105 protein-coding genes and 1 pseudogene are annotated in these 111,892 nt (G+C 65.2%); 63 read left to right on the forward strand and 43 right to left on the reverse strand.

Annotation, left to right across the window (positions count from 1 at the left end; translation table 11 throughout):
* Positions 1-337: 337 nt before the first annotated feature.
* Positions 338-2,419 carry a PhoX family phosphatase gene (locus F3J44_RS24695; protein WP_167276912.1) on the reverse strand — a complete coding sequence of 694 codons (2,082 nt, stop codon included), beginning with the start codon at positions 2,417-2,419 and terminating at the stop codon, positions 338-340.
* Positions 2,420-2,642: 223 nt separating this feature from the next.
* Here F3J44_RS24695 and F3J44_RS24700 point away from each other — a divergent pair, with 223 nt between their 5' ends.
* The 12 genes from F3J44_RS24700 to F3J44_RS24755 all read left to right on the forward strand — a co-directional run bounded on the left by F3J44_RS24700 (position 2,643) and on the right by F3J44_RS24755 (position 13,405).
* The gene (locus F3J44_RS24700) at positions 2,643-4,283 is read left to right on the forward strand and encodes a lipoprotein UxpA (RefSeq protein ID WP_167276914.1); all 1,641 of its coding nucleotides are present in this window, start codon (positions 2,643-2,645) and stop codon (positions 4,281-4,283) included.
* The gene (locus tag F3J44_RS24705) at positions 4,280-4,705 is read left to right on the forward strand and encodes a general secretion pathway protein GspB (RefSeq protein ID WP_167276917.1); all 426 of its coding nucleotides are present in this window, start codon (positions 4,280-4,282) and stop codon (positions 4,703-4,705) included. The genes F3J44_RS24700 and F3J44_RS24705 overlap by 4 nt, the downstream gene beginning before the upstream one ends.
* A gap of 3 nt (positions 4,706-4,708) precedes the next feature.
* Positions 4,709-6,661, forward strand: coding sequence for a type II secretion system secretin GspD (gene gspD, locus F3J44_RS24710; protein ID WP_167276919.1), 1,953 nt, complete (start codon positions 4,709-4,711; stop codon positions 6,659-6,661).
* The gene (locus tag F3J44_RS24715) at positions 6,661-8,109 is read left to right on the forward strand and encodes a GspE/PulE family protein (RefSeq protein WP_167277062.1); all 1,449 of its coding nucleotides are present in this window, start codon (positions 6,661-6,663) and stop codon (positions 8,107-8,109) included. The genes gspD and F3J44_RS24715 overlap by 1 nt, the downstream gene beginning before the upstream one ends.
* Before the next feature lie 3 nt (positions 8,110-8,112).
* Entirely contained in the window at positions 8,113-9,315 is a 1,203-nt protein-coding gene (gene gspF / locus F3J44_RS24720) for a type II secretion system inner membrane protein GspF (RefSeq protein ID WP_167060277.1), read from the forward strand.
* An 18-nt stretch (positions 9,316-9,333) separates the two neighbouring features.
* Positions 9,334-9,768, forward strand: a complete 435-nt coding sequence (gspG, locus tag F3J44_RS24725; RefSeq protein ID WP_167060274.1) for a type II secretion system major pseudopilin GspG — start codon at positions 9,334-9,336, stop codon at positions 9,766-9,768.
* A gap of 3 nt (positions 9,769-9,771) precedes the next feature.
* Complete coding sequence (gene gspH, locus F3J44_RS24730) at positions 9,772-10,209, forward strand: type II secretion system minor pseudopilin GspH (protein WP_167276922.1); 438 nt, start codon at positions 9,772-9,774, stop codon at positions 10,207-10,209.
* Positions 10,206-10,571, forward strand: a complete 366-nt coding sequence (locus tag F3J44_RS24735; protein WP_167276925.1) for a type II secretion system protein GspI — start codon at positions 10,206-10,208, stop codon at positions 10,569-10,571. The genes gspH and F3J44_RS24735 overlap by 4 nt, the downstream gene beginning before the upstream one ends.
* Positions 10,572-10,702: 131 nt before the next feature.
* A complete protein-coding gene (locus F3J44_RS24740; protein ID WP_167276927.1) occupies positions 10,703-11,293 on the forward strand; it encodes a type II secretion system protein J in 591 nt (196 codons plus the stop codon).
* The gene (locus F3J44_RS24745) at positions 11,290-12,366 is read left to right on the forward strand and encodes a type II secretion system protein GspL (protein ID WP_167276930.1); all 1,077 of its coding nucleotides are present in this window, start codon (positions 11,290-11,292) and stop codon (positions 12,364-12,366) included. The genes F3J44_RS24740 and F3J44_RS24745 overlap by 4 nt, the downstream gene beginning before the upstream one ends.
* Complete coding sequence (gene gspM / locus F3J44_RS24750) at positions 12,363-12,749, forward strand: type II secretion system protein GspM (protein WP_167276932.1); 387 nt, start codon at positions 12,363-12,365, stop codon at positions 12,747-12,749. Before F3J44_RS24745 ends, gspM begins: the two co-directional genes overlap by 4 nt.
* The gene (locus tag F3J44_RS24755; RefSeq protein ID WP_167276935.1) at positions 12,746-13,405 is read left to right on the forward strand and encodes a general secretion pathway protein GspN; all 660 of its coding nucleotides are present in this window, start codon (positions 12,746-12,748) and stop codon (positions 13,403-13,405) included. Before gspM ends, F3J44_RS24755 begins: the two co-directional genes overlap by 4 nt.
* 112 nt (positions 13,406-13,517) lie before the next feature.
* On the opposite strand, the gene F3J44_RS24760 is transcribed toward F3J44_RS24755, so the two are convergent.
* From F3J44_RS24760 to F3J44_RS24775, 4 genes are all read right to left on the reverse strand, one after another.
* Entirely contained in the window at positions 13,518-18,044 is a 4,527-nt protein-coding gene (locus F3J44_RS24760; protein WP_167276938.1) for a hemagglutinin repeat-containing protein, read from the reverse strand.
* 30 nt (positions 18,045-18,074) lie between these two features.
* Entirely contained in the window at positions 18,075-19,754 is a 1,680-nt protein-coding gene (locus F3J44_RS24765) for a ShlB/FhaC/HecB family hemolysin secretion/activation protein (RefSeq protein WP_167276941.1), read from the reverse strand.
* A 162-nt stretch (positions 19,755-19,916) separates the two neighbouring features.
* Entirely contained in the window at positions 19,917-20,471 is a 555-nt protein-coding gene (locus F3J44_RS24770; RefSeq protein ID WP_167060246.1) for a murein L,D-transpeptidase family protein, read from the reverse strand.
* Positions 20,472-20,489: 18 nt separating this feature from the next.
* Complete coding sequence (locus F3J44_RS24775; protein WP_167060243.1) at positions 20,490-21,041, reverse strand: NUDIX hydrolase; 552 nt, start codon at positions 21,039-21,041, stop codon at positions 20,490-20,492.
* A 127-nt stretch (positions 21,042-21,168) separates the two neighbouring features.
* Between F3J44_RS24775 and F3J44_RS24780 the strand changes: the two genes are divergently transcribed.
* The 5 genes from F3J44_RS24780 (at position 21,169) to purT (ending at position 24,403) form a co-directional block, all read left to right on the forward strand.
* The gene (locus F3J44_RS24780) at positions 21,169-21,768 is read left to right on the forward strand and encodes a CoA pyrophosphatase (RefSeq protein WP_167060240.1); all 600 of its coding nucleotides are present in this window, start codon (positions 21,169-21,171) and stop codon (positions 21,766-21,768) included.
* A gap of 44 nt (positions 21,769-21,812) precedes the next feature.
* Positions 21,813-22,337, forward strand: coding sequence for a gamma carbonic anhydrase family protein (locus F3J44_RS24785; protein ID WP_167276943.1), 525 nt, complete (start codon positions 21,813-21,815; stop codon positions 22,335-22,337).
* Positions 22,330-22,533, forward strand: coding sequence for a DUF1289 domain-containing protein (locus tag F3J44_RS24790; RefSeq protein ID WP_167060234.1), 204 nt, complete (start codon positions 22,330-22,332; stop codon positions 22,531-22,533). Before F3J44_RS24785 ends, F3J44_RS24790 begins: the two co-directional genes overlap by 8 nt.
* A 143-nt stretch (positions 22,534-22,676) precedes the next feature.
* A complete protein-coding gene (locus tag F3J44_RS24795; RefSeq protein ID WP_167060231.1) occupies positions 22,677-23,144 on the forward strand; it encodes a VUT family protein in 468 nt (155 codons plus the stop codon).
* Positions 23,145-23,221: 77 nt separating this feature from the next.
* Positions 23,222-24,403, forward strand: coding sequence for a formate-dependent phosphoribosylglycinamide formyltransferase (purT, locus tag F3J44_RS24800; RefSeq protein ID WP_167060228.1), 1,182 nt, complete (start codon positions 23,222-23,224; stop codon positions 24,401-24,403).
* Between the two features lie 137 nt (positions 24,404-24,540).
* On the opposite strand, the gene F3J44_RS24805 is transcribed toward purT, so the two are convergent.
* The 3 genes from F3J44_RS24805 to F3J44_RS24815 form a co-directional block, all read right to left on the reverse strand.
* Positions 24,541-25,842, reverse strand: coding sequence for an MFS transporter (locus tag F3J44_RS24805; RefSeq protein WP_167060225.1), 1,302 nt, complete (start codon positions 25,840-25,842; stop codon positions 24,541-24,543).
* Positions 25,843-26,116: 274 nt separating this feature from the next.
* Entirely contained in the window at positions 26,117-27,319 is a 1,203-nt protein-coding gene (locus tag F3J44_RS24810) for a transporter associated domain-containing protein (RefSeq protein WP_167276946.1), read from the reverse strand.
* A gap of 9 nt (positions 27,320-27,328) precedes the next feature.
* The gene (locus F3J44_RS24815; protein WP_167060219.1) at positions 27,329-28,138 is read right to left on the reverse strand and encodes an inner membrane protein YpjD; all 810 of its coding nucleotides are present in this window, start codon (positions 28,136-28,138) and stop codon (positions 27,329-27,331) included.
* A 313-nt stretch (positions 28,139-28,451) separates the two neighbouring features.
* Between F3J44_RS24815 and ffh the strand changes: the two genes are divergently transcribed.
* From ffh to F3J44_RS24875, 12 genes are all read left to right on the forward strand, one after another.
* Positions 28,452-29,828 (forward strand): signal recognition particle protein, encoded by a 1,377-nt coding sequence (gene ffh, locus F3J44_RS24820; protein ID WP_012270758.1) that lies wholly within the window; start codon positions 28,452-28,454, stop codon positions 29,826-29,828.
* A gap of 260 nt (positions 29,829-30,088) precedes the next feature.
* Complete coding sequence (gene rpsP / locus F3J44_RS24825; RefSeq protein ID WP_003252142.1) at positions 30,089-30,340, forward strand: 30S ribosomal protein S16; 252 nt, start codon at positions 30,089-30,091, stop codon at positions 30,338-30,340.
* A gap of 5 nt (positions 30,341-30,345) precedes the next feature.
* Positions 30,346-30,882, forward strand: a complete 537-nt coding sequence (gene rimM, locus F3J44_RS24830) for a ribosome maturation factor RimM (RefSeq protein ID WP_167060216.1) — start codon at positions 30,346-30,348, stop codon at positions 30,880-30,882.
* Between the two features lie 3 nt (positions 30,883-30,885).
* Positions 30,886-31,638 (forward strand): tRNA (guanosine(37)-N1)-methyltransferase TrmD, encoded by a 753-nt coding sequence (trmD, locus tag F3J44_RS24835; protein ID WP_008094486.1) that lies wholly within the window; start codon positions 30,886-30,888, stop codon positions 31,636-31,638.
* 42 nt (positions 31,639-31,680) lie between these two features.
* Entirely contained in the window at positions 31,681-32,031 is a 351-nt protein-coding gene (gene rplS, locus F3J44_RS24840) for a 50S ribosomal protein L19 (RefSeq protein ID WP_023629812.1), read from the forward strand.
* 94 nt (positions 32,032-32,125) lie between these two features.
* Complete coding sequence (locus F3J44_RS24845; protein WP_167060213.1) at positions 32,126-32,527, forward strand: acyl-CoA thioesterase; 402 nt, start codon at positions 32,126-32,128, stop codon at positions 32,525-32,527.
* 161 nt (positions 32,528-32,688) lie between these two features.
* Complete coding sequence (xerD, locus tag F3J44_RS24850) at positions 32,689-33,585, forward strand: site-specific tyrosine recombinase XerD (RefSeq protein WP_167276948.1); 897 nt, start codon at positions 32,689-32,691, stop codon at positions 33,583-33,585.
* Positions 33,586-33,739: 154 nt separating this feature from the next.
* Positions 33,740-34,501 (forward strand): bifunctional protein-disulfide isomerase/oxidoreductase DsbC, encoded by a 762-nt coding sequence (gene dsbC / locus F3J44_RS24855; RefSeq protein WP_167060206.1) that lies wholly within the window; start codon positions 33,740-33,742, stop codon positions 34,499-34,501.
* A gap of 82 nt (positions 34,502-34,583) precedes the next feature.
* Positions 34,584-35,888, forward strand: a complete 1,305-nt coding sequence (locus F3J44_RS24860; RefSeq protein ID WP_167060203.1) for a homoserine dehydrogenase — start codon at positions 34,584-34,586, stop codon at positions 35,886-35,888.
* A gap of 54 nt (positions 35,889-35,942) precedes the next feature.
* Positions 35,943-37,352 carry a threonine synthase gene (gene thrC / locus F3J44_RS24865; protein WP_167276950.1) on the forward strand — a complete coding sequence of 470 codons (1,410 nt, stop codon included), beginning with the start codon at positions 35,943-35,945 and terminating at the stop codon, positions 37,350-37,352.
* Between the two features lie 185 nt (positions 37,353-37,537).
* Entirely contained in the window at positions 37,538-37,921 is a 384-nt protein-coding gene (locus tag F3J44_RS24870) for a histidine kinase (RefSeq protein ID WP_167276954.1), read from the forward strand.
* Between the two features lie 77 nt (positions 37,922-37,998).
* Positions 37,999-38,283, forward strand: coding sequence for a DUF3509 domain-containing protein (locus tag F3J44_RS24875; RefSeq protein ID WP_167060194.1), 285 nt, complete (start codon positions 37,999-38,001; stop codon positions 38,281-38,283).
* Positions 38,284-38,422: 139 nt separating this feature from the next.
* On the opposite strand, the gene F3J44_RS24880 is transcribed toward F3J44_RS24875, so the two are convergent.
* On the reverse strand, positions 38,423-39,241 hold the full coding sequence (locus tag F3J44_RS24880; protein ID WP_255432001.1) for a TIGR02285 family protein: 819 nt from the start codon (positions 39,239-39,241) through the stop codon (positions 38,423-38,425).
* Positions 39,242-39,303: 62 nt separating this feature from the next.
* Complete coding sequence (locus F3J44_RS24885) at positions 39,304-40,503, reverse strand: CaiB/BaiF CoA-transferase family protein (protein WP_167276956.1); 1,200 nt, start codon at positions 40,501-40,503, stop codon at positions 39,304-39,306.
* Positions 40,504-40,636: 133 nt separating this feature from the next.
* On the opposite strand from F3J44_RS24885, the gene F3J44_RS24890 reads away from it, so the two are divergent.
* On the forward strand, positions 40,637-41,179 hold the full coding sequence (locus F3J44_RS24890) for a YaeQ family protein (protein WP_167060185.1): 543 nt from the start codon (positions 40,637-40,639) through the stop codon (positions 41,177-41,179).
* 31 nt (positions 41,180-41,210) lie between these two features.
* Complete coding sequence (gene recJ, locus F3J44_RS24895) at positions 41,211-42,920, forward strand: single-stranded-DNA-specific exonuclease RecJ (protein WP_167060180.1); 1,710 nt, start codon at positions 41,211-41,213, stop codon at positions 42,918-42,920.
* A 670-nt stretch (positions 42,921-43,590) separates the two neighbouring features.
* Here the strand turns inward: recJ and F3J44_RS24900 are convergent.
* Together F3J44_RS24900 and F3J44_RS24905 are read right to left on the reverse strand one after the other, a co-directional pair.
* Entirely contained in the window at positions 43,591-44,133 is a 543-nt protein-coding gene (locus tag F3J44_RS24900; protein ID WP_167276959.1) for a hypothetical protein, read from the reverse strand.
* Between the two features lie 360 nt (positions 44,134-44,493).
* A complete protein-coding gene (locus F3J44_RS24905; RefSeq protein ID WP_167276960.1) occupies positions 44,494-44,763 on the reverse strand; it encodes a DUF3077 domain-containing protein in 270 nt (89 codons plus the stop codon).
* Between the two features lie 686 nt (positions 44,764-45,449).
* On the opposite strand from F3J44_RS24905, the gene F3J44_RS24910 reads away from it, so the two are divergent.
* Positions 45,450-46,556, forward strand: coding sequence for an NADH:flavin oxidoreductase/NADH oxidase (locus F3J44_RS24910; RefSeq protein ID WP_167276963.1), 1,107 nt, complete (start codon positions 45,450-45,452; stop codon positions 46,554-46,556).
* Between the two features lie 9 nt (positions 46,557-46,565).
* Here F3J44_RS24910 and F3J44_RS24915 read toward each other — a convergent pair whose 3' ends face one another.
* The 7 genes from F3J44_RS24915 to ydcS all read right to left on the reverse strand — a co-directional run bounded on the left by F3J44_RS24915 (position 46,566) and on the right by ydcS (position 52,743).
* Positions 46,566-46,898: a type II toxin-antitoxin system HicB family antitoxin gene (locus F3J44_RS24915; RefSeq protein ID WP_167276965.1), complete on the reverse strand. Its 333-nt coding sequence runs from the start codon at positions 46,896-46,898 to the stop codon at positions 46,566-46,568.
* Positions 46,895-47,101, reverse strand: a complete 207-nt coding sequence (locus F3J44_RS24920) for a type II toxin-antitoxin system HicA family toxin (protein ID WP_370526360.1) — start codon at positions 47,099-47,101, stop codon at positions 46,895-46,897. Before F3J44_RS24920 ends, F3J44_RS24915 begins: the two co-directional genes overlap by 4 nt.
* Before the next feature lie 177 nt (positions 47,102-47,278).
* Positions 47,279-48,703, reverse strand: coding sequence for a gamma-aminobutyraldehyde dehydrogenase (locus tag F3J44_RS24925; protein WP_167276968.1), 1,425 nt, complete (start codon positions 48,701-48,703; stop codon positions 47,279-47,281).
* Between the two features lie 17 nt (positions 48,704-48,720).
* Entirely contained in the window at positions 48,721-49,527 is an 807-nt protein-coding gene (locus tag F3J44_RS24930) for an ABC transporter permease (RefSeq protein WP_167276971.1), read from the reverse strand.
* Positions 49,517-50,419, reverse strand: a complete 903-nt coding sequence (locus F3J44_RS24935; RefSeq protein ID WP_167060156.1) for an ABC transporter permease — start codon at positions 50,417-50,419, stop codon at positions 49,517-49,519. The genes F3J44_RS24930 and F3J44_RS24935 overlap by 11 nt, the downstream gene beginning before the upstream one ends.
* A gap of 1 nt (position 50,420) precedes the next feature.
* Positions 50,421-51,461: an ABC transporter ATP-binding protein gene (locus F3J44_RS24940; protein WP_167276973.1), complete on the reverse strand. Its 1,041-nt coding sequence runs from the start codon at positions 51,459-51,461 to the stop codon at positions 50,421-50,423.
* Between the two features lie 130 nt (positions 51,462-51,591).
* Positions 51,592-52,743: a putative ABC transporter substrate-binding protein YdcS gene (ydcS, locus tag F3J44_RS24945; RefSeq protein WP_167060150.1), complete on the reverse strand. Its 1,152-nt coding sequence runs from the start codon at positions 52,741-52,743 to the stop codon at positions 51,592-51,594.
* A gap of 217 nt (positions 52,744-52,960) precedes the next feature.
* Here ydcS and F3J44_RS24950 point away from each other — a divergent pair, with 217 nt between their 5' ends.
* From F3J44_RS24950 to F3J44_RS25020, 15 genes are all read left to right on the forward strand, one after another.
* Positions 52,961-53,647, forward strand: a complete 687-nt coding sequence (locus tag F3J44_RS24950; protein ID WP_167276976.1) for a tellurite resistance TerB family protein — start codon at positions 52,961-52,963, stop codon at positions 53,645-53,647.
* A 128-nt stretch (positions 53,648-53,775) separates the two neighbouring features.
* Complete coding sequence (locus F3J44_RS24955) at positions 53,776-55,398, forward strand: methyl-accepting chemotaxis protein (RefSeq protein ID WP_167276979.1); 1,623 nt, start codon at positions 53,776-53,778, stop codon at positions 55,396-55,398.
* 9 nt (positions 55,399-55,407) lie between these two features.
* The gene (locus F3J44_RS24960; protein ID WP_167276981.1) at positions 55,408-55,917 is read left to right on the forward strand and encodes a chemotaxis protein CheW; all 510 of its coding nucleotides are present in this window, start codon (positions 55,408-55,410) and stop codon (positions 55,915-55,917) included.
* Positions 55,914-57,158, forward strand: a complete 1,245-nt coding sequence (locus F3J44_RS24965; protein WP_167276984.1) for a protein-glutamate O-methyltransferase CheR — start codon at positions 55,914-55,916, stop codon at positions 57,156-57,158. Before F3J44_RS24960 ends, F3J44_RS24965 begins: the two co-directional genes overlap by 4 nt.
* Positions 57,155-57,823, forward strand: a complete 669-nt coding sequence (locus tag F3J44_RS24970; protein ID WP_205300174.1) for a chemotaxis protein CheW — start codon at positions 57,155-57,157, stop codon at positions 57,821-57,823. Before F3J44_RS24965 ends, F3J44_RS24970 begins: the two co-directional genes overlap by 4 nt.
* Positions 57,820-60,132 (forward strand): hybrid sensor histidine kinase/response regulator, encoded by a 2,313-nt coding sequence (locus F3J44_RS24975; protein ID WP_167276987.1) that lies wholly within the window; start codon positions 57,820-57,822, stop codon positions 60,130-60,132. Before F3J44_RS24970 ends, F3J44_RS24975 begins: the two co-directional genes overlap by 4 nt.
* Entirely contained in the window at positions 60,129-61,142 is a 1,014-nt protein-coding gene (locus F3J44_RS24980; RefSeq protein ID WP_167060134.1) for a chemotaxis response regulator protein-glutamate methylesterase, read from the forward strand. The genes F3J44_RS24975 and F3J44_RS24980 overlap by 4 nt, the downstream gene beginning before the upstream one ends.
* A 51-nt stretch (positions 61,143-61,193) precedes the next feature.
* Positions 61,194-62,198 (forward strand): Wsp signal transduction system regulator diguanylate cyclase WspR, encoded by a 1,005-nt coding sequence (wspR, locus tag F3J44_RS24985; protein ID WP_167060131.1) that lies wholly within the window; start codon positions 61,194-61,196, stop codon positions 62,196-62,198.
* Positions 62,199-62,355: 157 nt separating this feature from the next.
* Positions 62,356-63,451, forward strand: a protein-coding gene (gene prfB / locus F3J44_RS24990) for a peptide chain release factor 2 (protein WP_167060128.1) whose coding sequence is annotated in 2 segments (ribosomal slippage) — positions 62,356-62,427 and positions 62,429-63,451 — 1,095 coding nt in all. Because the reading frame shifts where the segments join, the coding sequence is not laid out codon by codon here.
* A 93-nt stretch (positions 63,452-63,544) separates the two neighbouring features.
* Positions 63,545-65,047, forward strand: coding sequence for a lysine--tRNA ligase (lysS, locus tag F3J44_RS24995; RefSeq protein ID WP_167276989.1), 1,503 nt, complete (start codon positions 63,545-63,547; stop codon positions 65,045-65,047).
* 170 nt (positions 65,048-65,217) lie between these two features.
* A complete protein-coding gene (locus F3J44_RS25000; RefSeq protein WP_167060737.1) occupies positions 65,218-65,922 on the forward strand; it encodes a TetR/AcrR family transcriptional regulator in 705 nt (234 codons plus the stop codon).
* 29 nt (positions 65,923-65,951) lie between these two features.
* Entirely contained in the window at positions 65,952-66,500 is a 549-nt protein-coding gene (locus tag F3J44_RS25005) for a hypothetical protein (RefSeq protein ID WP_167276992.1), read from the forward strand.
* A 108-nt stretch (positions 66,501-66,608) separates the two neighbouring features.
* On the forward strand, positions 66,609-67,886 hold the full coding sequence (locus F3J44_RS25010) for a flavohemoglobin expression-modulating QEGLA motif protein (protein ID WP_167060122.1): 1,278 nt from the start codon (positions 66,609-66,611) through the stop codon (positions 67,884-67,886).
* Positions 67,858-68,781: an alpha/beta hydrolase gene (locus F3J44_RS25015; RefSeq protein WP_167276995.1), complete on the forward strand. Its 924-nt coding sequence runs from the start codon at positions 67,858-67,860 to the stop codon at positions 68,779-68,781. Before F3J44_RS25010 ends, F3J44_RS25015 begins: the two co-directional genes overlap by 29 nt.
* Complete coding sequence (locus F3J44_RS25020) at positions 68,778-69,104, forward strand: hypothetical protein (protein ID WP_167060116.1); 327 nt, start codon at positions 68,778-68,780, stop codon at positions 69,102-69,104. Before F3J44_RS25015 ends, F3J44_RS25020 begins: the two co-directional genes overlap by 4 nt.
* 135 nt (positions 69,105-69,239) lie before the next feature.
* On the opposite strand, the pseudogene F3J44_RS25025 reads toward F3J44_RS25020, so the two are convergent.
* The 5 genes and pseudogenes from F3J44_RS25025 to F3J44_RS25045 form a co-directional block, all read right to left on the reverse strand.
* A pseudogene (locus F3J44_RS25025) lies at positions 69,240-69,392 on the reverse strand (type II toxin-antitoxin system RelE/ParE family toxin); the annotation flags it as partial.
* Positions 69,393-69,404: 12 nt separating this feature from the next.
* On the reverse strand, positions 69,405-69,689 hold the full coding sequence (locus F3J44_RS25030) for a type II toxin-antitoxin system Phd/YefM family antitoxin (protein ID WP_167070239.1): 285 nt from the start codon (positions 69,687-69,689) through the stop codon (positions 69,405-69,407).
* 144 nt (positions 69,690-69,833) lie between these two features.
* Complete coding sequence (locus tag F3J44_RS25035) at positions 69,834-70,625, reverse strand: OmpA family protein (protein WP_167070241.1); 792 nt, start codon at positions 70,623-70,625, stop codon at positions 69,834-69,836.
* 49 nt (positions 70,626-70,674) lie between these two features.
* Complete coding sequence (locus F3J44_RS25040; protein WP_167070243.1) at positions 70,675-71,088, reverse strand: DUF4398 domain-containing protein; 414 nt, start codon at positions 71,086-71,088, stop codon at positions 70,675-70,677.
* Positions 71,089-71,366: 278 nt separating this feature from the next.
* Positions 71,367-71,711, reverse strand: a complete 345-nt coding sequence (locus F3J44_RS25045; protein WP_167070245.1) for a pilin assembly protein — start codon at positions 71,709-71,711, stop codon at positions 71,367-71,369.
* 167 nt (positions 71,712-71,878) lie between these two features.
* On the opposite strand from F3J44_RS25045, the gene ppc reads away from it, so the two are divergent.
* The 6 genes from ppc (at position 71,879) to F3J44_RS25075 (ending at position 78,330) form a co-directional block, all read left to right on the forward strand.
* Positions 71,879-74,506: a phosphoenolpyruvate carboxylase gene (gene ppc / locus F3J44_RS25050; protein ID WP_167276997.1), complete on the forward strand. Its 2,628-nt coding sequence runs from the start codon at positions 71,879-71,881 to the stop codon at positions 74,504-74,506.
* Between the two features lie 257 nt (positions 74,507-74,763).
* A complete protein-coding gene (adk, locus tag F3J44_RS25055; protein ID WP_167070249.1) occupies positions 74,764-75,414 on the forward strand; it encodes an adenylate kinase in 651 nt (216 codons plus the stop codon).
* 93 nt (positions 75,415-75,507) lie between these two features.
* Positions 75,508-76,182, forward strand: coding sequence for a tRNA (adenosine(37)-N6)-threonylcarbamoyltransferase complex dimerization subunit type 1 TsaB (gene tsaB / locus F3J44_RS25060; RefSeq protein ID WP_167277001.1), 675 nt, complete (start codon positions 75,508-75,510; stop codon positions 76,180-76,182).
* Positions 76,183-76,310: 128 nt separating this feature from the next.
* Positions 76,311-76,598, forward strand: a complete 288-nt coding sequence (locus F3J44_RS25065; RefSeq protein WP_167070253.1) for a hypothetical protein — start codon at positions 76,311-76,313, stop codon at positions 76,596-76,598.
* 3 nt (positions 76,599-76,601) lie between these two features.
* Complete coding sequence (locus tag F3J44_RS25070) at positions 76,602-77,471, forward strand: DUF72 domain-containing protein (RefSeq protein WP_167277004.1); 870 nt, start codon at positions 76,602-76,604, stop codon at positions 77,469-77,471.
* A gap of 28 nt (positions 77,472-77,499) precedes the next feature.
* The gene (locus F3J44_RS25075) at positions 77,500-78,330 is read left to right on the forward strand and encodes an oxaloacetate decarboxylase (protein ID WP_167070257.1); all 831 of its coding nucleotides are present in this window, start codon (positions 77,500-77,502) and stop codon (positions 78,328-78,330) included.
* A gap of 1 nt (position 78,331) precedes the next feature.
* Here F3J44_RS25075 and F3J44_RS25080 read toward each other — a convergent pair whose 3' ends face one another.
* On the reverse strand, positions 78,332-78,952 hold the full coding sequence (locus F3J44_RS25080; protein ID WP_167277007.1) for an energy transducer TonB: 621 nt from the start codon (positions 78,950-78,952) through the stop codon (positions 78,332-78,334).
* 107 nt (positions 78,953-79,059) lie between these two features.
* On the opposite strand from F3J44_RS25080, the gene F3J44_RS25085 reads away from it, so the two are divergent.
* A complete protein-coding gene (locus tag F3J44_RS25085; protein WP_167277009.1) occupies positions 79,060-79,842 on the forward strand; it encodes a class I SAM-dependent methyltransferase in 783 nt (260 codons plus the stop codon).
* 93 nt (positions 79,843-79,935) lie between these two features.
* On the opposite strand, the gene F3J44_RS25090 is transcribed toward F3J44_RS25085, so the two are convergent.
* Positions 79,936-80,565, reverse strand: a complete 630-nt coding sequence (locus tag F3J44_RS25090; protein ID WP_205300176.1) for a TetR/AcrR family transcriptional regulator — start codon at positions 80,563-80,565, stop codon at positions 79,936-79,938.
* 180 nt (positions 80,566-80,745) lie between these two features.
* Here F3J44_RS25090 and F3J44_RS25095 point away from each other — a divergent pair, with 180 nt between their 5' ends.
* Entirely contained in the window at positions 80,746-81,846 is a 1,101-nt protein-coding gene (locus F3J44_RS25095; RefSeq protein ID WP_167277012.1) for an efflux RND transporter periplasmic adaptor subunit, read from the forward strand.
* Positions 81,847-81,852: 6 nt separating this feature from the next.
* The gene (locus F3J44_RS25100) at positions 81,853-84,918 is read left to right on the forward strand and encodes an efflux RND transporter permease subunit (protein ID WP_167277015.1); all 3,066 of its coding nucleotides are present in this window, start codon (positions 81,853-81,855) and stop codon (positions 84,916-84,918) included.
* Between the two features lie 169 nt (positions 84,919-85,087).
* Here F3J44_RS25100 and F3J44_RS25105 read toward each other — a convergent pair whose 3' ends face one another.
* The 4 genes from F3J44_RS25105 to plsB form a co-directional block, all read right to left on the reverse strand.
* Positions 85,088-85,774, reverse strand: coding sequence for a DUF4197 domain-containing protein (locus F3J44_RS25105; protein ID WP_167070269.1), 687 nt, complete (start codon positions 85,772-85,774; stop codon positions 85,088-85,090).
* Positions 85,775-85,807: 33 nt separating this feature from the next.
* Positions 85,808-86,206 (reverse strand): YbaY family lipoprotein, encoded by a 399-nt coding sequence (locus F3J44_RS25110; protein ID WP_167277017.1) that lies wholly within the window; start codon positions 86,204-86,206, stop codon positions 85,808-85,810.
* Positions 86,207-86,279: 73 nt separating this feature from the next.
* Positions 86,280-86,708 carry a YbaY family lipoprotein gene (locus F3J44_RS25115; RefSeq protein ID WP_167277020.1) on the reverse strand — a complete coding sequence of 143 codons (429 nt, stop codon included), beginning with the start codon at positions 86,706-86,708 and terminating at the stop codon, positions 86,280-86,282.
* Positions 86,709-86,789: 81 nt separating this feature from the next.
* Positions 86,790-89,276: a glycerol-3-phosphate 1-O-acyltransferase PlsB gene (gene plsB / locus F3J44_RS25120; protein WP_167277023.1), complete on the reverse strand. Its 2,487-nt coding sequence runs from the start codon at positions 89,274-89,276 to the stop codon at positions 86,790-86,792.
* A gap of 230 nt (positions 89,277-89,506) precedes the next feature.
* Between plsB and F3J44_RS25125 the strand changes: the two genes are divergently transcribed.
* Positions 89,507-89,716 (forward strand): cold-shock protein, encoded by a 210-nt coding sequence (locus F3J44_RS25125; protein ID WP_003252255.1) that lies wholly within the window; start codon positions 89,507-89,509, stop codon positions 89,714-89,716.
* Positions 89,717-89,828: 112 nt separating this feature from the next.
* On the opposite strand, the gene F3J44_RS25130 is transcribed toward F3J44_RS25125, so the two are convergent.
* From F3J44_RS25130 to dapE, 3 genes are read right to left on the reverse strand one after another with little or no spacing between them, the layout of a single operon-like run.
* Positions 89,829-90,203 (reverse strand): hypothetical protein, encoded by a 375-nt coding sequence (locus F3J44_RS25130; RefSeq protein ID WP_167070275.1) that lies wholly within the window; start codon positions 90,201-90,203, stop codon positions 89,829-89,831.
* A gap of 17 nt (positions 90,204-90,220) precedes the next feature.
* On the reverse strand, positions 90,221-91,033 hold the full coding sequence (locus F3J44_RS25135; RefSeq protein WP_167277026.1) for a putative RNA methyltransferase: 813 nt from the start codon (positions 91,031-91,033) through the stop codon (positions 90,221-90,223).
* On the reverse strand, positions 91,033-92,184 hold the full coding sequence (gene dapE / locus F3J44_RS25140; RefSeq protein WP_167277030.1) for a succinyl-diaminopimelate desuccinylase: 1,152 nt from the start codon (positions 92,182-92,184) through the stop codon (positions 91,033-91,035). Before dapE ends, F3J44_RS25135 begins: the two co-directional genes overlap by 1 nt.
* 204 nt (positions 92,185-92,388) lie before the next feature.
* Here dapE and F3J44_RS25145 point away from each other — a divergent pair, with 204 nt between their 5' ends.
* The 4 genes from F3J44_RS25145 (at position 92,389) to F3J44_RS25160 (ending at position 97,412) form a co-directional block, all read left to right on the forward strand.
* Positions 92,389-93,042 carry a DUF1120 domain-containing protein gene (locus F3J44_RS25145; protein ID WP_167277033.1) on the forward strand — a complete coding sequence of 218 codons (654 nt, stop codon included), beginning with the start codon at positions 92,389-92,391 and terminating at the stop codon, positions 93,040-93,042.
* Positions 93,043-93,149: 107 nt separating this feature from the next.
* Positions 93,150-93,860, forward strand: coding sequence for a fimbria/pilus chaperone family protein (locus tag F3J44_RS25150; protein ID WP_167070283.1), 711 nt, complete (start codon positions 93,150-93,152; stop codon positions 93,858-93,860).
* 44 nt (positions 93,861-93,904) lie between these two features.
* On the forward strand, positions 93,905-96,256 hold the full coding sequence (locus F3J44_RS25155; protein ID WP_167277036.1) for a fimbria/pilus outer membrane usher protein: 2,352 nt from the start codon (positions 93,905-93,907) through the stop codon (positions 96,254-96,256).
* A gap of 76 nt (positions 96,257-96,332) precedes the next feature.
* The gene (locus F3J44_RS25160; RefSeq protein WP_167277039.1) at positions 96,333-97,412 is read left to right on the forward strand and encodes a DUF1120 domain-containing protein; all 1,080 of its coding nucleotides are present in this window, start codon (positions 96,333-96,335) and stop codon (positions 97,410-97,412) included.
* Positions 97,413-97,442: 30 nt separating this feature from the next.
* Here F3J44_RS25160 and F3J44_RS25165 read toward each other — a convergent pair whose 3' ends face one another.
* Positions 97,443-100,031, reverse strand: coding sequence for a glycosyltransferase (locus F3J44_RS25165; RefSeq protein ID WP_167070289.1), 2,589 nt, complete (start codon positions 100,029-100,031; stop codon positions 97,443-97,445).
* Between the two features lie 135 nt (positions 100,032-100,166).
* On the opposite strand from F3J44_RS25165, the gene tcdA reads away from it, so the two are divergent.
* Positions 100,167-100,976, forward strand: coding sequence for a tRNA cyclic N6-threonylcarbamoyladenosine(37) synthase TcdA (gene tcdA, locus F3J44_RS25170; protein WP_167070291.1), 810 nt, complete (start codon positions 100,167-100,169; stop codon positions 100,974-100,976).
* An 84-nt stretch (positions 100,977-101,060) separates the two neighbouring features.
* Here the strand turns inward: tcdA and F3J44_RS25175 are convergent, their stop codons facing one another.
* The 6 genes from F3J44_RS25175 to F3J44_RS25200 form a co-directional block, all read right to left on the reverse strand.
* Positions 101,061-101,471, reverse strand: a complete 411-nt coding sequence (locus F3J44_RS25175) for a SufE family protein (RefSeq protein WP_167277042.1) — start codon at positions 101,469-101,471, stop codon at positions 101,061-101,063.
* Positions 101,468-102,673 (reverse strand): cysteine desulfurase, encoded by a 1,206-nt coding sequence (locus F3J44_RS25180; RefSeq protein ID WP_167277045.1) that lies wholly within the window; start codon positions 102,671-102,673, stop codon positions 101,468-101,470. Before F3J44_RS25180 ends, F3J44_RS25175 begins: the two co-directional genes overlap by 4 nt.
* Positions 102,674-102,754: 81 nt before the next feature.
* The gene (gene dapD / locus F3J44_RS25185) at positions 102,755-103,789 is read right to left on the reverse strand and encodes a 2,3,4,5-tetrahydropyridine-2,6-dicarboxylate N-succinyltransferase (RefSeq protein WP_167070297.1); all 1,035 of its coding nucleotides are present in this window, start codon (positions 103,787-103,789) and stop codon (positions 102,755-102,757) included.
* Positions 103,790-103,820: 31 nt separating this feature from the next.
* Positions 103,821-104,168: an ArsC family reductase gene (locus F3J44_RS25190; protein WP_205300177.1), complete on the reverse strand. Its 348-nt coding sequence runs from the start codon at positions 104,166-104,168 to the stop codon at positions 103,821-103,823.
* A 126-nt stretch (positions 104,169-104,294) separates the two neighbouring features.
* Positions 104,295-104,594: a type II toxin-antitoxin system antitoxin GraA gene (gene graA / locus F3J44_RS25195; RefSeq protein WP_167070301.1), complete on the reverse strand. Its 300-nt coding sequence runs from the start codon at positions 104,592-104,594 to the stop codon at positions 104,295-104,297.
* A gap of 8 nt (positions 104,595-104,602) precedes the next feature.
* Entirely contained in the window at positions 104,603-104,881 is a 279-nt protein-coding gene (locus F3J44_RS25200; protein WP_167070303.1) for a type II toxin-antitoxin system RelE/ParE family toxin, read from the reverse strand.
* Positions 104,882-105,123: 242 nt separating this feature from the next.
* On the opposite strand from F3J44_RS25200, the gene F3J44_RS25205 reads away from it, so the two are divergent.
* The gene (locus F3J44_RS25205; RefSeq protein ID WP_167070305.1) at positions 105,124-106,770 is read left to right on the forward strand and encodes a Na+/H+ antiporter; all 1,647 of its coding nucleotides are present in this window, start codon (positions 105,124-105,126) and stop codon (positions 106,768-106,770) included.
* A gap of 172 nt (positions 106,771-106,942) precedes the next feature.
* Here the strand turns inward: F3J44_RS25205 and dapC are convergent, their stop codons facing one another.
* Genes dapC through map form a run of 3 tightly spaced genes read right to left on the reverse strand, consistent with a single transcriptional unit; the run spans position 106,943 to position 111,693 of the window.
* A complete protein-coding gene (gene dapC / locus F3J44_RS25210) occupies positions 106,943-108,139 on the reverse strand; it encodes a succinyldiaminopimelate transaminase (RefSeq protein ID WP_167070307.1) in 1,197 nt (398 codons plus the stop codon).
* Between the two features lie 30 nt (positions 108,140-108,169).
* Positions 108,170-110,872 carry a [protein-PII] uridylyltransferase gene (locus tag F3J44_RS25215; RefSeq protein ID WP_167277051.1) on the reverse strand — a complete coding sequence of 901 codons (2,703 nt, stop codon included), beginning with the start codon at positions 110,870-110,872 and terminating at the stop codon, positions 108,170-108,172.
* Between the two features lie 38 nt (positions 110,873-110,910).
* Positions 110,911-111,693: a type I methionyl aminopeptidase gene (gene map / locus F3J44_RS25220; protein WP_167070311.1), complete on the reverse strand. Its 783-nt coding sequence runs from the start codon at positions 111,691-111,693 to the stop codon at positions 110,911-110,913.
* Positions 111,694-111,892: the final 199 nt, after the last annotated feature.

Consider the following 111,892-nt stretch of genomic DNA (forward strand, 5'->3'; position numbering starts at 1 on the left):
TCGCGAGCTGCGCTCGCTCCTACCCGGTCGGCGCCAACCCTGTGGCCCCCGGCCCGGGATCAGACGGTGCCGATCTCCCCGCCATCATTACGCTGGATTACCACCGTCGACGAGCGTGGCCGTACCGCGAGCCGATGATCTGGTAAAGCCACAGGAGATCGCGTTTTCACCTGTTGACGGTGGGCCTGGTAGGAGCGAGCGCAGCTCGCGATGGGCTGCAAAGCAGCCCTGGCATTTTGAGCCGCGAAGCTGAAAACCCGGGGCCGCTGCGCGCCCCATCGCGAGCTGCGCTCGCTCCTACCCGGTCGGCGCCAACCCTGTGGCCCCCGGCCCGGGATCAGACGGTGCCGATCTCCCCGCCATCATTACGCTGGATTACCACCGTCGACGAGCGTGGCCGTACCGTGGCGCCCGCTGGGGTCGCATCGGTGGCCTTGTCGGTGTTGGGCCAGTTGTCCGGGTGCTGGATGTTGATGAACAAGGTCTTGTTGTCCGGGGTAAAGGTGATGCCCGTCACCTCGCAACCGTTCGGCCCGACGAAGAAGCGACGCAGGTCCACCTGGTTCTGGGCATTGATCGGCACCTGCTTGCCGCTGGCATCGACCAGGTCGGTGGGAATCACCGCCAGCAACTGGTCGTTGGTGTAGTCGGTCACCGTGGTTTCGCCGTTGTCGGTTTCGAACCACAGCACGCCACGGCTATCGAAGCTCATGCCGTCGGGGCTGGCGAACTGGTTCAGCTCGGTCAGGCCCGAGCGGTTGATGTCGGCGGTGCCGGCGGCGTTGGCACCAAACACGAAGATGTCCCAGGTGAAGCTCAACTGGTCGTCGCTGTCGTGCCAGCGGATGATGTGGCCATGGCGGTTCGGCCCACGTGGGTTGGCGGCATCGACCTTGGCCGCGGTGCGCGCGCTGTTGTTGGTCAGGGTCAGGTAGACATCGCCATTGAGCGGGTTGACCGCGGTCCACTCCGGGCGGTCCATCGGCGTTGCGCCCAGCGCATCGGCGGCGCCGCGGGTGTTGAGGATGATGCCCGGCAAGTCACCGTACAGCGCACCCAGGGTGCTGCCGGCGGTGGTCGCACTGGCGACGTCGAGCAACAGCCACACCCCGCTGCCATCGGCATTGAAGCGCGCCACATAGAGTTTGCCCTGGTCCAGGTACTTGGCACCGGTGGCCAGGCGGTCGGCCGGGTTGGCATCGGCGGCGTCCCACACGGCAGTGGACACCCACTTGTACAGGTACTCGTTGTTGGAGTCGTCACCCATGTACCAGACCAGCGGCTTGCCGGCCACCGGCAGGCCCGGGCAGCAGCCTTCGTGGCGGAAACGGCCCAGGGCCGTGCGCTTGGTGGCCAGGGTGCTGCTGTTGTACGGGTCGATCTCGACGATGTAGCCGTAGGTGCTGGCCTCGTTGCGGTAGTCGTCGGTGGCGCTGGCGCCCTTGATGGTCACGTCGAAGCGGGCGAACTCATCGTTTACCTCGCTGCTGTCACCGGCGGCGGTTTCCCACTTGTACTGGCCGCTGGAGGTGCCCACGCCGATGCGGCGCTGGTCTTCGGGGCGGGTGCCCTTGTTGACGAAGATGCCCGGCCAGTTCTCCTCGCAGGTCAGGTAGGTGCCCCACGGGGTGTAGCCGTTGCCGCAGTTGTTGTTGGTGCCACGGCAATGGGTGCCGGCGCTGGAGTACTTGGTCTTGACGTGGTCGGTGCCACGCAGGGGGCCTGTCAGTTCCATGCGCGAGGCGGTGGTGAAGCGGCGGTTGAGCGGGTCGTTGTCAATCACCTGCCAGCGGCCATTGACCTTCTGCAGGCGCACCACGCCGGCGCCGTGGGCGTTGATCTCCTTGCGCACTTCCTCGGCCGGGCGGTTGCCGCTGGTGTCGCTGGTCGGGCCACTGGGGTGCAGCGCGGCCGTGTCGATGTACTCGAAGTTGATGGCCAGCAGGCCGTCGTCGGAGCTGCCGTTGATGGGGAAGAAGTGCATGCCGTCATGGTGCATGCCCATGGCGTTGGCCTGGTCGGTGGAGGTGTTGCTGCCGTCCGATTTCCAGGGGTTGCCGTTGCTGTTGATCGGCGTGCCCCAAGGCGCCAGCACATAGGCGCTGTAGCCGGCAGCGATGACGCAGGCGTCGGTGCGCGAGCCAGGGATGGACTGGAAGCCCAGGGCCATTTTCGGTGTTTCCGGCTCCGGTTCGGTGACCGGTGGCGTGGTCACCGGCGGCTCGGTGACCGGGTCGTCGTCGGAGCCGCCACCGCTGTCGAAGCAGCCGCTCAGGCCGGTACCGGCGATCATCGCGATGGCGGCGCCCAGGCTGCCGCGCATTACGCTGCGGCGGCTCAGGTAGGCGTCCATGACAGTGGCCATCGGCAGGTTGCCGCTGGTGTTGCGGTCCAGGTTATCGCCGGATTCTCGACTCATCAGGTGTCCTTATAGTGGCTGAGTGGGAGGAAACCGCGACTTTAGGGAGCGACTGTGATGATTCATTGGCAAAAATATTAATGGGTTTTTAAAACTGTAAGTTCTTATTACAAGATCACACAGATCGATTTGGAATGGCTGTCGGATTTCTGCCATTAAACTGTCATGCCTACGCCGCAACATCCGGGGCCCTACACGAACGCGGATAAGGATGGCGGGGGCGATGGCAAGCAGAGTGCACAGGCGCGAAGTGATCAGCTGGATGGGCGTGGGTGCACTCGCGCCGCTGCTCGGCGCCTGCTCCGCATTGCCCGGCCAGGGCGGTGGCAGCGCCCGCGTCGACCTGCTGTACGTCGCCGATACCCTCGATGCGCGCCTGCCTGGCCTGCCGGTGGTGCCCGCCACCCGCCTGGGCCCGGTCAGCCACCTGGGGCGCGCGCCCTGGATGACCGGCCCCAGTGCCAGCCTTGCGCACCCTCAACTGGCGGCCTTGCTCGACGCCAGCCAGGCGGGCGACACCCACCTGGGCGGCTATGCGGTACTGGCCGCCTTGCTTGAACAACTGCGGGCCGAGGCCGGTAGTGCTGCCAGCCTGACCCTGGAAAACGGCCAAGGCTGGAACGGCAGCGGCCTGGCCTACCTGACCCAGGGTGAAAGCGGTGTGCAGGGTAGCCAGCTGCTGGGCAGCGAGGTGCGGGTGAGCAGCGATGAGCGCGTGCTCTGGCCCGCGCGCAGCGCCGCGTTGTACCGCCAGTCCAGTGCCGTGACCTTGGGTGGCGGCCTGGCCGATGACCAGCGCAACGCCCTGGGCCTGGCGCCATTGAAAGTGTTCGAGCGCGGCGGTGCGCGCATCGCCGTGGTTGGCGTTACCGACCCCTATGCGCAGGACCAGAAAGCCTCGCTCAAGCAGTGGTACCAAGCATTGCAGCCGGTCTTCGAACAGGCTCGCCGCGAGGCGGACCTGGTGGTGGCGTTGGCCGATGTCGGCACCGGGCCGGGCCTGTGGCTGGCCGAGCGGGTGGGCGAAATCGACGTGCTGCTGTGTGCCCGCGGCCAGGACCTGTGGCCCGCGCCGGTACAGGTGACCCAAGCCAGCGGCCGGCGTGTGCCGTTGCTGTTCGCCGGTTGCCGCGGCAGTGGCGCCATGCGCCTGCGCTGTCAGCAAGTGGCCGGGCAATGGCAGTTCGACGGGCGCTTCTTCCCAGCCTTTGCCCAGCAACTTGGCCCCGCCGCGCAACTGCGCGCCAGCCAACTGCAGGGTGAGCTGCGCCAGCAACGCGCCGGCCACGCGGCCTGGCTCGATCAGCCGCTGGCCCGCGCACCTGAAAGCCTGTGGCGCCGCGATACCCGTGGCGGCAGCTGGGACCGCCTGCTGCACCAGGTCCTGGCCGATGACAGCAGCATGCCGGTGCTGCTGCCGGGCCTGCGCTACGACTACCCCCTGGCAGCGGGCGAGGCCATTACCCGTGAGCACCTGATCAGCCTGACCGGCGGCTACCCGGCGCCGGTGGTCGAGGCGCCGGCGCGGCAGGTCGAGCAGGTGTTGGAAAACGCCGCCGAGCAGTTGTTCGGCGACCCGCTGCTGCTGGACAACAGCCAGGACCTGCCACGCTGGCAGGGCCATGCCTGGCGAGTGAGCTACAGCCCCCAGGGCAAGCGCGTGGCCGGGTTGGAGCCGGTGCAGGGGCTGTGCCGCACCTTCGGCCTGCAGTTCGATGCCCAGGCCGGCGAGCCGCTGTGGCAGCGGGTCGAGGGCTGGCTGGCGCGCCAGCGCCCGGGTTGGCAACTGGCGGCCTTGCAGCTGCCGCAGGTGCAATACGTACAGGGCCACCCTGGCTGGCATCCCCGCCAGGTGACGGCATGAACCTCGGTGCCCGCGCCGTCACCGGCGGCTTGCTGACCCTGGCCGGCTGGCTGGCGGCCCAATGCGTGCTGCAACTGGGCCGCCAGCCGCAACCCCTGCTGCCCACCCTGCCGCCGAACACGCCGCTGCCGGGCCTGCTGGTCGGCCATTGGCAGCCAGCGGCCGATGACGGCGCCATCCGCCTCACGCGCCTGCCGCTGCAGTACCTGGGCGGGCTCAAGGCGCAGCCGCTGTCGGCCAGCATCGTGGTGCTGCGTTATGGGCAGCAGGTCCGCACCCTCGGCCGTGGCCAGCGCCTGGCGCCGGGGATCGTGCTGCAGGACATCGACGCCGATGGCCTGATTTTCGACAACCAGGGGCGGCGCGAGCGCCTGCCCTGGCCGCCACGCCCCGCCGTGACCGGCTTCAAGCGCCAAGGATGAACGATGCCTGTCCGCTACTGTGTGGCCGCTGTCCTGAGCCTGGCCCTGTCGCTCGCCTGGGCCGAGGAGCCGGAAACCTTCGGTGACGATGGCACGCCGCTGTACGAGGTGAACTTCGTCGACACCGAGCTGGGCGAGTTCATCGACAGCGTGTCGCGCATCACCGGCACCACCTTCATCGTCGACCCGCGGGTCAAGGGCAAGGTTACCGTGCGCACGGTCGACCGCCATGACGCCGATGCCATCTACGACATCTTTCTGGCCCAGCTGCGCGCCCAAGGCTATGCCGCCGTCGACCTGCCCAACGGCAGCGTGAAGATCGTGCCCGACCAGGCCGCGCGCCTGGAGCCGGTGCCGGTCGAACCCGCTGGCAAGAAGGGCGAGGGCAGCGATGGCGTGGCCACCCGGGTGTTCAACGTGCGCAATGCCGCCAGCGAACAGATGCTGGGCATTCTCAAGCCGCTGATCGACCCGCGCGTCGGCGTTATCACGCCGTACCCGGCCGCCAACCTGCTGGTGGTTACCGATTGGCGCAGCAACCTCGAACGCATCGACAGCCTGCTGCGCCAGCTCGACCAGGTCAGCGACGAACCGCTGCAGGTCATGCCGTTGCGCCACGCCAGCGCCGCCGACACCGCGCAACTGCTGACCCGCTTGCTGGCACGCGAGCAGGGCGCCGACGCCACCCAGGTGGTGGCCGACCCGCGCCGCAACGCCTTGCTGGTGCGTGGCAGTACCGACCGGGTCAGGGCGCTGTTGACCCAGCTCGACCGCCCCAGTGACAACCTGCACAGCACCAATACCCAGGTGATGTACCTGCGCCATGCCAATGCTGGCGAGGTGGTGAAGGTGCTGCGCGGCCTCAGCCAGGAAGGCGCCGCGCCCAGCCAAGGCAGCGGCGAAGGCGAGGGCAAGGACAAGCCGGTGATGGCCACCGCCACCGACTCGGGCATTCGCCTGGAGTACGAGGAGGGCACCAACGCCGTGGTCATGGTTGGCCCCGACAGCGAGCTGGCCGCCTACCGCTCGATCGTCGAGCAGTTGGATATCCGCCGCGCCCAGGTGGTGGTGGAAGCGATCATCGCCGAGGTGTCCGACAGCCGCGCCCAGGAGCTGGGCGTGCAGTGGCTGTTCGCCGATGAAAAGTTCGGCGCCGGCATCGTCAACTTCGGCAGCAACGGGGTGAACATCGCCAATATCGCCGGCGCTGCTGCCAGCGGTGACAACCAGGCCCTTGGCAACCTGCTCTCGGCCACCACCGGCGCCACCGCTGGCATTGGCCATTTCGGCGGCGGCTTCAATTTCGCCATGCTGGTCAACGCGCTCAAGGGCAAGAGCGGCTTCAACCTGTTGTCCACGCCTACCCTGCTGACCCTGGACAACGCCGAGGCGTCGATCCTGGTGGGCCAGGAAGTGCCGTTCGTGACCGGCTCCGTCACCCAGAACAACGCCAACCCCTACCAGACCATCGAGCGCAAGGAAGTTGGGGTAAAGCTGCGCATCAAGCCACAGATCAACATCGACAACAGCGTGCGCCTGGACATCGTGCAGGAAGTCTCGTCGATCGCCGACTCCAGCGCCGCCAGCGATGTGATCACCAACAAGCGCGAGATCAAGACCAAGGTCATGGTCGAGGACAACGGCCTGGTGATTCTCGGCGGGCTGATCAGTGACGAACTGAGCACCAGCGACCAGCGCGTGCCCTTGCTCGGCGACATTCCCGGGCTGGGCCGGCTGTTCCGCTCCGACGCCAGCAAGAACACCAAGCAGAACCTGATGGTATTCATTCGCCCGCGCATCCTGCGCGACGGCCCGAGTCTGGCTGGCTTGAGCGAAGACAAGTACCGCACCCTGCAGCAGACCACGCCACTGAAGCTACCGGCGCTGGCAGAGGATTCATCCCTGCTGCAGGCATTTCCGTCCAGCCGCGCCCGCCTCGAAGGCGGCAACTGGTGATGCTGCCCTACCGCCTGGCGCGCCAGGCTGGCCTGGCCATGGCGCCGGCCGGGCAGGGCTGGCAGCTGTGGCTGCGGCGCGATGCCGACAGCGCCCAGCTGCAAGAAGTGCTGCGCGTGCACGGTTGCCCGGCGAGCCTTGAATACCTGGAGCCCAGCGCGTTCGACGAGCGCCTTGGCCAGCTTTACCAGGCCGGCGCCGGCGCCACCGAGGCCCTGATCGAAGGCATTGGCGAGCAGGTCGACCTGGACAGCCTGATGAGCGAAATGCCGCGCATCGAAGACCTGCTGGAAAGCGACGACGAAGCCCCGGTGATCCGCCTGATCAACGGCCTGTTCGGCCAGGCCCTGCGCCTGCGCGCCTCGGATATCCATATTGAAACCTTCGAGCAGAGCCTGGTGGTACGCCTGCGCGTCGACGGCCACCTGCGCGAAGTGCTGCGCCCGCCACGGGCGCTGTCGGCGATGCTGGTGTCGCGCATCAAGGTTATGGCGCGCTTGGACATCGCCGAGAAACGCCAGCCCCAGGACGGGCGCATCACCCTCCGTGCGGCGGGGCGGGAGGTGGATGTGCGCGTCTCGACCCTACCTGGCATTCATGGCGAACGGGTGGTGATGCGCGTGCTCGACAAACAGGCCAGCCTGCTGGCGCTGGCCAACCTGGGCATGCCGGCCGCCGCCCTGAGCGGCCTGTGCAGTTGCCTGGCACGGCCCAACGGTATCGTGCTGTCCACTGGCCCCACCGGCTCGGGCAAGACCACCACGCTGTACGCCAGCCTCAACAGCCTCAATGACGGCAGCCGCAATATCCTCACCGTCGAAGACCCGGTCGAATACGCCATCGCCGGCATCGGCCAGACCGCCATCAACCCACGTGCCGGGCTGACCTTCGCCAGCGGCCTGCGCGCCATCCTGCGCCAGGACCCGGACGTGATCATGCTCGGTGAGATCCGCGACCAGGAAACCGCACAGATCGCCGTGCAGGCCAGCCTCACCGGCCACCTGGTGCTGTCGACTTTGCACACCAACAGTGCGGTGGGGGCGGTCACGCGCCTGCGCGACATGGGCATCGAGCCGTTCCTGATTGCCTCGTGCCTGCGCGGCGTGCTGGCCCAGCGCCTGGTGCGCCGGCTGTGCAGCTGCGCACAGGCCCAGCCGCTGCAGCCGGCCGAGCGGGCGCTGTGGCCGGAGTTGGCAGCGCTTGCCAGCAGCTACCACGCGGTGGGGTGCGAGCACTGCCAGGGCAGTGGCTATGTTGGGCGCCTAGGGCTGTATGAATTCATTGAACTGGACGCAGGCCTGGTTGGCTTGCTTTACGACGGCGCCAGCGAACTGGCGATGCAGGATTACCTGGCCGGGCGCCGCCAAAGCCTGGTGGCGATGGCCAGCGATTGCCTGGCCCGCGGCGAAACCAGCCTGGCCGAAGTGCTGCGCGTGGTGCAGGGCTGACCGATGCCGACCTTTCGTTACCAGGCCGTCGACCTCGCCGGCAAAACCCACAAGGCCAGCCTGCAAGCCGACAGCGAGCGCCATGCCCGGCAGCTGTTGCGCGAGCAGGGCCTGTTCCCGCGCCAGCTGCAGCGCCATGAAGCCGGCGGCCGCACGCCACGGCGCCAGCGCCTGAGCCGTGCCCAGCTGTGCGAACTGACCCGGCAACTGGCGACCTTGACCGGCGCTGGCATCCCGTTGGTCGACGCCCTGGCCACCCTTGAACGGCAGCTGCGCGAGCCGGCCCTGCACGGGGTGCTGGTGGCCCTGCGTGGCTCGCTTGCCGAAGGCCTTGGCCTGGCCCGCAGCCTGGCCCGCCAGGGCGCGCCGTTCACCGGCCTGTACTGCGCGCTGGTGGAAGCCGGCGAGCGCTCCGGGCGCCTGGCCCAGGTGCTGACCCGCCTGGCCGACCACCTGGAACAGGTGCAGCGCCAGCAGCACAAGGCACGTACCGCGCTGATCTACCCCAGCGTGCTGATGGGCGTGTCGCTGGCGGTGGTGGTGGGCCTGATGACCTTCGTCGTGCCCAAGCTCACCGAGCAATTCGCCCATGCCGGGCAGAGCCTGCCCTTCATCACCTCGGTATTGATCGGCCTGAGCCAGGGTTTGGTACAGGCCGGCCCCTGGCTACTGGGGCTGGCGCTGGTCGCCTGCGTGGGCGGCACCTGGCTGTTGCGCAAACCGCATTGGTGCCTGCGCCGCGACCGCCTGCTGCTGCGCCTGCCGCGCATCGGCAGCTTGCTGCAGGTGCTGGAAAGCGCCCGCCTGGCGCGCAGCCTGGCGATTCTCAGCGGCAGCGGGGTGGCCCTGCTCGAAGCCCTGCAGGTGGCCACCGAAACCGTTGGCAACCGGCGCATCCGCCAGGCCATGGAGCAAGTGCGCCTGCAGGTGCAGGGCGGCACCAGCCTGCACCGTGCGCTGGACGCCAGCCAGCAGTTCCCGCCGTTGCTGGTGAACATGGTCGGCAGCGGCGAGGCCAGCGGCACCCTGGCCGACATGCTCGAACGGGTCGCCGACGACCAGGAGCGTGGCTTCGCCCGCCAGGTGGACACCGCGATGGCCCTGTTCGAACCCCTGATGATCCTGGTGATGGGCGCCGTGGTGCTGTTCATCGTGCTGGCGGTGCTGCTGCCGATCATGCAACTCAACCAGGGCCTGCAACTGTAGATGACAAGGAGTATTCCCATGCAGCATCGACGCAACCGCCAGCGCGGCTTCACCCTCATGGAAATCATGGTGGTGATCTTCATCATCGGCCTGTTGATCGCCGTGGTCGCCCCCAGCGTGCTGGGCAACCAGGACAAGGCCATGAAGCAGAAGGTCATGGCCGACCTTGCCACCCTTGAGCAGGCCCTGGACATGTATCGCTTGGACAACCTGCGCTTCCCCAGCAACGAGCAAGGCCTGGCCGCGCTGGTGAGCAAGCCGACCCAGGCGCCGCTGCCTCGCGCCTGGCGCAGCGATGGCTACGTGCGCCGCCTGCCGCAAGATCCGTGGGGCACGCCGTACCAGTACCGCATGCCCGGCGAGCATGGCCGGGTGGATGTGTACTCGCTCGGCGCCGACGGCGTGCCGGGGGGCGAGGGCCAGGATGCCGACCTGGGCAACTGGGCGCTGTGACCGGTGCGCGGCCAGGCGGGCTTCAGCCTGCTCGAACTGCTGGTGGTGCTGGCCATTGCCGGGCTCATGACCGGGTTGGCGGTGGCCTGGGTCGACAGCGGCGCGGCCCGCGTCGACCAGGCGCTGCAGCGCCTGGCGGTGGAAACCCGTGCCCAGGCGGCGTTGGCGCGGCATGCCGGGCAGTTGCGTGGGTTGCGCTGGAACGGTCTGCGGCCGGAATTCGTGCGCCGTGAGGGCGATGGCTGGGTGGTCGAAACGGTCGCCCTGGGTGAGTGGCCCAAAGGCCTGCGCCCGGACTGGCCGGCCAGCACCCGGCCGCGCCTGCTGTTCACCCCGCAGGGGTGGGCGCAGCCTGGCACTGTGCGCTGGCGCTGGGCCGAGGGCAGCCAGCGTTGGGATTGGGAACGCGATGGCCGCTTGCGCGTGGCGAGCACGCCATGAAGCGCCAGCGAGGCTTCACCCTGCTGGAGGTGACGGTGGCCTTGGCGATTGCCGCCGTCTTGGCCGTCATTACCAGCCAGGTGTTGCACCAGCGCCTGGCCGTGCAGCACAACCTGCAGCAGCATCGCCTGGGTGTGCTGTGCGCGCGCGAGCTGCAGGCGCGCTTCAGCGTGGAGCAGTTCTGGCCGCCCGGCAATCAGGCCGATGGCGTGCTCGACCAAGGCGGTCAGGCCTGCCACTGGCAACTGCAGTTGCGCCGTACCGGTGTGCGCGACCTGCGCCGCGGCGAGCTGCTGCTGTTCGCCGACCGCGACCAGCGCCTGCCCCTGGGCCAGTACACCCTGTTCCTGGAGCGCCCATGACCCCAGCCTCCCACGATCCTTGTAGGAGCGGGCTTGCCCCGCGAACACCGGCGAAGCCGGTGCCATGCAGCGCGGCGCCTGCTTCGCGGGGCAAGCCCGCTCCTACAGGGGCCTTTGTTAGCGGATCAACCATGAAACGCCAGCAAACCGGCTTGACCCTGATCGAACTGCTGGTCGCCATGGCCCTGACCGCCCTGCTCGGCGTGATGCTCGCCGCCCTGGTCAACGGCTGGCTCAAGGTACGAGAGCGGCTGCAAAGCCCGGCCCAGGAAACGGATGTGCTGGAGTTCTGCCTGGCCCTGGAGCGGCGCTTCGACAGCCCGCTGCTACGCCGGGTGTACGAACAGCGCCTGCCACTTGCCAGCCACTGGCTTGACTGGCAAGCCGGGCAACAGCAGCTGCAATGGGTGGCCGCCAGCGCCGTGCCCGAGGCCGAAGGCGGTTCACGCCTGCAGCGCCAACGCCTGCGTTTCGAGCCCCGCGAGCAGCGCCTGGTGCTGGAAAGCTCTGCCGACCTTTACGCCGCCCAGGCCCCGCGCTGGGTGCTGCGCGAGCAACTGAGCCAAGTCAGCGCGTTCAGCGTGCTTTACCACCAAGGTGGCCGCTGGCTGCCTTGGCCTGCCGACCAACCCGCGCACCCCGGCCGTGGCGTGCGCGTGCAATTGCAGCGTGATGGAGCGCCTTATGCCTGCACCTTCGTTCTTCCCTGGGGGCGCTTATGAAACGTGATTGGCGCCGGCGTGCAGCGGCCCGGCCCTGGTTGCTGCTGCGCCCTGGCCAGCCCTGGGACTGGCTGTTGCTCGAAGCCGGCTGCCCGCCACGCGCAGGCCAGGGGCGGCCGCCGGAAAACCTGCAGGCACGGGTGGCGCTGATCCTGCCCGGTGAGGCCTGCAGCCTGTTCCAGGTGGCGGCGCCGCCCGGGCTCAAGCGTGAGGAATGGCCCCTGCTGCTGGAAGACCGCTTGCTGCAGCCGGCGGATGAAGTGATCTGCGCCTGCCTGTCGCGCGAGGCCCGGCAGCTTCGCCTGCTGGCGGTGGCCCGTGGGCACGTCGAGCCATGGCTTGCCCAGTTGGCCGAATGGGGGCTGCAGGCCGAGCGCTGTTGGGCCGAGTTCCAGTTGCTGGCGATGCCGGAGCCGGGCATGGCCTGTGCCTGGCAGCGAACCGAGCAGGCAACCCTGCGCCGGGGCCTCGATGCCCAAGGCCAGGAGCACTGGCTGTATTGGCCACACGCCCTGGGTGATGTCCCGCAGCAGCCCTGGGCCGGTTTGCGCGAGGTGGCGCAGCGCGGCGCCTGGCCAAGCCCGCTGGCGCCGCTCGACCCTTTGCCAAGCCTGTTCGACCGCCCCCGTCAGCGCTTGGCATTGCCGGTGCTGTCGCAACAGCAGCAGCGCCTGGCCGTGGCTTGCCTGGTGCTGGCCTGCGCCTGGGGCGGGCTGTGGTTGCACCAGCAGTGGCGGCAGGTTCATGCCTGGCGAGCTCAGGTGCTGGCCGTCACCGGCGAGCAGGCCGGCCCACGCCAGGCGGCCCAGGCGCTCAAGCGCTTGCGTGCCGGGGAGCAGCAACGGCTGTTGCGCGAGCGTCAGCTCGAAGCCCTGCAAGCACGGCTGCAGGCATGGCTGGGCGAGCACCCGGGCTGGCACCTGCAGGCAGTGCGCTTCGATGGCCAACGCTGGCACCTGCGCCTGAGTGGCGACGGTGCCGCGCCGCCCTGGGGCGAGATGGCCAGCACGGTGGGGGCCAGCGTGCAGGAGCAAGCGGGCCAGGTGGTATTCGACCTGGGGGCTGAGGCATGAGCGGGGAATGGATACAGCGGCATCGGCTGCTGCTGGCGTGGTGCCTGGTTGGCCTGTTGCTGGCCTGGCTGGGCGTGCGCGAGGGGGCGGTGCAATGGCGCGAGCTTGGCCAATGGCGTGCGTTGGCCGAGCAGGCCGCGCAATTACAAGGTGGCCCTGTCGTGAGCCTGGAGCGTTTGCGTCAGTCGGCCCAGGCACGGCACATCGAGTTGAGCGAGGTGGACACTGAGGGCCAGGGCTGGCAGTTGCGTGGCCAGGTGGCCAATGAACGGGTGTTGCAGGATTGGCTACAGAGCCTGCGTGCGGAGGGGGTGAAGCCGCTGCAGTGGGGGCTGGAGCAAAGCGCGGCGGCGCTGCGTTTCGAGTTGGTGGTGCAGCCATGAGCCGTGGTGGCTGGCTGTGGTGCGCGCTGGTGTTTGCCGTGACCTTGCTGGTGCAGCTGCCGGCGGCTTGGGTGGCGCGGGCTGTGGGCCTGCCGCTGGTCGATACCAGTGGCAGCGTCTGGCAGGGCCAGGCGAGGCAGTTGGGGCCGGTAGGGCCGCTGCAATGGAGCGTCCAGCCTTGGCGTTTGGCGGCTGAAACCCGGCTCGGTTTCCAGGGCCAGGGCTGGCGGCTGAATGCCCAGGGCTGGCCGTGGCGTTGGCGTTTGCAGGCGCAAGCGTTGGGTGCGCAGGCGGCGTTACCCACGGCGTATCGCCTGGCTGGGCAGTGGCAGGGGGCGTTGCAGTTACAGGGGGCGGGAAGCCGCTGCACGGGCAGTGACGGGCGTATCACGGTCACCGACCTTGCGTTGAGCGAGCCTTGGGCGCTGGGCCTGGGGCAGGGTTGGCTGGCGCTGGAGTGCCATGAAGGCTGGCGGGTGAACGGGCAGCTGGAGCAGCAGGGCCAGCATGTGGTGCAGGTGCAGGCGGACCTGATAAGGCGAAAGGCGCAGGTGGTGTTCGAGGTGCAGCAGGAGGCTGCATTGCTGCCGTTGTTGCGAGGGGCGCAGTGGCTGGGGCCACAGGCGTTGGCGGGGCGCCGGGAGCTGGGGTGGTAGGCGCCGCCTTCGCGGCGCATCGCGAGCTGCGCTCGCTCCTACCGGGCCTGTGTGAACCTCTGTAGGAGCGAGCGCAGCTCGCGATGCGCCGCGAAGGCGGCGCTCGGTCACCTTACTCGCGCTTGCCCTGCACGCTTGAGGTCCACTGTTCGCTGCGGTTGTGCCCACTGGTTCGGAGCAGCCCCAGGTCCAGCGCATTCTCACCCTCCGCCGCGCCCTTGCCTTTGCTCAACTCGGCCACTGCCGTGCCCAAGTCGACCGGCGCGTTGGAAAAGTCGACCGACACATCCCGGCGGTAATCGCTGCCGTTCAAGGTCTCCCGGCTCACCGACCCTGAGCTGAGCGCCACCTGGCCGGCCGCCGATTGCAGCCGCGCACCCACCAGCCTGGCATCGCCCCCGACCTTCAGGTCGATGCCGTCACTGGCCTTGAGCACGGCCTGGTGTGCCACGGTGTCACGCTTGGCCTGCGACACTTCGAAGGCCACCGTCGGCGAGAGGCCGGGGTCGACTTTGCTCAAGGTATCCGCGGCCTTTTCCTTGACCTTGCCGCCCAGCGGCCCGGCCATCGAGGTGGCGGCGTTGACGTAGCCCTGCGGGTTCTTTTCCTGGCTCAGGCGCGCATCGCCTTTCACCGTCAGGCTATCGACGCTGTCCTTGCGGCTGGCCACCAGCAGGTCGCCATCAATGCTGCCGTCAATGCGCCCGGCCTCCAGGCTGGCGCCTCCGATGCGGCTGTCGCCACGGCTGTGCACGTTGATATGGTCGGCACGCAGGGTACTGGCGTTCCAGGTCTGGTTGTCGCGCTTGTCCAGTTCCACCTTGGCACGGCCATGCAGGCTGCGGGTATCGGTAGCGCCTTTGGCGAGGTTGAAGCCGGCGCCGGCGGTGATGTCCAGGTTGTTGCGGCGTTCCTGATTGGCAGAGGCCTCAAGCAGCATGCCACCGTTGGCCGCCTTCAGCTCGATGGCTGCCGCCGACGCTTGCAGGCCTTGCACGTGCAGGGCGAGGTCTTCGCGGGCCTGGCTGGCCAAGGTCAGTTTGCCGGTGCTGGCAAATTGCGCATCGACCGCCTGGCGTGCCTGTTCATCCAGCTTGCCATGGCTGAAGTGCCCGCCAATGCCGCCACCCGTGCTGCTGCCCTGGGTAGCTGCCAGTTCCAAACCGCCGCCGAGGGTGCCACCGCTGGCCTCTTGGGTGTTGCTGGCGGCCTTGACCTGCAAGGTGCCGCCACTGTCGAGCCGGATGTCGCCCACCTTGGCCTCGCGGCTGCCGATGCGCGTGCCTTCAAGCAGCAGGTCGCCGCCACTGCTCAGGCGCACCTCGCCCTTGGTATCGACCTGCGCCACCTGCGCGGTGGCCTGCTGGGTGTGCTTCTGGGTGTGGTCAAGGTAGCCACGGGCATCGCCACCGGTGCTGCCCGGGCGGTTGCCGAGCTTGGCCCAGGCATTGCCATCAAGCTGGCGGGTCAACTGCTCGGTGCGGTCGGTGGCCTGGGTCAGTGCCAGGTTGCCGGCACTGTGGATCATTACATCGCCGTCACCGCCCTGCAGGCGGGCGCCTTCATACAGGCCATCGCTGCCCAACTGCACCTGAATGCCCTGTTGCCCATAGAGGCTGCCCGGCACGGCAGTGCTGATAGTGGCTTGCTTGGCCAGCGAGCCGCCCTTGCCGGCGGCGCGCCCGTTCAGGTCGCTGCCGGTGCTGGTGTCGACACGCAGGTCGCCGCCGACAGCCAGGTGCTGAGTGTTGTCTTCCTGGGTATTTTCCGCGGCACGCAGGGTGTGTTGCTGCGCGTCGATCTGCAGCCGGCCGGCATTGGCGCGCCAGGCAGTGCCCTGGTCGTTGAGGGTGTCGGCTTTCACCTCGACCTGCGTGCCCGCCAGCTCGCTCACCTGGGCAATGCCCCGGCGCTGGTTTTCCAGTTGCTTGAGGTGTTCGACGGTCATGTCGGCGCCGGCGCTGGGCGCGGTCATGGCGTCCTCGGGCGAGGCCTGCTGGAAGCGCGCGGCTTCTTCGCCCAGCACCACGCGCTCGATCGGCCGGGTCAGGTCGCGGTATTCGACACTGGCGCCGAGGCTTGCGGACCAATCCGTGCGTTCTTGCTTGCGCTCGTGGGTATCCTGCACCGCACGGTTGTCGATGTGCCGGGCGTCGACCTTGAGGGTATTGCCGGCGGTGGCGCGGGCGCCTTCGCTCACCAGCGTGTCGGCGGCCAGCTTCAGGTTGCCGCTGGCCTGCAGCTCGCTGCGTTGGGCCTTGCTGTCGCGCTCGATCACCAGCGTGCGCTGGTCATGGCCCTCGAACTGGCTGCCGAGGCGGTCGATGCCGCCGGTGACCGTCAAGCCGCCGCCGCTCTGGCGGGTGCTGGTGGTCGATTCATGGGTGTTACGGGTGGCGCCCAGCGTTACCTGCTGGGCCTTGACGTCGAGGTCGCCGGCACTGGCCTGAACCTTGGCACCATTCACGTGCAGGCGCGCGTCGCTGGCCAGGGCCACCGTGGCCCCTTTCAGCTCACTGGCCAGCTGCGTGGTGTCGCGGGTCTTTTGCCCACGGGTGGTCACTTGGTAGGCCACGCCCGCCGCATACTGGCGCGAACCTGGTTTGTCGCCTTCGGCTTGCTGGGTCTGCCGGGCGCTGGCGGTCAGGCCCCGTTGCTGGTCACGGGTTTCGCTTTCATTCAACGCCTGGGCACTGGCGACCAGCACGTCGCCCTTGGCCTCGACCTGCAGGTGCTGGCCGGCCTGCACCTTGGCCCCCTGGATGCGCAGCTCTTCGGCGCTGGCCAGGCGCAGGTTGCTGTCGGAGCCGATATCACTGACCAGCACCTGGTCCTGGCGGGTGGTTTGCCCGCGATCGCTGGCGAACAGGCCGAACAGCTTGCTGTCGCGGTTGCGCTCGGTCGAGGTGGTGCGGGTATGGTCCTCCTCGATCACCAGGGCACCGCGGGTGCTGTACAGCACGGCATCCTCCTTGCCGCGCACGGTGCTGCCCTTGATCGCGGCCTGTTCGGCGCCGACGTTCAACTTGCCGTCCGCGGTGATGCTGCTACCGGCCATGGCCTGGCCCTGGCTGTCGGTGCCCTGGCGTTTGCCGAAGAAAGCACCGGACACCAGGTCGCCACGGTAGCCGTCCTGGTTGTTGCGCTGCGCCAGGGCCGTGGTGCCCACATGGACTTGGCGGGCCTGCAGGTCGAGGCTGCTGCGGCTGTGCATGGTGCTGCCCTGTAGGTTGAGGGTATCGGTGGCCTTCACCTGCATGCGCGCTGCATTCAGGCTGCTGGCGCGGGCGCTTTCACTGTACTGGTCGGTGTCGCGGTCGCCGCGCCACAAGTGCTTGCGGTGGCGCACCTGTTCTTCGACCCGCTGGCTGTTGGTGCCGGCGACAATGTCGAGGTTGGCGCCGCTGTCCACGGTCATTTCACCTCCGGCGTCCAGTGTGGCGGCAGCCAGGCGCATGTCGCCGCCCGATTGCAACCCCAGGCTGTCGCTGGCTTGCAACTGCGTGCCGCGCAGGTGCTCGGCGGTGGTCGTGCGGGTGCGGTCGTAGGTTTCGTAGGTGACGAACCAGGCTTTGTTCTTCCAGTTTTCACGCTCGCGGTCGACCTGGGCCTGGCTTTTACTGTCGAGGGTGAGTTTCTTGCCCGCCTTGGCGGTGATCTGCTCGGCGCGGCCTTCCACGGCGCGCAGGGTCAGGTCGTGCTCGGCGCCCAGGGCCAGTGCGCCCTGTTCGCTGTGCAACTGGGCGGCGGCGTCAGCCTGGCCTTCGATCAGCAGGTCGCCGGCTGAACGGATGTCGATGCCGTGCTTGGCATGCACCTGCACCGGCCCCATGTGCACCCCGGCGCCCTCGGCGGTGCTGACCATGCGAATGCGCCCGGCGCGCATAGCGCCGAACAGCTTTGCGTCGATGCTCGACGGGGTGCCGGGCAGGTGCTCGATGACCTGGCCGCTGGCGCTGTCGAGGCGGTTGCGGCCCACGGTGATGCCGAGGTTATCCCGGGCCGTGAGCGGGCCTGTGCTGTCCAGCCGTGGCGCGATCAGGTCGAGCGCGCCTTCGGCGTTGCTCTGCCCACCGCCCAGCACCTGCAGGGTGGCGCTGCTGTTCAAGGTGTTGAAGTAGCGCAGCTGTTCGTCCTGCAGCTCCGGCGTGCCGACCACGAAGCCGGCGCGGGTGGTGTTGATGAAGCTGCCGCCATTGAGGGTGATGCCGTTGGGGTTGGCGAGGATGTAGTCGGCCGGGCGGCCGAATATTTCCTGCGGGCCTTCGATCAGCGAGGCATTGCGGCTGATCACCTCGTTGAGGATGCTCGATGCCGCCTGCCCCTGGAACTGCGGGTTGGCCGCCAGGGCCCCGGCCAGCTGCGATTGGCCATCCTGCAGGGCGTTGTTCAGCACCACACCTGGCTTGGCCACGTTGTAGTCAAGGAACTGGTTGTGCGACAGGCCGCTCGCATTGGGTGGCACGATCTCGATCACCGGCACGCCGTGACCGTTGTCGATGATCGGTGTACCGCCCGGCCCGCTGGCGGCCTCCAGGCCGTTCTGGGCGAGGGCGCCGTTGGAGCTGAGCAAGGCCAGGAAGATGGCCCAGCGCAGGGCATCGGGGCGGGGCGGGGTTAAGGGCGCGCGCTTGTGCATGAGGGTTCTCTCTTTATTGTTGTGGGTGAATCAAAGGTTCAGTGACCATTCCACGACCCAGAAGCCGGGTTCCAGGTGGGCGCGGGGGGTATCGCTGGCGTGCAGGGCGCGCTGGTAGTCAAGGCGCAGGCGGCTGTGCGGGGCGGTTAACTCGACACCGGCGGCAACCCCGCTCAGGCGCTGCGACGGTGCGCCTTGGGTCAATTGGCTCCAGCCCTGGTCCAGGGCGATGTAGGGGCGCACCGCGAAGGGGGCGGTCCACTGCCCAGGCAGGGCCTGGCTGAAGGTGTTGCGCCACACGGCAGCGTTGGCCCCGGCATAGGTTCGCTGGCGAAAACCGCGTACCGCCGTATCGCCGCCAAGCTGGAACTGCTCCACGGCGGCCAGCGGCGTGTTGCTGTATTGCAGGGCCAGCTCGCTTTGCCAGCGCCAGGGCCACTGGGCTGGCCCCTGGCGCAGGTGCAGCAGGCTGGCGCGGTACTTGCGAAAGTCTGGGCGCGGGGCGCCGTTGCCAGGTGTTGGCCGGTCGGCACCTAACCATGCGGTGCCCTGGGCGATGCCGAGGGAGGCGTGCCACAGGCCCTGTTCGAGCCACAGCAGGTTGAGGCCGGCCTCGACCGTGGTCAGGGTTGGGCTCTGCAGGGCAATTACCCGGTCGCCGTTGCGGTTGACCAGCTGTTTGCGGTCCAGCCGGGCGGTGGCGCTGAGCATGCCTTGCGGGCCGCGCCAAAGTACCCGCTCGGCACTGGCCCCCTGTTGCTGGCTGCTGCCGCTGCTGCGCCGCTGGCTTCTGGGCGTGGGCGCGTCATAGCGCTGCTGGCTGGCGTTGAGGGCGAAGGTCCACGGGCCATAGGGCAGGCTGTAGTACAGGGACAGACCCTGGCTGCTGCCTGGGGCAGCGAAGGCCAGGGTGTTGAACGACAGCCGCAGGTCATCGTTCAGGCCCAGCGGGCTGTCCACGCCGGTGCCCAGGGTCAGGCGGTGGCGGCCGGTCAGCGCGCTGCCGCGGTTGTCCAGTTGGCTGTCCAGGTGCCAGCGTGGGGCAACTTGCCGGGCCTGCAGGGCAACCCGGGTGGCGCCTTGCTGTTCGCCCGGCAGCAGGTCGGCGCTCAGCTCGAAGGCGCGCAGGCGGTTGAGCTGGTCCAGCCCCTGTTCCAGGGCTGGCAGGTACAGGGGCTGGCCGAGCTGGCCGGGAAAGGCGCTGGCCAGTGAAAGCGGCAGGTCGGTATCGAGCTCGATCGCTTCGACGAAGCCCTCGTCGATCAAGATATCCAGCGGCGCGCCATGCCGAGGCGCTTGGCGCAGGTAGGGGCGGCTGGTGGGGTAACCGGCTTGCACGTAGTGCTGGGTGATGGCCCTGAGCAGCCGGTTGATCGCGTCGATGCCCATGCACGGCTGCATCAGGGGTTGAACCGCCGGCTCCAGGGCCTGGCGGGCCAGGCGCTGGTTGCCAGCCAGGCGCAGCCCGCTCACCCGCCAGCAGGCGTTGTCACCGGTGATGGGGGCCGGTGCCGCCTCGCGCCGTGGCGCCGCAGGCTCACGTTGCCAACGTTGCAGGCGCTGTCGCTGTTCCAGTTGCTGCAGGCTTTGCTGCTGGTCGCGCAGTTGCTGGCTGGCCGGGTCGTCAGCCAGTGCCAGCGGCGCACCCAGCAGCCCTGGCAGCAACCAGGCGAGCAACGGGCGGGCACAGGGGGGCAGGCGAAACGGCATGGGGCATCCTCGCAAGGGGCGTACGCACGGTGTACTCGTTTGCGTGGATGCTAGGAATTAATGCATTCGTATGGATGTCAGCTGCGCCCTGCCTCGGCTGTAAGGCACGCGAACAAATGAGGTAAGAATGTTCCTACACCCCGGTTTTAGACCGGGGTGCCATCACGGCCGGATCTCGATCAGCGTGCCGTCGCGCACCAGCTCCCAGACCTCGCGCATGTCCGAGTTGCGCATGGCGATGCAGCCGTCGGTCCAGTCCAGGGTGTGGAAATACCACTCGGGGTAGTGCTCGTCGATTGGCGTGCCGTGGATCATGATCATGCTGCCGGCACTCACGCCTTCGCGGGTGGCGCGTGCGGCGTCGGTGATGTTCGGGTAGGTGATGTGCATGGCCAGGTTGAAGCGGTCGCTTTGCTTGCGCCAGTCGAGCCAGTACAACCCCTCGGGGGTCTTCTTGTCGCCCTCGCGCTCCTTGGCCCCCTTGGGTTGCTTGCCCAGGGAGATGCGGTAGGTTTTCAACGGCTCGCCACGGCTGATCAGTTGCAGGCGGCGTTCGGACTTGATCACCAGCACCTTGTCGATCAGCGGCTGCATGGCGGCCTGGGAGGGCGACTGAACCGGCGCCGGCGGTTGTGGCTTGCGGATGATGACTTCGGTGAACGCCGCCTGGGACACCGAGGCAATGCAAAGGCAGAAAAGGGCAAACAACCAGCGCATGAAGCAGCACCTGCGAACTTAAGGGGTGGGCGATACGTTCATCGGCGGCAGGTATTCATGGCCTATGGGGTAGTGCTGCCCGATGCGGTCGCGATAATAGCATTCTAGTGTGCGGGTGACGGTGCGGAAAGCTAGCTCCGCCCACGGAATCTCGTGCTCCTCGAACAGGCGCACCTCCAGGCTTTCGACGCCGATGGCGAAGTCCTGGTCGGCAAGCTCGGCGCGGAAGAACACATGCACCTGGTTGATGTGCGGCAGGTCGAACAGTTGGTAGAGGGCCATGTCGCCGACCCGGGCGCAGGCTTCCTCGACGGTTTCGCGGCGGGCCGCCTGGTCGAGGGTTTCACCGTTCTCCATGAAGCCGGCGGGCAGGGTCCAGAAACCGCGGCGCGGCTCGATGGCGCGGCGGCACAGCAGCACCTGGCTGCCCCAGGTGGGCAGTATCCCGGCGACGATGTTGGGGTTCTGGTAGTGGATGGTCTGGCAATGGTCGCAGACGTACCGCGGGCGGCTGTCGCCCTCGGGGATCCGCTGAATGACCGGCTGGCCGCACGCGCTGCAGAATTTCATGCTTTCATTCCCTGTTGACCGGGTTATCTTGACGCGCCCGGCGGGGCCGCCGCCAGCGGATGGGGCTTGGGTGCCTCGGCGCTTTTGGTGCATGATGCAGGGCAGGCTTTGGAAACGAGAGTGCGCAATGCTGGACGAGCTACTTCGCCGTATGAGCAACCACCAACCCGCTTCACTGGAAACCGACCGCCGGTTCCCCGAGGCGGCGGTACTTTTGCCCATCACCCGCAGCGAAGCGCCCGAGCTGGTTTTGACCTTGCGCGCCCAGGGGCTGTCGACCCACGGTGGTGAGGTGGCCTTCCCCGGCGGGCGGCGCGACCCGGAAGACCCGGACCTGGTGTTCACCGCCCTGCGCGAAGCCGAAGAAGAAATCGGCCTGCCACCGGGCCTGGTGGAGGTGGTCGGCCCGCTCAGCCCGCTGATCTCCCTGCATGGCCTGAAAGTAACGCCGTTCGTCGGCCTGATCCCGGATTTCGTCGAATACCGCGCCAACGATGCCGAAATCGCGGCAGTCTTCAGCGTGCCGCTGGAATTCTTCCGCCAGGACCCGCGCGACCACACCCACCGTATCGACTACCAGGGCCGCAGCTGGTACGTGCCCAGCTACCGCTATGGCGAATACAAGATCTGGGGGCTGTCGGCGATCATGATCGTCGAGCTGGTCAACCTGCTGTATGACGCCGGCATCAGCCTGCACCAGCCCCCTGAGCGCTACATCGAAAACTGAGCGGGGCACACCCCGCCGTCTGCGTGAACCTTGAGGAAGCGAACATGAAATACCGCCTGGGCGACCACCGGGTCGACTGCCATCCCACCAGCTGGGCTGCCCCCAACGCCACCCTGATCGGCAAGGTGCGCCTGCAGGCGCGTGCCAACGTGTGGTTCGGCGCGGTGCTGCGTGGTGACAACGAGCTGATCGACATCGGCGAGGACAGCAATGTCCAGGACGGCACCGTGATGCACACCGACATGGGTTCGCCGCTGACCCTGGGCAAGGGTGTGACCGTTGGTCACAACGCCATGCTGCATGGCTGCACGGTGGGCGACTACAGCCTGATCGGCATCAATGCGGTGATCCTCAACGGCGCGCGTATCGGCAAGCATTGCATCATCGGCGCCAATGCGCTGATCCCGGAGGGCAAGGAGATTCCCGACGGTTCGCTGGTGATGGGCTCGCCGGGCAAGGTGGTGCGGGAGCTGAGCGAGCAGCAGATGCGCATGCTCGAAGCCAGCGCCGCGCACTATGTGCATAATGCCCAGCGTTATGCACGGGAGCTGGTGGTCGACGATGAGTGAAGTGGCGGTAGAACGGCCGGTGGCCTCGCCGTGCGTGAGTATTTGCGCGCTGGACGAGCAGGATGTTTGCACCGGTTGCCAACGCACCGTGGCCGAGATCGGCCGCTGGGGGCGGATGGACAACAGCGAACGGCGTGCGGTGCTCAAGCTGTGCCATGAGCGGGCGCTGGCGGCCGGGTTGATTATTGGCGGGTGATGCTGCGCTGGCTGCTTCGCGGGGCAAGCCCGCTCCTACAAGGGCATCATTTTCCCGAGGGCGGCGCGGTACCTTTAGGCGCGGGCTTGTCCCGCGAAGGTGCCACCGCTAATCTGTCCGGCTTGCCCACAGACAAACTGCCCATGTTCTATCTCATTGCCTACATCAGCAGCGTAGTGCTGATCAACTACGCCTTCTCCAGCGCCCCGCACCTGGACATCATCTGGTCCTGCTGGGGCGGTTTGGTGTTCATCCTGCGCGACATGGTTCAGACCCGCTTCGGCCATGGTGCGCTGGTGGCCATGCTGCTGGCCCTGGTGCTGTCCTACGTCACCTCGGAACCGGCCATCGCCCTGGCCAGCGCCACCGCGTTCTTCATTTCCGAGCTGATCGACTGGCTGGTGTTCAGCATCACCCGCCGGCCATTGCGCGACCGCCTGTGGCTGAGTTCGGCGCTGAGCATTCCGGTGGACACCTTCATCTTCTTCGGCATGATCGGCGCGCTTACCCCGGTGGTGATCGGCACCGCCATGGCGTCCAAGTTCGCCGGCGTCACCGCGGTGTGGCTGGCCATGGCATTTCGCGCGCGGCGGGCCGCCGTGGCCGGCTGATGGTGTAGAATACCGGTCCTTTTTCAGCGGGCCATGCCACGCCTGGCGCGGCCCCCGGACGCCTTCGAGGACCTGAAATGACCCGTATCGGAACCCCATTGTCGCCAACTGCGACCCGTGTACTGCTCTGCGGCTGTGGCGAGCTGGGCAAGGAAGTGGTGATCGAGCTGCAGCGCCTGGGCGTCGAAGTGATCGCCGTGGACCGCTACGCCAATGCCCCGGCGATGCAGGTGGCGCACCGCAGCCATGTGGTCAACATGCTCGACGGCGTTGCCCTGCGGGCCATCATCGAGGCGGAAAAACCGCACTACATCGTGCCTGAAATCGAGGCCATCGCCACGGCCACCCTGGTGGAACTGGAAAGCGAAGGCTTCAACGTGGTGCCGACCGCCCGTGCCACACAGCTGACCATGAACCGCGAAGGCATCCGCCGCCTGGCCGCCGAAGAGCTGGACCTGCCGACCTCGCCGTACCACTTCGCCGACACCTACGAAGACTACGCCAAGGCCGTCGCCGACCTGGGCTACCCATGCGTGGTGAAACCGGTGATGAGTTCCTCGGGCAAGGGCCAGAGCCTGCTACGCAGCGATGCCGACCTGCAGAAATCGTGGGACTACGCCCAGGAAGGCGGCCGCGCCGGCAAGGGCCGGGTAATCATCGAGGGCTTTATCGACTTCGACTACGAAATCACCCTGCTGACCGTGCGCCATGTGGGCGGCACCACCTACCTGGAACCGGTCGGCCACCGTCAGGAAAAGGGCGACTACCAGGAGTCCTGGCAGCCCCAGGCCATGAGCCCCAAGGCCCTGGCCGAGTCGCAGCGGGTGGCCAAGGCGGTCACCGATGCCCTGGGCGGGCGTGGCCTGTTCGGTGTGGAGCTGTTCGTCAAGGGCGACCAGGTGTGGTTCAGCGAAGTGTCGCCGCGCCCGCACGACACCGGCCTGGTAACGCTGATCTCCCAGGACCTGTCGCAGTTCGCCCTGCACGCCCGCGCCATTCTCGGCCTGCCGATTCCGGTGGTGCGCCAGTTCGGGCCGTCGGCCTCGGCGGTGATCCTGCCGGAAGGCCAGTCGCAGCAGACCAGCTTCGCCAACCTGGGCGCTGCCCTGAGCGAGCCGGACACGGCCATTCGCCTGTTCGGCAAGCCGGAAATCAATGGCACGCGGCGCATGGGCGTTTGCCTGGCGCGGGATGAGTCGATCGAGGCTGCGCGGGCCAAGGCGACCCGTGCATCGCAGGCGGTCAAGGTCGAGTTCTGATCTGGCACCGTGCGGGGCCGCTTTGCGGCCCTATCGCGACCTTGGGTCGCTCCTACCAGGCGCGAATGGGGCTTTGGCCGCTCCTACCGTAGGAGCGACCAAAGGTCGCGATAGGGCCGCAAGGCGGCCCCAATACCTTACAGCTCGGTGTGGCGGGTTTCTTTAAGGCACAACACAGCAATCAGGCTGAGCACAGCCGCCGCCGACACATAGCCTCCCACCCAGCTCAAGCCCCCCATGCTCACCAGCTTCTGGGCAAAGAACGGCGCCGCCGAGGCCCCAACGATGCCGCCCAGGTTGTAGGCTGCCGACGCGCCGGTGTAGCGCACGTGGGTAGGGAACAGCTCTGGCAGCAACGCGCCCATCGGGGCGAAGGTCACCCCCATCAGGAACAGCTCGATGGCCAGGAACAGCGCCACGCCCGTGGTCGACCCCGAGGTCAGCAGCGGCTCCATGGTAAAGCCCGACGCCACCGCCAGCAGGCCGCCGACGATCAGCACCGGTTTGCGCCCATAGCGGTCGCTGAGCCAGGCCGACAGCGGTGTGGCCAAGGCCATGAAGACCACTGCGAAGCACAGCAGGCCCAGGAAGGTTTCACGGCTGTAGCCCAGCGTGGTCACGCCATAGCTCAGCGAGAACACCGTCGAGATATAGAACAGCGCGTAGCACACCACCATGGCCGCTGCACCCAGCAGGGTTGGCACCCAGTACTTGGCGAACAGGTCGACCACCGGCAGCTTCACCCGCTCATGGCGTGCCACGGCCTTGGCGAACACCGGGCTTTCTTCCAGCTTCAGGCGCACGTACAGGCCCACCATCACCAGCGCGGCACTGAGCAGGAACGGAATGCGCCAGCCCCAGGCACGGAACTGCTCGTCACTGAGCAGCAGGGCCAGGGTGAGGAACAGGCCGTTGGCGGCGAGGAAGCCGATCGAGGGGCCCAGCTGCGGGAACATGCCGAACCAGGCGCGTTTGCCTTGCGGGGCGTTCTCGGTGGCCAGCAACGCCGCGCCGCCCCATTCACCGCCAAGGCCCAGGCCCTGGCCGAAACGCAGCAGGCAGAGCAGGATCGGCGCCCACATGCCGATGCTGTCATAGCCGGGCAGCACGCCAATCAAGGTGGTGGACACGCCCATCAGCAGCAGCGAGGCGACCAGCGTCGACTTGCGCCCGATGCGGTCGCCGAAATGGCCGAACAGCGCCGAGCCCAATGGGCGGGCCAGGAAGGCGATGCCGAAGGTGAGGAACGCCGCGAGCATCTGCGCCGTGCCCGAGCCGGACGGGAAGAACACCGGGCCGATCACCAGGGCGGCGGCGGTGGCGTACACGTAGAAATCGTAGAACTCGATGGCAGTGCCGATGAAGCTGGCAGTCGCCACCCGGGCTGGCGAGTTGACCGGCGCGGCAGGCGCCTGGGCATAGGTGCTGCTGGTTGTCATTAAGTAGGTCCCTAACAGTCTGGTTCGCGCCATGGGCAGGCCCGCGACGGTGTGCGCCTGAATGCAGGCAGGCACGGGCGCGCGGGCGCCGGAGCGTTTTGTTGTTGTGTTCGCCCGACTGACGATAGCCCAAGGGGGGTAGGGGCGAAGCGGGCACTGTTCGGGGTAGTGAAGCAGGACCGCGGGGCGTGTCAGTGGAGCGGACTGGCCGTGGGGCGCCGGGTGCGGGTAGCAGGCGGGACGGCGGGGCTGGGTAAGCGTGACCCGAGTATAGCTAGCGGGTCACGGTCCACACCAGTACCTTGCTGGCGCAATTGTCCTCGGTTTCGAGGATTTCCAGGCGATAACGGCCGATCTTCACGCATACGGCGCTTTCCGGAATGCTTTCCAGCGCCTCGGTGACCAGCCCGTTGAGGGTTTTCGGCCCGCCGTCGCAGGGCAGGTGCCAGCCCAGGGTGCGGTTGATCTCGCGCAGCGAGGCGGTGCCTTCGATGACGAAGGTGCCATCGGGCTGGGGGTGTACATGGGGGTTGTCCAGGCTCTGTTCGTCCTCGAACTCGCCGACGATTTCTTCGAGGATGTCTTCGAGGGTGACGATGCCCAGCACCTCGCCATACTCGTCCACCACCACCCCAAGCCGGCGCTGTTGCTTGTGGAAGTTCAGCAGTTGCAGCTGCAGCGGCGTGCTTTCCGGCACGAAATAGGGCTCGTAGCAGGCGCCCTTGAGGTGTTCCAGGGTCAGCTCGGCCTTGGGCAGCAAGTGGCTGATCAACTTGGTGTTGAGGATCGCCTCAACCTGGTTGATGTCGCTGTGGTACACCGGCAGGCGCGTGTGGCGGCTGACGATCAGTTGCTCGATGATGCGCTCCATGGGGTCGTCGAGGTTGATGCCGTCCACTTCGTTGCGCGGCACCAGGATGTCGTTAACGGTGATCTTGTCCAGCGATTGCAGGCCATCGAGCAGGCCATGGCGCGGGGCTTCGAGTTCGTCGTCGTCGAAGTCGTCGTCTTCCTCGGGGTGCAGGGCCACGGCCGTGGGCTGCACGCGAAACGGCCGCAGGATCAGCTTGGCGGTACCGTCGAACAGGCAGGCCAGGGGCTGCAGCAGGGCGAGGGGGAACGGGTGCAGGCTGGCGCCGAGGCTGATGAAGGCCAGCGGGTTGCGCCGGGCCAGGCGCCGCGGCAGGTATTCGGCGAACACCAGCAGGGCCGCCACCGCGCCCAAGCCGGCCAGCCAGAAACCGTGTTCACCGCTTTGGCGCTGGCCGATCAGGCAGGCCAGGCCAAGTACCAGCAACTTGCCCAGGCTTGCGCACAGCACCAGGGCCTGGGCCGGCAGTTGCGGCTGGCCGTCATCGCCGTTGCGCAGCGAGCCGTTGAGCTGCAGGCGCGCGGTGTCCACCGCAGTGAACAGCGCCGACCACAGCAGGGCCAGTGCGAGGATGCCGAGAAGCGGGGCGTACGGCAGGGTATCCATGGGCGGCCGTCAGATGTGCAGGATGAATTCGCGGACCAGCTTGCTGCCGAAATAGGCCAGCATCAGCAGGCAGAAACCGGCCAGGGTCCAGCGGATCGCCTTGTGCCCGCGCCAGCCCAGGCGGGTGCGGCCCCACAGCAGCACGCTGAACACCACCCAGGCCACGCAGGCGAGCAGGGTCTTGTGCACCAGGTGCTGGGCGAACAGGTTGTCGAGGAACAGCCAGCCCGAGATCAGCGACAGCGACAGCAGGCACCAACCGGCCCAGAGGAAACCGAACAGCAGGCTTTCCATGGTTTGCAGCGGTGGGAAGTTGCGAATCAGCCCGGAGGGGTGCTTGTTCTTCAGTTGGCGGTCCTGCAGCAGCAACAGCAACGACTGGAACACCGCGATGGTGAACAGGCCGTAGGCCAGGATCGACAGCAGGATGTGCGCGAGGATGCCCGGCTCTTCGTTGATCAGCGGCACCGTGCCCGGTGGCGCGAACTGCGCCAGCAGCGCGGTGACCGCGCCCATGGGAAACAGCAGTACCAGCAGGTTTTCCACCGGGATGCGCATGCAGGCCAGCAAGGTCAGGCCGATGACCGCCACGGCGATCAGGCTGGCTGCGCTGAAGAAGTCCAGGCTCAGGCCCAGCGGGGTAATCAGCTGGAAGAACAGCGCACCGCCCTGGGCGACGACAGCGAGGGTGCCGAGCAGGCCAAGCAGGCGCTTGTCGGCTTTGCGGCCCTGGGTGAGGTAAGCGCCCTGGTAGATGGCCGCTGCTATATAAAGGCCGGCGGCGATCACGTTGGGGATGAGGCTGGGTGAGGAGACCATAAGTCCTGGGTGCAGAGCCTTAAAGAGACGGAGTTTGGCACAGTTTTCGTTGCTCTAGGAAGACTGGTGGTTTGTCTCGGGGCCTTCGTGGGCAAGCCCGCTGCCACAGGTACAACACAGGCTTTGTATGCAGTGGAGAACCTGTGGCAGCGGGCTTGCCCATGAAGAGGTCATTGCCGGCACCGAATGTCTCCCAAGGTGTGCGCCGCCGCCGCACTTCGCTATAATCGCCGCCTTGCTGTGCCTGGCGGGTGTGCATTTCCCCGCGGGCGCCTGACAAACCTCGGCTTTTACTGGGCCTGAAAGGATCACCATGTTCGAAAACCTGACCGACCGCCTGTCACAGACGCTGCGCCATGTCACCGGCAAGGCCAAGCTGACCGAAGACAACATCAAGGACACGCTGCGCGAAGTGCGCATGGCCCTGCTTGAGGCCGACGTTGCCCTGCCGGTGGTCAAGGATTTCGTCAACAGCGTCAAGGAACGTGCGGTCGGCACCGAAGTGTCGCGCAGCCTGACCCCAGGCCAGGCGTTCGTGAAGATCGTCCAGGCCGAGCTGGAAAGCTTGATGGGCGCGGCCAACGAAGACCTCGCGCTGAACGCCGCGCCGCCTGCCGTGGTGCTGATGGCCGGCCTGCAGGGCGCGGGCAAGACCACCACCGCCGGCAAGCTGGCGCGCTTCCTTAAAGAGCGCAAGAAGAAGAGCGTGATGGTGGTTTCCGCCGACGTCTACCGCCCGGCGGCGATCAAGCAGTTGGAAACCCTGGCCAACGACATCGGCGTGACCTTCTTCCCGTCCGATATTAGCCAGAAGCCGGTGGCCATCGCCGAAGCGGCGATTCGCGAAGCCAAGCTCAAGTTCATCGACGTGGTCATCGTCGACACCGCCGGCCGTCTGCACATCGACGCCGACATGATGGACGAGATCAAGGCCCTGCACGCCGCGGTCAAGCCGATCGAAACCCTGTTCGTGGTCGACGCCATGACCGGCCAGGACGCCGCCAACACCGCCAAGGCCTTTGGCGAGGCCCTGCCGCTGACCGGCGTGGTGCTGACCAAGGTCGACGGTGATGCCCGTGGCGGTGCTGCGCTGTCGGTACGTGCCATCACCGGCAAGCCGATCAAGTTCATCGGTATGGGCGAGAAGACCGAAGCCCTCGAGCCGTTCCACCCAGACCGCGTCGCCTCGCGCATCCTCGGCATGGGCGACGTGCTCAGCCTGATCGAGCAGGCCGAGCAGACCATCGACAAGGCCAAGGCCGACAAGCTGGCCAAGAAGCTGAAGAAGGGCAAGGGCTTCGACCTCGAAGACTTCCGCGACCAGCTGCAGCAGATGAAGAACATGGGCGGCCTCGGCGGCCTGATGGACAAGCTGCCGAGCATCGGCGGGGTCAACCTGTCGCAGATGGGCAACGCCCAGGGCGCGGCCGAGAAGCAGTTCAAGCAGATGGAAGCGATCATCAACTCGATGACCCCGGCCGAGCGTCGCGACCCTGACCTGATCAGCGGTTCGCGCAAGCGCCGCATCGCCCTCGGCTCCGGCACCCAGGTGCAGGACATCGGCCGGCTGATCAAGCAGCACAAGCAGATGCAGAAAATGATGAAGAAATTCTCCGCCAAGGGCGGCATGGCCAAGATGATGCGTGGCCTGGGCGGCATGCTGCCGGGCGGCGGCATGCCGAAGCTGTAACCCCTGTTCTTGGGCGCTTGCCTGCATTAAGGCGGGCGCCCGGAAACCCCGCTACGGCGGGATGACGGCCACGAAATGCGTGGCTTAACCGGCAGATCTGAACGGTAAGGCAGGGCCTTGCCGAAAAAGGCATTTGCAAATGTCCGTGTATTCCCCGAGAATATGCGGCCTTTTGGGCACCCGTGTGTCTATTTGGCATTCAGATTTGCAGTACCAGCTGCTGTATCAACTGCAGCACCGACTATAGGAACGATGTTCACATGGTAACCATTCGTCTGGCCCGTGGCGGCTCGAAAAAGCGCCCATTCTACCACCTGACCGTGACCAACTCGCGTAACGCCCGTGACGGCCGTTTCGTTGAGCGCGTAGGTTTCTTCAACCCAATCGCCGCTGGCGCCGAAGTTAAACTGTCGGTCAACCAAGAGCGCGTCACCTACTGGCTGAGCCAGGGTGCACAGCCGTCTGAGCGCGTTGCTCAGCTGCTGAAGGAAGCTGCCAAGGCTGCTGCCTAAGAAATATGAACGCGACGCCAGAAAAGGCTGACGACCTCATCGTCGTTGGCAAGATTTTTTCGGTTCACGGCGTTCGCGGCGAGGTGAAGGTGTATTCCTTTACCGATCCGATTGAAAACCTGTTGGATTATCCGCGCTGGACGCTTCGGCACGAAGGCAAGGTAAAGCAGGTCGAGCTGGTCAACGGTCGTGGCTCCCAGAAGGGCCTGGTCGTGAAACTGAAAGGCCTCGACGATCGCGATGAAGCCCGTCTTCTGAGCGGTTACGAAATCTGCATCCCGCGGAGCCTTTTGCCCAACCTGGCCGCTGACGAGTACTACTGGTACCAGTTGGTGGGTCTGAAGGTCATCAACCAGGACGAACAGCTGTTCGGCAAGGTCGATCACCTGTTGGAGACCGGTGCGAACGATGTAATGGTGGTCAAGCCCTGCGCAGGCAGCCTGGATGATCGCGAGCGTCTGTTGCCCTATACGGCGCAATGCGTGCTCGGTATCGACCTGGAAGCAGGCGTGATGCGGGTTGAATGGGACGCGGACTTCTAAACGATGGGTAACCTTCGCGTAGACGTCATCACGTTGTTCCCCGAGATGTTCTCGGCCATCACGGAGTACGGCATTACCAGCCGCGCGGTGAAACAGGGGTTGCTTCAGGTAACCTGCTGGAACCCGCGGGACTACACCACAGATCGTCACCACACGGTGGATGATCGGCCGTTTGGCGGTGGTCCGGGCATGGTGATGAAGATCAAGCCTCTGGAAGACGCCCTGGTTAGCGCCAGGCAGGCAACTGGAGCATCGGCGAAGGTCATCTACCTCTCGCCACAAGGCCGCAAGCTGACTCAGCAGGCGGTCAAAGGCCTGGCCGAACAGGAATCGTTGATCCTGATCGCCGGTCGTTATGAAGGCATCGACGAGCGCTTTATCGAGGCTCATGTCGATGAGGAGTGGTCGATTGGGGACTATGTGCTTTCCGGTGGCGAGCTGCCGGCCATGGTACTGATCGATGCGGTTACGCGGCTGCTGCCCGGAGCTTTAGGGCATGTGGACTCGGCGGAAGAAGATTCCTTCACCGACGGTCTGCTGGATTGCCCGCACTACACCCGACCTGAGGTGTATGCGGATCAGCGTGTTCCCGACGTGTTGCTAAGTGGCAACCATGCACATATCCGGCGTTGGCGGATGAAGCAGTCCCTTGGTAGGACCTTCGAACGACGCGCCGATCTTCTGGAAAGTCGCTCGCTTTCTGGAGAAGAGAAGAAGCTGCTCGAGGAATACCTCCGCGAGCGGGACGATAGTTAAACGTATCGATGGTGGATCACGTATCCATCTTAGGAGCACAGCATGACCAACAAGATCATCCAGCAGCTCGAAGCCGAGCAGATGAGCAAGGAAATCCCAACCTTCGCACCAGGCGACACCATCGTCGTTCAGGTTAAAGTGAAGGAAGGTGATCGTTCCCGTCTGCAGGCGTTCGAAGGCGTTGTCATCGCCAAGCGTAACCGCGGCCTGAACAGCGCTTTCACCGTGCGCAAGATCTCCAGCGGCGTAGGCGTTGAGCGTACCTTCCAAACCTACAGCCCGCAGATCGACAGCCTGGCCGTGAAACGTCGTGGTGACGTGCGTAAAGCCAAGCTGTACTACCTGCGCGACCTGTCCGGCAAAGCCGCTCGCATCAAGGAAAAACTGTCCTGAGTACAGTTTGCCTGGCGGCCTGAGGCCCCTTGCGAGAAAAAAGCAGCCTTCGGGCTGCTTTTTTGCGTTCTGAAACCTGTGAAAAGTGACGGATATGACCAGCCGAGACGAGGAAATCCAGCGCCGCACCGAGCTGTCGGTGACCCGCGTGACCAAGGCGGTGTTCCCCAACACCACCAACCACCACAACACCCTGTTCGGCGGCACTGCCCTGGCCTGGATGGACGAAGTGTCGTTCATCGCTGCCACGCGCTTCTGCCGCCTGCCGTTGGTGACCGTGTCCACCGACCGCATCGATTTCAAGCACCCGATTCCGGCCGGCTCGATCGTCGAACTGGTGGGCTCGGTGGTCAAGGTGGGCAATACCAGCTTGCAAGTGCAGGTGGATGTGTTCGTCGAGAACATGTACCTGGACGGGCGCGAGCGGGCGATTCATGGGGTGTTCAGCTTTGTTGCCATCGACGAGGACAAGCGGCCGGTGCCCGTTTTGCCCTAGGGCTGGGGTTTCCTGTGGCGGCCTCTTCGCGGGGCGAGCCCGCTCCTACAAGGATGCGCGTTCCTTTGTAGGAGCGGGCTTGCCCCGCGAAGAGGCCAGTACAGACACCAGAGCACCTGCTGTGAAACACTAGCCCCAATTTCAACACCCAGCAGCCCCGCATGCCCGCCCTAGACCACCCCCTGATCGACCAGTTCCTCGACGCCCTGTGGCTTGAAAAAGGCCTGTCCGACAACACCCGCGTTTCCTACCGCAGCGACCTGGCCCTGTTCAACGGCTGGCTCCAGGAACATTCGGTGGCCCTGCCCGATGCCGGCCGCGAGCTGATCCTCGACCACCTGGCCTGGCGCCTCGACCAAGGCTACAAACCGCGCTCCACCGCGCGCTTTCTCTCGGGCCTGCGCGGCTTCTTCCGCTACCTGCTGCGCGAGAAGCTGGTGGCCGTCGACCCGACCCTGCAAGTGGACATGCCGCAACTGGGCCGGCCCTTGCCCAAGTCGCTGTCCGAAGCCGACGTCGAAGCCTTGCTGCAAGCCCCCGACCTGGGCGAGGCCATCGGCCAGCGCGACCGTGCCATGCTCGAAGTGCTGTACGCCTGCGGCTTGCGTGTGACCGAGCTGGTCAGCCTGACCCTCGACCAGGTCAACCTGCGCCAGGGCGTGCTGCGGGTGATGGGCAAGGGCAGCAAGGAGCGCCTGGTGCCGATGGGCGAGGAAGCGGTGCTGTGGCTGGAGCGTTACCTGCGCGATGGCCGCAGCGAGCTGCTCAATGGCCGCCCCAGTGACGTCTTGTTCCCCAGCCTGCGCGGCGAGCAGATGACCCGCCAGACCTTCTGGCACCGCATCAAGCACCAGGCGCGGGTGGCGGGTATCGACAAGGCGCTGTCGCCGCACACCCTGCGCCATGCCTTCGCCACGCACCTGCTCAACCACGGCGCCGACCTGCGCGTGGTACAGATGCTGCTGGGCCACAGCGACCTGTCGACCACGCAGATCTACACCCACGTGGCCAAGGCCAGGCTGCAGCAGCTGCACGCCCAGCACCATCCACGTGGATGAATGTTATTCATGTTCCGCTGACCGGTCCTTGCAGGCCCCTTCATCGGCAGCGTGATGTGTTAGGCTTGGGCGGTTTGCATCAAGGGCCGCACGGTTGCCGCATTTTTTCCGCAGGCAACGCCCTCCGGCCCCTGTCCGCCCTCAGGAGTTTCCCATGCGCGTGACCCAGTTGTTCGCCGCCGCCGCGATGGCGCTGGCCAGTACCTTTGCCGTTGCCGCGGCAACCGACAGCAATGCCGGTGCCGAGCAGGCCATCCGCAAGTCGTTGCAGAACCTTGAACTCGATGTGCCGGTGGAAAGCGTTGGCAGCAGCCCGCTCAACGGCCTGTATGAAGTCAAGCTGCAGGGGGGGCGCGTGCTCTACGCCAGCGCCGACGGCCAGTACGTGATGCAGGGCTATCTTTATCAGTTGCAGGGCGGCAAGCCGGTGAACCTCACCGAGAAAACCGAACGCCAGGGCGTGGCCAAGCTCATCAATGCCATTCCTGCTGGCGAAACCGTGGTTTATCCTGCCAAGGGCGAAACCAAGTCGCACATCACCGTGTTCACCGACACCACCTGCCCGTACTGCCACAAGCTGCACGCCGAAGTGCCCGAGCTGAACCGCCGCGGTATCGAAGTGCGCTACGTCGCCTTCCCGCGCCAGGGCCTTGGCTCGCCGGGTGACCAGCAATTGCAGGCGGTATGGTGCTCCAGTGATCGCCGCGCGGCCATGGACAACATGGTCGAAGGCAAGGAAATCAAGGCAGCCAAGTGCGCCAACCCGGTCGGCAAGCAGTTCCAGCTGGGCCAGCAGATCGGCGTCAACGGCACGCCAGCCATCGTGCTCGAAGACGGCCATGTGATTCCGGGCTACCAGCCGGCAGCACAAGTGGCCAAGCTGGCCCTGGCCGGCCAGCAGCAGGCTGCCAAGTAATCAATTCAATACGCCGTCGTCATGGGGTGACGGCATGTTTCACGGGTGGCGAAGGCGCCGCCCGTTCAATGGGGAGTTCACAGTGAAACCGGTCAAAGTAGGCATCTGTGGGTTGGGGACCGTCGGTGGCGGAACCTTCAATGTACTTCAGCGCAACGCCGAGGAGATTGCCCGCCGTGCCGGGCGCGGTATTGAAGTGGCACAGATCGCCATGCGCTCGCAGAACCCGAACTGCCAGATTACCGGTACCCCCATTACCGCTGATGTGTTCGACGTTGCGAGCAACCCGGAGATCGACATTGTCATCGAGCTGATCGGTGGCTACACCGTCGCCCGCGACCTGGTGCTCAAGGCCATTGAAAACGGCAAGCACGTGGTTACCGCCAACAAGGCGCTGATCGCCGTGCACGGCAACGAGATCTTCGCCAAGGCCCGCGAGAAGGGCGTTATCGTTGCCTTCGAAGCCGCGGTGGCCGGTGGCATTCCGGTGATCAAGGCGATCCGTGAAGGCCTTTCGGCCAACCGCATCAACTGGCTGGCCGGCATCATCAACGGCACCGGCAACTTCATCCTCACCGAAATGCGCGAGAAGGGCCGTGCCTTCCCGGACGTGCTGGCCGAGGCCCAGGCACTGGGCTATGCCGAAGCCGACCCGACCTTCGACGTCGAAGGCATCGACGCTGCGCACAAGCTGACCATCCTGGCGTCCATCGCCTTCGGCATTCCGCTGCAGTTCGACAAGGCCTACACCGAAGGCATCACCCAGCTGACCACCGCTGACGTGAACTACGCCGAGGCCCTGGGCTACCGCATCAAGCACCTGGGTGTGGCGCGCCGCACCGAAGAAGGCATCGAGCTGCGCGTACACCCGACGCTGATCCCGGCCGACCGCCTGATCGCCAACGTCAACGGCGTGATGAACGCTGTCATGGTCAATGGCGACGCTGCCGGTTCCACCCTGTACTACGGTGCTGGCGCTGGCATGGAGCCGACCGCCTCGTCGGTGGTGGCCGACCTGGTCGACGTGGTGCGTGCAATGACTTCCGACCCGGAAAACCGCGTACCGCACCTGGCCTTCCAGCCAGATTCGCTGTCGGCCCACCCGATCCTGCCGATCGAAGCCTGCCAAAGCGCCTACTACCTGCGCATTCAGGCCAAGGACCACCCAGGCGTGCTGGCCCAGGTGGCGAGCATCCTGTCGGAGCGTGGCATCAACATCGAGTCGATCATGCAGAAGGAAGCCGAGGAACAGGACGGCCTGGTGCCGATGATCCTGCTGACCCACGGTGTGGTCGAGCAGCGCATCGACGATGCCATCGTCGCCCTGGAAGCCCTGCAGGACGTGGTTGGCAAGGTTGTGCGCATTCGCGTGGAACAGCTCAATTAATTTCGCTGCGGGCCGCCAGTGCGGCCCGGGCCCCCAGTATCGAAGGTTTGCACCATGCGCTATATCAGTACCCGCGGCCAGGCTCCGGCCCTGAATTTCGAAGACGTGCTGCTGGCTGGCCTGGCCAGCGACGGCGGCCTGTACGTGCCTGAGAACCTGCCACGTTTTACCCAGGAAGAAATCGCTTCCTGGGCCGGCCTGCCGTACCACGAACTGGCCTTCCGGGTGATGCGCCCGTTCGTTGAAGGCAGCATCGCCGACGCCGATTTCAAGAAGATCCTCGAAGAAACCTACGGTGAGTTTGCCCACGCCGCGGTCGCCCCGCTGCGCCAGCTCAACAGCAACGAATGGGTGCTGGAGCTGTTCCACGGCCCGACCCTGGCGTTCAAGGACTTCGCCCTGCAACTGCTCGGTCGCCTGCTCGACCACGTGCTGGCCAAGCGCAACGAGCGCGTGGTGATCATCGGCGCCACCAGCGGTGACACCGGTTCCGCTGCCATCGAAGGCTGCCGCAGCTGCGAGAACGTCGACATCTTCATCCTGCACCCGCACAAGCGCGTGTCGGAAGTGCAGCGTCGCCAGATGACCACCCTGTTCGGCGACAACGTGCACAACATCGCCATCGAAGGCAACTTCGACGACTGCCAGGAAATGGTCAAGGCCAGCTTCGCCGACCAGTCGTTCCTCAAGGGCACCCGCCTGGTCGCAGTCAACTCGATCAACTGGGCGCGGATCATGGCCCAGATCGTCTACTACTTCCACGCAGCCCTGCAGCTCGGTGGCCCGGCCCGTTCCGTGGCGTTCTCGGTGCCAACCGGCAACTTCGGCGACATCTTCGCCGGTTACCTGGCGCGCAACATGGGCCTGCCGGTCAGCCAACTGATCGTCGCCACCAACCGCAACGACATCCTGCACCGCTTCATGAGTGGCAACCAGTACGTCAAGGAAACCCTGCACGCGACCCTGTCGCCGTCCATGGACATCATGGTGTCGTCCAACTTCGAGCGCCTGCTGTTCGACCTGCACGGGCGCAACGGCGCTGCACTGGCCGAGCTGATGGCAAGCTTCAAGCAGGGCGGTGGTTTCAGCGTCGAGCAAGACCGCTGGACCGAAGCGCGCAAGCTGTTCGACTCGCTGGCGGTCAGCGACGAGCAGACCTGCGAAACCATCGCTGAAGTGTTCGCCGCCACCGGTGAAGTGCTCGACCCGCACACGGCCATTGGCGTCAAGGCTGCCCGCGAGTGCCGCCGCAGCCTGGACACGCCGATGGTGGTGCTGGGTACTGCGCACCCGGTCAAGTTCCCTGAGGCGGTGGAGAAGGCCGGCGTTGGCAAGGCGCTGGAGCTGCCGGCGCACCTGAGCGACCTGTTCAGCCGTGAGGAGCGTTGCACGGTGCTGGCCAATGACCTGAAGGCCGTTCAGGCGTTCGTCAGCCAGCATGGCAACCGCGGCAAGCCGCTGTAATCGAGGCCTTATCGCGACCTGCGGTCGCTCCTACCGGGAAACACCCCCCCCGGTAGGGGCGACCGCAGGTCGCGATAAGGCTGCAACGCAGCCTCAGTCTTTTCCTTAATCATTCGCAGAATTGTCCTATATAAGGCCGCAAAGGCCTTGCCTAGAGTGTCCGGTCCTTGCACAAGGAGCGGCACATGCAACAGCCCTACGTGTTGATCCACCAGGCACGCCCATCCCACCAGATCCTCCTGCACCAGGCCTGCAATGCCCTGGGCCTGTTCAACGTGCGCGTCACCCACGACCAGGCCGACCTGCACACCTGCCTGGCCCGCCGGCAGCGCGTCGACCTGCTGATTCTCGACCATGCGCAAGGCCCAGCCTTGCTCGAACGGGCAGCCAGTTGCCGCGCCGTGTTGTTCGTCGGCCACGCCAACCCAGGCCGCGCCAGCCTCGCCCATGAGGCCCGCCGCCTTGGCCTGTGGGTGCTCGCCGACCTGCCGTGGCCGCTGCCACTACCACGCTGGCAGCGGGCCCTGCGCCGTATTCAAACGGTCACATCGCCCACGCATGCTCACTGAACCCACCTGGCACCGCGAACTTTGCGCTGCGTTTGTGGGTCAGTTTCTCCATGTCCCCTACACAGCGAGTGATCCGGATGGAAAGAATCTGCAGACTGCTCAACGATGCCCTGACTCCCTACCAGGCCCAGCTCGGTGCCATGGACGCCAGTGGCAACCGCCAATTGACCGTGTACGACAACCTCGGTGGTACTGCGTTGCGACGTACGGTCAGCCCGCGCCAGTTGCAGGAACAAAGCCTGTTGATCGACCTGGTGGACGGCCTGCACCGTGACCTGCAGATTGTTGAAGGGCGTTTGCAGCCCTGCGTGATCGCTGCTTTGCAGCAGCGTGCCCAGCCGCCCCAGGGAACCTTTGCCTGAACGGCCCATCAGAACAGCAAGGGCAGCCTGCCGGCGCACAGCTCCGGCGTCGGTAGGTTGCCACGGGAAGCTCATGAGGGCTTTCGCTTGGCCCCGGGCGTGCTCCCCAGCGCCCGGGGTTTCTTTTGCCCGCCGTTCGCTAGTGGCCTTCGAAGAAGCTGCGGCTCTGCTCCAGGTAGTGCTGTTGCATCTCGGGGTCGAGCCAGCGTGCATAAAGGCCTGGCAAGGTGTCGCGGCGCAGGGCTGGCAGCAGCTGGTCGATATGGGCGATGGCGGCGCGGCCCAGCGCTGTGTCCGAGCAGCCCACGTGCAGGAACTGGTAACGGTTCACGCCCTGGATGGGGTGAAATTCATAATCTGCCAGCGAGCCGCCCTGTTGCTGGATCAGGTAACGCACTTCCGGCCAGTAGCCGAGCACCAGTTGCAGGCGCCCGAGTTGTTGCATCTGCAACAGGCTGGCGGTGGCCTCGTTGCCGTAGTGGCGGTTGAAGGCCTGCTCGGGCAGCTGCTGCAGCAGTTGGTCGACCTGGGCGCTGTAGCTGCGCTCGGCAACGACGCCAAGCTTGAGCGAAGTCTGGCTCAGCAACGCCTTGAGGTCCACCTGCTGGCCGTCGAGGAACGGCGCGAGCACGGCCTGGGACTGCTTGCGCACCACCAGGCCGCTGCTCAGCACGCCCAGCATCGGTTGGGAAAAGTGCACGAACTTCTCCCGCTCCGGGGTCCACAGCAGGGTAGGGTCGCAGGTGAAGGTGGTTGGGTCCTGCAGCATCTGGATACTGCGCGCCCGGTTCACCCGCACCACACTGTGGTCGTACTCGGGCATTTGCGCGATCAACAACGGCAGCAGTTGGTCGACCACGCCCTGGCCCTTGTCAGCCCCCTCGAATACCGTGAACGGCGGCAGGTCGCGCAGCAGCCACAGCAGGCGTTCCTTGGCCAGCGCGCAGGGCATCGCCAAGGCCAGCAGCAGGCCGCAAAGCCCGCTCAGCAGGCGTGGCCGCCGCAGTGTGCGCGGGCGCCTCAGACAGTACCTGCCTGACGCAGGCTGGCAATCGCCGCTGCGTCATAACCCAGCCCGGCCAGCACGGCCTGGGTGTGCTCACCCAGGGCAGGGCCTACCCATTCGGTGGAGCCCGGGGTTTCCGACAGCTTGGGCACGATGCCGGGCATCTTGAACGGCTTGCCGTCGGGCAGGCGCGCTTGCAGGAACATTTCCCGGGCCAGGTACTGTGGGTCGTTGAACATGTCTTCGGCCGAATAGATACGGCTGGCCGGCACCTCGGCGGCATTGAGCGCCTGCATCACCTGCTCCAGCGGCAGGCTGTTGGCCCAGCGGTCGATGACGCCGTACAGCTCGTCGCGCCGCGAATCGCGGCCGTCGTTGCTGGCCAGCAGCGGGTCGTCGGCAAGGTCGTGACGGTCGATGGCTTGCATGAAGCGCTTGAAGATCGCATCGCCGTTGGCGCCGATCTGCACGTGCTTGCCATCGGCCGTGGTGTGAATGGAAGAGGGGGTGATGCCGGGCATGATGTTGCCGGTACGCTCGCGGATAAAGCCGAACACGTCGAATTCCGGGACCATGCTTTCCATCATGGCGAAGATCGCCTCGTACAGCGCCACGTCCACCACCTGGCCCTGGCCGCCGTTGACCTCACGGTGACGCAGCGCCATCAGCGCACCGATCACGCCCCACAGGGCGGCAATCGAGTCGCCGATGGAAATGCCGGTGCGCACCGGTGGGCGGTCGTCGAAACCGGTGATGTAGCGCAGGCCGCCCATCGACTCGCCGACCGCGCCGAAGCCCGGTTGGTCCTTCATCGGCCCGGTTTGGCCAAAGCCTGACAGGCGCACCATCACCAGGCGCGGGTTCAGGGCATGCAGCACGTCCCAGCCCAGACCGAGTTTTTCCAGCACGCCGGGGCGGAAGTTCTCGATCAGGATGTCGGCTTCGGCCAAAAGGCGCTTGAGCACCTCGCGGCCCTCGGGGTGCTTGAGGTTGAGGGTCAGCGACTGCTTGTTGCGTGCCTGCACGAACCACCACAGCGACGTGCCCTCGTACAGCTTGCGCCATTTGCGCAGCGGGTCGCCGCCATCGGGCGACTCGACCTTGATCACCTCGGCGCCGAACTCGGCGCAGATGCGCGAGGCGAACGGCCCGGCGATCAGCGTGCCGAGTTCGATGACTTTAAGGCCGGCGAGGGGTTTGCTGGGCGTAGACATGAGGCATCCGTGGCGACTGGTCAGAGCCGTGGTTTTATCATAGGTGCGCAGCGGCAGATACTGCTCCGGCGCAAGGCCGGGCAGGATCGGTTAGACTAGGCGACTTTTCTTTGCCCACGAAGCCCATTCGACCATGGCCCAGCCGTCTACCACCTACAAATTCGAACTGAACCTGACCGATCTTGACCGCGGCGTGTATGAAAGCGTTCGCCAGACCATCGCTCGCCATCCGTCGGAAACCGAAGAGCGCATGGCCGTGCGGTTGCTGGCGTTCGCCCTGTGGTACAACGAGAACCTGACGTTTGGCCGTGGCCTGTCCGATGTGGACGAGGCGGCGCTGTGGGAAAAGAGCCTGGACGACCGCATCCTGCACTGGATCGAAGTGGGCCAGCCTGACGCCGACCGCCTGACCTGGTGCTCGCGCCGTACCGAGCGCACCAGCCTGCTGGCCTATGGCAGCCTGCGGGTGTGGGAAGGCAAGGTGGTGAGCGCGGTCAAGGGCCTGAAGAACCTCAGCATCGCCGCGGTGCCCCAGGAGGTGCTGGAAGTGCTGGCCACCGACATGCCGCGCACCATCAAGTGGGATGTGATGATCAGCGAAGGCACGGTGTTCGTCACCGACGACCGCGGCCAGCACGAAGTGCAGCTGCAGTGGCTGCTCGGCGAGCGTGGCTGAGCCCACAGAATAACGGATTGCCCAAGACCCCATGCGTATCGAACCCCGCCCGCTGCCGCCAACCCTGCCATTGCTGGGTAACCTGCCACCCTTGCTGACCCGCTTGTACGCCGCCCGCGGCGTGCAGACCGAAGCCGAGCTGGACAAGAGCCTGGCGCGGCTGTTGCCTTACCAGCAGCTCAAGGGCATCGACGCGGCGGTCGACCTGCTGGTCGACGCCCTCGACCAGCGCCAGCGCATTCTCATCGTCGGCGACTTCGACGCCGACGGCGCCACCGCCAGTACCGTCGGCATGCTGGGCCTGCGCCTGTTGGGCGCGGCCCACGTCGACTACCTGGTGCCCAACCGTTTCGAGTACGGCTACGGCCTGACCCCGGAAATCGTCCAGGTGGCGCTGGAACGCCAGCCGCAGTTGCTGGTCACCGTCGACAACGGCATTTCCAGTGTCGACGGTGTGGCGGCGGCCAAGGCGGCGGGGCTCAAGGTGCTGGTCACCGACCACCACTTGCCGGGCCAGCAGTTGCCCGATGCCGACGCCATCGTCAACCCGAACCAGCCGGGGTGCGATTTCCCCAGCAAGGCGTTGGCCGGGGTCGGGGTGATTTTCTATGTGCTGATGGCCCTGCGTGCCCGCCTGCGCAGCCTGGGGCGCTATGAAACCCAGCCCCAGCCGAACATCGGCGAGTTGCTGGACCTGGTGGCCCTGGGCAGCGTTGCCGACGTGGTGCCGCTGGACGCCAACAACCGCATCCTCGTGCACCAGGGCCTGGAGCGCATTCGCGCTGGCCGTGCGCGGCCGGGCCTGAAGGCGATTCTGGAAGTGGCGCGCCGCGATCATCGGCGCATCACTTCCACCGACCTCGGCTTTATCCTTGGCCCACGGCTCAACGCCGCCGGGCGCCTGGATGACATGAGCCTGGGCATCGAATGCCTGCTGTGCGAGGACCAGGCGTCGGCCCAGGACATGGCCCAGCAGCTCGATGGCCTGAACCAGGACCGCAAATCGATCGAGCAGGGCATGCAGCGTGAGGCCTTGGCCCAGCTCAAGGACTTGCCGGTGGAGTCGATGCCCTATGGCTTGTGTCTGTTCGATGCGGACTGGCACCAAGGCGTGATCGGGATTCTCGCCTCGCGCCTGAAGGAGCGCTACCACCGCCCGACCATCGCTTTCGCCGACGCCGGCGACGGCATGCTCAAAGGTTCGGCGCGGTCGGTGCCGGGGTTCCACATTCGCGACGCGCTGGATGCCGTGGCCGCACGCCACCCGCAACTGATCAGCAAGTTCGGCGGGCACGCCATGGCGGCGGGCCTGTCTTTGCCCGAGGGTAACTTCCCGGCGTTCGCCGAAGCATTCGACGAGGAAGTCCGCCGCCAGCTGCGCGAGGAAGACCTCACCGGCCGCCTGCTGTCGGATGGCAGCCTGGCGGTGGAAGAGTTCCACCTGGACCTGGCCAAGGCCCTGCGCAATGCCGGGCCATGGGGGCAGCACTTCCCGGAGCCGCTGTTCCACGGTGTGTTCCAGTTGGTGGAGCAGCGCGTGGTGGGCGAGCGGCACTTGAAGGTGGTGCTCAAGAGCGAATGCGGCTCGGTGCGCCTGGATGGCATTGCCTTTGGCATTGACCGCGATGTGTGGCCGAACCCGACGGTGCGTTGGGTGGAGTTGGCGTACAAGTTGGATGTGAACGAGTTTCGCGGGAATGAGAGTGTGCAATTGATGATTGCACATATGGAGCCGCGCTAAGCCAGGGGCGCTTGCGCGAGCTGCTCAGGTTTCAGCTTCGCGGCATATCGTGCCGGGGCTGCATAGCAGCCCATCGCGAGCTGCGCTCGCTCCTACAGGTGCAGCGTCTGCGCTTGAAAACGCGATCCGCGAACACCGGCGAAGCCAGTGCCATCCAACAGGTTGGGCACCGAAAGCCCAGCCTAACCGCGGCTTGGTAGGAGCGAGCAAAGCTCGCGATGCGCCGCCCAAGCGGCGCTCGATCTCCCAGGCGCTGAAAATCTTGTGACAAGCGCACCGCGGATAAAACCGGAACCTAGCTTTAACGCCGGGTGAGGAACTGATGCCCATTCCCTCTCACAGGTTTGGATGGCAGCTGTACGCGGGGTGAGAGACCGGTGATCCAGAAAACCGGCCAGGACGAATCCTGCCCGCGCACAGCTACCGCTGAGGTTGCAGCTAGATCAACACGAGCTCTCACACCCGGCCGCCGAATTTGGCGACACAGGGAAATTAGCCCTGATGGTCATGACCTACAACAGAGAAACGGCAGCGCAAGGAGTAGGATAATTCCCAAGTGCAGTTGAACTGAAGCAGTTGGTTTGAGATTGGGGATTTTCTTACAGGGGGTGGGCTGGGAATGCATGGCTGGAGATTGGGTGAGGGCCAGCATGTGTTCGCCATGGGAAGTTCAGTGCCCCCGTATTCTTAGCTCGCAGTAAATCACCGCCGCCCCAATCAACAGGCCAATACCGGCACCTGCAAAAATGATCACGGCACGTGCAGTTTCCCTGTTTCTTACATTGGTTACATATGCCGCCAGCGCCGGGTCGTACAGAACCATGCCATTCGGCGCGATCAACCGTTCGGCTATTGAGCCTTTTTCTGTGTTTGCTATATCGACAAGAAGCGGCGTGCTGCGCTCTAGGTTTGCTGCCTCAAAGCGAGCTTTCTGCGCGTAAAGGTAGATTTTAGCGTGCACTCCATCTGCGTTTTGGAATTTGATGCCGAAAGTGTAAAGAGATTTATCACTTTTCCATATTTCGGGTTGCGAAGTGAGAGAGGCCGACACTCGCGACCAGGATGCCTCATCGAAAGTTTCGTGCACGTCCTGCATGAGTATGAAGCTGCTGCCCAAGCTGAGAAGAAGAATCCCAGTCAGAAGCAAGGTTTTTGCTTGTTTTTGAGGTGGGAGTTCGCGTAGGAGTTTTAGTGAATATTGTGTGATATTCATGCCTAGGTTTCTTCAGCTTTCAGTAATTTAATTGATTGGGTAGTGATGCTGGTCCTGTTGTGCAGCGCCGCCTCGGTAGGAGCGAGCGTAGCTCGCGATGGGGCGCGCAGCGGCCCCAGTTTTCAGCTTCGCGGCTTTATAGTGCCGGGGCTGCAAGCAGCCCATCGCGAGCTGCGCTCGCTCCTACAGGTGCAGCGGCTACGCTTGAATGGCGCATTTCACAAACGCCGGGGAAATCGGTGCCATCCAACGGGTTGGGGCACCGCAAGCCCAGCCTAACCGCTGCTTGGTAGGAGCGAGCAAAGCTCGCGATGCGCCGCCCAAGCGGCGCTCGATCTCCCAGGCGTTATCAATCTTCAGTCAAAGACCTGCCCTCATTCCCAATTCAGCATCATCCATCAATGCTTTGGCCATCGCACTGAGGTAGTGCGATGCCCAGATCATCATAGGCTTCTCATCCATCAAACCGACGATGGTCAACTCCCTCACATAGCCCATCAATTCAGAGGCCTGTTCGCGGGCATCTCTACAGGGAATCCCAGGCTCAATTCGAAACAGCGGGTGGCTCTGGTTCTCGCCCTGGAAGAAAGTCGTTTTGCCAACAGTGAATTTCATGTTGTCTGTGGTCACTTGTGTCTCTCCTGACATGTCTCGAACGCCGGTCCAGGCCGCCTCTCGGGTTTACCCGCGAAGAGGCCAGCAAATCCAACCTCAATGGTTATAGGCAATGATCAACTGGGACAAAGCGCTTGTTGATGCCGCAGGCGACGGTGTGATCTGAAGGAAAAGCGAAATGATGGGCGGATCTGGGACTGTCTTTTTCATATCAACGACTCGTATGGCTACTGAATTCGCCGACCTCCGATTCCACACGGAAGGGCGGCAGTTGTACGCGGAGTGGAATCCAGGCTACGAGTAAACCCGGTAGGCCTTGCGGCCTCCCGCGCACAACTGCCATGACGACAGCCACTCAGTAATTGATCGGGATTCCACCCCCGGACGCCGCAATGTTGGCGACCAACAAAGGCTAAAGAACGAGGACCCCAGGAACAATCAGACGTGAGCCGACAGGACTTGTAGGGTATTTCTTCACCCTGGGCTTCACCAGCGCTAGGGGGTAGGAACTGTCTGAAACCTTCGCCAGAATTGAGCGCATCAGCGCTTTCACCGGTTTCGCCGTCCAGCGCGGGCGCATGGCTGTTGAACCATCCCCCCCACCAATCTGGTCTAGTCTGGTTAATGACCGGCACCGGGCCAGGGATGTGCACTTGAGTGTCCGGGCCGGATCACCATTGGAGTCCTTGGGAGGTGCCCTCATGAGCTTGCTGCTTGAGCCTTACACCCTGCGTCAGCTGACCCTGCCCAATCGCATCGCCGTATCGCCGATGTGCCAGTATTCCGCCGTCGATGGCCTGGCCAACGACTGGCATCTCGTTCACCTGGGCAGCCGTGCCGTTGGCGGTGCGGGCCTGGTGATCAGTGAAGCGGTCGCCGTCACCGCCGATGGCCGTATCACCGCCGAAGACCTCGGCCTGTGGGACGACGCGCAGATCGCCCCGCTGCAACGCATCACCCGCTTCATCACCGCCCAAGGCGCCGTGCCGGGTATCCAGCTGGCCCATGCCGGGCGCAAGGCCAGCACCTACAGGCCGTGGCTGGGCAAACCGGGCAGCGTCAAGCTTGAGGACGGTGGCTGGCAGCCGGTGGGCCCGTCGAAGATTGCCTTCGACCCACAGCACACCCCGCCGCGCGAATTGAGCCAGGACGAGATAAAGAACGTGATCGCCGCGTTCGTCGCGGCCACCGAGCGCGCCCTGCAAGCCGGCTTCAAGGTCGTGGAAATCCACGCGGCCCATGGCTACCTGCTGCACCAGTTCCTCTCGCCGCTGAGCAACCAGCGCCGCGACGAATACGGCAGCTGCTTCGAAAACCGCATTCGCCTGACCCTGCAGGTGGTGGAGGCAGTGCGCCAGGTGTGGCCTGCCGAATTGCCGCTGTTCGTGCGGGTGTCGGCCACTGACTGGGTGGAGGATGGCTGGAACCCCGATGAAACCGTCGAACTGGCCCGTCGCCTGCGGGTATTGGGCGTCGACCTGATCGATGTGTCGTCTGGCGGCACCTCGGTCAACGCGGAGATTCCTACCGGCCCTGGCTACCAGACCCGCTTCGCCGAGCGCGTGCGCAAGGAGGCGGAGATCGCCACCGGCACCGTGGGCATGATTACCGAGCCGGCCCAGGCCGAGCACATTCTGCGTACCGGCCAGGCCGATGTGATTTTCCTGGCCCGTGAACTGCTGCGCGACCCGTACTGGCCACTGCACGCCGATGATGACCTGGGCGGCAACAAGGCCACTTGGCCTGCGCAGTACCAGCGCGCAACCAGCCGGGCGAACCCGATTCATGAGTCGGATTTGCGCGATTGACCGTTCGCTTCAGCTGTAAGCGGCTTGGCTGAGGATGTCGCTCACCCACTGATTGATGCTCACCTGCGCCAGCTCGGCCTTGGCTGCCACACTGGCGTGGAGGGCTGGCTCCAGGCGCAGGCTCAGCTTTCCAGAGTATGCTTTCTGGGGCGCCCGCCCGAGTTTCTCGCATGTTTCGAGGTAATCATCCACAGCCTCTTCGAACGCCTGGCGCAGCTCATTGATTGACTCGCCATGAAAGCCGATCACATCTCGTATGCCTGCAACATAGCCGATGAGCAGCTGGTCTTCGTCACTGTATTCGATACGCGCTGCGTACCCACGGTAGGTCATGACATTCATGGTATTACTCCTGCCTGTTCCAGGAACTGGCGTGCACTTCGCACCTGGTAGGATTTGGCGTCCTTGTCGGGGTGAGGCCGATGGAACGTGGCAATTACGCCGTTGAGCTCGAAACGCACGCGCGATCCGCGACCTTCGATCATCGAGGCGCCCATCGAGATCAGAAATGATTCCAGGCGTACCCACTCCAGTGACTTGGGCACCGGCTTCCTGAAAATGGCTTCAAGGGTCGATCGTTGGTGATTATTCATGGTATCAGAATATGATACCAGTCGATCGTTAATCTGTAGGACAATGAGTCATTGCTTGAGTGAATGGTCTTGGCAGGACGGGCAGCGCGCCGACCGTGGGCATAACACACGGCCAGCACACGGCTTTTATCAGTGCTTGATCATCACATGCCGCACACAGGTGTAGTCCTCCAGCCCATACATCGACATGTCCTTGCCATACCCCGAATGCTTCTGCCCGCCGTGGGGCATTTCGCTGACCAGCATGAAGTGGGTGTTCACCCAGGTGCAGCCGTACTGCAGCCGCGCCGCCAGGCGATGGGCGCGGCCGGTGTCGCGGGTCCATACCGAAGAGGCCAGGCCGTAGTCGGAATCGTTGGCCCATTCCAGGGCCTGGTCCTCGTTGCTGAAGCGGGTCACCGACACCACCGGGCCGAACACCTCGTTGCGCACGATCTCGTCATCCTGCAGCGCATCGGCCAGCACGGTCGGCTCGAAGAAGAAACCCTCGCCCGCAATGGCCTTGCCACCGGTCACCAGGCGGATATGCGGCTGGGCGATGGCGCGCTGCACCAGGCCGGCCACCTTGTCGCGATGCTGGGCGCTGATCAGGGGGCCAAGCTCGGTGTCCTCGGCATCTTGCAGGCCAGGCTTGAGGCTGGACACCGCCTTGCCCAGGCGCTCGACGAAGCGCTCGTAGATGCCGTTCTGCACGTACAGGCGGCAGGCGGCGGTGCAGTCCTGGCCTGCATTGTAGAAACCGAAGGTGCGGATGCCGTCGATGGCCGCGTCGATGTCGGCATCGTCGAACACCAGTACCGGCGCCTTGCCACCCAACTCCATGTGCATGCGCTTCACGCTGGCGGCAGTGCTGCCGATGATGTGCGCGCCAGTGGGGATCGAGCCGGTCAGCGACACCATGCGCACCTTGGGGTGGGTGACCAGCGGATTGCCGACCGTCTGGCCGCGGCCGAAAAGAATGTTGAGCACCCCCGGCGGCAGCAGGTCCTTGGCCAGCTCACCGAGGCGCAGGGCCGTCAGCGGAGTCAGCTCGGACGGCTTGATCACCACGGTGTTGCCGGCCGCCAGGGCCGGGGCGATCTTCCATGCCAGCATCATCAGCGGGTAGTTCCAGGGGGCGATGGAGGCGATCACCCCCAGCGGGTCGCGGCGAATCATCGAGGTGTGGCCCTGCAGGTACTCCCCGGCCGCCGAGCCGCCCAGGCAGCGGGCGGCGCCGGCGAAGTAGCGGAACACGTCGGCGATGGCCGGAATTTCATCGTTCAGCGCCGCGGAGAACGGCTTGCCGCAGTTCTGCGACTCCAGCCGGGCCAGTTCGTCGCCATGGCCCTCGATCAGGTCGGCCAGCGCCAGCAGGGCCAGCGAACGCTCCTTGGGGCTGGTTTGCGACCAACTGTCGAAAGCTAGGTCGGCGGCGCGCACGGCGGTGTCCACCTGGGCCTCGGTGGCCTCGTTGATCTGCGCCAGGGCGCTGCCCTCGGCCGGGTTGAGCACGGTCCAGGTGGGGCCGTCGCCGGCAACCAGGCGACCGTTGATCAGCATGTGCGTTTGCATGAAGGGCTCCTTGAAGGTCATTTGCCGCTGCCTGCGACGCTTTCACCGCCGCGGGTCAGGTAGTAGGCGCCGAGAATCGGCAGCATGGTCACCAGCATCACCAGCATGGCGACCACGTTGGTCACCGGCACGTCGCGCGGGCGGCTGAGCTGGTTGAGCAGCCAGATCGGCAGGGTGCGCTCGTGGCCGGCGGTGAAGGTGGTGACGATGATCTCGTCGAACGACAGGGCGAAGGCCAGCATGCCGCCGGCCAGCAGCGCCGAGCCGAGGTTGGGCAGGATGATGTAGCGAAATGTCTGCCAGCCGTCGGCGCCCAGGTCCATCGACGCCTCGATCAGGCTCTGTGAGGTTCGCCGCAGGCGGGCGATGACGTTGTTGTAGACGATCACCACGCAGAACGTGGCGTGGCCCACCACGATGGTGAACACCCCAGGCTCGATGCCCAGGGTCTTGAACGCCGACAGCAGGGCGATACCGGTGATGATGCCGGGCAGGGCGATGGGCAGGATCAGCATCAGTGAAATGCTTTCCTTGCCAAAGAAATTGCGCCGGTACAGCGCCGCCGAGGCCAGGGTGCCGAGCACCAGGGCAATCAGCGTGGCCAGGCACGCCACCTGCAGCGACAGCTTGATGGCTTCGAGCACATCGGGGCGGGCGAAGGCCACGGCGAACCAGTTCAGGGTAAACCCCTTGGGCGGGAAACTGAATGCGGCGTCTTCGGTGTTGAAGGCATACAGCACGATGATCAGGATCGGGAAGTGCAGGAACACCAACCCGCCCCAGGCGGCCAGGCGCAGGCCGACGGACGCTTGTTCAGAGTGCATCGAAGGCCCCCAGGCGTTTGACGATGGCCAGGTACACGGCGATCAGCACGATTGGCACCAGGGTAAAGGCTGCCGCCATCGGCATGTTGCCGATCGCCCCCTGTTGGGCATAGACCATGCTGCCGATGAAGTAACCCGGCGGGCCGACCAACTGCGGCACGATGAAGTCGCCCAGGGTCAGCGAGAAGGTGAAGATCGAGCCGGCGGCGATGCCCGGGATCGACAGCGGCAGAATCACCTGCACGAAGGTTTGCCCGGGGCGCGCGCCGAGGTCCGCCGAGGCCTGCAGCAACGAGGGCGGCAGGCGCTCCAGGGCGGCCTGGATGGGTAGGATCATGAACGGCAGCCAGATGTACACGAACACCAGGAACCGCCCCAGGTGCGAGGTCGACAGCGTGCTGCCGCCGACCCCCGGCACCGCCAGCACGGCCTGCAGCAGGGGCTCCAGGTGCAGTTGCTGGATGAACCACTGGGCCACACCACCCTTGGCCAGCAGCAGGGTCCAGGCGTAGGTCTTGACGATGTAGCTGGCCCACATCGGCATCATTACCGCGATGTAGAAGAACGCCTTGGTTTTGCCCCGGGTGTAGCGCGCCATGTAGTAGGCGATGGGGAACGCCAGCACTGCGCTGGCCAGCGATACCGCCACGGCCATGGCCAGGGTGCGCAGGATGATGTCGAAGTTGGACGGGTTGAACAGGGCGGCGAAGTTGCCCAGGGTCAGGTCCGGGGTCACCGCCATGGTGAAGTCGTCGAAGGTGTAGAAGCCCTGCCACAGCAGGTTCAGCAGCGAGCCCAGGTAGATCGCGCCGAACCAGGTCAGCGGCGGAATCAGCAGCAGCGCCAGGTACAGGTTGGGGCGCCGGTACAACAGGTTGGCCAGGCCACGCATGTCAGCGGCCCTCGCCCGGCAGGCTTTCCTGCAGCGCCGTCATCGCTTCCCGTGGCCAGTGCAGCTCAACCTGCTGGCCGGTTTGCCAGGGCAGGGGCTGCGCCTGCCAACGGTCGTTGGCGTGGCTTACGGCCAGCAGCTGGCCGCCGGCCAGTTGCACCTCATAACGGGTGGCGCTGCCCTGGTACTGGATGTCGCGCAGCAGGCCGCTGACCTGCACGTCCTGCCCTGGGCTGGCCTGGGCCGCCAGGCGGATATGTTCAGGGCGGATGGAAAACGGCGCACGCTGGCCACTGAGCTGCTCGGCAAGCTCGCCACGGATCACGTTGGAGGTGCCGACGAACTCGGCAACGAAGGTGGTGGCGGGCTGCATGTAGAGGTTGCGCGGCGAATCGACCTGCTCGATGCGGCCTCGGTTGAACACCGCCACCCGGTCGGACATCGACAGGGCCTCGGTCTGGTCGTGGGTGACGAAGATGAAGGTGATGCCCAGTTGCCGTTGCAGCTTCTTCAGCTCGCCCTGCATCTGCTCGCGCAGCTTCAGGTCCAGTGCGCCCAACGGCTCGTCGAGCAGCAGCACCCGTGGCCGGTTGACCAGGGCGCGGGCCAGGGCCACCCGTTGGCGTTGGCCACCGGACAACTGCGCCGGCTTGCGCTCACCGTAGCCGGCCAGGGCGACCATGGCCAGTGCTTCCTCGGCACGCGCCAGGCGCTCGGGCTTGGCCACGCCCTTGACCTTGAGGCCGTACGCAATGTTGTCGCGCACATTCATGTGCGGGAACAGGGCGTAGTCCTGGAACACGGTATTCACGTCGCGCTGGTAGGGCGGCACGCCGGCCGCCTCCACGCCATGAATGCGAATGGAGCCGCTGCTGGGTTGTTCGAAGCCGGCGATCAGGCGCAGGCAGGTGGTCTTGCCCGAGCCGGAAGGGCCTAGCATGGAGAAGAACTCGCCATCTTCGATGTCGATGCTGACGTGGTCGACGGCCTTGACCTCGCCGAAGGTGCGGGAAACCTGGGTGAACTGGACGGCTAGGGGCATGTGTGGGCTCCTGGGGACTTCTCTCTCCTGTGCCGGCCTCTTCGCGGGGCAAGCCCGCTCCTACAGGTATCGCATCTCCTTGTAGGAGCGGGCTTGCCCCGCGAAAGGGCCGTACAGGCCTCAACCGACCTCAGCGCCCACCCATGATCGCAATGTAGTCCTGGGTCCAGCGGCTATAGGGCACGAACTTGCCACCCTGGGCCTGCGGGGTTTTCCAGAAGGCGATCTTGTCGAAGTTGTCGAAGCCGTTGGTCTTGCACCCATCGGCCCCCAGCAGCTCGCTGCCGGTGCACGCCGCCGGTACTGCCGGCAGCGAGCCGAACCAGGCCGCCACGTCGCCTTGCACCTTCGGTTGCAGCGACCAGTCCATCCACTTGTAGGCGCAGTTGGGGTGCTTGGCCTCGCTGTGCAGCATGGTGGTGTCGGCCCAGCCGGTCGCGCCTTCCTGTGGAATGGTCGAGGCCACCGGCTGTTTGTCTGCCTTCAAGCCGTTGACCATGTAGCCCCAGGAGCTGGACGCGACCACCCCTTCGTTCTTCACATCGCTCATCTGTACCGTGGCGTCGTGCCAATAGCGGTGCACCAACGGGTGCTGTTGGCGCAGCAAGTCGAGCACGGCCTTGTACTGGGCTTCGTTCAGCTCGTAGGGGTCCTTGATGCCCAGCTCGGGCTTGGCCGCCTTGAGGTAGAGCGCTGCGTCGGCGATGTAGATCGGCCCGTCGTAGGCCTGCACCCGGCCTTTGTTCGGTTTGCCATCGGGCAGGTTCTGCGGTTCGAACACCACGCCCCAGCTGGTGGGCGCTTGCTTGAAGGTGTCGGTGTTGTACAGCAGCACGTTCGGCCCCCACTGGTACGGGGTGCCATAGACTTGCTTGTCGACCACGTACCAACCCCCGTTCTGCAGGCGCGGGTCGATGTTCTTCCAGTTGGGAATCAGCGCGGTGTTGATCGGCTGCACGCGCTTGCCCACGATCAGGCGCAGCGAGGCGTCGCCGGAGGCGGTCACCAGGTCGTAGCCGCCCTTGCTCATCAGGCTGACCATTTCATCGGACGTGGCGGCCGTCTTGACGCTGACCTTGCAGCCGGTTTCCTTCTCGAAACCGGTCACCCAGTCGTAGGCCTTGTCGCTTTCGCCACGCTCGATGTAGCCGGGCCAGGCAACGATATCCAGCTGGCCTTCGCCGGCGCCGAGCGCCTTGGGCAATTCGGCGGCCTGCAGGCTGGCGCCGGCCAGCAATGCGCCAGTGGCGGCGCCGAGCAATAGGGTCTTGTGCACTGACATGGTGTTCCCTCTTTATTGGAAATCTTGGTCGGGGCAGTCATCCAGCAAGCAGTGGTGCAATCGTTATAAGCGTAGTGCGCAGGTGCAGGGCTTGGCGATTTCGAGTCTAGTCGGCTTTTGCCAGGCCAACGCAACATCCCGAAGCAAATCCCCAGGTGGCTGCAACACCGGCAAGCCTTACGCTGGCCGTTCCCTCTCAACGCTTGGAGACGCGCGCATGAACACCCGGGGCCTGCTCGACCAGTTGCTCAAGTCCGGCCAGCAATTGCTGAACAAACAGCCCGCTTCCGGCCAGCCATCAGGCAATGCTGGCGGCCTGGGCGGCCTGCTCTCGGGGGCCGGTGGCGGTGCCCTGGCGGCGGGCGCCATCGGTTTGCTACTGGGCAACAAGAAGGCGCGCAAATACGGTGGCAAGGTGCTGACCTATGGTGGCCTGGCAGCCCTCGGTGTGCTGGCCTACAAGGCCTATGGCAACTGGCAGGCCAGCCAGGGCGCGGGGCAGGGCGCCGAACCGCAAACCCTCGACCGCCTGCCCGCGCCCCAGGCCGAGCAGCACAGCCAGGCCGTGCTGCGGGCACTGGTGGCGGCGGCCAAGGCCGATGGCCATATCGACGAGCGCGAACGGGCTCTGATCGAAGGCGAGTTCACCCGCCTGGACAACGACCGCGAGCTGCAGCACTGGCTGCACGATGAACTCAACAAGCCGCTGGACCCGGCCGAGGTCGCCCGCGCCGCGCAAACGCCGGAGATGGCGGCCGAGATGTACCTGGCCAGCGTGATGATGGTCGATCAGGAAAACTTCATGGAGCGCGCCTACCTGGACGAATTGGCCCGCCAGTTGCGCCTGGAGCCGGCCCTGCGCCAGGAATTGGAGGCCCAGGTACGGCTCGCTGCAGGCCAGTGAAGTGGCAAATGGCCTGTTTTCTCGGAAATCAGGCCAGATTACCTCGCATTTCAGCCGCAAAAGCGTAGGAAGCCTGGGCTATACTTCGGCGATTTTTCCCGCTCGTTGTGAATTCCTGAGGGCTGAATGTGAAAAACTGGACGTTGCGCCAACGGATCCTGGCAAGTTTCGCCGTGATCATCGCCATCATGCTGCTGATGATCGTGGCGGCCTACTCGCGATTGGTAACGATCGAAAGCGCCGAGGAAGCGGTAGGCACCGACAGCATTCCAGGGGTCTACTACAGCTCGATGATCCGCAGCGCCTGGGTCGACAGCTACGTCACCAGCCAGCAGCTGGTCGGGCTGTCCAGCCACCGCGAGATCACCTCGGCCGACATGGAGCTGTTCAAAAGCTTCGACGACCGCCTCAAGCAGCACATGGCGAGCTACCAGGCCACCATCCAGTCCAGCGATGACCAGGCCAGCTTCGACACCTTCGTCAAACTTGAGGAAAACTACCTCAGGCTGGTGGGCGAAGTGCTTCAGGCCTACCGGCAACGCCAGTACGCCGAGGCCGAGCGGTTGATTACCGTGGAGTTGACGCCGGCTTGGGTCGAGGGCCGCAAGCACCTGAACACGGTGATTGAGCGCAACCGCGAATCTGCCGACGCTGCTACCCACGAGATCGTCAGCGCCGTCAGCACTGCCAAGGGCAGCATGATGGTGTCGTTGCTGCTGGCCATCGTTGCCGCCGGCATCTGCGGCCTGTTGCTGATGCGCGCCATCACCGCGCCGGTTCAGCGGGTGGTGCATGCCCTGGATAAACTGCGCTCGGGCGACCTGAGCATGCGCTTGAGCCTGGACCGCAAGGACGAGTTCGGCGCCATCGAAAGCGGCTTCAACGAAATGGCCGAGGCCCTGGCCAACCTGGTGGCCCAGGCCCAGCGCTCGTCGGTGCAGGTGACCACCTCGGTGACCGAAATCGCCGCCACCTCCAAGCAGCAGCAGGCCACCGCCACCGAAACCGCCGCCACCACCACCGAGATTGGCGCCACCTCGCGGGAAATCGCCGCCACCTCGCGTGACCTGGTGCGCACCATGACCGAGGTCACCAGTGCGGCGGACCAGGCGTCGAGCCTGGCCGGCTCCGGCCAGCAAGGCCTGGCGCGCATGGAAGAAACCATGCACCAGGTGATGGGCGCCGCCGACCTGGTCAATGCCAAGCTGGGCATCCTCAACGAGAAAGCCAGCAACATCACGCAAATGGTGGTGACCATCGTCAAGGTGGCCGACCAGACCAACCTGCTGTCGCTCAACGCGGCCATCGAAGCGGAAAAGGCCGGTGAATATGGCCGCGGCTTTGCCGTGGTCGCCACCGAGGTGCGCCGCCTGGCCGACCAGACCGCCGTGGCCACCTACGACATCGAGCAGATGGTGCGCGAGATTCAGTCGGCGGTGTCGGCGGGGGTGATGGGCATGGACAAGTTCTCCGAAGAGGTGCGCCGCGGCATGTTCGAGGTGCAGCAGGTGGGCGAGCAACTGAGCCAGATCATTCACCAGGTGCAGGCACTGGCGCCGCGCGTGTTGATGGTCAACGAAGGCATGCAGGCCCAGGCCACCGGTGCCGAGCAGATCAACCAGGCCTTGGTCCAGCTCAGCGATGCCAGCACCCAGACCGTGGAATCGCTGCGCCAGGCCAGCTTCGCCATCGACGAGCTGAGCCAGGTGGCTGCAGGCTTGCGCGGTGGTGTATCGCGGTTCAAGGTCTGACCGCCCGCCATGGACCTGCACCTGCATTCCCATGCGCCCGAGGCGGCCAGCGCCAAGGGTACGCTGTACCTGCAGTTTCGCCTGGGCGGCCAGCGCTTCGCCCTGGATGTTCACGAAGTGATCGAAGTGTTGCCGCGTCGCCCGCTCAAGCCGATTGCCCAGGCGCCGGCCTGGGTGGCCGGTATTCTCGCCCACCGTGGCGCCTTGGTGCCGGTGGTCGACCTGTGCGCGTTGAGCTTCGCCCAGCCGGCCGCCGAGCGCACCAGCACCCGCCTGGTACTGGTGCGTTACTGCCAGCAGCAGGTGCTGGGCCTGATCCTGGAGCAGGCCACCGATACCCTGCGCTGCGCTCCCGAGGAATTCCAGCCGTATGGCCTGGACAATGGCCAGGCACCCTATTTGGGCCCGGTTCGCCAGGATGCCCAGGGCCTGCTGCAGCGCATCGAGGTGAATGACCTGCTGCCCGAGGCCGTGCGCGAGCTGCTGTTTCCCGCCGAGCCCGGCCAGGTGATGGCATGAACGAGCAACGTTTCTTCCGTTACCTGCAAGAGCGTATTGGCCTGGATGTCGAATCGGTGGGGGTGCCGATGGTCGAGCGCGCTTTGCGTCAGCGCTGCGCGGCCCTGGCGGCTGCCGACCTCGACGACTACTGGCTGCGCCTGCAGCAGTCGGCGGATGAGCAACTGGCGCTGATCGAGGCGGTGATCGTTCCGGAAACCTGGTTCTTCCGTTATCCCGAGTCGTTCACCGCCCTGGTTGGCCTGGCCCACAAGCGCCTGGCTGAACTGGCGGGCGAACGCCCGTTGCGCTTGCTCAGCCTGCCAAGCTCCACTGGCGAGGAACCTTATTCCCTGGCCATGGCCCTGCTCGATGCGGGCATCAGCCCAGGGGCGTTCCACATCGACGGCATCGACATCAGCCCAAGTTCCGTGGCCAAAGGCGTGCAAGCCGAATACGGGCGCAACTCGTTCCGCGGCACCGACCTTGCGTTTCGTGACCGGCACTTCCAGGTGTTCGCGGACAACCACGTGCTCGACGAGCGGGTGCGCCGGCAAGTGAGCCTGCAGGTGGGCAACGTGCTCGACCCGGCACTGGCCAGCCGCAATGGCCAGTACGATTTCGTGTTCTGCCGCAACCTGCTGATCTATTTCGACGTGCCAACCCAACAACGGGTATTCGAAGTGCTCAAGGGGCTGGCCAACGCCCACGGCGTGCTGTTCATCGGCCCGGCCGAAGGCAGCCTGCTGGCGCGCTTGGGCATGCGGCCCCTGGGCATCGCCCAGTCCTTCGCCTACGTGCGCCAGGCCGAGGCAACGCCAGCTGCGCCCGTGCGGCCCCTGGCCAGCCGGCCAGCCCCGGCGGCGCCGGGTAGGCCCGTGCCAGCGCCGCCTGCGCGACCGATGCCGGCCCCGGTGGCCGTTGCCCCGCCAAGGGGGCAAGGCGAAAGCGAAAGCCAGCTGCTCGCCGACATCGCCCGCCAGGCCAATGCTGGCGACAGTGCCCAGGCTCGCGCCAGTTGCCAGCGCTATTTGCAACAGTTCCCGCCCAAGGCGCAGGTGTATTACTGGCTGGGGCTGCTCAGCGATACCGAAGGCGATGCGCAACAGGCGCTCACCCATTACCGCAAGGCCTTGTACCTGGAACCTCAGCACCCCGAGGCCCTGCTGCACCTGGCCACCTTGCTGGCGGCCCAGGGCGACGAGGCCGGCGCCCGGCGCCTGCAGGCGCGTGCGGCGCGTGCCGGCCGGGGGGCTGAATGATGAATGTCGAAAGCACCATCGAACTGCTCGCCGAGGACAGTGAGCGCATCGACGATTGCTGGAACCGCATCGGCGTGCATGGCAACAAGCAGTGCCCGCTGCTGGAACGGCACATTCACTGCCGTAACTGCGAAGTGCAGGCCGCAGCGGCCACCCGCTTGCTCGACCGCTATGCCCTGGTCGAGGACGACCAGGCACCTGCCCCGGCGCCGGAGCAAACCGCCAGCGGCCGTTCGCTGCTGTTGTTCCGCCTGGGTGAGGAGTGGCTGGCGCTGGCCACCGCCTGCCTGGCCGAGATCGCCCCGCTGCAGCCGGTGCACTCCCTGCCACACCAGCGCTCGCGGGTGCTGCAAGGGGTGGCCAACGTACGCGGCGCATTGGTGCCGTGCCTGTCGTTGGGCGACCTGCTGGGCGTTGAGCGCTTGCCCGAGCAGGCCCGCAGCGGCCGGGCGATGCCGCGCATGCTGATTCTCGCCGCGGCGGGTGGGCCGGTGGTGATGGCGGTGGACGAGATCGACGGCATCCACCGCCTGGCACCCGAACGGCTGGGCGCTGCCGAAGAGGCCGCACCCTTCACGGCGGCCGTGCTGCAGTGGCGCGGGCGCAGCGTGCGCGTGCTGGACGACCATTACTTACTGTCTGCCGTGCAACGGAGCCTGTCATGACCCCGGAGCAAATGCGCGACGCCTCGCTGCTCGAACTGTTCAGCCTAGAGGCCGAGGCGCAGACCCAGGTGCTCAGCACCGGCCTGATGGCACTGGAACGCGACCCGACCCTGGCCGACCAGCTGGAAGCGTGCATGCGTGCGGCCCACTCGCTCAAGGGCGCGGCGCGCATCGTCGGCATCGATGCCGGGGTCAGCGTCGCCCATGTGATGGAAGACTGCCTGGTCGCCGCCCAGGAAGGCCGCCTGCGGCTGCGTACCGAGCACATCGATGCCTTGTTGCGCGGCACCGACCTGCTGCTGCACATCGCTACGCCGGGTGATCCGAATGGCGAGGCGGCCGTGCCGGGCTTCCTGGTGCACATGGCCAGCCTGCTGGACCCAGCTGCCGCCCCTGTCGCTCCTGCTGCGCCCATTGCCCATGTCGAGGCGCCGAAGCCTGCGCCTGTGCCGCCGGTTGTGCCGGTTACCCCGGAACCCGAGCTGGCGCTGGAACCTGAGCCCACGGCGTCAACCGCGCCCGTGGCGCCCCACAAGCCGGGCAAACGGGGCGGCGAAGGTGGCGAGCGGGTGTTGCGGGTGACCGCCGACCGCCTCAACAGCCTGCTCGACCTGTCGAGCAAGTCGCTGGTCGAAACCCAGCGGCTCAAGCCTTACCTGGCCACCCTGCAGCGCCTCAAGCGCATGCACGGCCAGGGCATGCGTGCCCTCGACGGCCTGAAGGCGCAGCTGGAGAGCAGCGGCCAGAGCCTGGAAGTGCTCGAAGCACTGGCCCAGACCCAACGGCTGCTGGCCGAAACCCAACAGACCCTGCAGCAGCAGGCTGCCGACCTCGATGCCTTCGGCTGGCAGGCCAGCCAGCGTGCACAGTTGCTGTACGACACCGCATTGGCCTGCCGCATGCGCCCGTTCGCCGATGTGCTGGCCGGCCAGAGCCGCATGGTGCGCGACTTGGGCCGCTCGCTGGGCAAGCAGGTACGGCTGCAAATCGAGGGCGACAAGACCCAGGTTGACCGCGATGTGCTGGAAAAGCTTGAGGCGCCGCTGACCCACCTGCTGCGCAATGCCGTCGACCACGGCATCGAACAGCCCGAACAGCGCCTGCTGGCTGGCAAGGTGGAGGAGGGCACGATCCGCCTGCGCGCCTCGCACCAGGCTGGCATGCTGATCCTTGAGCTGATCGATGACGGCGCCGGCATCGACCTGGCGCGCCTGCAGCGCAGCATTGTCGAGCGCGGCCTGTCGCCGGCCGAGACGGTGGCGCAGATGAGCGAGGCCGAGCTGCTGACCTTCCTGTTCCTGCCGGGTTTCAGCCTGCGCGACCGGGTCACCGAGGTGTCCGGGCGTGGCGTGGGGCTGGATGCGGTGCAACACATGGTCCGCGACTTGCGCGGCGCCATCGTGCTGAGCCAGGTTGCCGGCCAGGGCTGCCGCTTCCACCTGGAAGTCCCGCTGACGCTGTCGGTGGTGCGTAGCCTGGTGGTGGAGGTGGGAGGCGAAGCGTATGCCTTCCCGCTGGCGCATATCGAGCGCACCCTGGAGGTGGCCGCCGACGACATCGTGCAGATCGAGGGCCGCCAGCACTTCTGGCACGAGGGCCGGCATATCGGCCTGGTGGCTGCCAGCCAGTTGCTCAACCGCCCCGCCGGGCACGGCGAGGCCAGCAGCCTGCGGGTGGTGGTGATCCGTGAGCGTGAGCAGCTGTACGGGGTGGCAGTGGAGCGCCTGGTCGGTGAGCGGGTGCTGGTGGTGATGCCCCTGGACCCGCGCCTGGGCAAGGTCCAGGACATCTCCTCCGGCGCCTTGCTCGACGACGGCTCGGTGGTGTTGATCATCGACGTCGAAGACCTCCTGCGCTCGGTGGAGAAGCTGCTCAGCACCGGCCGCCTGGAACGCATCGAGCGTGGCGGCCAAGGTGCCCGCGGGGTCAGCCGCAAGCGCGTGCTGGTGGTCGACGACTCGCTCACCGTGCGCGAACTGCAGCGCAAGCTGCTCAGCAACCGCGGCTACGACGTGGCCGTGGCGGTGGATGGCATGGACGGCTGGAATGCCCTGCGCGGCGAAGATTTCGACCTGTTGATCACCGACATCGACATGCCGCGCATGGACGGTATCGAGCTGGTCACCCTGGTGCGCCGCGACCAACGCCTGCAGGCCCTGCCGGTGATGGTGGTGTCGTACAAGGACCGTGAAGAAGACCGCCGGCGTGGCCTGGATGCCGGGGCCGACTACTATTTGGCAAAAGCCAGCTTCCATGATGATGCGCTGCTGGACGCCGTGGTCGAACTGATCGGAGGGGCGCAGGGATGAAGGTCGCCATCGTCAACGATATGCCCATGGCGGTAGAGGCACTGCGCCGGGCGCTGGCGTTCGAGCCGGCGCACCAGGTGGTTTGGGTGGCCAGCAACGGCGCCGAGGCGGTACGCAAGTGCGCCGAGCACACCCCCGACCTGATTCTCATGGACCTGATCATGCCGGTGATGGATGGCATCGAGGCCACCCGGCGCATCATGGCCGAAAGCCCCTGCGCCATCGTCATCGTCACCGTCGACCGCAAGCAGAACGTGCACCGGGTATTCGAGGCCATGGGCCATGGCGCCCTGGATGTGGTCGACACGCCGGCCCTGGGCGCAGGCGATGCCCGCGAGGCGGCGGCGCCGTTGCTGCGCAAGATCCTCAACATCAGCTGGCTGATCGGCCAGCAGCGTCCCAGCGCCAGCAAAACCGTCGCAACGCCCCTGCGCGAGGCGTCGCAGCGCAGCGGCCTGGTGGCCATCGGCTCCTCGGCGGGCGGCCCGGCAGCTCTGGAAGTGCTGCTCAAGGGGCTGCCACGGGGCTTTGCGGCCTCGATCGTGCTGGTTCAGCATGTCGACCAGGTGTTCGCCGCCGGCATGGCCGAATGGCTGGCCAGTGCCAGCGGCATGCCCGTGCGCCTGGCCCGCGAGGGCGAGCCGCCGCAGCCGGGGCAGGTACTGCTGGCCGGCACCAACCACCATATCCGCCTGCTGCAGAACGGCCAGTTGGCCTACACTGCCGAACCTGTCAACGAAATCTACCGGCCCTCGATCGATGTGTTCTTCGAGAGCGTGGCGCGCTACTGGACCGGCGAGGCGGTGGGCGTGCTGCTCACCGGCATGGGCCGCGATGGTGCCCAGGGCCTGAAACTGATGCGCCAGCAAGGCTTTCTGACCATCGCTCAGGACCAGCAGAGCAGCGCTGTCTACGGCATGCCCAAGGCCGCCGCCGCGATTGACGCGGCGGTGGAAATCCGTCCGCTGGAGCGAATCGCCGGGCGCTTGATGGAACTCTTCGCAAAATGACGATATGTATTGAATCGCGCCGCATGGGCGGCTGTGATCAGGTGAATTCGAATGACTGATCTACCGGTAGAAGGCTTTGCCACACCCAACGAAAACTCGGCGATGGTACTGCTGATCGACGATCAGGCCATGATCGGCGAGGCGGTGCGGCGAGGCCTGGCGCACGAAGAGAACATCGACTTCCACTTCTGCGCCGACCCACACCAGGCCGTGGCCCAGGCCATGCGCATCAAGCCCACGGTGATTCTCCAGGACCTGATCATGCCCGGCCTCGATGGCCTGACCCTGGTGCGCGAATACCGCAACAACCCGGCCACCCAGGACATCCCGATCATCGTCCTGTCGACCAAGGAAGACCCGTTGGTCAAAAGCGCCGCCTTCGCCGCCGGGGCCAACGACTACCTGGTGAAACTGCCGGACACCATCGAGCTGGTGGCGCGCATTCGCTACCACTCGCGCTCCTACCTGACCCTGCTGCAGCGTGACGAGGCCTACCGCGCCCTGCGCGTGAGCCAGCAGCAGCTGCTCGACACCAACCTGATGCTGCAGCGGCTGATGAACTCCGATGGCCTGACCGGGCTGTCCAACCGCCGCCATTTCGACGAGTACCTGGAGCTGGAATGGCGCCGTGCCATGCGCGAGCAGCAGCAGATTTCCCTGCTGATGATCGATGTCGACTACTTCAAGGTGTACAACGACAGCTTCGGCCACCTGGCTGGCGATGAAGCCCTGCGCCAGGTCGCCGAAGCCATTCGCGGCTCGTGCGCGCGGCCAACCGACCTGCCGGCGCGCTACGGTGGCGAGGAATTCGCCCTGGTGCTGCCCAACACCTCGCCGGGCGGTGCGCGGTTGGTGGCCGAGAAGCTGCGCCAGACCATTCTCGGCCTGAAGATTCCGCATTCAGCGCCCCAGGCCGACTCGTTGCTGACCGTGAGCATCGGCCTGGCGACCCAGACGCCGGCCATCGGCAGCCATTGCCGGCAGTTGATTTCGGCGGCGGACAAGGGCCTGTACCTGGCCAAGAACAGCGGCCGCAACCAGGTTGGGATTGCCTGAGGGTTGTGGCGCCTGGCCGCCCGAGCGCCGCGTGCGGCGCATCGTGCGCGGCGCTGCTGTGCAAGTTGCCCAGGCCCTGCCCAACGGGCTGCCGCCGGGCCCTGGATCGGTTATACTCGCGGGCTTTTCACCGAATTCGCACGAGAGCCAGCTGCCCATGGAAATCCAACCGATCCTGAACACCATCAAGGACCTCACCGAGCGTTCCCTGTCCATTCGGGGGTATCTTTGACTACGATCACAAGCATGACCGCCTGATCGAAGTCAACCGCGAGCTCGAAGACGCCTCCGTCTGGAACAAGCCCGAGTACGCCCAGGCCCTGGGCCGCGAGCGCGCCATGCTGGCCCAGGTGGTCGAGACGTTGGACAAGATGGCCAACGGCCTGTCCGACTGCAAGGACCTGCTCGACATGGCCGTCGAGGAAGGTGACGAAGGCGCTGTCAGCGATGTCGAGACCGAGTTGCAGGCCCTGGAAGAATCCCTGGCCCAGCTTGAGTTCCGTCGCATGTTCAGCGGCGAGATGGACATGAACAACGCCTACCTGGACATCCAGGCCGGCTCCGGCGGCACCGAGGCCCAGGACTGGGCCAACATCCTGTTGCGCATGTACCTGCGCTGGGCCGACAAGCGTGGCTTCGACGCCACCATCATCGAACTGTCCGAAGGCGAAGTGGCCGGCATCAAGGGTGCCACCGTGCACATCAAGGGCGAGTACGCCTTTGGTTGGCTGCGCACCGAAATCGGCGTGCACCGCCTGGTGCGCAAGAGCCCGTTCGACTCCGGCGCCCGTCGCCACACCTCGTTCTCGGCGGTGTTCGTGTCCCCCGAGATCGACGACAAGGTCGAGATCGAGATCAACCCGTCGGACCTGCGCATCGACACCTACCGCTCCTCCGGTGCCGGTGGCCAGCACGTGAACACCACCGACTCCGCCGTGCGGATCACCCACGTCCCGACCAACACCGTGGTGGCCTGCCAGAACGAACGTTCCCAGCACGCCAACAAGGACACCGCCATGAAAATGCTGCGGGCCAAGTTGTACGAGCTGGAAATGCAGAAACGCAACGCCGCGTCCCAGGCGCTGGAAGACAGCAAGTCGGATATCGGCTGGGGCCACCAGATCCGCTCCTACGTGCTCGACGACTCGCGCATCAAGGACCTGCGTACCGGCGTCGAGCGCAGCGACTGCCAGAAGGTGCTGGACGGCGACCTCGACCAGTACCTGGAAGCGAGCCTCAAGCAGGGCCTGTAAGCCGCACACCACCGCCGCGATACCTGGCCAGCCGCCGGTATCGCGTGCCCTGCCCGGAAAGGGCAACGAATACCTGATGGAAACAAAGACGACATGAGCGACCTCAAGACCGAATCGCAAGACCTGCAACAGGAAGAAAACGCCCTGATCGCCCTGCGCAAGGAAAAACTTGCCGCCGAGCGTGCCAAGGGCAATGCCTTCCCCAACGACTTCCGTCGCGACAGCTACTGCAACGACCTGCAGAAACAGTACGCGGACAAGACCAAGGAAGAGCTGGAAGCAGCCGCGATCCCGGTCAAGGTTGCCGGTCGCATCATGCTCAACCGTGGCTCGTTCATGGTGATCCAGGACATGACCGGCCGTATCCAGGTCTACGTCAACCGCAAGACCCTGCCGGAAGAAACCCTGGCGGCCGTGAAAACCTGGGACCTGGGCGACATCATCAGCGCCGAAGGCACCCTGGCCCGTTCCGGCAAGGGCGACCTGTACGTGGAAATGACCAACGTGCGCCTGCTGACCAAGTCGCTGCGCCCGCTGCCAGACAAACACCACGGCCTGACCGACACCGAGCAGCGCTACCGCCAGCGCTACGTCGACCTGATGGTCAACGAAGAAACCCGCCACACCTTCCGTGTGCGGTCGCAGGTGATCTCGCACATCCGCAAGTTCCTCATCGAGCGCGACTTCCTCGAAGTCGAAACGCCGATGCTGCAAACCATCCCGGGCGGTGCTGCGGCCAAGCCGTTCGAAACCCACCACAACGCCCTGGACATGGCCATGTTCCTGCGCATTGCGCCGGAGCTGTACCTCAAGCGCCTGGTGGTCGGTGGCTTCGAGAAAGTGTTCGAGATCAACCGCAACTTCCGTAACGAAGGCGTGTCGACCCGTCACAACCCAGAATTCACCATGCTTGAGTTCTACCAGGCCTACGCCGACTACCGCGACAACATGGACCTCACCGAGGAACTGTTCCGCGAGCTTGCGCAGCTGGTACTGGGCAGCACCGACGTGCCATACGGCGACAAGGTGTTCCACTTCGGCGAGCCGTTCGTGCGCCTGTCGGTGTTCGACTCGATCCTCAAGTACAACCCAGAGCTGGCGGCTGCCGACCTGCAGGACGTCGACCGCGCCCGTGACATCGCCAAGAAGGCCGGTGCCAAGGTGCTGGGCCACGAGGGCCTGGGCAAGCTGCAGGTGATGATTTTCGAAGAGCTGGTCGAGCACAAGCTGGAGCAGCCGCACTTCATCACCGAATACCCGTTCGAAGTGTCGCCACTGGCCCGTCGCAACGACGACAACCCGGCCGTGACCGACCGCTTCGAGCTGTTCATCGGTGGCCGCGAGATCGCCAACGCCTACTCCGAGCTCAACGATGCCGAAGACCAGGCCGAGCGCTTCCTGGCCCAGGTGGCCGAGAAGGATGCCGGTGACGACGAAGCCATGCACTACGATGCCGACTTCGTTCGCGCCCTGGAATACGGCATGCCGCCGACAGCCGGTGAAGGCATCGGCATCGACCGCCTGGTGATGCTGCTGACCAACTCGCCGTCGATTCGCGACGTGATCCTGTTCCCGCACATGCGTCCGCAGGCCTGAGTGATGTGAACAAGCCGCCTTTCGGGGCGGCTTTTTCTTGCCTGAAGCTTTATGTTGTCAGGGCCGGCCCTTTCGCGGGGCAAGCCCGCTCCTGTAGGAGCGGGCTTGCCCCGCGAAAGGGCCCGTACAGGCAACCCACTGTCCACGAGGTAACCACCGTGACCCCCGCAATGCCCCACCAAGGCGCTGCCGGCATCGCCACCGCCGTCGCCGAAAGCGTGCAATACCAGGGCCGCAAGACCGCCCGTCAAGGCAGCGAGCAGCGTCGCCAGCTGATTCTCGACGCCGCCATGCGCATCATCGTGCGCGATGGCGTGCGCGGCGTGCGCCATCGCGCGGTGGCTGCCGAGGCCGGTGTGCCGCTGTCGGCCACCACCTACTATTTCAAGGACATCGAAGACCTGCTCACCGACACCTTCGCCCAGTATGTCGAGCGCAGCGCCGCCTACATGGCCAAGCTCTGGGCCAACACCGAGGTGGTGCTGCGCGAACTACTGGCCAAGGATGACGGCAGCGTCGCCTCGCGCGCGCGCCTGGCCGATGCAATCGCCCACATCGTGGCCGACTACGTTTCCCGCCAGTTGCTCACCCGCCGTGACTTCATCATGGCCGAGCAGGCCTTCCGCCAGGAGGCGCTGCTGTGCCCGCGCCTGGCGGAACTGGTGCAGGCCCACGAGCAGATTCTGCTGCACGGCGCACGCCACCTGCTGCAGGTGGTCGGCTCGCGGCAGCCAGAGCAGGACGCCCAGATGTTGACGGCGATTATCGTGCAGATGGAATATCAGGGCCTGCTCAAGGACGCCGATGCGCAAGCCGATGGGCAGATGCTCGCTATGCTTACCCGTTACCTGCACCTGGTGTTGGCATCGGCCTAAGCGGCGACCGAACCTTCAAGGAGAACCGGATGAAAGCCTGGCGTGTGGTGTTGTTGACGTTGTCATTCCTGCTGCTGGGCGGATGTCTGGTGACCTTCCACGAGCCGCTGCCGAGCAACCAGGCAGCGCCCAAGGCCCTGCTCGGCAAGTGGAGCAGCAAGGACGCCTGGGGCGAACCGCTCAAGCTGACCATCAGCCGTAGCGGCGGAGATGCCTACAAGGCCGTGGCCACGGCCAAGGGCAAGGCGCCCGAAGAATACGTGTTCACCGTGTCGCGCCACGGCAACCGCTGGTACCTGTCGGCCGGCGTGCCCAAGCGCCTGGGCGGCAACTTCATGATCGGCGGTTTCGATATCGTCGATGGCAAGGAGCTGGTGCTCTACAACCTTGATGTCGAGCAGGTGCAGCAGGCTGTGGAGCACAAGGAACTGACCGGGCGCAGCACCCAGGCGGCCCAGGAGAACGGCGAAGGCGTGCTGATTGACAGCCCTTCGGCGCGGGTGCTGGCGTATTTGGATGACCCGGCCAACTCGGACCTGTTCGTCGAGGTGGCGCGCTTCCAGCGGGCTGGCAAATGACCCTGTTTGCCTCTTCGCGGGGCAAGCCCGCTCCTACAGATGATGTAGGAGCGGGCTTGCCCCGCGAAAGGGCCGGCCCAGGTATCTTGTTCTAGAAAGGAGTCCCAGGTGGACGAATACCAGCAAACCATCCGTGCCCTGTCCGACCGCATCGTCGCGGCGCAGACCCCGATCCGCGTGCTGGATGCGGTGAAATGGGACGATAACATCCGCCAGGGCTTCCTCAAGGCCAAGGGCAAGGAGCCACCTGCCGTCGACCGTGCCTATTACCAGGGCCGCCCGCTGGGCTTCGATTCCAGCGCCGTCAAGGCCGAGTTCCAGGGCATCGAGCGCGACATCATCCGCCAGCTTGGCCAGTTCAACCCGGTCGGGCAGATCATGAAGCGCATGTGCCGCGAATACCGCATGGTGGTGCGTATGCTCGAAGCGCGCGGCACCGAGGACTTCGGCCTGATCTCCCAGGAGCTCTACGGCGCCGCCTCCGACGCCTTCCACGCCGGTGACCCGACCCTGGCCGACCTGGGCCTGATGCTGTCGGACTACCTGAACAACATCGACGGCCGCGGCGACCTCAAGGACGAACCAAAGAACCTCACCGCCAAGGAGGCCGTGGACATCCTCCAGCGCCGCCTGAACAAGGTGTTCGGCGAGGCCGAGGAAACCATCCGCGTGTTCGAGTCCGACGGCATCGTCGCCGACGCGGCGGCCGGTGCCGACTACATCAAGGTGCGCGCCGACGCCATGTTCAACAGCCGCGACGTGCGCGCCCTGGAGGTGCATGAAGGGTTGGTGCACGTGGGCACCACGCTCAATGGCCTGAACCAGCCGATCTGCACCTTCCTGGCCAAGGGCCCGCCCTCGTCGACCGTGACCCAGGAAGGCCTGGCCATTCTGATGGAAGTGATCGCCTTCGCCTCCTACCCCAGCCGCCTGCGCAAGCTCACCAACCGCACCCGCGCCATCCACATGGTCGAGGAGGGCGCCGACTTCCTCCAGGTGTTCAATTTCTTCCGCGAGCAGGGCTTCGAAATGGCCCAGAGCTACAGCAACGCCAGCCGGGTGTTCCGCGGGTCGGTGCCCAATGGCCTGCCATTTACCAAGGACTTGTCCTACCTCAAGGGTTTCATCATGGTTTACAACTACATTCAGTTGGCCGTGAAGAAGGGCAAGCTTGAGCAGATTCCGCTGCTGTTCTGCGGCAAGACCACCCTGGAAGACATGCGTACCCTGCGCCAGCTGGTCGAAGAGGGGCTGGTCGAGCCGCCCAAGTACCTGCCCGAGCAGTTTCGCGACCTGAACGCCTTGTCGGCCTGGATGTGCTTCTCCAACTTCCTCAACCACCTGAGCCTGGACCGTATTGAAGCCGACTACGCGAACATTCTCTGAGTGGTTGCGCCTGCTGGCCCTGGGCATGTTGCTGCTGGGGCTGGGCGGCTGCAGCAGCCTGCTGTTCTACCCGGAGCCCGGCCAGGCATTCACCCCTGAGCGGGCCAAGGTCGCGTACCGCGACGTCAGCCTGACCACCGCCGACGGCGTGCGCCTGCACGGCTGGTGGTTGCCGGCCAAGGCCGGCGTTGCGCTCAAGGGCACCGTGCTGCACCTGCACGGCAACGGCGGCAACCTGCCGGGCCACCTGGGCGCCACTTATTGGCTGCCGGAACAGGGCTACCAGGTGTTGATGGTCGACTACCGTGGCTATGGCCTGTCCGAAGGCAAGCCGACCCTTCCCGAGGTCTACCAGGACATCGACGCCGCCATGGGCTGGCTTGCCAACGCCCCCGAAGCCAAGGGCAAGCCCCTGGTGTTGCTGGGCCAGAGCCTTGGCGGGGCGATGGCGATTCATTACCTGGCGGCCCATCCCGAGCAGCGTCAGCGCTTCAGCGCACTGGTGTTCGATGGCGTACCGGCCAGTTACCGTGCGGTTGGCCGCTACGCCCTGGGCACGTCGTGGCTGACCTGGCCGTTGCAGGTGCCGTTGTCGTGGCTGGTGCCCGACGGCGACAGTGCGATTCATTCGATCGAGCGCCTGGGCAGCCCGCCGAAGCTGTTCTTCCACAGCATCGACGACGACCTGGTGCCCATGGAGAGCGCCATCCGCCTGTACCAGCACGCGCCACCCCCGCGGGTGCTGCAACTGACCCGTGGCGGCCATGTGCAGACCTTTGCCGACCCCTTGTGGCGCCAGGTGATGCTGCGCTTTCTGGAAGACCCAAGCCATTTCAACGGCCTGCGGCGGCTTGCCGAAGTGCCCAACTACCCTGATGAGAAGAACCCGCAATGAGTGAAGAACGCAACGCCATCCCCCTGATTCTGACTGGCCTTGGCAGCATCATCGTCACGGTGGGGGCCCTCTGGTACTACGGCTATCTGCATTTCGCCAAGCCCGAGGACGCGCTGTTGCTGCAGGAGTACACCATGCTCAAGACCATCCCCGGCGAGGACTACAAGGTGTCGCTGGACCCGGCCGCGCAGGTGGCGCAGTGCGTGGATGGCGTGCTGGTGCTGTTCGATACCGAGCAGAAGGGCCTGACCGGGGTGTTGGTGGACAGCCGCAAGCGCGCGGTGCGCTGCATGGGCGAGGAAACCCCGCAGCAGGTGCAGTGAGCCGAGCCCGCTCCCACAAGGATTTTCACCCATCTCAAGCCTTGTGATGTACCTGTAGGAGCGGGCTTGCCCCGCGAACACCGGCGCAGCCGGTGCCATGCACCGAGGCGCTTGCTTCGCGGGTCAAGCCCGCTCCTACAGGAGTCGGGCCTGCGCAACATCGTAGACATCGCTGCGCTCGCGCTTTCCTACAGCGATGACGAGGACGACAACGCTTTCGTCAATGGCTCGATACACCAGCCGGTAACCCACCGACCTCAGCTTGATCTTGTAACAGCCTTCCTTGCCCGCAGGTCGAATTCAAGGGTGTAGCTGTTGGTTTCCTTCGGCTTCGGCGATGAGCTCATCGATATCCACTTTTACTGTGGCCCCACCGCGGCGTTGGCGCACCAGCTTGGCCAGTTGAATGTCGTCAATCAGTTCCATCATCGCCTCGTAGCGCTCGGGGGGCACTGCATAGAACGCCGGTTCGTTGCGATTGAGGATGACCACAGTTTCTCCAGCTGCTTCGCGGATAGTGCCCATAGGGTCTTTTTTCAGGTCGGTTATGGATGCTGCCAGATCGGCGAGAACTGGGAAGGTCATAGTTGTATCAACCCGTGAACATGATAAGTAATAGGTTGATGTTAGTGCTTGTAAGAGTGCTTGTAAGAGTGCTTTTAAAGGTGTTTTTTGTCGTTTTTGCACAAAAAACCCCGCCATGACGGCGGGGTTGTGGGGCTCAGCGCCTTACTGGCTAACCTGGCTCACCGAGCGCGGTGCCACCGGCTGGTTGTCGTTGGAGATGGTCACCTCCACCCGGCGGTTCTGTGCCCGGCCCGAGTTGCTGCCGTTGTCCGCCACCGGGTACTCCTTGCCGTAACCTTGGGCAACGATACGCGCAGGGTCGACCCCGGCGCGTACCAGGGCCATGCGCACGCTGTTGGCGCGGCGCTCGGACAGCGACTGGTTGTAGTTGGCCGAGCCTACGCTGTCGGTGTAGCCCTCGACGATCACCTTGCGCTCAGGGTTTTCCTGAAGGAACTGCGCCAGCTTGGTGATGTTCGGGTAGGCGTTGCTCTTGAGCTCGGCCTTGTTGAAATCGAACAGCACGTCACCGAAGGTTACCAGGGTGCCACGGTCGGTCTGCTTGGCATTGAGGCTGTCCTGCAGCTTCTTGATCTGCGCGTCGCGGGCGTCCAGCTTGGCCTGGGCGCGCTGGGCCGAGGCATTTTTCAGCTCGTTCTCGGCGGTGCGCAGGGCAATGGTCTGCTTGGCCACTTCGACACGCTGGTTGGTCAGGTAGGCCAGTTGGTCGACCTTCTTGGTGTTTTCACGGTCCATGTAGGCCTTGTCGGCCTTGTTCAGCCAGTCTTGGGCGTCCTTGGTTTCAAGGGCCGCGACCTTGCTCGACTGCGGGTCGCTTTGCAGCGCCGAGAAATTGCTGCGGGCCGATTCCAGGTTGGCGTTCGGGTCGTGGGAACAGGCGGCCAGGCCAACGCTCAGGGCCAGCAGGGCGGGAATCATGACGTAGTTGCGCATAGTGTTCATCCTTTGATCGATTGCGAAGGCTTAAGGGGCGAGGCTGCGCTTATTCAGCGCTGCGCAGGCCTTCCTCACGTACGTCCTGGACGCCCTGGCGAGCGTCCTGCACGGCCTTCTGGGCCTTGGCTGCCTGGGCCTTGCGTTCGGCGACGCGCGCGTCCCATTCCGCTTGCTCGGCAAGCAGCTTGGCTTCGTCATACTTCTTGTCGTGCATGGCGATCTCAGCCTTCTTGAACTTGTCCTGGGCCGCTTTCATTTCCACCGCAGCGTACTCGGTACCGCCAGCGCTGACGGCGGAGTTCACCGCAGACTGGGTGACGGCGTACTGCTCGGTGGGCGGGTTGCCTGCACAGCCGGCCAGGACCAGGCTACTGCCCAGGGCCAGCGCGGCCAGCTTGAGCCCGCGCACAGGGATGGATGAGCACTTCTCGGTGCGGGTCTTCATGGTGGTCAGCTCCATTGGATCACTCCTGATAACGACGATGTCCGTAGCAGTCCATCGCTCAATCCCTGGCCTCTGCAGGCGCTTTTTGCAGGGTGCTGCGACACGGCAGGTGTGCAGGGTTTTAGCGTGATGGCTATTGGCTGGGACTTGGGCGTTTTTTGAATAGTTCAGAAAAAGTTGCCGAATTCGGCTATCTATTTCTGACTAATCGGTCAGCGGCTTTTGCCTTGAACTTTCAGGTTTCGGTGGGGTATTCCGGGCCCATTGCAGGCCCGGAACAGGAGACGGTGTGGTCAGTTGCCGGTGTCTTCGCCGGCATTGCTCATGTCGTGCAGGTGGCGCCGCGACAGCGCCAGGAAACGCGGCGTAGGGCCCACGTCCTCGAACAAGGGGTCACCTTCCTCATCGGTGGCGATGACCTTGCGGCCCTGTACGTAGGGGAAGCTGGCTTCCAGTTCTTCCAGTGCGGCCGCCACCAGCTCGCCGAGCAATGCCTCGGCGGTGCGCTTGGGGTACATGTCGATCAGGGCGGCCAGGCGTGCCTCGGACTCCAGGTCCAGGTGCAAGGCATGGCCGGTAGGGCTCAGGGTGCCGGCGGCATTCTGTTCCCAGTGCTGGGCGAGTTCGCGGATTTTCATGGTGACCTCTGTCAACGCCATCGAAGGCTGCATTGCATCGGACTGTGCAACATTGACTTTAGTTTGCTTTGCGCATCGCAGCTTGCCAGCACGCCCGGCGTGTGGGCACTCTTGGGGCAGTTGTTTCCTGAGACGAGCGCGGAGCAACCGCGCCTAAGAGAGGACCAATGACCGATATCGATGTGCGCCTGCGTGAAGACGTCCATGTGTTGGGGGAGTTGCTGGGCGACACCATTCGCCAGCAGCACGGCGAGGCGTTCCTGCAGAAGATCGAGGGCATCCGCCACAGCGCCAAGGCCGACCGCCGCGGGCCCGGCGAGCAGCTGAGCTCGACCTTGGCCGACCTGGCCGAGGAAGACCTGCTGCCGGTGGCGCGTGCCTTCAACCAGTTTCTCAACCTGGCCAACATGGCCGAGCAGTACCAGTTGATCCGCCGCCGTGATGGCGAGCAGGCCGAACCGTTCGAGGCACGGGTGCTGCCGGAGCTGCTGGCGCGCCTCAAGCAGGCCGGGCACAAGGATGACGCCCTGGCCCGGCAGCTGGCCAAACTCGATATCCAGTTGGTGCTCACCGCCCACCCCACCGAGGTGGCGCGCCGCACGCTGATCCAGAAATACGACGCCATCGCCGGCCAGCTGGCTGTGCAGGACCACCGCGACCTTAGCGCCGCCGAGCGCCAGCAGGTGCGTGAACGCCTGCGCCGGCTGATTGCCGAGGCCTGGCACACCGAGGAAATCCGCCGCACCCGGCCCACCCCGGTGGACGAGGCCAAGTGGGGCTTTGCGGTGATCGAGCACTCCCTCTGGCACGCCATCCCCAGCCACCTGCGCAAGGTCGACAGTGCCTTGTTCGAGGCCACGGGCCTGCATTTGCCGCTGGAGGCCGCGCCCATTCGCTTCGCCTCGTGGATGGGCGGCGATCGTGACGGCAACCCCAACGTGACCGCTGCGGTCACCCGCGAAGTGCTGCTGCTGGCCCGCTGGATGGCCGCCGACCTGTTCCTACGCGACGTCGATGCCCTGGCCGCCGAGCTGTCCATGCAGCAGGCCAGCAGTGCCTTGCGCGAGCGGGTAGGGGACAGCGCCGAGCCTTACCGGGCCGTGCTCAAGCAGCTGCGCGAGCGCCTGCGCGCCACCCGCGCCTGGGCCCACGCGGCGTTGAACAGCAGCCAGCCGGCCAGTGCCGAGGTGCTGGTGGACAACCGCGACCTGATCGCCCCGCTGGAGTTGTGCTACCAGTCGCTGCATGAATGTGGCATGGGTGTGATCGCGGATGGCCCGCTGCTCGACAGCCTGCGCCGGGCCGTCACCTTTGGCCTGTTCCTTGGCCGCCTGGACGTGCGCCAGGATGCCGCCCGGCACCGTGATGCCCTGGCGGAAATCACCGACTACCTGGGCCTGGGCAGCTATGCCGAATGGGACGAAGAGCAACGCATCGGCTTCCTCCAGGCCGAGTTGAAAAACCGCCGTCCGCTGTTGCCTGCGCATTTCAAACCCCAGGCCGACACCGCCGAAGTGCTGGCCACCTGCCGTGAAATTGCCGCAGCACCGGGGGCGTCACTGGGCTCCTACGTGATTTCCATGGCCGGCGCCGCCTCCGATGTGCTGGCCGTGCAATTGCTGCTCAAGGAAGCCGGGCTGACCCGGCCAATGCGCGTGGTGCCGCTGTTCGAAACCCTGGCCGACCTGGACAATGCGGGCCCGGTGATGGAGCGCCTGCTCGGCCTGCCCGGCTATCGCGCCGGGCTGCGAGGCCCGCAGGAAGTGATGATTGGCTATTCCGACTCGGCCAAGGACGCGGGCACCACGGCAGCCGCCTGGGCCCAGTATCGCGCCCAGGAAAACCTGGTGCGTATCTGCCGCGAGCACCAGGTCGAGCTGCTGTTGTTCCATGGCCGTGGCGGCACCGTGGGCCGTGGCGGTGGCCCGGCTCACGCGGCGATCCTGTCGCAGCCGCCAGGGTCGGTGGCGGGGCGTTTCCGCACCACCGAGCAGGGTGAGATGATTCGCTTCAAGTTCGGCTTGCCGGGCATTGCCGAGCAGAACCTCAACCTTTACCTGGCCGCCGTGCTGGAGGCGACCTTGCTGCCACCACCGCCCCCTGAGCCGGCCTGGCGCGAAGTGATGGACCAGCTGGCCGCCGATGGCCTGAAAGCCTACCGTGCCGTGGTGCGGGAGAACCCGGATTTCGTCGAGTATTTCCGCCAGTCGACCCCGGAGCAGGAGCTGGGCCGCTTGCCGCTGGGCAGCCGCCCAGCCAAGCGCCGCGCCGGCGGCATTGAAAGCCTGCGGGCCATTCCGTGGATCTTCGGCTGGACCCAGACCCGCCTGATGTTGCCGGCCTGGCTGGGTTGGGAAACCGCCCTGGGCAATGCCCTGGCGCGCGGCCAGGGCGACCTGCTGGCGCAGATGCGCGAGCAGTGGCCATTCTTCCGCACCCGCATCGACATGCTCGAAATGGTGCTGGCCAAGGCCGATGCCGAAATCGCCAAAGCCTACGACGAACGTCTAGTGCAACCGGGCTTGCTGCCGTTGGGTGCGCAGCTGCGCGACCTATTGTCGCAGTCGTGCCAGGTGGTGCTGGGCCTGACCGGGCAGCAGGTGCTACTGGCGCACAGCCCCGAAACCCTGGAATTCATCAGCCTGCGCAACACCTACCTGGACCCGCTGCACCGCCTGCAGGCCGAATTGCTGGCCCGTTCGCGCAGCCGCGAAGCCGCTCTGGACAGCCCGTTGGAGCAGGCCTTGCTGGTGACCGTGGCGGGTATTGCCGCCGGCCTGCGCAATACCGGTTGAAGCGCATGGGTAGTGCCTGTGCAAGCAGGCATTACGCGGGCCAGAACAGAGCCAGAGGGGTGGTTGCGCCGGGCGCAACCACCTGTACCCAAGGGAGCGAATGACGCAATACTGCAACTTTGGGGCGCTTGTCTGGCTGCCGGGCGCTGTGTATCTTGAGCAGCCTTCTGACCGATTTATGGTCATACCCGATTTTCCGGACTTGGCCCTGGTCGCCGAATCCATTGAATTTCATAAAAAAATTTGAGGAGCACGAGATGCGCGTAATTCTGCTGGGAGCTCCCGGGGCCGGTAAAGGTACTCAGGCAAAGTTCATCACCGAAAAGTTCGGTATTCCCCAGATTTCCACCGGTGACATGCTGCGTGCCGCCGTCAAGGCCGGCACCCCGTTGGGCCTGGAACTGAAGAAAGTCATGGATGCCGGCCAGCTGGTTTCCGACGATCTGATCATCAGCCTGGTCAAGGAGCGCATCGCCCAGCCAGATTGCGCCAAGGGCTGCCTGTTCGACGGCTTCCCGCGCACCATTCCCCAGGCTGAAGCCATGGTCGCTGCCGGTGTCGACATCGACGCCGTGGTCGAAATCGCCGTCGACGACGAAGAAATCGTCGGCCGCATGGCGGGCCGCCGCGTGCACCTGGCCTCGGGCCGCACCTACCACATTCAGTACAACCCGCCGAAAGTGGAAGGCAAGGACGACGTCACCGGCGAAGACCTGATTCAGCGCGACGACGACAAGGAAGAAACCGTGCGTCATCGCCTGTCGGTTTACCACAGCCAGACCAAGCCACTGGTGGACTTCTACCAGAAGCTGTCGGCCGCCAATGCCGGCAAGCCGAAGTACAGCCACATCGAAGGCGTCGGCTCGGTCGAGTCGATCACCGCCAAGGTACTGGCAGCCCTGAGCTGATCAGCCTTAGGCTGCACGTCGACAACGGCCCGCTTGCGGGCCGTTGTCGTTTATACTGCCGCTCTTTTCCCCCTGCACCTGGATACCCGTTCGATGACCACCCTGCTGGCCCTGGATACCGCCACCGAAGCTTGTTCCGTCGCGTTGCTGCATGACGGCAAGGTAACCAGCCATTACGAGGTGATCCCGCGCATGCACGCACAGAAGCTGCTGCCGATGATCAAGCAGCTGCTGGCCGATTCCGGTGTTTCGCTCAATGCCCTGGATGCCATCGCCTTTGGTCGCGGCCCGGGTGCGTTTACCGGTGTGCGCATCGCCATTGGCGTGGTGCAGGGGCTGGCATTTGCCCTGGAGCGGCCGGTGCTGCCGGTGTCCAACCTGGCGGCACTGGCCCAGGGTGCGTTGCGAGAGCACGGCGTGCAGCAAGTGGCCGCAGCCATCGATGCGCGCATGGATGAAGTGTACTGGGGCTGCTACCAGGCCCAGGCCGGCGAAATGCGCCTGCAGGGCCAGGAAGCGGTGCTGCCGCCAGAGCGCGTGGCACTGCCTGATGGCAGCAGCGGCGACTGGTTTGGCGCCGGCACCGGCTGGGGCTATGCCGAGCGCCTGGCGGTGCAAGCCAGTGCCAGCAACCCAGCGGCACTGCCCAATGCCCTGGATGTCCTCAGCCTGGCAACCTTTGCCTGGGCGCGCGGCGAGGCAATCGTCGCCGAACAGGCGCAACCGGTTTACTTGCGCGATAATGTAGCTACGCCCAAGGCGCGCTGAGTGCTGTTCGTCGGTTATTACCGTTTCCGATAAACCTTATGCGCGTTGTGTGGTCCAGTTAGCACTTGAGCATTAGCGACGGAACTCTGATGCTGCTAAATTGCCATCACCGGTTCTGAGTGCTCATCATGCGTATCGACGGTTTTTCATCGCAGTCCTACCCCATCAAGCGCACCCCGCGTAAGGCAGGCCTGCGTGATGAACCCGCCGACGATGCCGACCTAGTCGAGGACATCGAGGCGGCGCCCGAGCCTGCCGCTCGCCGTCGCCCCGCAGGCCTGCCGGCCCGCCAGCAGGACATGGTATTCCCCCGCGCCCGTGACCGGCGCACCGCCACCGCGCTAGCCAGCTACCTGAGCACCGCCGGTTTTACCGATTGGGACATGGAAGTGCTGGGGCTCGACCTGTACATTTGATGGATGAACCCATCACCCCTGCCTTATTTCGTGGGTTGTCCGTCCTGGAGCGAAAACGCCTGGCGTGACTACCTGTACCCCGCCGATGCCACCACCGGCGAGATGCTTGGCTATTACAGCCAGGTGTTCAACGCCGTGGAGGGCAACACCACCTTCTACGCCCGCCCTGCACCTGGCACCATTGCCCGTTGGGCGCAGGTGATGCCTGAGCACTTTCGCTTCACCGCCAAGTTCCCCCGCGACATCAGCCACGAAGGCGACCTGCGCGACCAGCTGGAGCCGGCCTTCGACTTCACCCGCCTGATGGCGCCGCTGGGCCAGCGCGTGGCGCCTTACTGGCTGCAATTGCCGGCCCACTTCAGCCCCGCACGTGTGGGTGAGCTGTGCCACTTTCTTGATGAAATCGGTACGCCGGTGGCCGTGGAAGTGCGCAACCAGGCGTTCTTTGCCAAGGGCGAGGAGGAGCGGCTGCTCAACCGCCTGTTGCACGAGCGCGGCGTGGAGCGTATCTGCCTCGACCCGCGCGCACTGTTCAGCTGTACCTCGCGCGACCCCGCCGTGCTGCACGCCCAGTCGAAGAAGCCCAAGGTGCCACCACGGCCGGCTGCCTTCAGCCAGCACCCCCAGGTGCGCTTCATCGGCCACCCTGAGCTTGCCGCCAATGAACCATTCCTCACGCCCTGGGTGGACAAGGTGGCCGCCTGGATCGAAGCCGGGCTGAACCCCTACATCTTCCTGCACACCTCGGACAACCGCCTGGCGGCGGCCTTGGCCCAGCGTTTTCACCAGCGCTTGATGGCGCGCCTGCCGGGCCTGGCGCCCTTGCCGGAATTGCCACGCGCCCCCGAGGTCGAACAACTGGGGCTACTCTGACCATTCCCTGACCCCGGAGGTTGTGACCATGGATGTACAAACCCTGCGAGCCGAGGCCTTCAAGGCGCTGCACGAGCGCGATGGCGCCTTCGTCATTCCCAACCCCTGGGATGCAGGCTCGGCCAAGCTGCTGGCCAGCCTTGGCTTCGAGGCATTGGCCACCACCAGTGCGGGCCTGGCCTTCAGCCTGGGGCGCCCGGACGCCGAAGGCGCCTTGAGCCTGGACGAAACCCTGGACAATGCTGGCATGATCGTCGATGCCACGCCGCTGCCGGTGGCCGCTGACCTTGAGAACGGCTTTGGCGACCTGCCCGAGGATTGCGCGCAAACCATCCTGCGGGCCGCCGAGGCCGGGCTGGTGGGTGGCTCGATCGAGGATGCCAGCGGCCGCGCCGAGGCGCCGATCTACGACTTCGAATTGTCCGTGGCGCGGGTGCGGGCGGCGGTGCAAGCTGCGCGCAGCCTGCCATTCCCGTTCACCCTGTGCGCCCGTGCGGAAAACCTGCTGCACGGGCGCATGGACCTGGACGATACCATCCTGCGCCTGCAGGCCTTTGCCGAAGCCGGTGCCGATGTGCTCTATGCCCCAGGGCTGCGCAGCGTCGAGGAGGTGCGCGCGGTGGTGCAGGCGGTGGCGCCGAAACCGGTCAATGTGCTGATGGGCATGGCAGGCGTGGCCTTGAGCGTGAATCAGTTGCAGGACCTGGGGGTGCGGCGAATCAGCGTGGGTTCCTCGCTGGCCCGTGCAGCGCTGGGCGCCTTGCAGCGCGCCGCCCTGGAAATACATGACCAGGGAACCTTCAGCTACGGTGAGCAGGGCTTGCCGTTCGCCCAGTTGAACGATCTGTTCCGGCGCTGACTCAGGCGTGTACGCGCACGTTGTTCAGCACCACCGGGCGGGCCCAGTGCATGTCGAACTCCAGGTCGTTCTGTTGCTTGGCCAAGGTCGTGGCGTCGTAAGGTTCCGGCGCCGGGTCTAGCAGGCCCATCTCGAACTCGGGGATGGGCAGGTGCAATGGGCGTTGGGCGGGGGCTGGGCCAGGTTCGGGCAGTGGCTGGCCCTGGCTCATCACGATCGGGCGCAGCCAGGTGTTGCTGATGTCCAGCTGGCGCTGTTGCTGGATCATGTCGGCCACGCTGAACGGCTCTGGCGCCGGTTCCAGCAGGTTGGCCTCAAGCTCTGCCTTGGGCAGGAACAGTGGCTCGGGCGGGGCGACGATGGTGTCCTGCACGGGGCAGGCGCGCTGGGTTTCGATCATGGCCAGGGCCTTGGCCCCGCCGATCGGCTCGCCGCTTTCCTGGTCGTACTGCACCATCGCCTGGCTGACGCTGTCTGGCGCTTCTGCCTGTTGCTCGGCCATGGCGCGGGCGAAGAAATCCTGCCACAGGTGGCTGACGCCCCCAAGTGCCTGGGTATTCTGCCGACCGTAGTTGCCGACAGGCGACAAATAGGTCAAACCGATGGGAAGAGTATCTGTCATGGCAGTCGCGCGCGTTGTGCTCTGGCAGAATAGCGGGATATTGCCTGTATCGGCCGTTGCCGGTGATTCATTAAGGGCTTCATCAAATTTTTCGAGTGCAGGTTGTGATGGAAGAGCAGGAGCAGGGCACAGGGCTGAGGGTTGAGGCGCTGGCCCCGGAATACACGGCACAGGCCGCGCAATGGGCTGAGCGCCTGGGCTTGCCGCTGGCCGGCGACGCTGCCGGGTTTGCCGTGCAGGTGGGCGCCGAAGGCTTGCAGATCCAGCAGCTGGGGCCGCAGGCACCGGGGCCGGTGCGAGTCGATTTCGTCGAGGGCCAGGCGGCCCATCGTCGGCTGTTCGGCGGTGGCAACGGGCAGATGATCGCCAAGGCCGTTGGCATCGCCCAGGGGGTACGGCCACAGGTGCTGGATGCCACGGCAGGTTTGGGCAAGGACGCCTTCGTGCTGGCCAGCCTCGGTTGCCAGATGACCCTGATCGAGCGCCAGCCATTGATTGCCGCATTGCTGGAGGATGGCCTGGCACGGGCCCGGGGCGATGATGAAGTCGGGCAGATCGTTGGCCGCATGCGCCTGCTCACCGGCAATGCCATCGAGCACATGCGCGCCTGGAAGGGCGAGCCGCCGCAGGTGATCTACCTCGACCCGATGTTCCCGCACCGGGACAAGAGCGCCCTGGTGAAGAAGGAAATGCGGGTGTTCCGGCCACTGGTTGGCGATGACCTGGATGCCCCGGCGTTGCTGGAAGCGGCACTGGCACTGGCCAGCCACCGGGTGGTGGTGAAGCGCCCGCGCAAGGCGCCGATCATCGACGGGCCCAAGCCGAGCCATAGCCTGGAAGGCAAGTCCAGCCGGTATGACATCTATCCGAAGAAAGCTTTGAAAGCCTGATTGCTTGTACGGGCCTCTTCGCGAGCTTTGCTCGCTCCTACCGGATTTGTGTATGCCTTGGTAGGTGCTCGCGAAGGGGCGGCCCAGGAAAACTCAAGTCCTGAATGCCCGAATGAATACCCCGACCACCTCGCGCACATGCGCCTCGGCTTCATCCCCTTCCAGCGGCCCGGCGCAGCCCAGCAGCAGCCGATAATCCGGCGCGCCCTTGACCAGGCAGAAGAAGTGCTCGGCCGCCTGCAACGGATTTTCAATGCGCAGCAAGCCGCGCTCATCGATGCCGCGCAGCAATGCTTCCATCCCCGCCAGCACCCGCTTGGGCCCAGCTTCGTAGAAATACTCGCCAAAGCTTGGGTCCAGGCTGCCCTGGGCCATGATCAGGCGGCTCAGCTTGACCGCCTCGTCGCTGCTCACCAGCGCCTGGAAGCTACGGGCAATGGCCAGCAGCACGTCTTCCACCGGTGCCCCTTCGGGGTAGGCGAACAGCATGTCGGGTAGCTGGTTCTGGCAGGTCGCCATCACCGCCGACCCGAACAGCGTCTGCTTGTCGGTGAAGTGGCTGTACACGGTGAGTTTGGAAACACCTGCCGCCGCGGCGACTGCATCCATGCTGGTGCTGGCATAGCCAAGGCTGAGGAACAGGGCCTTGGCGGCTTCGAGGATCGCCTCGCGCTTGGCCAGGTCCTTGGGCCGGCCTGGGCCGATGGGTGCGTCGTGGGACATTGCAATACACATCCGTTTGAAGGGGCGCCCATCTTACCGGCTGTAACGGCTTCCGGCTGCAGGTGACTGCCCTCGTTAATGTCGATTTTCTTTCCGACGCCCGCTTCCCGGCCTCGGTTCCCTGACTTAATATACTCGCCAGTATAAATATTCGATGTGCACCTCGCGAAAGGATTCATCATGTTGCGTCATGCCTTGTCCCTCGCCTTGCCCGCCGCTGCCGTGCTGATGCTCGCGGCCTGTGGCCAGGAAGCCGCCCCACCCGCTGCGCCGCGCCCGGCCCTGGTGGTTCAGCCACAGCCGGCCGAAGCCGCCGCCGACAGCTACCCTGGCGAGGTGCGCGCGCGCCTGGAGCCGGAACTGGCCTTCCGCATTGGCGGCAAGGTTAGCAAGCGCCTGGTCGAGGAAGGCCAGCGGGTCAAGGCCGAGCAGCCGCTGGCCGAGCTGGACCCACAAGACGTGCGCCTGCAACTGGAAGCCAACCGCGCCCAACTGGCCGCCGCCGAAGCCAACCTGTCGCTGGTGCGCGCCGAGCGCGACCGCTACCAGAAATTGCTGGACCGGCAGATGGTCAGCCATTCGCAGTTCGATAACGCCGAAAACCTCTACCGCGCCGGCATGGCCCGCGTCAAACAGGCCAAGGCCGAGTTTGACGTGGCTGGCAACCAGGCTGAATACGCGGTGCTGCGCGCGCCCCAGGCCGGGGTGATTGCCAAGCGTCAGGTTGAAGTCGGCCAGGTGGTGGCTGCCGGGCAGACCGTGTTCACCCTGGCGGCCGACGGTGAGCGGGAAGTTGCCATCGGCCTGCCAGAACAGCAGTTCGCCCGTTTCGCCGTGGGCCAGGCCGTCAGCGTCGAGTTGTGGTCGCACCCCAACCAGCGCTTCGAGGGGCGCATCCGTGAGCTGTCGCCGGCAGCAGACCCGCGCTCGCGCACCTTTGCCGCGCGCATTGCCTTCACCTCGGCCAAGGCGCCGGCGGAACTGGGCCAGAGCGCACGGGTGTTCATCGCCCATGACGGCGCGATTCCCCTGGCGGTGCCGTTGTCGGCGGTGACGGCGGAAAACGGCCAGGCCTATGTCTGGCGGGTCAAGGCCGACGCGCACCTGGAGCGGGTGCCGGTGCGCCTGGGGGCGTATGGCAGCGAAACCGTGCCGGTGCTCGAAGGCCTGGCGCCAGGCGACTGGGTGGTGGCTGCCGGTGGCCATGTGCTGCGCGAGGGGCAGGCGGTGCAGCCAGTGGACCGCACCAACCGCGTGGTGAACCTGGCGGCCAAGGAGTAAGTCCCGATGGGTTTCAACCTTTCCGCATGGGCGTTGCGCAATCGCCAGATCGTGCTGTTCCTGATGATTCTGCTGGCCGCTATTGGCGCCATGTCCTACACAAAGCTGGGGCAGAGCGAAGACCCGCCGTTCACCTTCAAGGCCATGGTGATCCGCACCCTGTGGCCGGGGGCTACGGCTGAAGAGGTGTCGCGCCAGGTCACCGAGCGCATCGAGAAGAAACTGATGGAAACCGGCGAGTACGAGAAAATCGTTTCGTTCTCGCGCCCGGGGGAGTCGCAGGTCACCTTCATGGCCCGTGATTCGCTGCACTCCAAGGACATCCCCGAGCTGTGGTACCAGATCCGCAAGAAAGTCGCGGACATTCGCCACACCTTGCCGCCGGAAATCCAGGGGCCGTTCTTCAATGACGAGTTCGGCACCACGTTCGGCAATATCTACGCACTGACCGGCCCCGGCTTCGACTACGCGGTGCTCAAGGACTACGCCGACCGTATCCAGATCCAGCTGCAGCGGGTCAAGGACGTGGGCAAGGTCGAGCTGGTCGGCCTGCAGGACGAGAAAATCTGGATCGAGCTGTCCAACCTCAAGCTGGCCACCCTCGGGGTGCCGATGCAGGCTGTGCAACAGGCCCTGCGCGAGCAGAACGCGGTGAGCACCGCAGGCTTTTTCGAAACCCCCAGCGAACGTCTGCAGTTGCGGGTGAGCGGGCGCTTCGACAATGTCGACCAGATTCGCCAGTTCCCCATCCGTGTGGGCGACCGCACGCTGCGCATCGGCGACGTTGCCGACGTACACCGCGGTTTCAACGACCCGCCCGCACCACGCATGCGGTTCATGGGCGAGGATGCCATCGGCCTGGCCGTGTCGATGAAAGAAGGCGGCGACATTCTGGTGCTGGGCAAGGCCCTGGAAAGCGAGTTCGACCGCCTGGCGCACAACCTGCCGGCGGGCATGGAGCTGCATAAGGTGTCCGACCAGCCGGCAGCGGTGAAGGCTGGGGTTGGCGAGTTCGTCCAGGTGCTGGTCGAGGCGCTGGTGATCGTGTTGCTGGTGAGCTTTTTCTCCCTGGGCCTGCGCACCGGCCTGGTGGTGGCCCTGGCCATTCCCTTGGTGCTGGCCATGACCTTCGCCGCCATGCACTACTTCGGCATCGGCTTGCACAAGATCTCGCTGGGTGCGCTGGTGCTGGCGCTGGGCTTGCTGGTGGACGATGCGATCATTGCCGTGGAAATGATGGCGATCAAGATGGAGCAGGGCTTCGACCGCCTCAAGGCGGCCAGCTACGCCTGGACCAGCACGGCCTTCCCGATGCTGACCGGAACCCTGATCACCGCCGCAGGTTTTCTGCCGATTGCCACCGCGGCGTCGAGCACGGGGGAATACACCCGCTCGATCTTCCAGGTGGTAACCATTGCCCTGCTCACCTCCTGGGTGGCCGCCGTGGTGTTCGTGCCGTATCTGGGCGAGCGCCTGCTGCCGGACCTGGCCAAGCTGCACGCCGCCCGGCATGGCAAGGACGGGCATGCGCCAGACCCTTACGGCACGCCGTTCTACCAGCGTGTGCGGCGGGTGGTGGAATGGTGCGTGCGGCGGCGCAAGACGGTGATCGTGCTGACCATCGCGGCGTTCGTCGGCAGCATCCTGCTGTTCCGCTTCGTGCCCCAGCAGTTCTTCCCAGCCTCCGGGCGCCCGGAACTGATGGTCGACTTGAAGCTCGCCGAAGGTGCTTCGCTGGCCAACACGGCCGAGCGGGTGAAACAACTGGAGGCGCTGCTTGCGCAGCAGGAGGGCATCGACAACTACGTGGCCTACGTCGGCAGTGGCTCGCCGCGCTTCTACCTGCCGCTGGACCAGCAATTGCCGGCGGCAAGTTTCGCCCAGTTCGTGGTCCTGGCCAAGTCGATGGATGACCGCGAGCGCCTGCGCAATTGGTTGATCGCCACCGTGGACCAGCAGTTCCCCGACCTGCGCGCCCGCGTTACACGTTTGGAAAACGGCCCACCCGTGGGCTACCCGGTGCAGTTCCGTATCACCGGTGAGCATATCGAGAAGGCCCGTGCCCTGGCCCGGGAAGTGGCGGACAAGGTGCGCGAGAACCCGCATGTGGTCAACGTGCACCTGGACTGGGAAGAGCCGAGCAAGGCGGTGTTTCTGGACATCGACCAGGACCGCGCCCGCGCCCTGGGTGTAAGCACCGCGCAGCTGGCGAGTTTCCTGCAGAGCTCGCTGACCGGCAGTGCGGTCAGCCAGTACCGCGAGGACAACGAGCTGATCGAGATTCTGCTGCGCGGCACCCAGCAGGAGCGGGGTGAGTTGGCTAACCTCGGCAGCCTGGCGGTGCCCACCGAAAACGGCCAGAGCGTTGCGCTGTCGCAGGTGGCGACCCTGGAGTACGGCTTCGAGGAAGGCATCATCTGGCACCGCAACCGCCTGCCGACCGTGACCGTGCGCGCCGACATCTACGACCAGGAGCAACCCGCGACCCTGGTGCAACAGATCCTGCCGACCCTGCAGGAGATCAAGGACAAGCTGCCGGATGGCTACCTGCTGGAAGTCGGTGGCACGGTGGAAGACTCCGAGCGTGGGCAGAAGTCGGTGAACGCCGGCATGCCGCTGTTCATCGTGGTGGTGCTGAGTTTGCTGATGATCCAGCTGCGCAGCTTCTCGCGCACGGTGATGGTGTTCCTCACCGCGCCCCTGGGGCTGATCGGGGTCACCCTGTTCCTGCTGGTGTTCCGCCAGCCGTTCGGCTTCGTCGCCATGCTCGGCACCATCGCCCTGGCAGGAATGATCATGCGCAACTCGGTGATTCTGGTGGACCAGATCGAGCAGGACATCGCCTCGGGGCTGGACCGCTGGCAGGCGATCATCGAGGCCACGGTGCGGCGGTTCCGGCCGATCGTGCTGACCGCATTGGCGGCGGTGCTGGCGATGATTCCGCTGTCACGCAGCGTGTTCTACGGGCCGATGGCGGTGGCGATCATGGGCGGGTTGATCGTGGCCACGGCGTTGACCTTGCTGTTCCTGCCGGCGTTGTATGCGGCGTGGTTCAGGGTCAAAAAGGGCTGATGGTCGCGCTGCCGAGCAGGGAGCCGTAACGCAATCCCCTGTAGGAGCGGGCTTGCCCCGCGAACACCGGCGAAAGCCGGTGCCATGCACCGCGGCGCCTGCTTCGCGGGTCAAGCCCGCTCCTACAGATCAGTGTCCATAGGGGCGAGCTTCACTCGCGACAGGGCCCTCAAAGGGCGCCGAACACCTTCTTGGCCAGGCTGGTAGCTGCCTGCGCCGGGTTCTGGCGAATGCTTTCTTCCTGCTTGGCGATCATCTCGAACAGCCCGTCCAGGGCCTTCTCGGTCACGTAGTTCTCGATGTTCGCGTCATTCTTGATCAGCCCCAGGCCCTTGGCCTGGCCGGCGAAGGCGTTGTACTGCTGGGCGACGCCCACCTTGTCGGTGGCCTGTTTCACGATCGGCAGGAACTTGGCGCGAATCTGCTCGCGGCTGCTCTTGTTCAGGTACTGGGTGGCCGAGTCCTTGCCGCCGCTGAGGATGCCCTTGGCATCGGTCACGGTCATCTTTTTCACCGCATCCACCAGAATGGCCTGGGCTTGTGGCACCGCCGCCTCGGCCGCCTTGTTCATGCTGGTTTCCAGGGCGTCGACCTGATCGCCCTTGCCGAACATCTTCATCGCCTTGGCGGCCTTGCCGAGGTTACCCGGCAGTTCGATGCGCACATCGGGGTTGTTGCTGAAACCACCGGGGGTGCTCAGCTGCTTGACGGCAATTTGTGCACCCTGGGTGAGGGCGTCCTTCAGGCCGCCGCTGGCATCGGACTGGCTCAGGTCGCCGAGCGACAGGGCCAGGGCGCTGGCCGACAGCAGCAGGCCGGCGCACAGGGTGGTGAAGCGCAGGGAGGCGCGAATCATGGGAAGTTCCTTGTCAGACGAGAATGTTCGGGCTCAGCGTACCGGGTCGACCTTGATCCGCAGCGGTTGCGGGTCGCTGCCGTCGAGCGCCACGCCATGGTGTGCGGTGTTGATGAACAGCAACTTGCCGTTCAGCTCGATCCGCGCGCTGACCGCGTAGCGGTGGCCAGGCTTGACCTGCGCCGGGTCGTAGTTGAGCTGGAAGGGTAGTGGCACATTGCCTTTGATCGGGCCGGCTTGGCGCGCCAGGGTCACGGCGGGGGCGTCCATCAGTGACACGTCCTGCAGCTCGACGCTGAGGGTGGCCGTCGGTGGCAGGGCGATGCGCTGCACGTAGAAAACTTCACCCGCCAGGCTGGCCTGGGGGGACGGGGTGTGGCTGGAACAGGCCGCGAGCAGGGATGTGCAACACAGCATAAAGAGCTTTTTCATGGAATCTCCGGTGTCCTTGGAGTCGGCTTGTGGCCAACTCCACGGACTTTAGCGGATTTTCCGCGCCGGGTGGTCAATCCATGCGGTTGCCGCCGTGGATACCGTCGGTCAGGTTACCGCCGTGGATGCCTTCTTCCACAGTGCCGCAGAAGTAGCCTTCGTCGTTCGAGTCAATCTTGTCGACGGTAACCTGTTGGCTGCCGGTGACGCTTTGCAGATCGACAGGATGCTGGCTGGTGTTGATGTACAGCAGCTGGCCATCCTGCTCGATGCGCACGGCCAGGCTGTAACTGTGGCGAGGGTCGATCTGGCTGCTATCGAAAGTCAGTTGCAGCCGGACCGGGAAGCGGCCAGCACAGCGCAAGCGCAGCTCGGCAAGGCTTACCGATGGCCCATCGGCCAGCGACACATCGAGCAAGCTCAGTTGAACCAGGCCGGAGGCCGGCAGGGTGTTGTCGTCGGAGGAAACGATTTCAACGTCGAGCGATTTCATTTGGGTCATATCATGCTCCTTGAGCGGGATTCAGGTGATGCAGCGAGCTCATCCTGATTCCCACCAAGGGCCGATGGCAGATAGAAACCCTTACCCTTGCACGCTGTCCACCGGTTCATCGCGGTGTAGGGCCACCTGGCGGATCGACAGGCGCAGCTCGGCCGACAGCACACGCTTGGCCACGCCTTCGGTCAGTTCGCCGAGCTTGTCGTGATAGCCCAGCTTGCCGTTGCCGTCCGGGCGCAGCACGCCTTGTTCCACCAGGGTCTGGATGAAGTGACGGAACAGGGTCTTGTCGAAGAACTCCGGCGCATTCAGGCCATGCAGGATCGACAGGCGCTGGGCCATCATCACGCACAAGTCTTCCAGTTCCTCGGCGTTCAGGCTGTGCTGGCCGCTGTTGAGCAGCAGCGAGGTGGCCATGTAGAAGCGTTGCAGGGTCTGGGTGATGGTGCGTGCCAGCAAGGTCAGCAGCACGAACGGCCGCGAGCTGGGTGCCGGGCGCAGGTACACGCCGTTTTCCTGGCGCAGCAACCCATGCTCGACCAGCGCCGCCAGCCATTGGTCGATCACCTCGTCCAGTTGCTCCGGTGCCCAGCGCAGGAACAGCTCGGCCTGCAGGTATGGGTACAGCGCGTGCACGTACTGGCCAAGCAGTTCGCGGCTCATGCGCGAGCTGCTGAGGAAGAAGCTCGCCAGCAGCGCCGGCAGGGCGAAGATGTGCAGCACGTTGTTGCGGTAGTAGGTCATCAGCACGGCCTGGGCTTCATCCAGGTAAAGGATGCGGCCCAGGGCATCCTTCTGCTCGGCCAGCAGGTCCATGCCACGCACGTGCTCGATCAGCGCCTGGCCGTCGCCGTCGGGCAGGGTGGTGTGCGCCGAGTAAGGCACCTTGCGCAGCAGCGCCAGGTACAGGTCCAGCACACGGGTCAGGGCGCGTTCGTCCAGGGCCAGGCGGCTGGTGGACAGAAGCGCCAGGGCCACCAGGTTGACCGGGTTGACCGCCGCGGCCTCGTTCAGGTGACGGGCCACGGTTTCACCCAGGCGGGTGGTGGCCGCGTTCAGCCAGGCCGGGCGGAACTGCGGGCCAAGCTCCTGCTCGCGCCAGCCGGGTTGCTGCTGGTCAAGGAACCCTGCCAGGCGGATCGGCTCGCCGAAGTTGACCGACACCTGGCCGAAGCGCTGCTTCAGCGCGCCGATCACCTTGAAGATGTCGAAGATCGACTCCTTCTTCTTGGTTTTCCCGCGCAATTCGCCAAGGTAGGTGCGGCCTTCGAGTACCCGCTCATAACCGATGTACACCGGCACGAACACGATTGGCGTGCGCGAGGAGCGCAGGAAGCTGCGCAGGGTGATCGCCAGCATGCCGGTGCGCGGCTGCAGCATGCGCCCGGTGCGCGAGCGCCCGCCTTCGACGAAGTATTCCACCGGGAAACCCTTGGTGAACAGGGTGTGCAGGTATTCGTTGAACACCGCGGTGTACAGCGGGTTGCCCTTGAAGGTGCGGCGCATGAAGAACGCCCCGCCGCGGCGCAGCAGGCCGCCGATCACCGGCATGTTGAGGTTGATGCCGGCGGCGATGTGCGGCGGTGTCAGGCCGTTGCGAAACAGCAGGTAGGACAGCAGCAGGTAGTCGATGTGGCTGCGGTGGCAGGGCACGTAGATCACTTCGTGGCCCGGGGCGATGCCCTGTACCTGCTCGATGTGGTTGACCTTGATGCCGTCGTAGATCTTGTTCCAGAACCAGCTCAGCACCACTTCGAGGAAGCGGATGGCGGTGTAGGTGTAGTCCGAGGCGATTTCGTTGCCGTAGCGCAGCGCCAGGGCTTCGGCCTTGGCCTGGGGCAGGTTCTCGCGCTGGGCCTCCTCGCTGATGGCCTGGCGCACCAGGGGGGCGTGTACCAGGCCCTTGACCAGGTTGCGCCGGTGCGAGATGTCCGGGCCGATGACGGCGGTTTTGAGGTTGCGAAAGTGCACGCGCATCAGGCGCTGGGCCATGCGCACGGTGCGCTCGTGGCCCTTGTTGTGCTGTACCAGCTCGCGCAGGTGAATGGGCGCGGAGAACTGCACGCGGGTCTTGCGCCCCAGGATCAGCACGGTCAGCAGCCGGCGCAGGCGCCCGGTGACTGCCCAACTGTCGGCGAACAATAGCTTCCACGGGCTGTTCTCGCTGGCCGGGGTCTGCCCCCAGAACACACTGACCGGAATGATCTGCGCGTCTTCCTCGGCGTGCTGGCTGATGGCGGCGACCAGGCGCTCCAGGGTAGGCGGGGCGCCGCGCTTGTCGTGGCGGCCAAGCCAGTCTGGGTCCGGCGTCAGGTAGAAGAACGCCGCAGGCTCATGCAGCGGGCCGACCGCCACCGGCAGCACCGGGCGTGGCAGCCCGGCCTTGGTGCATTCGCGGTCGACCACGGCCAGGTCGGTGAGCGAGGGCGAGGGCAGGGCATAGAACACCGGCCGGCTGCGGTCGAGCTTGAGGGTCAGCGAGGACTGGTTGATGGTCTCGGAGCGCACCCACAGGTACATCAGGCGACGCAGGGCGCCGAAAATCAGGCGGCGCAGAGGGGAACGGGTCATGGGGTGAGTGCCCTGGGTATGAATTCGAAGAGTGGACAGCCATTTAGTCTGTCGTATCGGCGTAAGTTCAGCAAAATACGGTAAATAGCGCGGCGGTCATGAATATTTTTTGTTCTGTGTCATATACTCGGCCTGCCCCTTGCAAGATATTTCGGCAAGCGGCGTCGACATAGGGAGGACACCCTGTGTCTACAAGGCGATCTTCACAATAAAAATCCGGAGTAGTTCAGATGTCGTCTCGTGAGACTGGGAATGTAAAGTGGTTCAACGATGCCAAGGGCTATGGCTTCATTCAGCGCGAAGGTGGTGCGGATGTGTTCGTCCACTATCGGGCGATCCGCGGTGAGGGGCATCGTACCCTGGTCGAAGGGCAGCGGGTGGAATACGCCTGCGTGCAGGGCCAGAAAGGCCTGCAAGCCGAGGACGTAGTAGGCCTCTGAGCCACGGGCTTGTAGGAGCGGGCTTGCCCCGCGAACACCGGCGCTGCCGGTGCCCGCCACCGTGCTGGCGGCTTCGCGGGGCAACCCCGCTCCTACAGAGAAGGCCAGGCCTTCAGGTACGCCAGGTGATTTCCTCTTCACCGTCGGCGCTGATGCGCACCCAGCGGTCGGCATCTTCCTCTCCGTCTTCCTCCACCCAGCCACCCGGCGCGCAACGCACTTCCACGTTCAGTGCGGCGAACGCAGCGCGGGCGCAGGCGACATCATCGGCCCACGGCGTCTGGTCGCTTTCCAGGTAGAGGCTGTTCCATTTCCCTACAGCCTTGGGTAACCAAGTGACTGGAATGTTACCGGCCTGGCACTTGAAGGTCTGGCCTTTTTGTTTCCATTCGCTGCACGGGCCGATGGCCTGGGCCAACCACGCGGCAATCTGCTGGTGGTCGACGTCGGTGTCCTTCAGGTAAATCTCGATATCAGGTTGGCGCATAAGGGCTCCGGGTGTGCTCAGTCTTGGCGCACGAAATAGTCATAACGCATGGAAACGGTGACCTCGAACGGCTCGGGCTGGTCGATCACCCGGGCGCGTTTCTCGGCACTGGCGCGCCAGCCGTGCGGGGTCATCGCCAGCAGGTCGGCACGGGCCTTGGGTTCGGCCAGGCTCAAGCGGAACTCGAGGACTTCGCCATGGGCATGGGCCATGCCTTCGGGGATCAGGGCCAGGTGCTTGTCGTCGGCGTAGGGGCGCACTTGATCGTAGAGCACTTCGCGCAGCTCCATCAGGTGCCCGCTGGTGGGGCCGACACGCATCAGGCCGCCACCGGGGCTGAGCAGGCGCTTGGCCTCGGCCCAGTCCAGCGGGCTGAACACACTGGTAATGAACTGGCAGCTGGCGTCGGCCAGGGGCACACGCGCCATGCTGGCGACCATCCAGGTCACCTCGGGCGCGCGGCGGCAGGCACGCTTGACCGCTTCGCGGGAAATGTCCAGGGCGTAGCCGTCAGCCCCAGGCAAGGCCTGGGCCAGCTGCGCGGTGTAGTAGCCTTCGCCGCAACCGATGTCGAGCCAGGCGCCAGGCTGGCGCTGGGCAGCAAGCTCGGCCAGGCGGCGGGCCACCGGGGCGTAGTGGCCTGCGTCGAGGAACGCCCGGCGGGCTTCGACCATGGCCTGGTTGTCACCTGGGTCGCGGCTGTTCTTGTGCTGCACCGGCAGCAGGTTCAGGTAGCCCTGGCGGGCCCGGTCGAAGCGGTGGCCAGCCGGGCACACCACGCCGTTGTCGAGCGGGCTCAAGGGCGCCTGGCAAAGAGGGCAGGCGAGCATCAGGCGAGCAACCGGACCAGGGTCTGGTAGTAGATTTCGGTCAGCAGGTCGAGGTCGCTGGCGAGAATCCGCTCATCGACCTGGTGGATGGTGGCGTTGACCGGGCCAAGCTCGACCACCTGGGTGCCCATGGTGGCGATGAAGCGGCCATCGGACGTGCCGCCGCTGGTGGATGGCTGGGTTTCGCGGCCGGTAACACCCTTGATGCTGGCGGCCACGGCATCGAGCAGTTCGCCAGGCTCGGTGAGGAACGGTAGGCCGGAGAGCGCCCAGTCGATCGTCCAATCCAGCTCATGCTTGTCGAGAATCGCCGAAACCCGCGCCTGCAGCCCTTCAACGGTGGACTCGGTGGAGAAGCGGAAGTTGAACAGCGCGGTGAGTTCGCCCGGCACCACGTTGGTGGCACCGGTACCGGAGTTCAGGTTGGAAATCTGGAAGCTGGTGGGCGGGAAGAAGGCATTGCCCTCGTCCCAGTGCTCGGCCGCCAGCTCTGCCAGGGCCGCTGCGGCCAGGTGGATCGGGTTGCGGGCCAGGTGCGGGTAGGCCACGTGGCCCTGCTTGCCGCGCACGGTCAGCTTGGCACCGAGCGAGCCGCGGCGGCCGTTCTTCACCACATCGCCCAGCAGGGTAGTGCTCGACGGCTCACCGACGATGCACCAGTCCAGGCGTTCGTTACGCGCCTTCAGGCGCTCGACCACGGCCTTGGTGCCGTGGTGGGCCGGGCCTTCCTCGTCGCTGGTGATCAGGAAAGCGACCTTGCCACGGTGGTTCGGGTAGTCCTGCACGAAGCGTTCGCTGGCCACCACCATGGAGGCCAGGCTGCCCTTCATGTCGGCGGCGCCACGGCCGCACAGCATGCCGTCGGCATCGATCAGCGCCTCGAATGGCTCGTGCTGCCATTGCTGCACCGGGCCGGTGGGTACCACGTCGGTGTGGCCGGCGAAGCACAGCACCGGGCCTTCCTGGTGGCCGTGGGTGGCCCAGAAGTTGTCGACATCCTCGATACGCATCGGCTCCAGCTGGAAGCCCACGGCGCCCAGGCGGTTCATCATCTGTGCCTGGCAGTCGGCATCGACGGGGGTGACCGAGGGGCGGCGGATCAGGTCGCAGGCCAGTTGAAGGGTAGGCGTGAGCTCGGCTGGGGCCGTCATGTAAAACTCCGGAAACAGGGCAAGGCGGGCAAGGAGCGGTAGTTTAAAGCAAAAACCCTGGTGTGAAGCGTGCACTCGCGTGATTGACCCGGAAGGCTTGCCTGCAGGGGAGGTTGTTCATGCTGAAGCTGGCTTGCCAGGGCGGTTAGGTTGCGTCGGCCCTCAGTGGGCAAACCAACTCACAACCATAGGTAGTAAAACGTTATGCGTATCAAGCAGTGGATAGCCCTGGGTATGGCACTGGGGTGCAGTTCGGCGGTATTTGCGTCTAGCACGGATGTCATCGTGACCGGTGTCATCAAGCCGGCAGCGTGCACACCATCGTTGGGCGGGGGAGGGAGATTCGACTTTGGAAATATTTCGGTCAATCAATTGCAGCAAGGCAGGGAAACTTCCTTCACATCGCCGGTACAGCAACTGGCAGTGAACTGTGATGCGCCGGTCCGGTTTGCCTTGCGGGGGGTTGATGGCCGGGCAGGTACCGCGATCGGGGATGCGGGCAGTCCTTTGGCTTTTGGCCTGGGTACCAACGATCGTAACCAGCGCATTGGTGCCTATTTCTTGCAAGCGCCGGCCAACAGTTTTGTAGCTGACGGCAACAGTTCGGTTCGTCGCCTGCGGACTGTTGATGGGGGGGCATCCTGGGGTGTAGACGGCAATGTCCTCATCACCACGCTGTACAACGGCACTGAGGGGCACTTCCATGGCTTTGCTGTAGGCGCCCAAGTACCTACTGCCATCAAGCAGCTGACTGCTGACTTGTTTGTAAACATGCGAATTGCCGCCCTCAATGACCTGACAGTCACCGACGACACCCTCATCGATGGCGCCTCGACCATCGAGGTGTCCTACCTCTAAAGCACGCTGAGGCCGCGCTTGCCGCCAGGTTGGCCAGCGCCCGACGCGTTCCTGTCACCTGTTCGCTGCCCTTTGGGGCAGCGAACCTGCCTTGCAGGGTGTCGTGCATGAGCATGTTGAAGCGAATGTTTTGGAGTGCAGGTTGCCTGCTGCTATTGGCCCAGGGCGCCCAGGCCGCTGGCATGGTCCCGGAAACGTCAGTGTTGATCGTCAACGAAGCCGACGGGGAAGCATCGATCTCGGTGCGAAATGATGACCCGACCCCTGCGCTGTTACTCGTGACCCTGCAGAACTTGCCGGAAGACGAAGCGCCGCTGCTGTTTCTCACCCAGCCCGCCTGGCGGGTCGAGGCCGGCCAGGAACAGCGGGTGAGGTTTATGCTGCGTGCAACTGAACCGCTGCAGACCCAGCGCTTGAAACGCGTGATTTTCGAAGGCGTGCCCCAGCAGGCGGTGCCTGCCGCCGGGGTCGCCAGGGTAGGGGTGAGCGTGAGGCAGAACCTGCCGGTCATCATCCACCCCAAGGGCTTGGCGCCCAACCGGTCACCTTGGGAGGGTTTGCAGTGGCGTCAGGAGGCCAGCGGCATAAAGGTCGAGAACCCGACCCCCTACGTCGTGCGCCTGGCTCAGGAGGTCCGGCTGATGCCAGGGGATGAACCCGCTTACTTACCGCGCACCTACGTGTTGCCTGGGGAGTCGCTGGCGCTTCGGCAGGCGCCTTCAACCCGCGACCACCAGCGGGTGCGGCTGTTTCCAGCCACGGTGTACGGCTTTGCCGTCGATGAATTCGAAACCCCACTGCTGGGTGGGCGCAATTGAATGAGCAGGTGGGGCCGTGTCGGGCAGTGGCCAGGCAGTGCCTGATGGCGTTCCCCCTGGCCCTGCTGCTGCTTGAATGCCGCGCCAGCGAGGGCCCCAATTTTGACCTTGAACTGTTACGTCAGAGGGGGCTGAGTGAGGAGTTGGCCAGGTACTTTCAGGAAAAGCCCCGCTTCACGCCAGGTAATCACACGGTGAGTTTGCAGGTGAATGGCAACCGGGCAGGGCAGGCCCTGGCACGGTTCCTGGAAGACGGCAGCCTGTGCATCGATGCCGCGCTGCTGGAGGCTGCCGGTATAGAGGTGCCGCCACCCCCGTCACCGGGCGAGCCTGCCGACACCTGCATCGACTTGCTGGCCAGCCACCCACAATCGCAGATACAGGCCGACCCGCAGTCGGCCAGCCTGTCCATGGTGGTACCTGCACACGCCCTGCGCCCAGTTGCTGCGCATGATCTCTCAGCCTATGACACCGGCGGGTTCGCGGCCCTGTTCAACTACGACGTGACGATGCTCGACACCCGCTTCAACGATGGCAGCAACAGGGCCTGGACCGTGCTGACCGAACCTGGCTTCAACCTGGGTAACTGGATCGTGCGCAGCCGCCAGGTTGCCAGCCTTGGCCAGCAGGGCAACCGTTTCAACGCACTGGAAGCCTATGCCCAGCGAACGTTCGCCGACCAGGGGGCGGTATTGCAGGTTGGCCAGATTCATATGGCCAACCCTGTCTTGTCTGGCGTGCCTATCGATGGCTTTCAGCTGTTCTCCGAACAGGCATTGGGGCACTTGCAGCAAAGACGGGTGGTTCAAGGGATCGCCACGACCCAGGCAAGGGTCGAGATCTACCAGCGTAACCGCCTGATGTACGCGACCGTTGTGCCCCCTGGGCCGTTTTCCATCGACAGCCCGGTACCGCTCGATGCGTTTGCCGAACTGGAACTGGTGATCCATGAAGCCACGGGTGAGGAGCGGCGCCTGGTCCTGCCCGCTACCCCCAGTGCTGATGGCCTGAACGGAGGGTATCAGTTGGGCGTCGGCCAACTGCGAAACAGTGATAGCGCTTCACCTTGGGTGCTCAGTGCCGGGTGGAGTGGGGGTGTGCTCGAGGGCGTGGCGCTGGGCGGCGGTATGCTGGCCACCGAGCGCTACCTGGCAACCGGCTTTGCCCTCGGTGCCCAGCCATGGGCGCAGGCCCAGGTGCAGTGGGCGCTGGGTTATGCGCAACCGTTGCGCCGTGAGGGCGGCACACACAGCCAGGTGACCCTCAGCCAGCAGTTTGCCGACGGCTGGGGGGCAAGCTTCACGTATGGGCTGCAGAGCCAACATTATCAAGACCTTCAACAGGCGCTGGCGCCGCCACGGCGTTCGGCGGGCCTGCGCGACCACGCCAGCATCGGCCTGTCTTGGCAGGGGACGGCGCTCGGAAACGTCAGCGTTGGCGCTAGCCAAGCGCGCAATCACGGTGGCAACGCCAGCAGCCAGGCCAACCTGCGCTGGGGGGCGACCCTTGGGCAGGTGTCGTTGAATGCCGGTATGGAATGGCGCCTGAAGGGGGCAAGTGATCGGGGGCGGCTGATGTACCTGAGCGCCAGCATGCCCCTGGGCGCCAAGCGTCGGCTCAATGCATCGACCCGAGGTTCGAGTGGCAGCTACCGTTCCTCTGTTACCTTGCGCGAGCAGGTAAGCGACACCTTTTCCTATCGACTGGGTGGCGGCCATCAAAGCCATGATCCGGTGCTGCGGCCAAGCCTGGGTGTTTCCTGGCTGGCGCCCTTGAGCCAGGTACAGCTGGACTACGCGCAAACCGGCGCCGACGCACAGAACCTTGCGTTGAACCTGCGCGGAGGCCTGGCCGGGCATGCCGATGGCATTACCTTGTCGCCGTACCCGATACAGGACACCTTTGCGCTGATCGAGGTGGGTGACCTACCGGGCGTGAAGGTCGAGACGCCCAGCGGCCCAGTGTGGACCGATGGCAAAGGGCGGGCGCTTGCCGCGCAGGTGCGGCCCTACGCCGATAACCGGGTTCAGGTAGAACCTCGCAGCCTGCCGCGTAACGTCGAACTGGAGAACAGCCTGGGCATCGTACGCGCCGGCCGGGGCGCGATTTCCCGGTTGAGCTTCGCGGTCGAGCGAACTCGGCGCGTGCTCTTGCAAACGACCCTGGGCGAGGGGCCTTTGCTTGCTGAAAGTGCGATGGTGGTCGACGCCAACGGCAGTTTCGTGACGATGGTGCAAGCCGGTGGCCTGATCTTCCTGCACGACTATCAGCACAGCGAGCGCTACCAGGTCGTTTCGCCAGGTGGGGCTGGCTGTGCGCTTGAATTCACCCTCGGCGACCCAACAGACCCGGAGCACTACTATGAATCGACCACGGCGCGCTGCCATGCCTTGTAAATACGCCAGGCCAATGCAGGCGGCTACTTGCCGCCCAGGTCGGTACGCCATGCTGCTCGGCGGGCTGGGTTTGCTGATGATTGCCCAAACAGCCCTCGCCGCCGCCCCTAACTGCCAAGTTTCGCTTGGGCAGCCGCTGATCGAGTTTGGCCAGGTCAACCAGACCCAGCTGGAAAACCTGGGCAATCGGTACCGGTTGGGGGAGCGGCGGCTGCAATTGGCGGTGCAGTGCCCTAAGAGCACGGAAATGGTCTTACGCTACCTGGCCGATGGGGCAGATGGCGAACACTTCGGTTTCGGCGAGCGGGGAACGTATTCACTGCAGCTTTCCGATGCCAGGCTCGATGGGCAGCCGGTGGCCCTGGGGGCCGCAAGCTCGCGTGACCATGGGCTGGCACAGGGTGACCCGCTTCGCTGGCTGCCTGGCATGCAGGTTATGCCGTTGCAGGCAAACAGCCCGCTTGGCGGTACACGGTTCACCGCCCAGCTTACCGTTCAGGGCTGGCTCGGCCAGGCATCCCAGGCGCCGAGTGACGCACAGCTGCAGGCCAGCGGCCTGCTGGAAGTTGGCGGTGGGGCGGCTGAGCTGGCGTTACACGCCCGTGTCGTTCCCGCTGCGTGCACACTGCACCTGGGCAATGGCGGGCGGGTGGACTTTGGGGTGATCGAGCCCGGCCGGTTGTCGCCCGACACAACCAGCACCTTGCACCGCGCCCTGTCTGCCTCCGTGGCCTGTGAAGGGCCTACCCGGTTCGCCCTGCGGGCGATGGATAACCGCCAGGCAGGCAGCTTGCGCCCCGCGCAGGTGGCGGCCAGCACCGCCCTGTTCGGCGCAGGCAGCCAGGCCAATGATGGCCTTGCCTGGTCATTGCAGTTCGACGGGGCGCTGCTGGGCGATGGGCGCGCGTTGCACCCGCTGTATGCCATGCCGGGTGAAGCGGGTTGGGTACCGAGCGCGGGCCCGGCTTTCTTTCACACCGACCATCGCCTGCTGGGGTTCGCAAGTGGCCAAGCCACAGGCGCTGGCCCCACATCGATCAGGCGGCTTGAAGCCATGCTGAAGGTCGAGCTGTACGTGGCGCCGTTGCGCCAGCTCGACCTGCGTGACGAGATTGCCGTCGATGGTGCGGCCACGCTGGAGCTCGTCTATCTATGAGCGCCGGCTCCAGGCGGCCACCCCTTGCGGTCAGGTGTGTACCGGTTGCGCCTCGGCGACCGGCTTGGGCAGCGACGACAGGAACGCCATCACCAGCGCCGCCACATACGGCAACGACTGCACCAGCAGCATGGCCACCCAGAAGCGCATGTCTGAACTGGGCAGGCCTTGCACCAGGAAAATCCCGGCCGCCGCGCCCCACAGCAGCAACATGATGAACAGCTCTTCGCGCGCCTCGGAAATCGCCACCAGCAAGCCATGGCTATCGGCATTCTTCGGCGTGCGGAAGAACGGCATGCTGCTGGTGAAGAACCCGTACAGCACCGCCTTGGCGATGGTGTGCGACAACGCCAGCCCCGCCAGCGCCGCGGCGAAGGCATCCTTGAGGTTCACCCCCACTGCGCGACGGTAGAGGAACACGATCTTGCCGACCTTGAAGAAGAACAGCGCCAGCGGCGGGATGGCGAAGATCATCAGCGGCGGATCGACCCGGTGCGGCACGATGATCATCGCCGCCGACCACAGCAGCGCACCGACGGTGAAGAAGATGTTCATGCCGTCGGCAATCCATGGCAGCCAGCCGGCCAGGAAGTGGTAGCGCTGGCCACGGGTCAGCTCGCTGCCCTTGCCGCGCAGCAGGGCGCCGGCATGGTGCTTGATGATCTGGATGGCGCCGTAGGCCCAGCGGAAGCGCTGCTTCTTGAAGTCGATGAAGGTGTCGGGCATCAGGCCCTTGCCGTAGCTGTTGTGGGCGTAGGCGGCCGACAGGCCTTGCTCGAACACCCGCAGGCCCAGCTCGGCATCCTCGCAGATGCACCATTCGGCCCAGCCCAGTTCCTGCAGCACGCTGCGCCGGGTCATGGTCATGGTGCCATGCTGGATGATCGCGTCACGGTCGTTGCGGGTGACCATGCCGATGTGGAAGAAACCCTTGTACTCGCTGTAGCAAAGCTTCTTGAAGGCGCTTTCGTGCTGGTCGCGGTAGTCCTGGGGCGACTGCACCACGGCGATCTTCGGGTCGGCGAAGTGCGGCACCATGTGCTTGAGCCAGTTGCGGTCCACGCAGTAGTCCGAGTCGATCACCGCGATCACTTCGGCGTCCTTGGCGGTATGCGGGAGCAGGTAGTTCAGTGCGCCGCCCTTGAAGCCGGCCAGTGGCGCGACATGGAAGAACTTGAAGCGCTCGCCGAGCTTTTCGCAGTGGGCCTTGAGCGGTTCCCACACGGCGGGGTCTTTGGTGTTGTTGTCGATCACCAGCACTTCGTAGTCTGGGTAATCGAGGGCGGCCAGGGCGTCGAGGGTCTGCTTGACCATCTCCGGGGGCTCGTTGTAGCAAGGCACGTGCACCGACACCTTGGGCCGGTAGGCACTGTCGGCGTGCACCGGCAAAAATTCGCGGCGGCGCTTGAGCGTCCACACCGCCTCGGCCAGCTCGTGGGCCTCGGTCATCAGCACAATGAACACGCCCAGCGCACCGAGTGCCAGCAGCACGCCAACGGTGAGGCTGAACCAGGTACTGTACTGCTGGCTGTAGTCATAGGCGATCCACACCAGCACCGACCCGCACAGGAAGGTGATGAAGGTCAGGAAGGTACGCCCGCGCTGGCGCAGCGCCGAGCCGTCGATCAGCAGCACGGCCAGGGCGATCATTGCCAGTACCACCGAGGCCACCGCCAGGGCTCGCCACTGAGGAATTGCCACCACCGGCCCTTCGAAGTTGAACTTCTGCTGGCGCTCGGCGTTGTACACGCCCCAGTAGGCGCCCACCGAGCCTTCGTCGTTGGCCTTCCAGGGCTGGTCGTAGGCTTCGATGACGAAGTAGTTGTAGCCGCGGCGGTTGAGGGTGTTGACCAGGGTGCGCAGGTAGATGGCCTGGTCGGCCTGGGTGGCGTCGGCGCCGCCGCGCATGCGGCCGTTGCTCGGCCAGCCGACTTCCGACAGCAGCAGGGGCTTGTGCGAGAACTGGTGGCGCAACTCGCGGGCGCGGTCGAGCACGAACTGCACCGAGTCTTTCACCGGCACGAATTCCCAGTACGGCAGGATGTGCGCGGCAATCAGGTCGACATGCTTGGCCAGCTCCGGGTGTTCCTTCCAGATGTGCCACTGCTCGCTGGTGGTCACGGGCACCTTGACGGCGGCGCGCACGCGGTCGAGGTATTGGATCAGTTCCTCGGGCGTGACCTCTTCGCGGAACAGCGCTTCGTTGCCGACCACCACGCGCACCACGCTGCGCGAATGGTTGGCCAGTTCGATGCCCTTGGCGATCTCGCGTTCGTTGCGCTCAAGGTCCTTGCTGATCCAGATGCCCAGGGTTACCCGCAGGCCAAACTCCTCGGCCAGCCGGGGAATTTCGGCCTGGGTGCCTTCAACGGTGTAGATACGGATGTTGTCGGTCAGCTTGTTCAGCTGCTCAAGGTCCTGGCGCATCTCGTCCTCGCTGGGGTACTGGCCCTTTTGCGGGCTTTCGCCAAGGCGAAACGGCGAGTACGAGAAGCCGGAGATCTGTTCCGGCCAGGCAGGTGCGGAAACCGGGCGGTTGATCAACGCCCAGAAACCGGTGAACAGCGCGGCGATGGCCAGGACCACCACCAGGTTGAGGCCGAATTTGCGAGAAGACATTGTGGTCCGTTTCTGTACAAGTGAAAGGATATTAAAGCAGCAATGGTAGGGTGTTTCCTAACGATGGAGGTAGAGGCGGCCACTGGCCTATAATGCGCGCCGGTTTTTTGCGGTAGAGCGCCCAGGGGTATCCACATGAGCACAGAAGATCCACGCTTTGCCGGCGTTGCCCGGCTGTACGGCGACGAGGGCCTGCAGCGCCTGAACCAGGCCCATGTGGCGGTGGTCGGCATTGGCGGGGTGGGCTCGTGGGTGGCCGAGGCGCTGGCGCGCAGTGGCGTGGGCGAAATCACCCTGTTCGACCTCGACGATGTCTGTGTCAGCAACACCAACCGCCAGGCCCACGCCCTGGAAGGGCAGGTGGGGCGGCCCAAGGTCGAGGTGATGGCCGAACGCCTGCGGGCGATCAACCCGGCGATCACGGTGCATGCAGTGGCCGATTTCGTCACCCGCGACAGCATGGCCGAGTACATCACCGAACAGCTGGATGCGGTGGTCGACTGCATCGACAGCGTGATGGCCAAGGCCGCATTGATCGCCTGGTGCCGGCGGCGCAAGATCGCCATCGTCACCACCGGCGGTGCGGGCGGGCAGATCGACCCAACGCAGATCCAGGTCGGTGACCTCAACAAGACCTTCAACGACCCGCTCGCCTCGCGGGTGCGCTCCACCCTGCGCCGGGACTACAACTTCTCGCGCAACACCAGCCGCAACTATGGCGTGCCATGCGTGTTTTCCAGCGAGCAGCTGCGTTACCCCAAGGGCGACGGCAGTGTGTGCCTGCAGAAGAGCTTCGTCGGTGAAGGCGTGCGCCTGGACTGCGCCGGCGGCTTTGGTGCGGTGATGATGGTGACCGCGACGTTCGGCATGGTGGCGGCGAGCAAGGCCATCGAGAAGTTGGTGGCGGGGGCGCGGCGGCCCTCGGAGCGGGTCAAGCCCGAATAACCGTGCCGCGAGTAACCCACTCCCACAACGGCGTATACGGTCTCTGTAGGAGCGGGCTTGCCCCGCGAAGCAGGCGCCGCCGACTTAAGCGGTAGCCACCAACTCCGCCATCCGCTGCAACACCGCATGCAACCCATTGCTGCGCGAAGGCGAAAGCTGGCGCTCCAGCCCCAGCTGGCTGAACCATTCACGCAAGTCCAGGCCGGCCAGTTCCACACTGCCCAACCCCTGCACCCGCACCAACAGCAGCGCCAGCAACCCCCGCAACAACCGCGCATCGCTGCTCGCCTTGAACCGCCACAGGCCGTCTACCCGTTCGGCCACCAGCCACACCAGGCTTTCGCAGCCATGCACGCGGTTGGCCTCGACCTTCTCGGCCTCGTCCAAGGGCTCCAGGCGATCGCCAATTTGCATCAGCAGCCGCGCCCGCTGCTCCCAACCCCGCGCTTGCTCGAACTGGGCCAAGGCCTCCTGGGCCGGAATCGGCAGGGTCATCGCAACAACTCCAGGCCCTGATCGAGCGCGTCGAAGAAACGTTGCAGGTCGTCACTGTCGTTGTACAGCCCAAGGGACACCCGAATCGCCCCGTCCAGGCCCAGCCCCTTGAGCAGCGGCATGGCGCAATGGTGCCCGGCGCGCACGGCGATGCCCTGCTCGGTCAGCAGGTGGGCGATGTCGGCATTGTGCACGCCGTCGATCACGAAGCTGGCCAAGGCCGCCTGCGGCGAGCCAATCACCCGCACACCCTCGCGGTCGGCCAGGCCGCGCAGCAGGTGTTGGTGCAGGCTGGCTTCGTGGGCCTGCACGGCCTGGGCGTCGAGGCTGGCCAAGTAGTCGAGCGTGGCCCCCAGGCCGATCACCCCGGCAATCGGCGGGGTTCCGGCCTCGAAGCCCAGCGGCGCAGGGCGAAAGCTGGCGCTTTGATAGTCGGCCAGTTGCACCATCTCGCCGCCGAATTGCCAGTGGCGCAGCGCGTCCAGCGCCTGGCGCCGACCATACAGCACGCCGACACCCTCCGGGCCGTACAGCTTGTGGCTGGAGAACACATAGAAGTCGCAGCCCAGTTGCTGCACGTCATGGCGGCCATGCACCACGCCCTGGGCGCCATCGACCACGGTCAGCGCGCCTTGGGCGCGGGCGTGGGACAGCAGCGCTGGCAGCGGCTGCCAGGTGCCCAGCACGTTGCTCAGTTGGCTGATGGCGAGCACGCGGGTGCGTGGGCCGATCAGTTGCAGGGCCTGGTCGAGGTCGATGTGGCCATGATCGTTCAGCGGCAGTACCACCAGGCGCAGGTTGCGCCGCTGCGCCAGTTGCTGCCAGGGCAGCAGGTTGGCGTGGTGTTCCACGGCGCTGATGGCGATCTCATCGCCCGCCTCGAAGCGGTGTTCCAGGCCATAGGCCAGCAAGTTCAGCGCCGAGGTGGCGCCATGGGTGAACACGATCTGCTGCGAGGTCCCGGCATTGAGCCAGGCAGCCACCTTGTCCCGGCTGGCTTCGAAGGCCTGGGTCGCCAGCGCGCCAGGCAAATGCTGGGCACGGTGCACGTTGGCCGCACCATGGCCGTAATAGTGGCTCAAGGCGTCGAGCAGGGCCTGGGGTTTCTGGGTGGTAGCGGCGCTGTCCAGGTAAGTCTGGTGCTGGCGTTGCAGTGCGGCGATGGCGGGGAAATCGGCGCGCCAGGGGGAGGGCTGGAACATGTTCGCGGGGCCTGGAATGAAAATCGGGTCTGGCGCATGCACGCCAGACCCGATCTTAACACTTCAAACCGCCATGGGTTCTCAGTTGTGGGCGTGCAGCGCCTCGTTCAGCTCGATGGCCGACTTGTGGGTCTTGCACTCCACCGCGCCGTTGAGCGAATTGCGGCGGAACAGCAGGTCGGTCTGGCCAGCCAGGTCGCGGGCCTTGACCACTTTGACCAGCTCGTTGTTCTCGTCCAGCAGGTTCACCTTGGTGCCGGCGGTGATGTACAGGCCAGCTTCAACGGTGTTGCGGTCGCCCAGCGGAATGCCGATACCGGCGTTGGCGCCGATCAGGCAGCCTTCGCCGACCTTGATGACGATGTTGCCGCCGCCCGACAGGGTGCCCATGGTCGAGCAGCCGCCGCCCAGGTCCGAGCCCTTGCCGACGAATACGCCAGCGGACACGCGGCCTTCGATCATGCCAGGGCCTTCGGTGCCGGCGTTAAAGTTGACGAAGCCTTCGTGCATGATGGTGGTGCCTTCGCCGATGTAGGCGCCCAGGCGCACACGGGCGGTGTCGGCGATGCGCACGCCGGCCGGGACCACGTAGTCGGTCATTTTCGGGAACTTGTCCACCGAGAACACTTCCAGCAGCTCGCCCTTCAGGCGCGCTTCCAGTTGCAGCTCGGCCAGTTCGCCCAGGTCGACGGCGCCCTGGTTGGTCCAGGCCACGTTCGGCAGCAGTGGGAAGATACCGGCCAGGCTCACGCCGTGTGGCTTGACCAGGCGGTGCGACAGCAGGTGCAGCTTGAGGTAGGCCTCCGGGGTGGAGCTCAGCGCTGCATCTTCGGCCAGCAGGGTGGCGACCAGCGGCTTGTGGCTTTCGGCCAGGCGGGTCAGCAGGGCGGCCTGGGCGGCATCGACGCCTTTCACGGCTTCAGCCAGCTGGGCGGCCTGGGCATTGCTGAAGGCGATGGCCTGGTTGCCACCTTCGTAGCCGAGAATTGGCGCTACCGCGGCAACCAGCTCGGCGCTCGGGTTGAGCAGGGGTTGTGCGTAGAACACTTCCAGCCAGGTGCCCTGGCGGTTCTGGGAGCCGACACCGAAGGCCAGGCTGAACAGGGTATTGGACATGTGATTACCTCGTGCGAAATAGGGTAGGGGCTCAGGCCAGCGCGGCGGCGTACTGGTCGGGCTTGAAGCCGACCAGGGTGCGACCACCAAGGTCGAGCACCGGGCGCTTGATCATCGACGGCTGGGCGTGCATCAGTTCGACGGCCTTGGCCTGGTCGAGGTCGGCCTTGCTGGCGTCGTCGAGCTTGCGGAAGGTGGTGCCGGCACGGTTGAGGATGACTTCCCAGCCGTGTTCGTCGCACCAGCGGTTCAGGCTGTCACGGTCGATGCCTTGGGTCTTGTAATCATGGAATTGGTAGGCGATGGCTTTTTCGTCGAGCCAGGTACGCGCCTTTTTCATGGTGTCGCAGGCTTTGATGCCGTAGAGCGTGTAGGTCATTGTGTGCATTGAGGCCAAAGGCTGCCCCAATCTCTCCATTTCCGAATGTCAGTCGCGGGATTATGCGGGAACGATCCTCGCGGCGCCACGCCCGTGGCGCTCCTGTTGATCGATCGGGGATACGGCTCAGGCGACCAGACGCTGAACCGATCCGAGGATCTCATCGCCATGTTGCTGCTCGGCGGTGCGCAGGTCGAAAGCGCTTTGCAGGTTGAGCCAGAACTCGGGCGTGGTGTCGAGGCAGACGGCCAGGCGCAGCGCCATATCGGCGGAGACGCCGCCCCGCTCGCGCAGGATATTGTTGACGGTGGGGGTAGCGACGCCCAAGGCCCTGGCCAGCGCGGCGGCGCTGAAGCCCATTTCTTTCTGGAAGTCCTCTCGCAGGATTTCACCGGGATGGATTGGACGCATACCGTTCTTGAGCATGATGCACCTCAATGGTAATCGACAATTTCAACGTTGGCCGGACCGTTATCGGTCCAGGTAAAGCACAGGCGCCATTGGTCATTGACACGAATGCTGTGCTGGCCAGTACGGTTGCCGCTCAGGGCCTCCAGGCGATTACCGGGTGGCGAGCGCAGGTCACGTAGTTCTGATGCAGCATCGAGCATGGCCAGTTTGCGTTCTGCGACTGATTTGATATCAGCCCATCGCCGTGTCTTCCCAGTGGTGAAGAGTGCTTGCGTATCAGTACAGATGAAGCTTCGAATCATGCGCCTGAATGCTTAACGTTATTCGTTAAGCTTGATTATACGGCCCTGTGTCGACTTTACAAGTGAACCCAGGCACCCGAGATATTCACGATGCCTGGGTATTATCATGTTACATATTTACCGGGCACCTGCGACTATCGTGCAGCGGTATCGATTCATCGATGACCGCTAACATATTGTTTCAATGGCGATCTCTCGCCCCCCGTTCGTCGTTTCAGGTTCAAGAAAGGAAGCCTTCACGGATGCAGTCCGCCTACACCGTCCTCATCCTGCTGACGCTGGTAAGCGTGTCAAAACTGGTCGGGCGCATGATCCCGCTGCCGTTGCCCCTGGTGCAGATCGCCGCCGGCGCGCTGTTGGCCTGGCCGACATTGGGCCTGCATGTGGCCCTGGACCCTGAACTGTTCCTGTTCCTGTTCCTGCCGCCATTGCTGTTCGCCGACGGCTGGCGAATCCCCAAGCGTGAGCTCTGGCGCATCCGCGGGCCGGTGGTGGCCTTGGCCGTGGGGCTGGTGCTGTTCACCGTGGTCGGTGCCGGTTACTTCATTCATTGGTTGCTGCCGAGCATTCCACTGCCGGTGGCCTTCGCCCTGGCCGCCGTGCTGTCGCCCACCGACGCGGTGGCGGTATCGGCAATCACCCAGGACCGCCTGCCGACCCCGCTGATGCACATGCTGCAGGGCGAGGCCCTGATGAACGACGCCTCGGGCCTGGTGACCTTCAAGTTCGCCCTGGCGGCTGCCATTACCGGCGCGTTCTCGCTGGCCGATGCCAGTTTCAGTTTTGTGCTGGTCGCCCTTGGTGGCCTGGCGGTGGGGGTGGCCCTGAGCTGGCTGATCGGCCGTTTGCGCGCCTGGATGATCGCCCGCGGCTGGGATGACCCGGCCACCCACGTGGTGTTCATGTTGCTGCTGCCCTTCGCCGCCTACGTGCTCGCCGAACGCCTGGGCGTGTCGGGCATCCTCTCGGCAGTGGCTGCCGGCATGATGCAGAGCTGGCTCGACCTGCTGCCACGCCAGACCAGCACCCGCTTGCTCAACCGCAGTGTCTGGTCGCTGCTGGAGTTTGCCTTCAACGGCTTGATCTTCCTGCTGCTGGGCCTGCAGTTGCCCGACATCATCAAGGCCGTTGTCAGCCACGAAACCACCGTATGGCCTACCTTGGCCTGGCGCTGCCTGGATGTGCTGGCGATCTTCGCCGCGCTGATCCTGCTGCGCTTCGTCTGGGTGCAGAGCATCTGGCGGGCCATTGGCGTGGTGCGCCGCTGGCGAGGCAAGCCGGCCCTGGTGCTGATGCCAACCATGCGTTCTTGCTGGCTGCTGACCTTGGGTGGGGTGCGCGGGGCGGTGACCCTGGCGGGCGTGATGTCGGTGCCGTTGCTGATGGGGGCGGGCCAGGCGTTTCCCGAGCGCGACTTGCTGATATTCATTGCCGCCGGGGTGATCCTGCTGTCGCTGATCGGTGCCTGCATCGCCTTGCCGCTGTTGCTGCGTGGCATCACCAAGAGCCCTGATGAACGGCTGCATCAGGAAGTGCAGGAGGCCTGGCGGCGGACGGCGGAGGCGGCGATCCACGCCCTGGAAGCAGAGGAAGTGATCGATGCCAATGCACCCCAGGATGCGGCACAGGCCACCTTGGCGACCGAGTTGAAGGCGCGGTTGATGGCCGAGTACCGGGATGAGCTGGACAGCTACAACGACACTGCCGAGGCACGTGCGCTGGCCGAGCAGATGGATTTGCTGGAGCGCCGTTTGCGCTTGCGGGCGCTGCGGGCGCAGCGGCTGGAGCTGTACAGCTTGCATCGCCAGCACCTGGTGGGCGATGAGGTGGTGCGCCAGGTACTGGGCGAGCTGGATATGAGTGAGGCCAACCTGGGGCAGGTCAGGTAGGCCGGCGCAACGGATTTTGCGCCGGCCTGGTAGGAGCGAGCAGAGCTCGCGATGGGCTGCAAAGCAGCCCCGACATCCTGTGCTGCGAAGCTGAAAACCTAGGGCCGCTGCGCGCCCCATCGCGAGCTGCGCTCGCTCCTACCAGGGCCCAGCGCCAACGGGTGTGGGGCAGTTAACGATTCTGCAAGAACGCGCGAATCCGCTGCGCCGCCTCGATGCACTCGGCCAACGGCGCTACCAGCGCCATGCGCACCCGGCCAGCGCCGGGGTTCACACCGCCCACTTCACGCGACAGGTACGAGCCCGGCACCACGGTCACGTGCTGCGCCTCGAACAGGTCGCGGGTGAAGGCAGCGTCATCGCCCGGCACCTTGGCCCACAGGTAGAAGCTGCCATCCGGGCGCTGCACGTCCAACACCGGCTGCAGGATCTCCAGCACCGCATCGTACTTGGCGCGGTATTGGTCGCGGTTCTCGCGCACATGGGCCTCGTCCTGCCAGGCGGCGATGCTGGCCAATTGGGTTTGCACCGGCATGGCGCAGCCGTGGTAGGTGCGGTACAGCAGGAACGGCTTGATGATCGATGCATCACCGGCGACGAAGCCCGAACGCAGGCCCGGCAGGTTGGAGCGCTTGGACAGGCTGTGGAACACCACGCAACGGGCGAAATCGCTGCGGCCAAGCGCCGCACAGGCGCTCAGCAGGCCCGGTGGTGGCGCGTCCTCGTCGAAGTACAGCTCGCTGTAGCACTCGTCGGCGGCAATCACGAAATCGTGCTCGTCCGCCAGGGCGATCAACTTTTTCAGGGTGTCCATCGGCACCAGGGCGCCGGTGGGGTTGCCTGGCGAGCACAGGAAGAGGATCTGGCAGCGTTTCCACACCTCGGCCGGCACGGCATCGAAGTCTGGGTTGAAGCCATTGTTTTCCAGGCATGGCAGGTAATGCGGGGTAGCCCCGGCCAGCAGGGCCGCACCTTCGTAGATCTGGTAGAACGGGTTGGGGCTGACCACCAGGCCGTCGTCGGCGCGGTTGACCACGGCCTGGGTGAAGGCGAACAGCGCTTCGCGGGTGCCATTCACCGGCAGGATGTGACGCTCGGCGTCCAGCCAGCCGGCCGGCACGCCGAAGCGGCGTTCGCACCACTGGCCGATGGCCTGGCGCAGGGCTGGCAGGCCCAGGGTGCTGGGGTAGACCGCCAGCTTGTCGAGGTTGTCGGCCATGGCCTGGGCGACGAACGCCGGCGATTCGTGCTTCGGCTCACCGATCGACAGGGCGATGGCACGCTTGTCCGCCGCAGGCTGCACGCTGCCCAGCAGGGCACGAAGCTTTTCGAACGGGTAGGGCTGGAGCTGGGTCAAGGCATGGTTCATCGGCGCAAGTTCTCGTCAATCGTCTAGTCGTTAAAAGGTCACGCGGGTCGGGCTGGTATCGCTCGCCTGGCCGGCCTGCAGTTGCTGCACGATGGCTTCCTGCAGGCGGCTGCACAGTTGCGGGTCGGACAGCGGCTGGTTGTCGGCGTCGGTGATGAAGAACACGTCTTCCACGCGCTCGCCAAGGGTGGCGATCTTGGCATTTTGCAGCGACAGGTCGAACTCCAGGAAGATCCGCCCCAGGCGGGCCAGCAGGCCCGGGCGGTCGGGTGCGGTGATTTCGAGGATGGTCACCGGGCGCTGGGCATCGTTGAGGATGGTCACCTGCGGTGGGAAGTTGAAGTGCTTGAGCTGGCGCGGTACCCGGCGCTGGATGATGGTCGGGTAGTCCTCGGGGTTGCGCAGCGCTTCGGTCAGGCCGTCGCGTATCTGCCGAACCCGCTGTGGGTTGTCGCCGATCGAGCCGCCGTCATTGTCGAGCACGATGTAGGTGTCGAGGGTGAACTGGCTGCTGGAGGTGATGATCCGCGCGTCATGGATGTTCAGGTTCAGCTGCGACATGGCCGCCACGGTCACGGCGAAGAAGTCGTGCTGGTCGGGCGCGTAGATGAAGATCTGCGTGCCGCCTTCGAATTCGCGCTGGGTGGTTTCCTTGATCAGCACCAGCGGGCCGCCGTCTGCCGGCTGCTGCAGGATCGCATCGCTGTGCCAGGCAACGTCCGCGGCATTGTGCTTGAGGAAATAGTCGTCGCCCAATTGCGACCAGAGCTGTTCCACATCGTCCGGGTCGGTGCCTTCGCGCACCAGGATGTCCAGCGCCGCGGACTGGGTCTGGCGGATCTGCTCCTCGCGGTCCAGTGGGTGCTCAAGGCCCCGGCGCAAGGCGCGCTTGGTTTCGGTGTAGAGCTGGCGCAGCAGGCTGGCGCGCCAGGAGTTCCACAGGCTGGGGTTGGTGGCGTTGATGTCGGCCACGGTCAGCACATAGAGGTAGTCCAGGCGTTTTTCATCGCCCACGTGCAGGGCGAAGTCGTTGATGACCTGCGGGTCGGACAGGTCCTTGCGCTGGGCGGTGGTCGACATCACCAGGTGGTTCTGCACCAGCCAGACGATCAGCCGGGTGTCCCAGGCCGGCAGCTGGTGGCGCTCGCAGAACTTCTGCGCATCCACCGCACCGAGCTCGGAGTGGTCGCCCTGGCGGCCCTTGCCGATGTCGTGGTAGAGCCCGGCCAGGTAGATCAGCTCGGGCTTGGGCAGGCGGCCCATGAGCTTGCTGGCCAGCGGGAATTTCTCGGACACCGGCGTGTACTGCAGCTTGCGCAGGTGCTTGATGAGGTTGAGGGTGTGCGCATCGACCGTATAGATGTGGAACAGGTCGTGCTGCATCTGCCCTACGATCAGGCCGAACTCCGGCAGGTAGCGGCCAAGGATGCCATAGCGGTTCATCCGCCGCAGGTTGCGGTGAATGCCGATTTCGCACTTGAACAGCTCGATGAACAGGCTGGTGTTGCGGATGTCCTTGCGGAAGGTTTCGTCGATCAGGTGCCGGTGTTCGCGCAGCAGGCGCACGGTATCGGCGCGCACGCCCTTGATTTCCGGGTGCTGGGCCATCAGCACGAAGATTTCCAGCATGGCGAACGGGGTGCGCTTGAACACGTTCGGCTTGGCCGCTTCGATGTAGCCGTCGTGCAGGCGGAAGCGTGCGTTGAGCGGCTGGGTGGTGCCGCTGTCGTCATCGGCGAGGATGACTTCCTCGAAGTGCTGGATGATCAGGTCGCACAGCTGGCTGATGCTCATCACCACCCGGTAGTACTGCTGCATGAACTGCTCGATGGCCCGCTTGGGGTTCTCGTCGGTGTAGCCCAGCAGCGCGGCGATGCTGCGCTGGTGGTCGAACAGCAGGCGGTCTTCGGCGCGGCCGGCGAGCATGTGCAGGGCGTAGCGCACCTTCCACAGGAAGTCCTGGGAAGAGGCCAGCAGCTCGTTCTCGCTTTCCAGCAGGAAACCTTCGCCGGCCAGTGCATGCAGGTTCAAGGTGCCGTACTGGCGGCGGGCTACCCAGAGCACCGTCTGGATGTCGCGCAGGCCGCCGGGCGAGCCCTTGACGTTGGGTTCGAGGTTGTACTCGGTGTCGTTGTACTTGTGGTGGCGGGCCTTGAGTTCGGCACGCTTGGCCAGGAAGAATTCCTTGCTTGGCCACAGGTGCGCGGTGCTGGTGGCTTCGAGCATGCGCTGGCGCAGTTCTTCGGGGCCGGCGATGGTGCGGCTTTCCATCAGGTTGGTGATTACCGTCAGGTCGGCGCGGGCTTGCTCGGCGCATTCGTCGATGCTGCGCACGCTTTGGCCCACTTCCAGGCCAATGTCCCAGAGCAGGGTAAGAAAGCGCTCGATGGCGTCGCGGTACTGTTCGTGCTCGGCGGCGCCGAGCAATATCAGCAGGTCGATGTCCGAGTGTGGGTGCAGCTCGCCGCGGCCATAGCCGCCCACCGCCACCAGGGCGATGCCGCTGGGGTCGCCCCAGTCGAACTGGTTCCAGGCCTGTTGCAGGATGTTGTCGACCAGCCAGGCGCGGGCCTGGATCAGCGGGCGGATTTCGGCGCCGGCACGAAAACGCTTGTCGAGCACCTCGCCGGCCTGGCGGATGGCTTTCTTGAAGGCGGCGATGGGGCTCGCCTTGAGGGCCAGTTCCGCCTGGAACTGGCCGCGGTCGAACAGCTCGGGATCCACCTGGGGCATCGCGTCGCGTTCCTGTCTGTGAAGTGGCCTGGGGGCAATCAGGCCGAGGTGCGCGGGATGGTGTCGTCCTTGCGCAGGGTGAAGATCTCGTAGCCGGTGGCGGTCACCACCAGGGTGTGTTCCCACTGGGCCGAGAGCTTGCGGTCCTTGGTGATGGCGGTCCAGCCGTCGCCCAGTACCTTGGTGTCGGCCTTGCCCTGGTTGATCATCGGCTCGATGGTGAAGGTCATGCCTTCCTTGAGTTCCATGCCGGTGCCCGCGCGGCCGTAGTGCAGGATCTGCGGCTCTTCGTGGAACACCTTGCCGATGCCATGGCCGCAGAACTCGCGCACCACCGAGAAACCGTTCTTTTCAGCGTGCTTCTGGATCACTTCGCCGATGTCGCCCAGGCGGCAGCCCGGCTTGACCAGCTCGATGGCCTTGTACATGCACTCCTGGGTGACCTTGGACAGGCGCTCGGCCCATACCGGCACGGTGCCGACGTGGAACATGCGGCTGGTGTCGCCGTGGTAGCCGTCCTTGATCACGGTGATGTCGATGTTGAGCGTGTCACCGTCCTTGAGTGGCTTTTCGTTGGGAATGCCGTGGCACACCACGTGGTTGATCGAGGTGCAGATCGACTTGGGGTAGCCCTTGTAGTTGAGCGGCGCCGGGATGGCCTGCTGGACGTTGACGATGTAGTCGTGGCAGAGGCGGTCGAGCTCCTCGGTGGTGACACCGGGCTTGACGTGTTCCTCGATCATTTCCAGCACCTCGGCGGCCAGGCGGCCGGCGATGCGCATCTTCTCGATGTCTTCTGCAGTCTTGATGGTGACGGTCATTACAGGCTCTCTACGGCGCCGCTGGCGGCGCGAACAAACGGGAAAGGCCGGATTCTAACAGAGCGGGGCGGCATTCTGTCGGGATAAAGGCGGCCATGCTGCTGTCTATGGAAGGCATTCTGGCCTGTTTGCCGGGGTGCTGCAAAAAGCGCTGACGGACGCGACCCGATCCGGGTTCCGTTCGCTCGCGGTCTGTGGT

It is taken from the genome of Pantoea sp. Tr-811 (genome assembly GCF_011752535.1).
Classification (GTDB): Bacteria; Pseudomonadota; Gammaproteobacteria; order Pseudomonadales; family Pseudomonadaceae; genus Aquipseudomonas.

What these genes read in the sequence shown, in the direction of transcription:
- F3J44_RS25110 (WP_167277017.1), bottom strand. Translation starts at nt 86,206, where the DNA reads ATGAAAAAGCTCTTTATGCTGTGTTGCACATCCCTGCTCGCGGCCTGT.
- F3J44_RS25135 (WP_167277026.1), bottom strand. Translation starts at nt 91,033, where the DNA reads ATGCTCGCCTGCCCTCTTTGCCAGGCGCCCTTGAGCCCGCTCGACAAC.
- F3J44_RS24795 (WP_167060231.1), top strand. Translation starts at nt 22,677, where the DNA reads ATGTTCTATCTCATTGCCTACATCAGCAGCGTAGTGCTGATCAACTAC.
- F3J44_RS24935 (WP_167060156.1), bottom strand. Translation starts at nt 50,419, where the DNA reads ATGCGTGGCCTGGCCAACCTGTTGTACCGGCGCCCCAACCTGTACCTG.
- F3J44_RS25190 (WP_205300177.1), bottom strand. Translation starts at nt 104,168, where the DNA reads ATGACCTACACGCTCTACGGCATCAAAGCCTGCGACACCATGAAAAAG.
- F3J44_RS25200 (WP_167070303.1), bottom strand. Translation starts at nt 104,881, where the DNA reads ATGATTCGAAGCTTCATCTGTACTGATACGCAAGCACTCTTCACCACT.
- F3J44_RS25100 (WP_167277015.1), top strand. Translation starts at nt 81,853, where the DNA reads ATGGGTTTCAACCTTTCCGCATGGGCGTTGCGCAATCGCCAGATCGTG.
- F3J44_RS25150 (WP_167070283.1), top strand. Translation starts at nt 93,150, where the DNA reads ATGAGCATGTTGAAGCGAATGTTTTGGAGTGCAGGTTGCCTGCTGCTA.
- dapE (WP_167277030.1), bottom strand. Translation starts at nt 92,184, where the DNA reads ATGACGGCCCCAGCCGAGCTCACGCCTACCCTTCAACTGGCCTGCGAC.
- F3J44_RS25070 (WP_167277004.1), top strand. Translation starts at nt 76,602, where the DNA reads ATGAACCCATCACCCCTGCCTTATTTCGTGGGTTGTCCGTCCTGGAGC.
- F3J44_RS25175 (WP_167277042.1), bottom strand. Translation starts at nt 101,471, where the DNA reads ATGACCCTGCCGATTCCGGCCCAGGAGGCCTTGGCCCAGTTCGAGCAA.
- F3J44_RS24740 (WP_167276927.1), top strand. Translation starts at nt 10,703, where the DNA reads ATGAAACGCCAGCAAACCGGCTTGACCCTGATCGAACTGCTGGTCGCC.
- F3J44_RS24980 (WP_167060134.1), top strand. Translation starts at nt 60,129, where the DNA reads ATGAAGGTCGCCATCGTCAACGATATGCCCATGGCGGTAGAGGCACTG.
- F3J44_RS24965 (WP_167276984.1), top strand. Translation starts at nt 55,914, where the DNA reads ATGAACGAGCAACGTTTCTTCCGTTACCTGCAAGAGCGTATTGGCCTG.
- F3J44_RS25085 (WP_167277009.1), top strand. Translation starts at nt 79,060, where the DNA reads ATGGAAGAGCAGGAGCAGGGCACAGGGCTGAGGGTTGAGGCGCTGGCC.
- graA (WP_167070301.1), bottom strand. Translation starts at nt 104,594, where the DNA reads ATGCTCAAGAACGGTATGCGTCCAATCCATCCCGGTGAAATCCTGCGA.
- F3J44_RS24745 (WP_167276930.1), top strand. Translation starts at nt 11,290, where the DNA reads ATGAAACGTGATTGGCGCCGGCGTGCAGCGGCCCGGCCCTGGTTGCTG.
- F3J44_RS24765 (WP_167276941.1), bottom strand. Translation starts at nt 19,754, where the DNA reads ATGCCGTTTCGCCTGCCCCCCTGTGCCCGCCCGTTGCTCGCCTGGTTG.
- ydcS (WP_167060150.1), bottom strand. Translation starts at nt 52,743, where the DNA reads ATGTCAGTGCACAAGACCCTATTGCTCGGCGCCGCCACTGGCGCATTG.
- F3J44_RS24885 (WP_167276956.1), bottom strand. Translation starts at nt 40,503, where the DNA reads ATGTCTACGCCCAGCAAACCCCTCGCCGGCCTTAAAGTCATCGAACTC.
- F3J44_RS25130 (WP_167070275.1), bottom strand. Translation starts at nt 90,203, where the DNA reads ATGCGCCAACCTGATATCGAGATTTACCTGAAGGACACCGACGTCGAC.
- gspG (WP_167060274.1), top strand. Translation starts at nt 9,334, where the DNA reads ATGCAGCATCGACGCAACCGCCAGCGCGGCTTCACCCTCATGGAAATC.
- F3J44_RS25075 (WP_167070257.1), top strand. Translation starts at nt 77,500, where the DNA reads ATGGATGTACAAACCCTGCGAGCCGAGGCCTTCAAGGCGCTGCACGAG.
- F3J44_RS24890 (WP_167060185.1), top strand. Translation starts at nt 40,637, where the DNA reads ATGGCCCAGCCGTCTACCACCTACAAATTCGAACTGAACCTGACCGAT.
- xerD (WP_167276948.1), top strand. Translation starts at nt 32,689, where the DNA reads ATGCCCGCCCTAGACCACCCCCTGATCGACCAGTTCCTCGACGCCCTG.
- map (WP_167070311.1), bottom strand. Translation starts at nt 111,693, where the DNA reads ATGACCGTCACCATCAAGACTGCAGAAGACATCGAGAAGATGCGCATC.
- F3J44_RS25080 (WP_167277007.1), bottom strand. Translation starts at nt 78,952, where the DNA reads ATGACAGATACTCTTCCCATCGGTTTGACCTATTTGTCGCCTGTCGGC.
- F3J44_RS24715 (WP_167277062.1), top strand. Translation starts at nt 6,661, where the DNA reads ATGCTGCCCTACCGCCTGGCGCGCCAGGCTGGCCTGGCCATGGCGCCG.
- F3J44_RS24755 (WP_167276935.1), top strand. Translation starts at nt 12,746, where the DNA reads ATGAGCCGTGGTGGCTGGCTGTGGTGCGCGCTGGTGTTTGCCGTGACC.
- F3J44_RS24790 (WP_167060234.1), top strand. Translation starts at nt 22,330, where the DNA reads ATGAGTGAAGTGGCGGTAGAACGGCCGGTGGCCTCGCCGTGCGTGAGT.
- F3J44_RS25160 (WP_167277039.1), top strand. Translation starts at nt 96,333, where the DNA reads ATGATTGCCCAAACAGCCCTCGCCGCCGCCCCTAACTGCCAAGTTTCG.
- F3J44_RS25180 (WP_167277045.1), bottom strand. Translation starts at nt 102,673, where the DNA reads ATGTTCCAGCCCTCCCCCTGGCGCGCCGATTTCCCCGCCATCGCCGCA.
- F3J44_RS24815 (WP_167060219.1), bottom strand. Translation starts at nt 28,138, where the DNA reads ATGGTCTCCTCACCCAGCCTCATCCCCAACGTGATCGCCGCCGGCCTT.
- F3J44_RS25030 (WP_167070239.1), bottom strand. Translation starts at nt 69,689, where the DNA reads ATGACCTTCCCAGTTCTCGCCGATCTGGCAGCATCCATAACCGACCTG.
- ffh (WP_012270758.1), top strand. Translation starts at nt 28,452, where the DNA reads ATGTTCGAAAACCTGACCGACCGCCTGTCACAGACGCTGCGCCATGTC.
- F3J44_RS24770 (WP_167060246.1), bottom strand. Translation starts at nt 20,471, where the DNA reads ATGCGCTGGTTGTTTGCCCTTTTCTGCCTTTGCATTGCCTCGGTGTCC.
- F3J44_RS25045 (WP_167070245.1), bottom strand. Translation starts at nt 71,711, where the DNA reads ATGAAAATCCGCGAACTCGCCCAGCACTGGGAACAGAATGCCGCCGGC.
- F3J44_RS24870 (WP_167276954.1), top strand. Translation starts at nt 37,538, where the DNA reads ATGCAACAGCCCTACGTGTTGATCCACCAGGCACGCCCATCCCACCAG.
- F3J44_RS24930 (WP_167276971.1), bottom strand. Translation starts at nt 49,527, where the DNA reads ATGCACTCTGAACAAGCGTCCGTCGGCCTGCGCCTGGCCGCCTGGGGC.
- F3J44_RS24910 (WP_167276963.1), top strand. Translation starts at nt 45,450, where the DNA reads ATGAGCTTGCTGCTTGAGCCTTACACCCTGCGTCAGCTGACCCTGCCC.
- lysS (WP_167276989.1), top strand. Translation starts at nt 63,545, where the DNA reads ATGAGCGACCTCAAGACCGAATCGCAAGACCTGCAACAGGAAGAAAAC.
- wspR (WP_167060131.1), top strand. Translation starts at nt 61,194, where the DNA reads ATGACTGATCTACCGGTAGAAGGCTTTGCCACACCCAACGAAAACTCG.
- F3J44_RS24900 (WP_167276959.1), bottom strand. Translation starts at nt 44,133, where the DNA reads ATGAATATCACACAATATTCACTAAAACTCCTACGCGAACTCCCACCT.
- F3J44_RS25095 (WP_167277012.1), top strand. Translation starts at nt 80,746, where the DNA reads ATGTTGCGTCATGCCTTGTCCCTCGCCTTGCCCGCCGCTGCCGTGCTG.
- F3J44_RS24695 (WP_167276912.1), bottom strand. Translation starts at nt 2,419, where the DNA reads ATGAGTCGAGAATCCGGCGATAACCTGGACCGCAACACCAGCGGCAAC.
- ppc (WP_167276997.1), top strand. Translation starts at nt 71,879, where the DNA reads ATGACCGATATCGATGTGCGCCTGCGTGAAGACGTCCATGTGTTGGGG.
- F3J44_RS24875 (WP_167060194.1), top strand. Translation starts at nt 37,999, where the DNA reads ATGGAAAGAATCTGCAGACTGCTCAACGATGCCCTGACTCCCTACCAG.
- F3J44_RS25205 (WP_167070305.1), top strand. Translation starts at nt 105,124, where the DNA reads ATGCAGTCCGCCTACACCGTCCTCATCCTGCTGACGCTGGTAAGCGTG.
- trmD (WP_008094486.1), top strand. Translation starts at nt 30,886, where the DNA reads ATGGGTAACCTTCGCGTAGACGTCATCACGTTGTTCCCCGAGATGTTC.
- F3J44_RS25005 (WP_167276992.1), top strand. Translation starts at nt 65,952, where the DNA reads ATGAAAGCCTGGCGTGTGGTGTTGTTGACGTTGTCATTCCTGCTGCTG.
- dapC (WP_167070307.1), bottom strand. Translation starts at nt 108,139, where the DNA reads ATGAACCATGCCTTGACCCAGCTCCAGCCCTACCCGTTCGAAAAGCTT.
- thrC (WP_167276950.1), top strand. Translation starts at nt 35,943, where the DNA reads ATGCGCTATATCAGTACCCGCGGCCAGGCTCCGGCCCTGAATTTCGAA.
- rplS (WP_023629812.1), top strand. Translation starts at nt 31,681, where the DNA reads ATGACCAACAAGATCATCCAGCAGCTCGAAGCCGAGCAGATGAGCAAG.
- F3J44_RS24950 (WP_167276976.1), top strand. Translation starts at nt 52,961, where the DNA reads ATGAACACCCGGGGCCTGCTCGACCAGTTGCTCAAGTCCGGCCAGCAA.
- dapD (WP_167070297.1), bottom strand. Translation starts at nt 103,789, where the DNA reads ATGTCCAATACCCTGTTCAGCCTGGCCTTCGGTGTCGGCTCCCAGAAC.
- F3J44_RS24785 (WP_167276943.1), top strand. Translation starts at nt 21,813, where the DNA reads ATGAAATACCGCCTGGGCGACCACCGGGTCGACTGCCATCCCACCAGC.
- F3J44_RS24975 (WP_167276987.1), top strand. Translation starts at nt 57,820, where the DNA reads ATGACCCCGGAGCAAATGCGCGACGCCTCGCTGCTCGAACTGTTCAGC.
- gspF (WP_167060277.1), top strand. Translation starts at nt 8,113, where the DNA reads ATGCCGACCTTTCGTTACCAGGCCGTCGACCTCGCCGGCAAAACCCAC.
- F3J44_RS24700 (WP_167276914.1), top strand. Translation starts at nt 2,643, where the DNA reads ATGGCAAGCAGAGTGCACAGGCGCGAAGTGATCAGCTGGATGGGCGTG.
- F3J44_RS25145 (WP_167277033.1), top strand. Translation starts at nt 92,389, where the DNA reads ATGCGTATCAAGCAGTGGATAGCCCTGGGTATGGCACTGGGGTGCAGT.
- F3J44_RS24735 (WP_167276925.1), top strand. Translation starts at nt 10,206, where the DNA reads ATGAAGCGCCAGCGAGGCTTCACCCTGCTGGAGGTGACGGTGGCCTTG.
- rimM (WP_167060216.1), top strand. Translation starts at nt 30,346, where the DNA reads ATGAACGCGACGCCAGAAAAGGCTGACGACCTCATCGTCGTTGGCAAG.
- F3J44_RS25125 (WP_003252255.1), top strand. Translation starts at nt 89,507, where the DNA reads ATGTCGTCTCGTGAGACTGGGAATGTAAAGTGGTTCAACGATGCCAAG.
- gspM (WP_167276932.1), top strand. Translation starts at nt 12,363, where the DNA reads ATGAGCGGGGAATGGATACAGCGGCATCGGCTGCTGCTGGCGTGGTGC.
- F3J44_RS24960 (WP_167276981.1), top strand. Translation starts at nt 55,408, where the DNA reads ATGGACCTGCACCTGCATTCCCATGCGCCCGAGGCGGCCAGCGCCAAG.
- F3J44_RS24915 (WP_167276965.1), bottom strand. Translation starts at nt 46,898, where the DNA reads ATGAATGTCATGACCTACCGTGGGTACGCAGCGCGTATCGAATACAGT.
- F3J44_RS25155 (WP_167277036.1), top strand. Translation starts at nt 93,905, where the DNA reads ATGGCGTTCCCCCTGGCCCTGCTGCTGCTTGAATGCCGCGCCAGCGAG.
- F3J44_RS24845 (WP_167060213.1), top strand. Translation starts at nt 32,126, where the DNA reads ATGACCAGCCGAGACGAGGAAATCCAGCGCCGCACCGAGCTGTCGGTG.
- F3J44_RS25040 (WP_167070243.1), bottom strand. Translation starts at nt 71,088, where the DNA reads ATGGAGCTGACCACCATGAAGACCCGCACCGAGAAGTGCTCATCCATC.
- F3J44_RS25020 (WP_167060116.1), top strand. Translation starts at nt 68,778, where the DNA reads ATGAGTGAAGAACGCAACGCCATCCCCCTGATTCTGACTGGCCTTGGC.
- F3J44_RS25105 (WP_167070269.1), bottom strand. Translation starts at nt 85,774, where the DNA reads ATGATTCGCGCCTCCCTGCGCTTCACCACCCTGTGCGCCGGCCTGCTG.
- dsbC (WP_167060206.1), top strand. Translation starts at nt 33,740, where the DNA reads ATGCGCGTGACCCAGTTGTTCGCCGCCGCCGCGATGGCGCTGGCCAGT.
- F3J44_RS25065 (WP_167070253.1), top strand. Translation starts at nt 76,311, where the DNA reads ATGCGTATCGACGGTTTTTCATCGCAGTCCTACCCCATCAAGCGCACC.
- plsB (WP_167277023.1), bottom strand. Translation starts at nt 89,276, where the DNA reads ATGACCCGTTCCCCTCTGCGCCGCCTGATTTTCGGCGCCCTGCGTCGC.
- F3J44_RS25000 (WP_167060737.1), top strand. Translation starts at nt 65,218, where the DNA reads ATGCCCCACCAAGGCGCTGCCGGCATCGCCACCGCCGTCGCCGAAAGC.
- F3J44_RS24810 (WP_167276946.1), bottom strand. Translation starts at nt 27,319, where the DNA reads ATGGATACCCTGCCGTACGCCCCGCTTCTCGGCATCCTCGCACTGGCC.
- adk (WP_167070249.1), top strand. Translation starts at nt 74,764, where the DNA reads ATGCGCGTAATTCTGCTGGGAGCTCCCGGGGCCGGTAAAGGTACTCAG.
- F3J44_RS24705 (WP_167276917.1), top strand. Translation starts at nt 4,280, where the DNA reads ATGAACCTCGGTGCCCGCGCCGTCACCGGCGGCTTGCTGACCCTGGCC.
- F3J44_RS25165 (WP_167070289.1), bottom strand. Translation starts at nt 100,031, where the DNA reads ATGTCTTCTCGCAAATTCGGCCTCAACCTGGTGGTGGTCCTGGCCATC.
- rpsP (WP_003252142.1), top strand. Translation starts at nt 30,089, where the DNA reads ATGGTAACCATTCGTCTGGCCCGTGGCGGCTCGAAAAAGCGCCCATTC.
- F3J44_RS25115 (WP_167277020.1), bottom strand. Translation starts at nt 86,708, where the DNA reads ATGACCCAAATGAAATCGCTCGACGTTGAAATCGTTTCCTCCGACGAC.
- tcdA (WP_167070291.1), top strand. Translation starts at nt 100,167, where the DNA reads ATGAGCACAGAAGATCCACGCTTTGCCGGCGTTGCCCGGCTGTACGGC.
- gspD (WP_167276919.1), top strand. Translation starts at nt 4,709, where the DNA reads ATGCCTGTCCGCTACTGTGTGGCCGCTGTCCTGAGCCTGGCCCTGTCG.
- F3J44_RS24775 (WP_167060243.1), bottom strand. Translation starts at nt 21,041, where the DNA reads ATGAAATTCTGCAGCGCGTGCGGCCAGCCGGTCATTCAGCGGATCCCC.
- F3J44_RS25215 (WP_167277051.1), bottom strand. Translation starts at nt 110,872, where the DNA reads ATGCCCCAGGTGGATCCCGAGCTGTTCGACCGCGGCCAGTTCCAGGCG.
- F3J44_RS25035 (WP_167070241.1), bottom strand. Translation starts at nt 70,625, where the DNA reads ATGCGCAACTACGTCATGATTCCCGCCCTGCTGGCCCTGAGCGTTGGC.
- tsaB (WP_167277001.1), top strand. Translation starts at nt 75,508, where the DNA reads ATGACCACCCTGCTGGCCCTGGATACCGCCACCGAAGCTTGTTCCGTC.
- F3J44_RS24940 (WP_167276973.1), bottom strand. Translation starts at nt 51,461, where the DNA reads ATGCCCCTAGCCGTCCAGTTCACCCAGGTTTCCCGCACCTTCGGCGAG.
- purT (WP_167060228.1), top strand. Translation starts at nt 23,222, where the DNA reads ATGACCCGTATCGGAACCCCATTGTCGCCAACTGCGACCCGTGTACTG.
- F3J44_RS25090 (WP_205300176.1), bottom strand. Translation starts at nt 80,565, where the DNA reads ATGTCCCACGACGCACCCATCGGCCCAGGCCGGCCCAAGGACCTGGCC.
- F3J44_RS24805 (WP_167060225.1), bottom strand. Translation starts at nt 25,842, where the DNA reads ATGACAACCAGCAGCACCTATGCCCAGGCGCCTGCCGCGCCGGTCAAC.
- F3J44_RS24925 (WP_167276968.1), bottom strand. Translation starts at nt 48,703, where the DNA reads ATGCAAACGCACATGCTGATCAACGGTCGCCTGGTTGCCGGCGACGGC.
- F3J44_RS24970 (WP_205300174.1), top strand. Translation starts at nt 57,155, where the DNA reads ATGATGAATGTCGAAAGCACCATCGAACTGCTCGCCGAGGACAGTGAG.
- F3J44_RS24760 (WP_167276938.1), bottom strand. Translation starts at nt 18,044, where the DNA reads ATGCACAAGCGCGCGCCCTTAACCCCGCCCCGCCCCGATGCCCTGCGC.
- recJ (WP_167060180.1), top strand. Translation starts at nt 41,211, where the DNA reads ATGCGTATCGAACCCCGCCCGCTGCCGCCAACCCTGCCATTGCTGGGT.
- F3J44_RS24780 (WP_167060240.1), top strand. Translation starts at nt 21,169, where the DNA reads ATGCTGGACGAGCTACTTCGCCGTATGAGCAACCACCAACCCGCTTCA.